106 protein-coding genes, 1 tRNA gene and 4 pseudogenes (1 of these 111 running past the window's edge) are annotated in these 115,343 nt (G+C 41.1%); 48 read left to right on the top strand and 63 right to left on the bottom strand.

The features are described 5' to 3' along the window. From H6G97_RS05355 to H6G97_RS05400, 10 genes and pseudogenes are all read right to left on the bottom strand, one after another. A pseudogene (locus H6G97_RS05355) lies at positions 1–330 on the bottom strand (IS701 family transposase); the annotation flags it as partial. A 202-nt stretch (positions 331–532) separates the two neighbouring features. Continuing rightward, positions 533–883: a four helix bundle protein gene (locus H6G97_RS52230; RefSeq protein WP_242054817.1), complete on the bottom strand. Its 351-nt coding sequence runs from the start codon at positions 881–883 to the stop codon at positions 533–535. A 63-nt stretch (positions 884–946) separates the two neighbouring features. Next, positions 947–1,090 (bottom strand): annotated as a pseudogene (locus H6G97_RS52235) (diversity-generating retroelement protein Avd); the annotation flags it as partial. Between the two features lie 102 nt (positions 1,091–1,192). Continuing rightward, entirely contained in the window at positions 1,193–1,420 is a 228-nt protein-coding gene (locus H6G97_RS05365; protein WP_190939664.1) for a formylglycine-generating enzyme family protein, read from the bottom strand. A gap of 1 nt (position 1,421) precedes the next feature. After that, entirely contained in the window at positions 1,422–1,814 is a 393-nt protein-coding gene (locus tag H6G97_RS05370; protein ID WP_190939665.1) for a sugar ABC transporter permease, read from the bottom strand. A 696-nt stretch (positions 1,815–2,510) separates the two neighbouring features. After that, a complete protein-coding gene (locus H6G97_RS05380) occupies positions 2,511–4,202 on the bottom strand; it encodes a hybrid sensor histidine kinase/response regulator (RefSeq protein WP_190939667.1) in 1,692 nt (563 codons plus the stop codon). Between the two features lie 291 nt (positions 4,203–4,493). Further along, a complete protein-coding gene (locus H6G97_RS05385) occupies positions 4,494–4,967 on the bottom strand; it encodes a response regulator (protein WP_190939668.1) in 474 nt (157 codons plus the stop codon). A gap of 52 nt (positions 4,968–5,019) precedes the next feature. Next, a complete protein-coding gene (locus tag H6G97_RS05390; RefSeq protein ID WP_190939669.1) occupies positions 5,020–7,407 on the bottom strand; it encodes an ATP-binding protein in 2,388 nt (795 codons plus the stop codon). A gap of 606 nt (positions 7,408–8,013) precedes the next feature. Further along, positions 8,014–9,531 carry a M16 family metallopeptidase gene (locus H6G97_RS05395; protein ID WP_190939801.1) on the bottom strand — a complete coding sequence of 506 codons (1,518 nt, stop codon included), beginning with the start codon at positions 9,529–9,531 and terminating at the stop codon, positions 8,014–8,016. Between the two features lie 35 nt (positions 9,532–9,566). Beyond that, complete coding sequence (locus tag H6G97_RS05400; RefSeq protein ID WP_242054811.1) at positions 9,567–11,231, bottom strand: M16 family metallopeptidase; 1,665 nt, start codon at positions 11,229–11,231, stop codon at positions 9,567–9,569. 151 nt (positions 11,232–11,382) lie between these two features. Here H6G97_RS05400 and H6G97_RS05405 point away from each other — a divergent pair, with 151 nt between their 5' ends. Further along, complete coding sequence (locus H6G97_RS05405; RefSeq protein WP_190939670.1) at positions 11,383–11,997, top strand: TetR/AcrR family transcriptional regulator; 615 nt, start codon at positions 11,383–11,385, stop codon at positions 11,995–11,997. 48 nt (positions 11,998–12,045) lie between these two features. On the opposite strand, the gene H6G97_RS05410 is transcribed toward H6G97_RS05405, so the two are convergent. Further along, entirely contained in the window at positions 12,046–12,486 is a 441-nt protein-coding gene (locus H6G97_RS05410; RefSeq protein WP_190939671.1) for a DUF4332 domain-containing protein, read from the bottom strand. A 206-nt stretch (positions 12,487–12,692) separates the two neighbouring features. On the opposite strand from H6G97_RS05410, the gene H6G97_RS05415 reads away from it, so the two are divergent. Next, the gene (locus H6G97_RS05415) at positions 12,693–13,157 is read left to right on the top strand and encodes a DUF29 domain-containing protein (RefSeq protein ID WP_190939672.1); all 465 of its coding nucleotides are present in this window, start codon (positions 12,693–12,695) and stop codon (positions 13,155–13,157) included. Positions 13,158–13,159: 2 nt separating this feature from the next. Here H6G97_RS05415 and H6G97_RS05420 read toward each other — a convergent pair whose 3' ends face one another. Further along, on the bottom strand, positions 13,160–13,966 hold the full coding sequence (locus tag H6G97_RS05420) for a PhzF family phenazine biosynthesis protein (protein WP_190939673.1): 807 nt from the start codon (positions 13,964–13,966) through the stop codon (positions 13,160–13,162). Positions 13,967–14,109: 143 nt separating this feature from the next. Beyond that, positions 14,110–14,538 carry a hypothetical protein gene (locus H6G97_RS05425; RefSeq protein WP_190939674.1) on the bottom strand — a complete coding sequence of 143 codons (429 nt, stop codon included), beginning with the start codon at positions 14,536–14,538 and terminating at the stop codon, positions 14,110–14,112. A gap of 359 nt (positions 14,539–14,897) precedes the next feature. Here H6G97_RS05425 and psbQ point away from each other — a divergent pair, with 359 nt between their 5' ends. The 4 genes from psbQ (at position 14,898) to hemJ (ending at position 18,317) form a co-directional block, all read left to right on the top strand. Next, complete coding sequence (psbQ, locus tag H6G97_RS05430; RefSeq protein WP_190939675.1) at positions 14,898–15,365, top strand: photosystem II protein PsbQ; 468 nt, start codon at positions 14,898–14,900, stop codon at positions 15,363–15,365. Between the two features lie 113 nt (positions 15,366–15,478). Continuing rightward, positions 15,479–16,603 (top strand): NAD(P)/FAD-dependent oxidoreductase, encoded by a 1,125-nt coding sequence (locus tag H6G97_RS05435; RefSeq protein WP_190939676.1) that lies wholly within the window; start codon positions 15,479–15,481, stop codon positions 16,601–16,603. An 86-nt stretch (positions 16,604–16,689) separates the two neighbouring features. Next, the gene (locus H6G97_RS05440; protein ID WP_190939677.1) at positions 16,690–17,541 is read left to right on the top strand and encodes an alpha/beta fold hydrolase; all 852 of its coding nucleotides are present in this window, start codon (positions 16,690–16,692) and stop codon (positions 17,539–17,541) included. A gap of 197 nt (positions 17,542–17,738) precedes the next feature. Next, the gene (gene hemJ / locus H6G97_RS05445) at positions 17,739–18,317 is read left to right on the top strand and encodes a protoporphyrinogen oxidase HemJ (RefSeq protein ID WP_190939678.1); all 579 of its coding nucleotides are present in this window, start codon (positions 17,739–17,741) and stop codon (positions 18,315–18,317) included. Positions 18,318–18,392: 75 nt separating this feature from the next. Here the strand turns inward: hemJ and H6G97_RS05450 are convergent, their stop codons facing one another. The 3 genes from H6G97_RS05450 to H6G97_RS05460 all read right to left on the bottom strand — a co-directional run bounded on the left by H6G97_RS05450 (position 18,393) and on the right by H6G97_RS05460 (position 21,189). Next, positions 18,393–19,301 (bottom strand): peptidoglycan-binding domain-containing protein, encoded by a 909-nt coding sequence (locus H6G97_RS05450; RefSeq protein ID WP_190939679.1) that lies wholly within the window; start codon positions 19,299–19,301, stop codon positions 18,393–18,395. Between the two features lie 399 nt (positions 19,302–19,700). Continuing rightward, positions 19,701–20,744, bottom strand: coding sequence for an agmatinase SpeB (gene speB / locus H6G97_RS05455; RefSeq protein WP_190939680.1), 1,044 nt, complete (start codon positions 20,742–20,744; stop codon positions 19,701–19,703). 289 nt (positions 20,745–21,033) lie between these two features. Further along, on the bottom strand, positions 21,034–21,189 hold the full coding sequence (locus H6G97_RS05460; RefSeq protein WP_190939681.1) for a hypothetical protein: 156 nt from the start codon (positions 21,187–21,189) through the stop codon (positions 21,034–21,036). Between the two features lie 229 nt (positions 21,190–21,418). On the opposite strand from H6G97_RS05460, the gene H6G97_RS05465 reads away from it, so the two are divergent. Beyond that, a complete protein-coding gene (locus H6G97_RS05465; protein WP_190939682.1) occupies positions 21,419–22,429 on the top strand; it encodes an AraC family transcriptional regulator in 1,011 nt (336 codons plus the stop codon). Between the two features lie 16 nt (positions 22,430–22,445). Here H6G97_RS05465 and H6G97_RS05470 read toward each other — a convergent pair whose 3' ends face one another. After that, positions 22,446–22,748 (bottom strand): acylphosphatase, encoded by a 303-nt coding sequence (locus H6G97_RS05470; RefSeq protein ID WP_190939683.1) that lies wholly within the window; start codon positions 22,746–22,748, stop codon positions 22,446–22,448. An 83-nt stretch (positions 22,749–22,831) separates the two neighbouring features. On the opposite strand from H6G97_RS05470, the gene H6G97_RS05475 reads away from it, so the two are divergent. From H6G97_RS05475 to H6G97_RS05485, 3 genes are all read left to right on the top strand, one after another. Continuing rightward, entirely contained in the window at positions 22,832–23,209 is a 378-nt protein-coding gene (locus H6G97_RS05475; RefSeq protein WP_190939684.1) for a DUF1823 family protein, read from the top strand. A 505-nt stretch (positions 23,210–23,714) separates the two neighbouring features. After that, positions 23,715–25,388, top strand: a complete 1,674-nt coding sequence (locus H6G97_RS05480) for an alpha-amylase family glycosyl hydrolase (protein ID WP_338421587.1) — start codon at positions 23,715–23,717, stop codon at positions 25,386–25,388. A 198-nt stretch (positions 25,389–25,586) separates the two neighbouring features. After that, complete coding sequence (locus H6G97_RS05485; protein WP_190939686.1) at positions 25,587–26,645, top strand: 3-deoxy-7-phosphoheptulonate synthase; 1,059 nt, start codon at positions 25,587–25,589, stop codon at positions 26,643–26,645. Positions 26,646–26,770: 125 nt separating this feature from the next. On the opposite strand, the gene H6G97_RS05490 is transcribed toward H6G97_RS05485, so the two are convergent. After that, complete coding sequence (locus H6G97_RS05490) at positions 26,771–27,274, bottom strand: 2TM domain-containing protein (RefSeq protein ID WP_190939687.1); 504 nt, start codon at positions 27,272–27,274, stop codon at positions 26,771–26,773. A gap of 152 nt (positions 27,275–27,426) precedes the next feature. Beyond that, complete coding sequence (locus H6G97_RS05495) at positions 27,427–28,236, bottom strand: creatininase family protein (RefSeq protein ID WP_190939688.1); 810 nt, start codon at positions 28,234–28,236, stop codon at positions 27,427–27,429. Between the two features lie 156 nt (positions 28,237–28,392). On the opposite strand from H6G97_RS05495, the gene H6G97_RS05500 reads away from it, so the two are divergent. Then, complete coding sequence (locus tag H6G97_RS05500) at positions 28,393–29,109, top strand: ROK family protein (protein ID WP_190939689.1); 717 nt, start codon at positions 28,393–28,395, stop codon at positions 29,107–29,109. Between the two features lie 117 nt (positions 29,110–29,226). After that, complete coding sequence (locus H6G97_RS05505; protein ID WP_190939690.1) at positions 29,227–29,784, top strand: peptidoglycan-binding domain-containing protein; 558 nt, start codon at positions 29,227–29,229, stop codon at positions 29,782–29,784. A gap of 105 nt (positions 29,785–29,889) precedes the next feature. Here the strand turns inward: H6G97_RS05505 and H6G97_RS05510 are convergent, their stop codons facing one another. Both H6G97_RS05510 and H6G97_RS05515 read right to left on the bottom strand, forming a co-directional pair. Beyond that, on the bottom strand, positions 29,890–32,310 hold the full coding sequence (locus tag H6G97_RS05510) for a sucrose synthase (protein ID WP_190939803.1): 2,421 nt from the start codon (positions 32,308–32,310) through the stop codon (positions 29,890–29,892). A 1,359-nt stretch (positions 32,311–33,669) separates the two neighbouring features. Then, positions 33,670–33,742: transfer RNA gene (locus tag H6G97_RS05515), tRNA-His, on the bottom strand. Positions 33,743–33,866: 124 nt separating this feature from the next. Between H6G97_RS05515 and H6G97_RS05520 the strand changes: the two genes are divergently transcribed. The 3 genes from H6G97_RS05520 (at position 33,867) to cobA (ending at position 36,002) form a co-directional block, all read left to right on the top strand. Then, the gene (locus tag H6G97_RS05520; RefSeq protein WP_190939691.1) at positions 33,867–34,250 is read left to right on the top strand and encodes a DUF4359 domain-containing protein; all 384 of its coding nucleotides are present in this window, start codon (positions 33,867–33,869) and stop codon (positions 34,248–34,250) included. A gap of 214 nt (positions 34,251–34,464) precedes the next feature. Further along, positions 34,465–35,226, top strand: coding sequence for a sirohydrochlorin chelatase (locus H6G97_RS05525; protein WP_190939692.1), 762 nt, complete (start codon positions 34,465–34,467; stop codon positions 35,224–35,226). Beyond that, positions 35,223–36,002 (top strand): uroporphyrinogen-III C-methyltransferase, encoded by a 780-nt coding sequence (gene cobA / locus H6G97_RS05530; RefSeq protein ID WP_190939693.1) that lies wholly within the window; start codon positions 35,223–35,225, stop codon positions 36,000–36,002. Before H6G97_RS05525 ends, cobA begins: the two co-directional genes overlap by 4 nt. Before the next feature lie 270 nt (positions 36,003–36,272). Here cobA and H6G97_RS05535 read toward each other — a convergent pair whose 3' ends face one another. Both H6G97_RS05535 and H6G97_RS05545 read right to left on the bottom strand, forming a co-directional pair. Next, positions 36,273–36,617 carry a hypothetical protein gene (locus H6G97_RS05535; RefSeq protein WP_190939694.1) on the bottom strand — a complete coding sequence of 115 codons (345 nt, stop codon included), beginning with the start codon at positions 36,615–36,617 and terminating at the stop codon, positions 36,273–36,275. A gap of 419 nt (positions 36,618–37,036) precedes the next feature. After that, positions 37,037–37,258, bottom strand: a complete 222-nt coding sequence (locus H6G97_RS05545) for a transposase (protein WP_199349260.1) — start codon at positions 37,256–37,258, stop codon at positions 37,037–37,039. Between the two features lie 209 nt (positions 37,259–37,467). Here H6G97_RS05545 and H6G97_RS05550 point away from each other — a divergent pair, with 209 nt between their 5' ends. Beyond that, complete coding sequence (locus H6G97_RS05550) at positions 37,468–38,091, top strand: 4Fe-4S single cluster domain-containing protein (protein ID WP_190939695.1); 624 nt, start codon at positions 37,468–37,470, stop codon at positions 38,089–38,091. A gap of 114 nt (positions 38,092–38,205) precedes the next feature. Here H6G97_RS05550 and H6G97_RS05555 read toward each other — a convergent pair whose 3' ends face one another. Then, entirely contained in the window at positions 38,206–38,373 is a 168-nt protein-coding gene (locus tag H6G97_RS05555) for a hypothetical protein (RefSeq protein WP_190939696.1), read from the bottom strand. 65 nt (positions 38,374–38,438) lie between these two features. On the opposite strand from H6G97_RS05555, the gene H6G97_RS05560 reads away from it, so the two are divergent. Beyond that, the gene (locus H6G97_RS05560) at positions 38,439–39,476 is read left to right on the top strand and encodes a FecCD family ABC transporter permease (RefSeq protein WP_190939697.1); all 1,038 of its coding nucleotides are present in this window, start codon (positions 38,439–38,441) and stop codon (positions 39,474–39,476) included. Positions 39,477–39,562: 86 nt separating this feature from the next. Here the strand turns inward: H6G97_RS05560 and H6G97_RS05565 are convergent, their stop codons facing one another. Continuing rightward, positions 39,563–39,883, bottom strand: a complete 321-nt coding sequence (locus H6G97_RS05565; protein WP_190939698.1) for a DMT family transporter — start codon at positions 39,881–39,883, stop codon at positions 39,563–39,565. 250 nt (positions 39,884–40,133) lie between these two features. Here H6G97_RS05565 and H6G97_RS05570 point away from each other — a divergent pair, with 250 nt between their 5' ends. Together H6G97_RS05570 and H6G97_RS05575 are read left to right on the top strand one after the other, a co-directional pair. Next, positions 40,134–41,312, top strand: a complete 1,179-nt coding sequence (locus tag H6G97_RS05570) for a GNAT family N-acetyltransferase (protein ID WP_190939699.1) — start codon at positions 40,134–40,136, stop codon at positions 41,310–41,312. 448 nt (positions 41,313–41,760) lie between these two features. Then, the gene (locus H6G97_RS05575) at positions 41,761–43,080 is read left to right on the top strand and encodes a serine hydrolase (RefSeq protein WP_190939700.1); all 1,320 of its coding nucleotides are present in this window, start codon (positions 41,761–41,763) and stop codon (positions 43,078–43,080) included. An 81-nt stretch (positions 43,081–43,161) separates the two neighbouring features. Here the strand turns inward: H6G97_RS05575 and H6G97_RS05580 are convergent, their stop codons facing one another. Continuing rightward, entirely contained in the window at positions 43,162–45,312 is a 2,151-nt protein-coding gene (locus tag H6G97_RS05580) for a cytochrome-c peroxidase (protein WP_190939701.1), read from the bottom strand. Between the two features lie 291 nt (positions 45,313–45,603). Between H6G97_RS05580 and H6G97_RS05585 the strand changes: the two genes are divergently transcribed. Together H6G97_RS05585 and H6G97_RS05590 are read left to right on the top strand one after the other, a co-directional pair. Beyond that, positions 45,604–46,527 (top strand): DMT family transporter, encoded by a 924-nt coding sequence (locus H6G97_RS05585; RefSeq protein ID WP_190939702.1) that lies wholly within the window; start codon positions 45,604–45,606, stop codon positions 46,525–46,527. Between the two features lie 507 nt (positions 46,528–47,034). Further along, positions 47,035–48,744 (top strand): alpha/beta fold hydrolase, encoded by a 1,710-nt coding sequence (locus tag H6G97_RS05590; RefSeq protein ID WP_190939703.1) that lies wholly within the window; start codon positions 47,035–47,037, stop codon positions 48,742–48,744. Positions 48,745–48,960: 216 nt separating this feature from the next. Here the strand turns inward: H6G97_RS05590 and H6G97_RS05595 are convergent, their stop codons facing one another. Beyond that, positions 48,961–49,593 carry a hypothetical protein gene (locus H6G97_RS05595; RefSeq protein WP_190939704.1) on the bottom strand — a complete coding sequence of 211 codons (633 nt, stop codon included), beginning with the start codon at positions 49,591–49,593 and terminating at the stop codon, positions 48,961–48,963. A 175-nt stretch (positions 49,594–49,768) separates the two neighbouring features. On the opposite strand from H6G97_RS05595, the gene H6G97_RS05600 reads away from it, so the two are divergent. Beyond that, positions 49,769–50,200 (top strand): biotin carboxylase, encoded by a 432-nt coding sequence (locus H6G97_RS05600; RefSeq protein WP_190939705.1) that lies wholly within the window; start codon positions 49,769–49,771, stop codon positions 50,198–50,200. A 180-nt stretch (positions 50,201–50,380) separates the two neighbouring features. On the opposite strand, the gene H6G97_RS05605 is transcribed toward H6G97_RS05600, so the two are convergent. The 3 genes from H6G97_RS05605 to upp all read right to left on the bottom strand — a co-directional run bounded on the left by H6G97_RS05605 (position 50,381) and on the right by upp (position 51,879). After that, entirely contained in the window at positions 50,381–50,659 is a 279-nt protein-coding gene (locus H6G97_RS05605; protein ID WP_190939706.1) for a YggT family protein, read from the bottom strand. A gap of 128 nt (positions 50,660–50,787) precedes the next feature. Further along, entirely contained in the window at positions 50,788–51,141 is a 354-nt protein-coding gene (locus H6G97_RS05610; protein WP_190939804.1) for a ssl2009 family thylakoid membrane protein, read from the bottom strand. An 87-nt stretch (positions 51,142–51,228) separates the two neighbouring features. After that, complete coding sequence (gene upp, locus H6G97_RS05615) at positions 51,229–51,879, bottom strand: uracil phosphoribosyltransferase (RefSeq protein WP_190939707.1); 651 nt, start codon at positions 51,877–51,879, stop codon at positions 51,229–51,231. A gap of 362 nt (positions 51,880–52,241) precedes the next feature. Here upp and crtH point away from each other — a divergent pair, with 362 nt between their 5' ends. Beyond that, positions 52,242–53,732 carry a carotenoid isomerase gene (gene crtH, locus H6G97_RS05620; protein WP_190939708.1) on the top strand — a complete coding sequence of 497 codons (1,491 nt, stop codon included), beginning with the start codon at positions 52,242–52,244 and terminating at the stop codon, positions 53,730–53,732. Here the strand turns inward: crtH and H6G97_RS05625 are convergent, their stop codons facing one another. The 6 genes from H6G97_RS05625 to H6G97_RS05650 form a co-directional block, all read right to left on the bottom strand. Then, positions 53,733–54,122, bottom strand: coding sequence for a hypothetical protein (locus tag H6G97_RS05625; protein ID WP_190939709.1), 390 nt, complete (start codon positions 54,120–54,122; stop codon positions 53,733–53,735). Positions 54,123–54,512: 390 nt separating this feature from the next. Continuing rightward, a complete protein-coding gene (locus H6G97_RS05630) occupies positions 54,513–55,319 on the bottom strand; it encodes a hypothetical protein (protein ID WP_242054812.1) in 807 nt (268 codons plus the stop codon). Positions 55,320–55,825: 506 nt separating this feature from the next. Further along, complete coding sequence (purT, locus tag H6G97_RS05635; RefSeq protein WP_190939710.1) at positions 55,826–56,989, bottom strand: formate-dependent phosphoribosylglycinamide formyltransferase; 1,164 nt, start codon at positions 56,987–56,989, stop codon at positions 55,826–55,828. Between the two features lie 65 nt (positions 56,990–57,054). Further along, positions 57,055–57,537 (bottom strand): pentapeptide repeat-containing protein, encoded by a 483-nt coding sequence (locus tag H6G97_RS05640; protein ID WP_190939711.1) that lies wholly within the window; start codon positions 57,535–57,537, stop codon positions 57,055–57,057. 280 nt (positions 57,538–57,817) lie between these two features. Continuing rightward, positions 57,818–59,575 (bottom strand): ABC transporter permease subunit, encoded by a 1,758-nt coding sequence (locus H6G97_RS05645; RefSeq protein WP_190939712.1) that lies wholly within the window; start codon positions 59,573–59,575, stop codon positions 57,818–57,820. 44 nt (positions 59,576–59,619) lie between these two features. Then, positions 59,620–60,570, bottom strand: a complete 951-nt coding sequence (locus H6G97_RS05650; protein WP_190939713.1) for an ABC transporter ATP-binding protein — start codon at positions 60,568–60,570, stop codon at positions 59,620–59,622. Between the two features lie 248 nt (positions 60,571–60,818). On the opposite strand from H6G97_RS05650, the gene H6G97_RS54690 reads away from it, so the two are divergent. Together H6G97_RS54690 and H6G97_RS05655 are read left to right on the top strand one after the other, a co-directional pair. Then, a complete protein-coding gene (locus tag H6G97_RS54690; protein ID WP_277883263.1) occupies positions 60,819–60,953 on the top strand; it encodes a hypothetical protein in 135 nt (44 codons plus the stop codon). 12 nt (positions 60,954–60,965) lie between these two features. Continuing rightward, a complete protein-coding gene (locus H6G97_RS05655; protein WP_190939714.1) occupies positions 60,966–61,409 on the top strand; it encodes a hypothetical protein in 444 nt (147 codons plus the stop codon). A 65-nt stretch (positions 61,410–61,474) separates the two neighbouring features. On the opposite strand, the gene H6G97_RS05660 is transcribed toward H6G97_RS05655, so the two are convergent. Together H6G97_RS05660 and H6G97_RS05665 are read right to left on the bottom strand one after the other, a co-directional pair. Next, on the bottom strand, positions 61,475–61,702 hold the full coding sequence (locus H6G97_RS05660) for a hypothetical protein (RefSeq protein WP_190939715.1): 228 nt from the start codon (positions 61,700–61,702) through the stop codon (positions 61,475–61,477). Beyond that, positions 61,686–62,147 (bottom strand): PIN domain-containing protein, encoded by a 462-nt coding sequence (locus H6G97_RS05665; protein ID WP_190939716.1) that lies wholly within the window; start codon positions 62,145–62,147, stop codon positions 61,686–61,688. The genes H6G97_RS05660 and H6G97_RS05665 overlap by 17 nt, the downstream gene beginning before the upstream one ends. A gap of 60 nt (positions 62,148–62,207) precedes the next feature. Between H6G97_RS05665 and leuB the strand changes: the two genes are divergently transcribed. From leuB to accD, 4 genes are all read left to right on the top strand, one after another. Beyond that, complete coding sequence (gene leuB, locus H6G97_RS05670; protein WP_190939717.1) at positions 62,208–63,296, top strand: 3-isopropylmalate dehydrogenase; 1,089 nt, start codon at positions 62,208–62,210, stop codon at positions 63,294–63,296. Positions 63,297–63,385: 89 nt separating this feature from the next. Then, positions 63,386–63,646 carry a hypothetical protein gene (locus tag H6G97_RS05675; protein ID WP_190939718.1) on the top strand — a complete coding sequence of 87 codons (261 nt, stop codon included), beginning with the start codon at positions 63,386–63,388 and terminating at the stop codon, positions 63,644–63,646. Positions 63,647–63,748: 102 nt separating this feature from the next. Further along, positions 63,749–64,600 carry a prepilin peptidase gene (locus H6G97_RS05680; RefSeq protein WP_190939719.1) on the top strand — a complete coding sequence of 284 codons (852 nt, stop codon included), beginning with the start codon at positions 63,749–63,751 and terminating at the stop codon, positions 64,598–64,600. A gap of 648 nt (positions 64,601–65,248) precedes the next feature. After that, a complete protein-coding gene (accD, locus tag H6G97_RS05685; RefSeq protein ID WP_190939720.1) occupies positions 65,249–66,199 on the top strand; it encodes an acetyl-CoA carboxylase, carboxyltransferase subunit beta in 951 nt (316 codons plus the stop codon). Positions 66,200–66,265: 66 nt separating this feature from the next. Here the strand turns inward: accD and H6G97_RS05690 are convergent, their stop codons facing one another. Beyond that, on the bottom strand, positions 66,266–67,687 hold the full coding sequence (locus tag H6G97_RS05690) for an MFS transporter (RefSeq protein WP_190939721.1): 1,422 nt from the start codon (positions 67,685–67,687) through the stop codon (positions 66,266–66,268). Between the two features lie 215 nt (positions 67,688–67,902). Here H6G97_RS05690 and H6G97_RS05695 point away from each other — a divergent pair, with 215 nt between their 5' ends. Further along, entirely contained in the window at positions 67,903–68,184 is a 282-nt protein-coding gene (locus H6G97_RS05695; RefSeq protein ID WP_242054813.1) for a PDC sensor domain-containing protein, read from the top strand. Between the two features lie 164 nt (positions 68,185–68,348). Next, on the top strand, positions 68,349–68,591 hold the full coding sequence (locus H6G97_RS05700) for a hypothetical protein (protein ID WP_242054814.1): 243 nt from the start codon (positions 68,349–68,351) through the stop codon (positions 68,589–68,591). Between the two features lie 101 nt (positions 68,592–68,692). Here the strand turns inward: H6G97_RS05700 and H6G97_RS05705 are convergent, their stop codons facing one another. Continuing rightward, positions 68,693–70,468: a serine/threonine-protein kinase gene (locus H6G97_RS05705; RefSeq protein WP_190939722.1), complete on the bottom strand. Its 1,776-nt coding sequence runs from the start codon at positions 70,466–70,468 to the stop codon at positions 68,693–68,695. Between the two features lie 360 nt (positions 70,469–70,828). Beyond that, positions 70,829–72,370, bottom strand: a complete 1,542-nt coding sequence (locus tag H6G97_RS05710; protein WP_190939723.1) for a YcjF family protein — start codon at positions 72,368–72,370, stop codon at positions 70,829–70,831. A 379-nt stretch (positions 72,371–72,749) separates the two neighbouring features. Between H6G97_RS05710 and H6G97_RS05715 the strand changes: the two genes are divergently transcribed. The 3 genes from H6G97_RS05715 (at position 72,750) to H6G97_RS05725 (ending at position 75,993) form a co-directional block, all read left to right on the top strand. After that, a complete protein-coding gene (locus tag H6G97_RS05715; RefSeq protein ID WP_190939724.1) occupies positions 72,750–74,207 on the top strand; it encodes a carotenoid oxygenase family protein in 1,458 nt (485 codons plus the stop codon). A 170-nt stretch (positions 74,208–74,377) separates the two neighbouring features. Next, entirely contained in the window at positions 74,378–74,860 is a 483-nt protein-coding gene (locus H6G97_RS05720; RefSeq protein WP_190939725.1) for a hypothetical protein, read from the top strand. 275 nt (positions 74,861–75,135) lie between these two features. After that, the gene (locus H6G97_RS05725) at positions 75,136–75,993 is read left to right on the top strand and encodes a lysophospholipid acyltransferase family protein (RefSeq protein ID WP_190939726.1); all 858 of its coding nucleotides are present in this window, start codon (positions 75,136–75,138) and stop codon (positions 75,991–75,993) included. Between the two features lie 235 nt (positions 75,994–76,228). Here H6G97_RS05725 and H6G97_RS05730 read toward each other — a convergent pair whose 3' ends face one another. The 4 genes from H6G97_RS05730 to H6G97_RS05745 all read right to left on the bottom strand — a co-directional run bounded on the left by H6G97_RS05730 (position 76,229) and on the right by H6G97_RS05745 (position 78,547). Continuing rightward, positions 76,229–76,489, bottom strand: coding sequence for a MoaD/ThiS family protein (locus tag H6G97_RS05730; protein WP_190939727.1), 261 nt, complete (start codon positions 76,487–76,489; stop codon positions 76,229–76,231). A 259-nt stretch (positions 76,490–76,748) separates the two neighbouring features. Beyond that, on the bottom strand, positions 76,749–77,039 hold the full coding sequence (gene gatC, locus H6G97_RS05735) for an Asp-tRNA(Asn)/Glu-tRNA(Gln) amidotransferase subunit GatC (RefSeq protein ID WP_190939728.1): 291 nt from the start codon (positions 77,037–77,039) through the stop codon (positions 76,749–76,751). A gap of 97 nt (positions 77,040–77,136) precedes the next feature. Beyond that, positions 77,137–77,658, bottom strand: a complete 522-nt coding sequence (locus tag H6G97_RS05740) for a photosystem I assembly protein Ycf3 (RefSeq protein ID WP_190939729.1) — start codon at positions 77,656–77,658, stop codon at positions 77,137–77,139. Positions 77,659–77,845: 187 nt separating this feature from the next. After that, a complete protein-coding gene (locus tag H6G97_RS05745) occupies positions 77,846–78,547 on the bottom strand; it encodes an SOS response-associated peptidase (protein ID WP_190939730.1) in 702 nt (233 codons plus the stop codon). 197 nt (positions 78,548–78,744) lie between these two features. On the opposite strand from H6G97_RS05745, the gene H6G97_RS05750 reads away from it, so the two are divergent. After that, on the top strand, positions 78,745–79,356 hold the full coding sequence (locus tag H6G97_RS05750; protein ID WP_190939731.1) for a glutathione S-transferase family protein: 612 nt from the start codon (positions 78,745–78,747) through the stop codon (positions 79,354–79,356). 100 nt (positions 79,357–79,456) lie between these two features. Here H6G97_RS05750 and H6G97_RS05755 read toward each other — a convergent pair whose 3' ends face one another. The 4 genes from H6G97_RS05755 to H6G97_RS05770 all read right to left on the bottom strand — a co-directional run bounded on the left by H6G97_RS05755 (position 79,457) and on the right by H6G97_RS05770 (position 81,596). Continuing rightward, entirely contained in the window at positions 79,457–79,684 is a 228-nt protein-coding gene (locus H6G97_RS05755) for a DUF167 domain-containing protein (protein WP_190939732.1), read from the bottom strand. Then, on the bottom strand, positions 79,668–80,078 hold the full coding sequence (locus H6G97_RS05760; RefSeq protein ID WP_190939733.1) for a ribosomal maturation YjgA family protein: 411 nt from the start codon (positions 80,076–80,078) through the stop codon (positions 79,668–79,670). Before H6G97_RS05760 ends, H6G97_RS05755 begins: the two co-directional genes overlap by 17 nt. A gap of 187 nt (positions 80,079–80,265) precedes the next feature. After that, positions 80,266–80,817, bottom strand: coding sequence for a DUF2231 domain-containing protein (locus tag H6G97_RS05765; protein WP_190939734.1), 552 nt, complete (start codon positions 80,815–80,817; stop codon positions 80,266–80,268). A gap of 38 nt (positions 80,818–80,855) precedes the next feature. Next, a complete protein-coding gene (locus tag H6G97_RS05770) occupies positions 80,856–81,596 on the bottom strand; it encodes an LmeA family phospholipid-binding protein (RefSeq protein ID WP_190939735.1) in 741 nt (246 codons plus the stop codon). A gap of 553 nt (positions 81,597–82,149) precedes the next feature. Here H6G97_RS05770 and H6G97_RS05775 point away from each other — a divergent pair. The 4 genes from H6G97_RS05775 (at position 82,150) to H6G97_RS05790 (ending at position 85,615) form a co-directional block, all read left to right on the top strand. After that, on the top strand, positions 82,150–82,716 hold the full coding sequence (locus tag H6G97_RS05775; protein WP_190939736.1) for an HD domain-containing protein: 567 nt from the start codon (positions 82,150–82,152) through the stop codon (positions 82,714–82,716). A gap of 245 nt (positions 82,717–82,961) precedes the next feature. Beyond that, complete coding sequence (locus H6G97_RS05780; protein WP_190939737.1) at positions 82,962–83,501, top strand: hypothetical protein; 540 nt, start codon at positions 82,962–82,964, stop codon at positions 83,499–83,501. A 219-nt stretch (positions 83,502–83,720) separates the two neighbouring features. Continuing rightward, a complete protein-coding gene (locus tag H6G97_RS05785; protein WP_190939805.1) occupies positions 83,721–84,557 on the top strand; it encodes a CheR family methyltransferase in 837 nt (278 codons plus the stop codon). Positions 84,558–84,835: 278 nt separating this feature from the next. Further along, positions 84,836–85,615 (top strand): hypothetical protein, encoded by a 780-nt coding sequence (locus H6G97_RS05790; RefSeq protein WP_190939738.1) that lies wholly within the window; start codon positions 84,836–84,838, stop codon positions 85,613–85,615. A gap of 292 nt (positions 85,616–85,907) precedes the next feature. Here H6G97_RS05790 and truB read toward each other — a convergent pair whose 3' ends face one another. Together truB and H6G97_RS05800 are read right to left on the bottom strand one after the other, a co-directional pair. Next, positions 85,908–86,792 carry a tRNA pseudouridine(55) synthase TruB gene (gene truB, locus H6G97_RS05795; protein WP_190939739.1) on the bottom strand — a complete coding sequence of 295 codons (885 nt, stop codon included), beginning with the start codon at positions 86,790–86,792 and terminating at the stop codon, positions 85,908–85,910. A gap of 250 nt (positions 86,793–87,042) precedes the next feature. Next, positions 87,043–88,368, bottom strand: coding sequence for a DUF58 domain-containing protein (locus H6G97_RS05800; protein WP_190939740.1), 1,326 nt, complete (start codon positions 88,366–88,368; stop codon positions 87,043–87,045). Between the two features lie 138 nt (positions 88,369–88,506). Between H6G97_RS05800 and H6G97_RS05805 the strand changes: the two genes are divergently transcribed. Then, positions 88,507–89,052, top strand: coding sequence for a hypothetical protein (locus tag H6G97_RS05805; RefSeq protein WP_190939741.1), 546 nt, complete (start codon positions 88,507–88,509; stop codon positions 89,050–89,052). A 393-nt stretch (positions 89,053–89,445) separates the two neighbouring features. After that, complete coding sequence (locus H6G97_RS05810; protein ID WP_190939742.1) at positions 89,446–89,766, top strand: hypothetical protein; 321 nt, start codon at positions 89,446–89,448, stop codon at positions 89,764–89,766. Between the two features lie 35 nt (positions 89,767–89,801). Here the strand turns inward: H6G97_RS05810 and H6G97_RS05815 are convergent, their stop codons facing one another. The 5 genes from H6G97_RS05815 to H6G97_RS05835 form a co-directional block, all read right to left on the bottom strand. Further along, positions 89,802–90,125, bottom strand: a complete 324-nt coding sequence (locus tag H6G97_RS05815) for a DUF2103 domain-containing protein (RefSeq protein WP_190939743.1) — start codon at positions 90,123–90,125, stop codon at positions 89,802–89,804. A 5-nt stretch (positions 90,126–90,130) separates the two neighbouring features. Further along, complete coding sequence (gene clpS / locus H6G97_RS05820; RefSeq protein ID WP_094348337.1) at positions 90,131–90,457, bottom strand: ATP-dependent Clp protease adapter ClpS; 327 nt, start codon at positions 90,455–90,457, stop codon at positions 90,131–90,133. A gap of 272 nt (positions 90,458–90,729) precedes the next feature. After that, the gene (locus H6G97_RS05825) at positions 90,730–92,760 is read right to left on the bottom strand and encodes an FAD-dependent oxidoreductase (protein ID WP_190939744.1); all 2,031 of its coding nucleotides are present in this window, start codon (positions 92,758–92,760) and stop codon (positions 90,730–90,732) included. Positions 92,761–93,045: 285 nt separating this feature from the next. Beyond that, positions 93,046–96,765: a DUF4912 domain-containing protein gene (locus H6G97_RS05830; RefSeq protein WP_190939745.1), complete on the bottom strand. Its 3,720-nt coding sequence runs from the start codon at positions 96,763–96,765 to the stop codon at positions 93,046–93,048. 498 nt (positions 96,766–97,263) lie between these two features. Next, positions 97,264–98,370, bottom strand: coding sequence for a precorrin-8X methylmutase (locus H6G97_RS05835; protein ID WP_190939746.1), 1,107 nt, complete (start codon positions 98,368–98,370; stop codon positions 97,264–97,266). A 286-nt stretch (positions 98,371–98,656) separates the two neighbouring features. Here H6G97_RS05835 and H6G97_RS05840 point away from each other — a divergent pair, with 286 nt between their 5' ends. Further along, complete coding sequence (locus H6G97_RS05840) at positions 98,657–100,570, top strand: heavy metal translocating P-type ATPase (protein WP_190939747.1); 1,914 nt, start codon at positions 98,657–98,659, stop codon at positions 100,568–100,570. Positions 100,571–100,635: 65 nt separating this feature from the next. On the opposite strand, the gene H6G97_RS05845 is transcribed toward H6G97_RS05840, so the two are convergent. Then, entirely contained in the window at positions 100,636–101,202 is a 567-nt protein-coding gene (locus H6G97_RS05845; protein WP_190939748.1) for a PadR family transcriptional regulator, read from the bottom strand. A gap of 302 nt (positions 101,203–101,504) precedes the next feature. Between H6G97_RS05845 and H6G97_RS05850 the strand changes: the two genes are divergently transcribed. Further along, positions 101,505–101,918, top strand: coding sequence for a hypothetical protein (locus H6G97_RS05850; RefSeq protein WP_190939749.1), 414 nt, complete (start codon positions 101,505–101,507; stop codon positions 101,916–101,918). A gap of 303 nt (positions 101,919–102,221) precedes the next feature. Then, on the top strand, positions 102,222–103,103 hold the full coding sequence (locus tag H6G97_RS05855; protein WP_190939750.1) for a carbohydrate ABC transporter permease: 882 nt from the start codon (positions 102,222–102,224) through the stop codon (positions 103,101–103,103). 118 nt (positions 103,104–103,221) lie between these two features. Here the strand turns inward: H6G97_RS05855 and H6G97_RS05860 are convergent, their stop codons facing one another. Then, the gene (locus tag H6G97_RS05860) at positions 103,222–103,791 is read right to left on the bottom strand and encodes a thermonuclease family protein (protein ID WP_190939751.1); all 570 of its coding nucleotides are present in this window, start codon (positions 103,789–103,791) and stop codon (positions 103,222–103,224) included. A gap of 173 nt (positions 103,792–103,964) precedes the next feature. Here H6G97_RS05860 and H6G97_RS05865 point away from each other — a divergent pair, with 173 nt between their 5' ends. After that, positions 103,965–104,711 (top strand): ferritin-like domain-containing protein, encoded by a 747-nt coding sequence (locus tag H6G97_RS05865; RefSeq protein WP_190939752.1) that lies wholly within the window; start codon positions 103,965–103,967, stop codon positions 104,709–104,711. A gap of 86 nt (positions 104,712–104,797) precedes the next feature. Further along, on the top strand, positions 104,798–105,145 hold the full coding sequence (locus H6G97_RS05870) for a winged helix-turn-helix transcriptional regulator (RefSeq protein WP_109008692.1): 348 nt from the start codon (positions 104,798–104,800) through the stop codon (positions 105,143–105,145). Between the two features lie 71 nt (positions 105,146–105,216). On the opposite strand, the gene H6G97_RS05875 is transcribed toward H6G97_RS05870, so the two are convergent. From H6G97_RS05875 to H6G97_RS55865, 5 genes and pseudogenes are all read right to left on the bottom strand, one after another. Beyond that, a complete protein-coding gene (locus tag H6G97_RS05875; RefSeq protein WP_190939753.1) occupies positions 105,217–105,609 on the bottom strand; it encodes a salt stress protein, Slr1339 family in 393 nt (130 codons plus the stop codon). Positions 105,610–105,777: 168 nt separating this feature from the next. Beyond that, positions 105,778–106,383 carry a vWA domain-containing protein gene (locus H6G97_RS05880; protein WP_190939754.1) on the bottom strand — a complete coding sequence of 202 codons (606 nt, stop codon included), beginning with the start codon at positions 106,381–106,383 and terminating at the stop codon, positions 105,778–105,780. Positions 106,384–106,439: 56 nt separating this feature from the next. Further along, positions 106,440–107,045: a vWA domain-containing protein gene (locus H6G97_RS05885; protein WP_190939755.1), complete on the bottom strand. Its 606-nt coding sequence runs from the start codon at positions 107,043–107,045 to the stop codon at positions 106,440–106,442. Between the two features lie 259 nt (positions 107,046–107,304). Beyond that, positions 107,305–107,556 (bottom strand): annotated as a pseudogene (locus H6G97_RS05890) (ABC transporter); the annotation flags it as partial. A gap of 165 nt (positions 107,557–107,721) precedes the next feature. Further along, a pseudogene (locus H6G97_RS55865) lies at positions 107,722–108,191 on the bottom strand (transposase); the annotation flags it as partial. Between the two features lie 332 nt (positions 108,192–108,523). Between H6G97_RS55865 and H6G97_RS05900 the strand changes: the two are divergent. Beyond that, positions 108,524–114,706, top strand: coding sequence for a DUF4347 domain-containing protein (locus H6G97_RS05900; protein WP_190939756.1), 6,183 nt, complete (start codon positions 108,524–108,526; stop codon positions 114,704–114,706). A gap of 482 nt (positions 114,707–115,188) precedes the next feature. Then, a protein-coding gene (locus H6G97_RS05905) for a DHH family phosphoesterase (RefSeq protein WP_190939757.1) crosses the window boundary here: on the top strand, positions 115,189–115,343 show its 5' end (the start). 1,936 nt of this gene lie beyond the right edge of the window; the window shows 155 of its 2,091 coding nt (coding positions 1–155); it begins with the start codon at positions 115,189–115,191; its stop codon lies off the right edge, out of view.

Here is a 115,343-nt window from a genome sequence, read left to right on the forward strand (position 1 = left end):
AGTAGGGTTGACATACACGCAACTAACTACACCAATACCTTTGAGGACACCATGCTCATTACCACTATATTGTCTCCTGACTATTTCTATTTCTTCAGAATACTTTTTATCTAAAACGCTATCATCAAATATTATGTAACCATTGGTATCAGGCTCAACTACCTCTTTCACGTTATCCCAGAGTAATCGAGGTGTTAACTTTTCTCTCTTTAAATAGTAGTTAATTGCATCATGGCTAATAGTCTCCAAATGCTCTGCCAAATTGGTCATCGTATAATTAATTTGACTACTTAATAAGTATTGGCAGTAATTAAGCTTAGTAAATCTCATTCCCGTAAGCAACATTTATCTCATACAACCTCTACCTATTTTCTCATGAATATTTCATGCTTTGCTTCCAATACACCAGCTTTTATTACAAATACAAGGCATTCGGAATCAGATTCAAATAATACTTATGTACTAGTAATTGGCGATCGCATTGTGCCAGTTGCGTAAGTCCTGGTATACAAAAACAGTTTTCAGACATTCTCTAATCGACAGGTATATTCGTCTTGATTTTTTGCTGTTTTATCCATCCACCCAAATCATTGCCAATATCATTTAAAAGTTTTTCAGCATATTTATAACGCTCTATCTTAATTAAGTTAAATTCTAAAAGTAGGCGAGTTTGATAGCGCAAAATATCTAGTACAACACGGCATAAATAAGCCACCCATTCCAAATCAACAAAACGTTTATACGTATTCATTTTGACTTTTGACTTTTGACTTCCGCCTTGCGGTACTAGCTTACTATTCAATAATTCTAAATGGGTTAATTTCTGTTTAGCATATCGTGCTATAGCAATCCTATCTGATTTCTGAAAATTCGCAGTGTCCAGATCCCCGACTTCTTTAAGAAGTCGGGGATCTAACTTTTCACGAATGATTTAGGATTGCTATATGATCAAAATATCTAATGAATCGTATAGTTCTGTAATAATCCGATTTTCTAGCAAAAATTTATGATCTCTAGGAAGCCGATTTAAAATTGGCACATACCACTTGATTAAATCGTAAGTTTTTTGTTTTATTGGTAAATCACTCATTCATACAAAATTTTAAAAAAATTGATCGCGCAGAGTGCGAGACATTAAGAAGGGTAAAGAAATAAAGAGCAAAGTGCTAAAGGGCAATAGTGTAAAGGGCTACTAAGTCCTGCCACGAACCAACACAACCCGAAAACCCACGCGGTCGTTACGAAAGTCACGCGCGAAATAGAAGCGATACGCCGAGCGGCAATCCCTAGGAAGGCTGCTCCACGAACCACCACGCAGCAGCCGATTTCGATTATCATTATCAATCATAACAGCGCTTGGTAGGGGGTTAAATTCTGGCTTATATTCACTAATCCCTATCAGCAGTGCGAGCTTTCTCATGTTAGCTGTTTGACTTATTGTTTAAAAAATCTTGCGCTTTCTGTAGAGCAAATTCAAATTCTTCTCGACTGCTGGCTTCGATGTTGAGTTCTCTGCCATCAGGCGCTTTCACCCCGATTTTAATTGGTTTGTTGCCGAAGCGATCGCCTAGAAAATTAAACAAAGTTTTAATATTAGCGGCGTTAACTTGTGCATTTAACAACCCCAACAAAAAACCTCCGAAAGCCTTTGTACCCTTGGGTGCGTTTTCTACTGCAACTAAATCTGCATCTTCTACCCCATCTACTTCTCTTAGCTGAGGTAATAAATTCTCTACTTCTGTTTGCAATTCCTCATCGTCTAAACCCAGTTCAGCTAGAGAAATCGTCACCTGAACGTTAGATATTGCTGCCATGATGAATCGCTTAAGTATTTTTTGGGTCTTTTTTAATGATTCTATCGGTAATTCTGGCTAATTTAGTAAATATCCGGGGAGCGATGCCTGCGGCGGGCTAGGCCTACGCATTTGTTATTTCGAGGTTCGCATTTGTTACTTCAGGGTTCTCATTTGTTACTTCAGGGTTCTCATTTGTTAATTCAGGGTTCGCATTTGTTACTTCGTGGTTCGCATTTGCTATTTCGGCGATGCCTGCGGCGGGCTACGCCAATGCATTTGTTACGTAAGCGTGTCCATAACGCACCTTACGAAACTACTAGAAGAGTTGAAACCTATGCTGGTCATACTTGTGTATACACCCAATACGGTTCGGATAAGCATTTTTCTACTTTCTTTGTGGTCTGGGGAAAGGGTAAGGGGTAAAGGGTAAACAGTAAAGTAAAGGATGTATTCAAAACCTTTCCCCTTTTTCCTTTCCCCTTTAACCGAACCGTATTGTATTTACACCGTAGCCTTTTAGGAGAGAGATTTAGAGAGAGGTTTTCCAGATACCGTGAAAAGTCAGACGCACTCTACAGAACTAAAGTATCTGAAGCTAGGGATATGAAATTGCGATCGCTATATGTTCCTATTAATTCTGATGCTATTGCGATCGCTACATAAAATCGGCAGGGTACGTGAAATAATTGGGGATAATTTAGTTTTTGCAAGTCCTTAAGTAGATGATGGAGATAGTTGACCAGTTGGGGATATCTTCGGTAAGCTAACTGTAACTTTAGTTCCTTGCCCCACTTCACTAGACAAGGAAATATTGCCACCATGTAACTCCACACAAGCTTTAGCGATCGCTAACCCTAAACCTGTACCAGGAATTGTGTCAACGTTACTTCCACGACTGAAAGATTGAAATAAATTTTCTTGATCTGCGATCGGGATACCAATTCCCTGATCTTTGATATAAAAGATTACTTCTGATTCTTTGCCAACGAGGTGGAATTCTACAGTACCTCCATCTGGTGAGTACTTAATTGCGTTGGACATTAAGTTAATAAAAATCTGCTGCAAAAGTCCGCGATCGCCCCAAAAGTCTTGGTTATTTCCTGTAATTTTAAAAATTAATTCGTGGCGATCGCCTGCTGTTTCTCGCTCTTGTTCTATGAGGTCAGAAAAAAATTGTAGCAAATCTAATGCAATTGGTTTAAACTCGGGTTTTTCTAGTTCCAATTGGTTAACCAAAAGCATATTATCCACGAGTTTGGACATATACCTTGTTTTCTGTTCAATGATTCCCAAAAACCTCTGTTGTTTAGATTCGTCTAGTTGCTGGCTATGTTTTACCAAAGTTGATGCAGCAGCAAGAATGGAAGTTAGCGGCGTTCGATACTCATGAGAAACCGTTGCAATGATTTGAGATTTAAATATATTTAATTGCTTTTCTTTGGCAAGAGCTGCTTGAGTTTGGGCTAGCAATTCCGCCTGTTGGATAGCGATCGCTAGTTGCACCGAAACTTCATTGAGCATCTCTACATCATCAGTTTGCCACTGTCGCTCCCCAGAATTATGGTGAGCAATCAATAAACCCCAAAGTTTGGGGGTTGGGTTTCCATTGTTACTCAGATTAATGGGAACCACCAGATTTGCCTTAGTATTAAATTGCTCTTTTAGGCTGACACAATTACACAAGCCAAGCTCATAGATATAAGGAATTGGGGATTGGGAAAAATCTTCCCTAGTTATCAGTACTCTGTCTCCTTGTCTTTTCGTGCCATTGTCCCCAGCCTCAATGCGATCGCACACTGCTACAGTGCAGAATGGCTCAACTGATGAGGCAACTATTTTACCATCTGTATTTGGGGCGAACTGATATACCATCACGCGATCGCACTTCAGAAGTTGCTGTACCTCGGCTACAGCTGTATTCAAAATTTGCTCTAAGTTTAGAGACTGGCGAATTCGTAAAGCAGTCGTGGCAATTAGGCGTTGGCGCTCTTGGGTTTTGATGAGTTGGGCTTGCAAGGACGATTGTCTAATGGCATTACGGACTGCTAGTTGCAGTACATCTTGTGTCAGATGTTGCTTGACTAAATAATCCAAAGCACCCCGTTTCATTACTTGCACAGCGATCTCTTCATCACCCCGCCCTGTCAACATAATCACCGGGACAGAAGTATTAAATATCTCCTGTTGCATCTGATCGAAGAGTTCTAACCCACTCATATCAGGTAGGCAAAAATCCAGCAGAATCACATCGCAAGGTACTTTTTGGCACAAAGCAAGTCCTTCTTCTGCACAGTCTGCCTCCAAAATCTGGTAGGACTGGTGGGGATCTTTCAAAAGATATCGACGATAAATTTTCCGATCTGCGGCACTATCATCGATGATAAGTAGCGTCCGTATGTCCAACATAAGGTTGTGAGGATCGGGGAGCCATATAGATCCCTTTTATCCAGATTGGGTTTTTATTGCATAATTCTAAAAATAATATAAAATTAAGTATAAAGAAAATCTAAATTATTTAGTAAATCTAAAGCAATAAAAACAGTTAAATAAGGTAGTAAAAACAGAAAGATGGGGAAAACACATCTACCAGAGACAAGCAGACACAGTGACTCAAAGCGGAAATGTCGCTGTGCCCTCTGAGCCGTCTCTTTTATTATCCTAATATCCCTACTGCCTGATTAACAAAATATAAACAAATTAATCCAACACGGGTGGCGTATTGGCCTCAAGCCAGTAATCCACAAATGCCTGAATCGTCTTTTTTAATTCCTGAGCATCCATCGGCTTTACCAAATATCCATTTGCACCCTTTTGGTAGCACAATTCAATATCCTTGGGGTTAGATGATGTGGTGAAAACAACGATGGGGATTCCTTTGAAACTCTTGTCTTGCTTGAGCCGATCTAAAATATCGCGGCCATCAATACCTGGCAAATTCAGATCGAGCAAGATTACAGAAGGTCGTAATGCTACTTTAGAGTTGGGTGGGTCTTCGCCTTTACTGTAGGCATCATTCCCTTGTTGAGAGAGAAACTCTAAAACCTCATCTCCATTAGTACAGCGATGTATGGGGTTCTGGACGGACATACGCTGCATCAGACGTTGCAGCATCCGAAAATCTTCATTGCTGTCCTCAACAACAAGCAGAGGTTCATGAAGTTTTTTTATCATTCGTGGTATTAAAAGAACTTAACAAAAATACATATTTAGCCACTATCTTAAACTATTCCAGCGTAAAATAGAACATTGAGCCAACGCCGACGGTAGATTCAACCCAAATTTTACCGTTATGAAGTTCAACAATCTTCTTAACAATCGCTAGTCCTGCACCGGCTCCACCACCATACTTTTGCTGAGAGTGGAGCCGCTTAAATAATCTAAAGATGGTTGCTAGGTGATGCTGTGGAATTCCAATACCATTATCGCGGATGTAAAAAGTGATTGGAGATTGAGAATTGGGGAAGGTGGGGCCCCCTCTGGGGATAAGGGGTAATGGGGATTGGGTATGGGTCAATAGTTCTTCTCCCCCTGCTCCCCCTGCTCCCCCTGCTCCCCCTGCCCCCTGCTCCTTGCTCCCCTGCCCCCCTGCCTCTTCTTGAGAAAGGTAGCCAATTTCCACCCATTGCTCTGCCTTATCGTTATATTTGAAGGCATTGCCAAGCAGATTACTGAAGACTTCATTAACGAGAATTCGGTCACACAAAACTGTTGGTAAAGGCCGAGGAATGCGAATATCCACAAACTGAGAGTCTTGGCGACTAGCACGAAAAACGTCAATTACTTGGTTGAGTAATTTGTTGAGGTCAGTTGCTTGCAAGCGCAGTTGCGCTTGTCCTAACTGCGAGAGTCGCAGTAGAGCATTAATCAGAGTTTCCATCCGTACAGATAAGGATACTACTGTTTGCAAGCACTCAATTCCGTCATCATCTAATACTTGGGCATAGTCTTCTAACAGCACTGTCGAAAAGTTATAAATGCCCCGTAAAGGTTCCTTGAGGTCATGAGAAGCGGCGTAGGCAAAGGATGCTAGTTCTTGGTTGCTGCGCTCTAATTCCAGGTTGATTTTAGCTAATTCATCCGCCTTCGATAGTACAATACCAATGATCGCATTCCTCAGAGCGATCGCACTGTCAAGTTCACAAGCTTTCCAAGGTAGAGAAGTCAATCTAACTGTTTCTTGCCATTGTTCAAAGGATTTTCGCGGAGATAGGGTGATGCTACCATCTGCCTGGGTTTGAATGGATTCATTGGGATTACCTGCCCAGTGTACTGTTTGGATAACTTCGGGGCGAAACCAAAGGATGTAATAGCGCCGGACTTTAGAAATCCGCAGTAGTAACAAGCCACTAGCTGTATCTTTAAATATGAGCGCCTCTGGGTAAAGCTTGGGCAGAGAATCAGTAGAAAACAAGTTATCAGTAACTTGGATATCCGCCCATTCAATTAACGCCCGAACTTCATGAATATTCGGTGTTGTCCCTACAAGGGTAATTTCATTATCCAGACAAACCGCCGCTCCTGAAGCACTAACAAGATCGAGCAACCGGATTTCAGGTTTGATTAAGGCATCGATAAAATTATCTGCTTGGGAAATGGACTCTAGAAACTCAGACTGTAGCGATTTGAGTTTTACCTTATAATCCCATTCCGAGTGACTAATTTTGTGCGCTAATTCTGAAGACACAATCTGTCCTAAAAATTCGCACATCTTGCGGACTTCGTAAGAAATATACTTCGGTGTTTGATGATGACAGGATATTAATCCCCAAAGCTTCTGCTCTTGAACCAGGGAAATCACCAAAAGAGCCTTCACGCCCATATTTTGATGATATTGAGTACAACACCAATCAAAACTCCGTAGCAGACAGTAGCTTAAGTCAAGCTGCTGATGTGTTGTTGGATTTTCGGTTGGAACTAGTTTGACAGGTTCGGCGGTCAAATCGGGGAGAAATCGGAGAAAGCAGCGCGTGTATAACTCCCTAGCCTGGGCTGGAATATCTGTAGCAGGATAGTGGAGTCCTAGATAAGGTGATAAATCTTCTCGTTTAACTTCTGCAACAACAGAACCCGCTTCGGATTGGTCAAATTGATAGACCATTACCCGATCAAAACCGATGATTTTTTGGACTTCTTCAGCTACCGAATGCAAAAATTCTATCAGGTTTGATGTGTTTTGCATTTTAGCGATCGCTTCACTCGCAAAACTATGAAAGTTTAAGAAACTCACCTCAAATTCCGAGTCAGTTGGTTCTAGCTCCAGAATCACAGCTTCTTCTGTACGATGAGCAATAGCATCAAAGTATATTTCCCCATACAAAGTATTTATTAGTACTTTAAACGCATTAGCGCTGCCAACCTTTTTTACTAAGCACTGCTTGACAATTTCCACTGGCTGGGGTTCAAGTAAATAGCTCAAAGGTTGACCGAGCAAATCTTCTGGAGCTTTGCACAAATACACTTGGGTATTATTGCTAACTTGTAGGATCTCTAGCTGAGTACTGAGTGCCAGGAGAATGCCATGAGGTTGAATAGAGCCAGGTATGTGAATAGGTTTGCGATCGTGGTTAGTCAGGGCAGTAGTTTGGGCTGTAGTATATTCAGACTGGCTCATAACTGAACTTATGTAAAGCTGACTTTTACCATAGCGCAATTAAACGTCACATTTCTTTAAAGTATATGCCGAGAAGTATGAGTGCGATCGCATATCATCTGTGCTTGGTTACATTTTTTAGCTCTTTGCAAAAAATTGGGCGGATATGTTAACTTTCGTTCCTCAACACAACCTACACTGTTAAAAAAAAACCCCTGGAGTTCCCAGAGGTTTTAGGTTCCTGATTTAGTTTCTATTTATTACTCCAATTCGTCCTCAGTCATTTCCCGATAGCAAAGGAAATTATTTGAACAACCAGATACCTGACTTCTCGAAGAAGTCGAGAATCTAATACCAATTTGAAAAAAGAATGCGACAGATGGGTAGGGGCACAACATTGTTGTGCCCTTACAAATAATTGATGTGTCGCAAACATTATTTGAATTGGTATAAGCCTTACGATTTGACTTGTATAAACGTATTCCGAATGGGCTGCTGCCTCTAGTCAAGCCACTGGAGGGGGAACCTCCGAGAATCGGTTCCCAGCCTCCAGGCTGGGAACCAGTTAGGGCAAGGGCTGTGTCTTAACTTAGTGCTATTCTATTCAGTGTGTACCTATGTACGCTATTAATTTTTTGTCTGTGGTCGTGAACCAGGAATTGTTACATCTATTGGTGTCACCTTTGCCGCTAGCTGCGTCAATGGTGGTTGAATGGCGGCTTGATTCCCCACTACTAGAGTCACAATTTTTTCTGGTTTGAGGTATTCTCGTGCTACGCGTTGGACATCGGCTGCTGTGGTGGCGGCGACGGCTTTTTGATAGCGAAAGAGAAAATCAGCAGGATAGCCGTAATATTCGTATCGCATCAACCGTGATAAGGTTTGGCTGGGGTCTTGAAAGTTGAATACAAAGGAGTTAAGTGTAGATTCTTTTGCAAAAGCGAGTTCTTTTGCAGTCACTTTTTGAGTTTGAATGCGCTTAATTTCACTTTGTAAGGCCTTGACAAACTGGACGGTAGCATCAGATCGTGTTTGTCCACCAGCAATGAACATCCCAGGATAATCGAAACGAGGACTCCACTGGCCATAGACAGAGTAAGCTAAACCTTGGCGCGATCGCACTTCATTAAATAAGCGTCCACCAAATCCACTTAAAACCCCATTCAATACATCCAGCGCCGGATAATCAGGACTATCAAAGCGTCCGCCTAAATGCCCGATAAGTACACTACTTTGGGTTAGTTGTGGCTGATTTACAAAAAATACTCCACCTGTATTAGCTGCGGAAACCTTTGGTAATGTGGGTTTGGCAATACCTGGGTTACGGTTCCAATTGCCAAACTTAGCTTGAATGAGCGATCGCATTTTCTTAGCATCAAAATCCCCCACAATCCCCAAAATCATATTATTGGGGTGGAAATATTGCTGATAAAACTTGAGCAAATCCTCACGTTCAACCTGATCCACCGTCGCATACTCTATCGTGCGAGAGTATGGACTATCTTTCCCATAGATCAACTTCTTAAATTCTCGACTAGCAATACTATCTGGATCATCATTGCGACGGGCAATGCCACCCTTAGCTTGTGTCTTAGCCAAGTCTAGCTTTTCTTGAGCAAATACTGGCGATCGCAGCACCTCAGCAAATAGCCCAAACACTGTTTCTAAATCTTCACTGAGCGCGTCAAAGCTAGCACTACCAAAAGTTTCAGCAATACTAACTTCCACAGATGCCGCGCGTTGTTCCAATATCTCGTTGAGTTCATCAGGGGAATGCTGCTTAGTTCCTCCAGTTCGCATCACCGTGCCTGTAAAACCAGCCAACCCAACTTTCTCCAACGGTTCCAAGCGATTTCCTGTCCGCACAAAGGCCGTACCATTCACCAACGGTAACTCGTGATCTTCCATTAAATAAACAACTAAGCCGTTTTGCAGCACAAACCGCTCATACTTGGGTAACTTGATTTCAGGTAGCGGTGGTAGCTGTAATTCCGTGTAATGCTTTGCCTCAGCCGTCGCCGCTAAAGAAAAATTACAAGTTAAAAGTAAACACGCAAAAACAGCAACCAAAGCATAAATCAGACCCTTCCTCTTTTGAATTTTCAACGCTATCTGCGTTTTACCTTTCACCTGATACCTCTGCATATCTTTCTTCCTTTGCGTCCTTTGCGGTTCGTTTTTCATCCTTCTTTCGACAACAACTTACCAATTGTGCGATTCTCAGCCGTAAACGTCTGCTTTGCCACTCGCTGAATATCAGCCGTTGTCACCGCCGAAATATCATCCAACTGCTTAAACAAATTCCGCCAAGAGCCAGTTTTCACTTCATATTCCAACAATTGTTGAGCCATCCCCATATTGGAATCGAGAGTACGTAACAAACCCGCCCTTGCTTGAGTTTTCACCCGTTCCAAATCAACCGCCGCTACAGGCTCAGTTTTTAATTTGTCAATTTCTTGGCGCAAAGCCACCCCCAATTCATCAACTGTATGGCCAGGAGCCGTGAGAGCATAGAATAACATCAGGTTTGGGTACTTATCTCCCGGAAAACCGCTGAAACCTTGGGCACTTAGCGCCAAACGCTGCTTCTCTACCAAAGACTTATACAGCCGAGATGTGCGTCCATCACTTAATAAACTACCAATGATTTCATAGACTGCATTATCTGGATGAGTAATTGCCGGACGATGATAACCTTCTAAATACCAGGGTTGAGAAGGTAGCTGTAAAGTAACTTCCCGTGTTTGTTTCTGTGGCGGTTCCACCGCGATTTGTTCAACAGCTTTGGTTTTTGCTTGATAACGGCCAAAATAAGTTTGCGCCAGCTTTTTCACCTCAGCCGGGTTAACATCTCCGACAATAGCGATCGTTAAATTACTTGGTACGTAATGAGTATCAAAAAACTTTTGGACATCTTCTGGTGTCAGATTGCGGATATCTTGGTCATAACCAATTACTGGACGCCTGTAGGGATGGACTTTGTAAGCAGTATCGATAAATTTTTCCACCATTATTCCAATGGGTGAATTTTCCACCCGCATCCGCCGCTCCTCTAAAATTACATCTCTTTCTTTATAAAACTCACGACGAATTACAGGATCGAGAAACCGTTCCGACTCCAGCGACATCCAAAGTTCCAGCTTATTGGCAGGAAAGCTGTACAAATAACGGGTGGCTTCAGTTGAAGTATTGGCATTTAAACCCACACCTCCTGCTTGTTCGACAATTTGCCCTAATTCGTTTTGTTTGACTAGCTTGGCTGCTTGCGATTCCACTCGCTTAAACTCAGCTTCTAACCGAGCAACCTCATCTTTTTTGCCATCGGCTTTTGCTGCTTGAATTTGGGCATCTAACCGTTCTAAGGTTTCTAATAAAGGTTTTTCTGCCTTGTAGTCTTCTGTACCAATGCGCGTTGTGCCTTTAAACGCCAAATGTTCCAGAAAGTGAGCTACACCAGTTTTGCCATCTGGCTCATCTACTCCACCGACATCCGCATAAGTAAGGAAAGAAACGACAGGTGCTTGATGTCGTTCCAAGACAATAAATTTTAAACCATTTTCGAGGCGAAACTCCGTTAACTGCTTGATTACTCGATCCAGGTAAGGTTGAATCGAACTTTGAACTGACGGGGTTTGAGTTTTCGCTTCTTGAGGAGGTGCTGTCTGAGTTTGAGCCAGAGCGACTTCTGGCAGCAATCCCCAGTAAAGAATGAGCGAAGTCAACAAAGTGACAAACAACCGCCGTAATGTGACAGATGTTTGATCTGACCAATCCAAAATCGTTCGACTGAGCAAAGTCGAAATCCTCAATCTCAAATTCCAAATTGACCGACTGATATGGTTCATAAGCGAGAATTAAGATAAAGTTACATTACCTAAAAAACAGGATACTCAGCAAAAGAACGTTAATCTTGTATTAAGTTCTCAGTGACTTTTTGTACTGAACGTTAGACAATAATGCTACAAGTGCTGTTCTGGATATTTAACCATAACTATTATGCGAGTTTTTAATTCTTCCCCGCCTTCAGAGGCTCAGACACGCACCCGGATTTTACAAGCAGCACAACGGTTGTTTGCCTCTCAGGGATTTGACGGCACTACCACCCGCGATTTGGCACAAGCCGCAGGTGTAGCTGAAGGCACTCTCTTCCGTCATTTTCCGAATAAAAAAGCGATTTTGGTGGAAGTAGCTACGAATGGCTGGGTAGAGATTCTCACAGATTTGCTGACAGAATTAAGTGAAATGGGCAGCTATAAAGCCGTAGCTCAGGTGATGCGCCGCCGGATGTGGAATTTCCAAAAAAATGCCCATTTAATGCGCGTTTGTTTTATGGAGGTGCAGTTTCACCCCGATTTACGCGATCGCATCCAGTTAGAAGTCATTACCAAAATGACAGATGTGGGCGAAGCATTTTTTCAAACAGCAATGGATAAAGGCATTTATCGCCAAACTGATGCCAAGCTGGTTGCTAAAGTTTTTTTAGGGATGTTTGCGATCGCAGGTTTTTCCAACAACACCATTATTGAGCCTGATGCTTCTCCCCAACAAATGCAGGAAATGGCAGAAGGACTTGCTGATATCTTCCTTAATGGTGTCTTGGTTAAAGAGTGAGGAGTGATGAGTTATGAGTTATGAATTTTAACTCCAAACTCCAAACTCCTAAATAATAATTGTTTTCGCTTGCTGACTCCACTGTTGTACTAGCTCAATTGCTGGACACAAATCACGCCGTTGCATTGTTGCTACCTGTAATCGCATAATTTGTCGGTGTAATCTGTGAGTAGGAGTTTCAGCTAACTGTGCGACAGAACCAATACCCGCATGCAGCAATAAACCACAATATTGTATCCCGACGCTAGGAATACGCGCCAAGTCAGCTAAGGTCATCCATTTATTTACATACTGAAGATGAATCTGTAGTTTATTTGCTAACGCTAGTCTTTGCTCTAAAGTCTTTCCTTGTTTGACTAGTGTTACTGTACTAGTAATGCCACAATTGTGCAGTTGGGATTGTTCTTCGTGGCTAAGTCCAGGTAATTGCTCGATTGGCCAGTCACGAGATTGCATGAGGATTCTACTATCTTTGTGTTTAGCAGACATTTTTAAAATTAAAATATTAGGCTTCTTTGAATATTGTGACACCCGCTTCTTCACAAAAGTAGACTTTTGCGGTTTAGTATTTGCATTGCCTAACAATTTCCTAATAGAGGAATAATCTTAATCGCCTTCCCTCACCTCTGACGTTAAAATACGTGTAAAATATCTCAAATTTTGCTTGTCTCCCTCCGGTAGATTGCAGGAAGTTTATGACCCCGATTCCCAAAAGCGCAGCCCAGTTATATGAAACAGATTTTTTTGCATGGACAGAAAAAACTGTGCAACTCATTCGTGCTGGACAATTTGGACAAGTAGATTGGGATGCTGTAATTGAGGAGATTGAAAGCTTGGGACGCTCAGATCGGCGGGAGTTGAAAAGCCGTTTGGAAGTATTATTACACCATTTACTCAAGTGGCAATATCAGTCTGGTTTGCGGAGTGGCTCTTGGCAAAATACCATTGATGAGCAACGCAACAAAATTCTAGATTTGCTGCAAGAGAGTCCCAGCCTCAATTCCTATCCAGAAGAAGTTTTAGCCCAGTGCTATCATCGGGGATTAAAAGCTGCTAGTAATGAAACTCAACTACCAATAGATACGTTTCCAGTGGAGTGTCCTTATTCCATTGCTCAAGTTTTTGATGTTGAGTTTTTGCCGGATGCGATTGATTTTTAATCTTAGCTTAATGGGGTAATTAACTCACCTCGCATCACAGTTACTGCTTGTCCGCCAAGAAGGACGCGATCGCCCCCATCATAATCTACTTTCACCACCCCACCGCGACTTGATGCTTGATAAGCCAATAACTCATCTTTGTGCAAGCGATCGCGCCAGAATGGAGCAAGACAACAATGAGCCGCCCCAGTCACTGGGTCTTCATTAACACCTAATCCTGGTGCAAAGAAACGTGAGACGAAATCATATTCGGAATCAGAATTGGCGGTGCTGGTGACGATTAAACCACTAATAGACAACGTTTTTAGGAGTTGGAAATTAGGCTGTACTTGCCGTAGCAATTCTTCAGATTCTAATTCCACTAAATAGCCTAACGAATTCTGCAATACAGATTTGTATGGTACACCCAAAACTTGGCTAAGTTCTGGAGGAGCGATCGCGGCTTGGGAGTGATTCACAGGAAAATCTAATTCAATCCACTTACCTTGCAATTTAGCAATCAACACTCCAGTTTTGGTATAAAAACGCGCCACTTCATTCGCTGACAGATGTCCCTCTGACCAGAGTACATGAGCGCTAGCTAAAGTTGCATGACCACAAAGCGGCACTTCTAGCATCGGCGTAAACCAACGCAGATTGAAGCCATCATCCTGTCTAACGAGAAAAGCCGTTTCAGATAAATTCATCTCTTGAGCTACATTCTGCATCCAGCCATCGTCTTGGTGAGCAGGCAAAACACAAACAGCAGCAGGATTACCTGCAAAAGGTGTATTGGTAAAAGCATCAACCTGAGTAATGGTTTGTCCCATTAAAGTTACCCTGAAAGTTAGACAGCAATATTATATTTATCAAGAATCTGTAAAAAATTTATGCCGACTATTGCCATTATTGGGAAGCGGCGTATTGTTGGTAGAGTAGCACAGATAGAGGTTTGCCTTTACCCTGTGTTCTTTTAATCATTTGATTTATTAAAAACTTCTAAAATCTGTCGGCAAATCTGTTTCAACTTCTCCTCAATTTCACTAGAAGGTGAAGATGCGCCGACAATACTCCAATTTTCCACCGTAGAAAGTCGCCATGCTTCGCCGCGATGATCAAATCCAGCTATCTCCACGCCGATCGCACGGCGTGAATTACTGATGGGATCTTGATAAAATCGGATTTGAATTAAGATACTACGACTACGCCAAGATTTGCTGATACCAGGAAAGTGAAAGCCAATATCTATAGAGTCTGGATCGACTAACTCCCTGGTTTCCGGGTCATTCTTCCAGGGCTTAAGATCAGATTTGGCATCAGGAAACTCGAATTTGAACAAATTAACCACCGTAGCAATGTTGCTGGCGAGTTCAAGGTTCGTTGCCTGTTCAGCTGCATTCACTAAAAAACACTCCTATATTGCGTCGGCATCTTGGGGATGTGAAGACAGAACAACCGCCAGAAGGCTTATCCTATTGGTGTTTCAGCTTATCAAGACCTTTGAAATTTAGCAACACCAGATTATATTTCCCTAACAATCATTGTTACTAAACAAATGCCAAAAATCGCTTCTTGTTGAGACTGGTTAACACCTATTAAGTAATTGTACTTAAAAATTCCTCAAAAGCAGATGAAATTCTGCTCTTTGGAAAAAATATCAAGATTTTCTGCAAAATCCTTGGCTGACAAGGATGATAAATTGCGCTAGCGATCTAAAATGACACTGTTAATCGGTAAACACAAAGCAATTAAGTTCAATGTATGGCCCGTCAACGCTCGATTTTTTCGTTTTTTCTAGTATTATTGGCCACATTCCTCATTAGTTGTGGTGGCCCTAATGTCGCGGTAGCACCTCCGACTTACACAGCAGTACAACTTGAAAAAATTCAGGCATACCTTCCTGAAATTCAGGCTGTGCGCGATCGCTCACAAGAGTTGAAAACTTTGATCCAAAGAGGTGATTGGATCAATGTACGTAACTTTATACATGGCCCGATAACAGAAGCAAGGCTAAACCTGACTTATGTCACTCCCAACCTTCTACCCAAAGACCAATCCACAGCACGTCAAATAACGCGAGATTTGTTTAACGACCTGGTTAAACTTGACAAAGCTACTAGTGCTAGCAATCCTCAAGTTGCCTTGAGTAAAGCCCAAGCTGCTTTCGCAGATATTGACAAATTCCTCGAACTGCTTCCTAAGACCAGCAGTCAACCAGAAGCAAGTTAAGCGCAAGGTATATGGGCAGAGGGAGATAAAGAGGAGTTCACTTGCTCCCCCTGCCTCCTCTGCCTCCCCTGCTTATCCGAACCGTATTGCCCCATCTTCGCTTCAAAATAGCAATGAGTCATGTAGTTATTATTGGTTGTGGTGTAGTTGGGGCTGCGATCGCATACCAACTTAGTCTAGTAAAAGGGCTGAAAATTACAGTTTGCGATCGGCAAGCACCAGCACAAGATTCCACAGGCGCTGCACTTGGCGTTTTGATGGGCGCAATCAGCCAAAAAATCAAAGGCAAGGCTTGGCAGATGCGACAAACTAGCATCCAACGCTATGAAACCTTGATTCCTGAACTAGAAGCTTTAACAGGTCGCAAAATTCCTTTTAATCGTCAGGGAATTCTCATGCTTTTGTCTGATTCCTCCCCTTCTCTAGAGGGGATTTCAGCATGGGAAAAACTAATAGAAATTCGCCACTCTCAAGGCTGGCATTTAGAAATATGGGACACGGCTAAACTCCAAAATATCTGTCCTCAAATTAATCACGAAAAAATTACTGGCGCTGTCTATTCTCCGCAAGATCGCCAGATCGATCCAACAGCCCTGACGTTAGCTTTAGTTGAGGCTGCCCAGCAAAATGGGGTAAATTTCAAATTTGGCGTGACTGTTTTGGATGCCCCAACCTCAACACCTGAATCTTCTTCCCAATTTTGCCATCAACTTGAGACTACAGAAGGAAAAATAGCTGCTGATTGGTTTGTAATTGCAGCAGGGCTAGGTTCAACACCACTGACGGCAAAATTAAATCAGATGGTTGATATCCGCCCTGTGCTTGGGCAAGCGTTGCAGATGCGTGTGGGGCATCGATTAGGCAATCCTGACTTCCAGCCAGCGATAACGGGTAACGATGTCCATATTGTTCCTGTGGGCAGTGGAGATTATTGGGTAGGTGCAACAGTGGAATTTCCCATTAATGGTAATGAGATTCCGCCAAATCAAGAACTGCTGGAATCTGTTAGAGAACAAGCGATCGCATTTTGCCCAGAATTAGCCACAGCAACTATTCTCTGCACTTGGTCGGGGTTACGTCCCCGCCCGGAAGGACGACCAGCCCCAGTTATTGGCAAGTTACCAGGGTTTAGTAACGTCCTCTTGGCTACCGGACACTATCGCAACGGCGTTTTACTAGCACCCGCCACAGCTTATGCGATTCGTGAGATGATTACTTCTCAGGGAATGGGGGGATGAGGGAACAGGGGGAGCAGGGGGAGCAGAAGAAAATAATAATTCCTGACAAATGACAAATGACAAATGACAAATCATAGGAATATAGCGTGTCAATAACAGAACATAAAATCAATGTAGATTCACTGGAATGGTTTTATCGGGAATGTTTACCAATCGGCAGAAGTGACTTAGCGCCTGTGTTGTTGCTACACGGCTTAGTTTCACAAAGTTATAGTTGGCGTCATATTATACCTGCTTTGGCGAATCAAGGTACAAGAGCGATCGCTCCAGATTGGATTGGTTACGGCTTTTCTGCAAAACCAGAAAAACGAGATTTTGCTTACACTCCCGATGCTTTTATTACAGCTTTAGAAGGATTTATTAAAGCGCTAGAACTTGAACATTTTTCTTTAGTTGTACAAGGCTTTTTAGGTTCTGTAGGGTTACAATATGCCTTGCGTCATCCAGAACAAATTGCCAATTTAGTTATTTTAAATACCCCAATTTCAACTGCTGCCAAATTACCCTGGAAAATTAAACAAATGGGTTTACCTTTGGCAGGTGAAGTCATGACCCAAGATCCCCTATTAGTTGACCGAACGCTAGAAAGTGGAAGCCGTTATCGCATAGATGATAAAGATTTAGATATTTATCGAAAACCATTCTTGAAAAGTTCTTCATCTGGTCGGAGTCTCTTGTCAAGTATTCGCAATTTACAGCTTGATTCAGCCATGACAGAAATACAATCTGGCTTTAAAGAATGGCAACAACCAATTCTGATTCAATGGGGTATGATTGACCCTTGGCTACCTGTAGACATTGCCGAAACCTTTGCTAATTCCGCACCAAATAGCGAATTAATAAAACTTAATAACGTCGGGCATTATCCTCAAGAACACTACCACGAGGCGATTTTAGAAGACCTTTTACCCTTTGTGCGTCGTAAAGATGCTCATTGACAATATACTTCTAGCAAAAATCGATATTATAAAAATGAACCCACAAATAACATAGATAAATTATAAATATTTATCTGTGTTAGAAAATGAATTCTGAATTTTTGCTAGATTGATAAATGTTATTCCCGCCTACATTTGTGAACTTTTTATTACCACTAAAAATGCGTCACAACCACAAGTAAAGGAGATTATAATTCATGGCTTATTCATGGTTTAAAGCCTTTCATATTGTCGGATTTGTAGTTTGGTTTGCTGGTTTGTTCTACCTAGTACGTCTTTTTATCTATCACGTTGAAGCTGAACAAGAGCCTGAACCAGCGCGAACGATACTGAAAAATCAGTATCAAATTATGGAAAAGCGGCTTTATTATATCATCACTAACCCAGGAATGTTTGTGACGATCGCAATGGCCATCGGTTTAGTAACCACTGAACCGGATGTTCTAAAAGAAGGCTGGTTACATATCAAACTGCTGTTTGTTGCTATTTTAATTGGCTATCATCATTACTGCGCTCGGCTAATGAAGAAATTAGCAGTAGATGAATGTGGCTGGAATAGTCAGCAATTACGTGCTTTAAATGAAGCACCCACAGTTATGTTAGTAGCGATCGTATTGCTGGCTGTGTTTAAAAATAATCTACCTACAGATATCGCTGCCTGGGCTATTTTCGGCATGATTATTTTGATGGCAGTAACTATTCAACTTTACGCCAAAAAACGCAGGCAAGATAAAGAGAAGTTAACAGGACAGATAGGGCAACCACAACAAAGTTAGACAAAGTAAGGTAGCACAGATGTGCTACCTTACTAAACCTTGCATCATAACAAGCGCTAGCAATTAATCATTACCTCATTTTGGAAACGTTTTCAGTAAATCATCTCCAGGAATCACGCTAGTGTAAAAAGTATATTTGCGATTAGCTACATAACGGCGGTCTTGTTTAATAATCGCCATAAACTCTTTATGTCCCTGGCGAGTCCGTCCCACTAAACAACCCGCACTAGCAAGGCGAATATCATTTCGGGGAAAGTCAAAGCCGTAGTGTTGATTCACATAAAAATTATTACCTGTATCCAGTTTGTCGCCAGTCCGTTTAAAATCTTTGTTGAAATCTCTACAAACAGTTATATCTCCAACTTGCACTAATGCTTCATGAGGCTCTGCTGTACCGTGGGTACCAACAGCCCAAGCTTTGTATTGCCCAAACTGAATTCTAGCTGCTCCTTTGGGATTCATCGGATTATAAGTGTAGTGCTTCCCTGGTTCTGTAGTTGCTTCCCAGTGATCCAAGATTTTGGGAACACCATTTACTACTTCAATAACAATCCGCCGATCATTAAATTCATTGGGTGTATCATTGTTGAGATTCCAGTCTGCATTTACACCCTCTACATAAACAATGTTGTATTCTTTTGGATTGGTGAATACCTGATAATCTTTGGATAGCATGTATTTCACAATCTTACTGGCAATGTCATTACCAAGTTTTAAGGGAGGTTTAGGAAGATCATCTATTTTGGTTTCAATTAGTTTCTTGGCTGTAACTGCTCCTAAAAAGCCATTCTCTTCAGTCTTTGTTAATTCTTGAAATTTTTTCAGAGCTATCACAGTAACAGGCCCAAACTTACCATCGGCTGGAGGTTCTAGCAAACCTAAGCCGATTAACAATATCTGAATCTGACGAGCTAAGTCTATATCCTCAGCGATCGCATCGAATGCCCATTTTTCCTCTTTTCCCAAAAAATCTTGTAGTTTCATATTGCACCTGTTTCGTTTACCTATAGGTAAGTATAAACATCATGAAAACGATTGATGATGTTTGAAACTATACGCTCATCCAAAAAGTTCTGCCAAAATTTTTATATTACTTTATGATTTAATATTGCATAACTACTTTATAACAGTAATTTTGCTGAAAGCAAGCTTGATTATAATACTTAACTTTTAACAAATCGTAGTAACACAACATAAGTAGCCCTTGACCAAGGCACTTCTTGGATAATTCATAGATCATTAGCTGCAAGCTGGTTTCCTAGTGCAATATGTAAACTTGGTTTTTGGCAGTTTGAGGAATTATTCGAGAGTTAGAGATAGACAAGTTGCTGTTGTCATTATCTTAAGTTCAGTATGATTACTAACCTGCCAAAATTTTATTGTTTATATCTTCTGCTGAGATAAATCCATCAAATTTGCCAGCTTGTAAACTATTCGCGCTCCAACATTACCATCCCACTCAGCATCACCAACTTCGCAGATATCAAAGCCAATAATTTTTCTTCCACTATTGACCAATTCCCGGAACAGACAAAAAGTTTGCTCTAATTCCAACCCACCTGGAACAGGAGTACCTGTACTCGAACAGAGTTTTGGATCTAGACCATCTACATCAAAGCTAATGTAAACATACTCAGGCAGAGAACTAATAATTTCTCGGCATAAATCAATCCAAGTTGTTCCAGAGTAAAGCTTTTGCTTAATAGCTGGGTCGTAATAAGCAATAATACGACTATCAGATTGGTCAATCATTTGTACTTCATCATGACTAATATCACGTAAACCCACTTGCACTAGCTTAGAAATTTGCGGTATTTTCATCGCATTAAACATAATAGACGCATGAGAAAACTCAAATCCCTCATAAGCATCGCGTAAATCCGCGTGGGCATCAATGTGTAAAATGCCATAGTTTGCGTAGTTAGCTGCTAATGCTTGGAAATAACCTAAAGGCGAACTGTGGTCTCCACCAAGAACGGCGACTCGCTTACCATCATTAATTGCTTGCTGACAATTTTCAAACAGCCATTTATTAACTTGTTGACCAGCCTGATTAATTTCCGTCAAGACAGGTGTTAAATCTGGTGTATCTGAGAGTTGTTTCCCTTGGGCTAATCGCTCGATAATCTGTGCTGCCAAAGTGCGGTAGTATGTGTTTTTCTCTAAAATATCTTGGGGAATTTCCACCATGAAAATTCCCTGCTTCCAACCATCAGGGTTATCAAAATCAAACAAATCTAGTTGAGTCGAAGCATCGAGAATTCGCTGTGGGCCATTAGCAGTACCAGCACCATAGGAAACAGTAACTTCCCACGGCACACCAAAGACAATCAGGTTTGCAGACTCGTAATCGCAAGGTAAACCTAAGAGGTTGCCATTTATTTCACCTACGCCGCTGGGATTGTAGTCTTGTAGTTGATTACTCATGAAGTATCTTCTTGATTTACGTGTGTAGACAGCACGCCGCCTAGTGGACATCTGCATTGTAATCAAAATTTTTCACAGGTGTTAAACCACGGTTAGCTGATAAAAGTCATCAGTTCTCTTTTAAGGTAATCGCTGCAAGCGATCGCCAAGCAAATATAAAATAAATAAAACACCTGTTGTTCTCACCACTTGCAAACGGGTTATAAATTTTGCCTCGAATTAGCAAAAAGGGGGATGGAGAATGGGGGAGATGAGGTGAATGAATGAGTCCTCAGTCCCCAACCTCTATTTATTTGTATTTAACTAATGACTGATCCACCCTCAAAAATCGGGCAATTCCAGCTAAAGCTCCGATCATCAGCTTTTGCAAAAATACTGGTGGGCCAACGATGATAGTATCTGCTTTCTTAATCAGCAAGGCAAATTGCAAAATATTTGTAGGCATTCCTTCCTTGTCTACCTTTTTCCGGATTCTGAATTTGCTCCCTATTTGAGTCTGTGGTGAAAGTTGCGTCAGCAGAGTGAGTGTGTAGTTTGGCAGATATCATTTTCAAAAATTCCTTTCGCGTTGTTGATACTCTCAAGGTATGCTGTCTGCGGAATCTGGAATTGACATCTTGCGCCAAGGAATTGACCGAACACGCCAATGTTAGAAAACTACGCCTGAATGCTTTATGAAAGAGGCAACTTTCTCAGTATCCATTGTTCGAGACATTGTTCAATATGCAGCAACATCTGGCATTGATGCTAAGAAGTTGTGTACTGCTGCGGGAATTGAACTAGCGCTGATAGAAATGCCCGATCAGCAGATTACCGGAGCGCCCTTGAGAGCCTTGTGGCGTGAAGTAGTTAAATTGACAGGTGACGAAAACTTTGGCTTGCACTTGGGGGAAGCTTTTAATGCCGCTGCGATCGGCATTGTCGGCTATGTGCTGTTGAATTGTAATACATTCGATCAAGTTTTAGAAAAACTCTCTCGTTACACCCGTTTATTCAGCCAAGGTGTTTATATTAATTTCACAGTATTTGAAGGGCAGGTATTGTGTGATTGTGAAATCGTAGACTACTTAAAAAACTACTTATTAGAAGAACCTCGGCATCCCATTGAGAGTACCTTTGCTGCCTTGATGACAGTAACAAAAATGCTCACAGGTAAGCAACTCTATCCTCAAACAGTTTGGTTTCAACACCCACGTCCAAATGATATTTCTGAACATGAGCGGATCTTTCGCTCAAGCATACGTTTTTTTGCACCGACAAATCGAATGATTTTGGATGCCAATTGTTTACATTGGCCAGTTTTATCAGCTAACCCCAGTCTCTTGTCTATCTTTGAACAATATGCAAAAGCTATGTTACATGAGTTAAGTCAAGAAAATACTTATAGCAACCTTGTTGTTCAGACAATTTCTCAACAGTTAAAAGGAGAAGTTCCTACACTCAAGATCATTGCCCACAATCTAGCTATCAGCGTTCGTAATTTGCAGAGAGAATTGCAAACAGAAGGTACTTCATACCAACAACTCTTGGATGCGACACGCAAAGAATTAGCGCTACGACACCTTAAAAAAACAGATGCCTCAATACATGATGTGGCTTTTTTGCTCGGCTTTTCTGAACCAAGTGCATTCCACCGCGCCTTCAAGCGATGGACAGGAAAAACCCCACAAGCGTATAGGGGGTAAAATTACAAGTTACGAATTACTCAACCCGTTTAACTTCAAATCCCCGTAACCCTTCTGGTACTTCATATTCAACCACAACGTCTTTAACCACAGCATCAGGTGGCCCAGAGTGACACCAGCGAACCATGTCATCTACAACCTCTCGCGCCCCTTCAAAAACTGCCTCTACTCGACTTTCAGGGAGATTCCGCACCCAACCGGTTAATCCTAACTGCCTAGCTGTATCCACGGTGGCGTAGCGATAGCCCACACCTTGGACTCGACCAGAAATTAATACACGGGCGCGGATGATATTTGATAATGGTGTGGAATTCTGCATAGACTAGTCTAATCTTTACGATTTCCAGTCTACCTAGTTTGTGTATACACAAGCTGTTTTTAATTTTTAATTTTGACTTGCTTATGTCTAACCTACCACCACTCAATACAGAAACAATTTGGGCAATTCTTGAGGAAAAAGTTGATGATGCCACAGTTAACCAGTTGCTATGGCATTATTTAGGCTATCGCTATGATTCCTCAACTGCACAATGGGACACAAGTCAAGTTGCACCAGAATGGCAAAATGAGTACCCACAACCACCAGATTTTATTGAATCTCGCCCTGCAACAGTTAAGTTGACTCGTTCCATTCCCGTTGAAAATAAACAAATGCTAAAACAAAAACTCGGCTTCAAAGGTTACAAAATTGGTGAATTTGGGCCTCGCCAAACTCGTAGGGCAACGGCAGCGAATTGGTTATTAAGTTATTTGCAACAAACTAATACCAATTCTGTGTAAAACTGCACAAAATCAAGCTTGAAACAAGGGACTTAAACCCCTTGTATTAAAGGTTATTTGATAATTGTTTCGCTGTGACTTTAGGCACTTTTAGATCCCGCCTAACCCATGCCAGTCGCTCCACTTGGAGAGACCCCTTGGCGCTAGCCTCTCCCCTTGGGAGAAGACCGCGCTGGCTCCCCTTAAAAAAAGGGGGAACCGAAATCAAAGTCCCCCAATTTATCGGGGGATTTAGGGGGATCTAAAACTTTTGATACCGACAATAGGACTTTTCAAACATTATACAAATTTCTTGCAAAACAAAAATAATCTATTTTACAGTAAAGCCGTATTTTAGTCAACAAATAAATAGTATCAAAAGCTAAGAACCAAAAAAATACATATAAGTTTTATAAAATATTTATTAATTCATCCTGAAGATAGAAGCACTCCTGAGCTAATTCTTTCTCTAGAGCGATTTGCAAATTCAATTGAGCGTCAGAGAATATTTCTATCAACCCTTGGTATTACAAACACTTCTATGGCAAAGCCAATTGAATTTAATTTATTTGCACCTTACAACAAAGGAGCTGCATTAATTGGTTCTTTTTCTGATTGGCAAGAAATTCCAATGGAAAAAGGTGATGATGGTTATTTCCGTACAAGTGTTGAACTAGAAGACGGCGTTTATAAATATAAATTCCGTATCCAGTCAAATTCATGGTTTTTTGAACCAGAACAATGGGTTGATGTTACAGACCCTTATGCAACTGATATAGATGAACTGAGTGGAAAAGATGATGGTGTTATCCGCATCAAAGATGGCGAAAGAATTACCGATACATACCTTTGGCAACATGATGATAAACCTTTACCTGCTGACCACGAATTAGTAATTTATGAATTGCATGTCGGTGATTTTTCTGGTGGCGAGGATGATCCTTATGCACGAGGCAAGTACAAACACGTCATTGAAAAGTTAGATTATCTATGCGAACTAGGAATCAACGCTATTGAGTTGATGCCACTTAAAGAATATCCTGGCGATTATAGTTGGGGTTATAATCCCCGCCACTTCTTTGCAACAGAATCTAGTTATGGTTCGACTGCTGATTTGAAAAAACTGATTGATGAGTGTCATGGCAGAGGTATTCGTGTAATTCTTGACGGTATTTATAACCACTCAGAAGCATCTGCTCCTTTAACACAAATTGACCACGATTATTGGTATCATCACGATCCTCGTGACCCTGATAATAACTGGGGGCCTGAGTTTAATTATGAACATTATGATGAGAAATTAGATATTCATCCAGCGTGGAAATTTATTGGTGAGACAATCCGTTTTTGGATTGAGGAATATCATCTTGATGGTATCCGGTACGATGCAGCACGGCAAATTGCTAACTACGATTTCATGCACTGGATTGTTCAGGAAGCCAAAAAAACTGCTGGCGCGAAGCCTTTTTATAACGTTGCTGAACACATTCCTGAAACTACCAGCATTACCAATGTAGATGGGCCAATGGATGGTTGCTGGCATGATAGTTTTTATCACTGCATTCTAGAACACATTTGCGGTGATACATTTGATTTAGAACGTCTCAAAGACGTTATTGACTGCAAGCGTCAAGGCTTCTTGGGTGCCACCAATGTAGTAAATTACCTCACCAACCACGACCATAACCATGTCATGGTAGAACTGGGGAACCGTGAGATTTTTAACGAAGAAGCCTTTAGGCGGGTTAAATTAGGAGTAGCCATTCTAATGACTGCTGTTGGTGTACCTTTGATTTGGATGGGAGAGGAATTTGGTGAGTATAAACCTAAGCAACCTGAATCATCGAAAATCGATTGGACGCTGTTAGGTAACGATCTAAATCGTAGTTTATTTGAATCCTACAAAGGCTTAACCAACCTGCGTAAAAGTAATCATGCTCTTTACACAGAAAATATTGATTTTATCCACGAAAATGCAGAAACAAAAGTATTAGCTTATACTCGTTGGAATGGTGAAGGTTCTCGTGTAGTCGTAATAGCAAATTTCTCAGAAAACTTCCTAGCTGGCTATCATGTTCCTAATTTTCCTAGCCCTGGTACATGGCACGAGTGGACAGGTAATTATGATGTCGAAGCTGGTGACGATGGTATTATAGCTGACTTGGGGCCATACGAAGCTAAAGTATTTGTATGGCAGTAATGATATACACAACCACTGAATCAGTATTGCAATAGCAAACAAAAGGGGAAAATATTTTCCCCTTTCTCAGTTATTAGATTATTCACTTACCGTCTATTCAAAAATTTGTCAAGTAAAAAATAAGCTATTTTAAAAGTTCATGGGTTTGTGTTACACTTTTGAGTTGAAGTGCGTATATAAAATTGCCAGAGCATCCCCATGCCTAACCAATTATTTAATAGTAATATCGACAACGCTAACATTGAGAACGATCGCATTTTATTAACTCCCAATGAAGTCAAATCAAAATTACCTTTAACAAAATTAGCCGAACAAAAAGTTTTAGCATATAGGCAAGAAATAGAAAATATCCTGGATTTTCAGGATCGCAGAAAATTTATAGTAGTTGGCCCATGCTCAATCCACGACCCAAAAGCAGCACTCGAATATTCTGAACGGTTGAAAATATTGGCTGAACGAGTCCAGGATAACCTGCTGCTAATTATGCGAGTGTACTTTGAAAAACCAAGAACAACCGTAGGCTGGAAAGGGCTAATTAATGATCCAGATATGGATGATTCTTTCCATGTAGAGAATGGTTTATTAATTGCACGGGAGCTATTATTAAAAATTACAGAGTTGGGATTACCTGCTGGTACAGAAGCATTAGATCCAATCATACCTCAATACATTAGTGAACTAATTACGTGGTCTGCCATTGGCGCACGCACAACCGAATCACAAACTCACCGCGAAATGGCAAGTGGGCTTTCGATGCCTGTAGGTTTTAAAAACGGTACTGATGGCAATATTCAAGTAGCTTTGAATGCCTTACAATCGGCTATAAACCCGCATAATTTTATAGGAATTAATCAAAACGGACAGGTCAGTGTCTTTCAAACTAAAGGTAATCCCTACGGTCACGTAATTCTAAGGGGCGGTAGTCAGCCTAACTTTGATCCAGCAAATGTCAAACTGGTAGAAGAGAAATTAAAACAGGCAGATTTACCACCAAGAATTGTTATTGACTGTAGCCACGGCAATACCAATAAAGATTACAAATTACAAGGTGCTGTCTTAGAAAATATTATTCAGCAAATAGTTGATGGTAATACATCAATAGTTGGCATGATGCTGGAATCACATTTGTTTGAAGGTGGTCAACCAATTACTGGTAAACAAGAAGATTTAAAATATGGTATTTCTGTAACTGATAAATGTATTAGCTGGGAAGAAACCGAAAAAATTATTTTGGCTGCTCACGAAAAACTTAAATAAAGACCAAAAAGGGTAGCACAACTAGCTGTGCTACCCAGATGCCTCTAAGACTCTAAGTTAAGTGGTTTCGTTGAACCAAGAATCTCCATCCCTTTATGCCGGATAATGCCAAGCCAGCAAATATCCTAAGCCTGTAATGCCTTAAACCACTTATTCAAAACTGTACTGATGGTTTTCTTAATCTGGTGGTTACGGCTCCATTTCTGGAATGCCATTTCATACTCTTCGCCTTTGATTTGAAAGGTATTCCAGCCATCAAACCCTAGTGGCAATCCGCAGAATAGTAAAATATAGAGCGACCAAGAAATTCCGCCACCAGTGATTAAATCAAGCAGTATAAAAAAGCCATTAAAAATTGTATAATTCCCTAGATGCTTCTGAAATTTTCTAATGCGGTAGGCATCAAAAGCTTTTCGCTGTTGGACTTGACCTTGTTGTGCTAGCCAATCGCGTTCCGCTAATTTTAAAGACTCAGGTGCAATTTCTAACTCAGCAGCAATTTCTAATATTTGCTCATAAGAAAATTCTGTGTCTTTGTCATCAGCTTGGCGTGCGATCGCTAAGTGGAGAATTTGTTGGACATCTTCTTGGCTATACGAGCGGATGCTTTGAGGTTCAAACGCCGTCATAATTATTTCTCTTATATTACTTTTAATAGAAATTTGCTGCTCGATAGATTTTAAGCAGCTACGCTAGTACTATTTCCATTATTCCTACATTAGCAAATCTAGATGGTGTCCTGCATACAATGTATTGGATTTTTAACTTTGAGTAAAACCTGTTAATCCTCCTCCACTTTTGCTTGTCGATAGGTATAAATATCTTGAATAACTTGCACCCAACCGTTAGCGACAGATTCGAGGATGCGATCGCCTTTTTCTTTCGTTGCGGTTGTGGGGTCGCCAATCACCCCAGTTTTACTGATATCTTGTGTCACCCAAGCCACAGGTAATTTACCCTCCCAACTTAGTAAACTACTTTCTGACTGTTCTGGGGGGTACTCTGCAACAGCCTTTTCTAACTTCACTTGTTCTGGCAAAATTGATAACATAATGCTAGTTTCAGCATCTCCAGCGTGCATTCCTAACGCCGCTTCTTTCGGAGTCAATAAATCTTTAGTAATATTAGGCACGCGCCAAGTAAACAACGGGAATACCAAAAAGTCATCATACTTAACATGCAAATCTCGCGCCGCCATTTGCATAACTTGGGGTTGTCCGCCGTGGGAGTTCATTAATACCAGTTTTCTAAACCCAGCACGGTAAATACTTTCTCCCACTTCCATAATGATTGCCGTCAGAGTTGCCGTGCTTAGGGTAATCGTACCGGGAAAGTGCCAGTGTTCGTTAGATTTGCCATAATAAAGGTTTGGTAAAGCATAAGCGGGAATACTGGCATCCAGCTTTTCCATTGCTTTTCCCAGCACCCCCACACCGATCGCAGCATCTACAATCAACGGTAGATGAGGCCCATGTTGTTCAATTGCCCCTACTGGCTGGATGATTACCACATTTTCCTTATCTGGCATTGATTGGATATCTGTCCAGGTGAGGTAGGGAAAAAAGCGTTCTGGTGGAATGAAACTGTGCATATTACTTAAATTTATATTTTAGGGCATGGGGCATTGGTTTTTTCTCCCTCATCTCCCCCACTACCCTTAATATAAAGACTCTCCAAGCATCCCGATATTATCAGATGCAGCAGAGCATAATCACGGAAGAACAAGCATTAACAAGGATGTAACTCAATGGTTGAAGAAAATGGATCGATTCGCACCCTATCAGTTGATATTGGCGGTAGTGGCGTTAAGGCTATGGTTTTAGATATTACGGGTAATCCTGTAACTGAAAGAGTGCGTTTAGATACACCTCAACCTGCTACGCCAGAGGTTGTAATTAATGCAATTGTTGTGTTAGCTGCGGCTCAAGGTGAATTTCATCGCGTTTCGGTAGGTTTTCCTGGCGTGGTGCGGTGTGGAGTGACAGAAACAGCAGTAAACTTACATCCAGATTGGATCGGATTTGATTTGGAAACAGCATTATTAAAACAATTAAACAAGCCTGTACGGGTGATTAATGATGCAGATATGCAGGGGTTTGGGGCGATCGCAGGTAAAGGTGTAGAATTGGTGATTACTCTGGGTACGGGGTTTGGTTCGGCTTTGTTTGTGGATGGTAAGCTGGTGCCAAATATGGAAATGGGGCATCATCCGTTTCGTAAAGGAGAAACTTTTGAGCAGCAGTTACGGCGTGCAGAGTTAGAAAAAATTGGTGACAAAAGATGGAATAAGCGTTTAGAAAAAGCGATCGCATCTTTGCAACATCTTTTCAATTATGATTACCTTTACATTGGCGGTGGTGAAGCAGTGAAAGTGAATTTACAGCTACCGTTAAATGTAAAACTCATTCCCAATATCACTGGTTTATTAGGCGGTATTGCTTTATGGCGAGATGAAAAAAGGTAAAAAGTTTTATAGTATCCAAAACTGGGCGTACTAAATAATGTCTCTGAAGAGCTACGCCTACGCGCTTTTTATTAAGGTGCATCCCTTCTGAAAATTTCCAAATGAGATAAATTAACAATGAATGAAATTGGCCTGATGATGACGGGCGTGTTAACAATCAGACAAGGCTCTGGGGTCAATTTGCCACAGCAGCAATTATTTCAGATGGAAAATGACGAAAACCAGTCAAAACAGAGTCAGTTAGAGATAACTGCTCAAGTTACACCGCCTGAATTTATGCAGACAGATGGAATTTATCAAACTTATCCCTCAGCGATCGCAGTAGAGAAAGAACATATACTCAAAAAAATCAGTAAAAAAAATCAGTTCCTAGTTTCTTCTAACTTAGATCAGCCTAAAAAGTATTCTCCATCTAAAGGCAAAGTCCGTGTAAAGGCTACAGGAAAGTTACAGAAGTTTAGTAGCCAACCACCTCTGCCGACTCTTTATTTCGGCGGCTCTGGTGTTGCTGTCAGAATCTTACAAAGGCTGTTAGTGTCTAATGGTTATGCCGTTAGAGTCGATGGCGTTTTTGGCGCTTTGACAGAAACTGCTGTCAAAGCCTTTCAAAATCAGCAGAATTTAGGTGCGGATGGAATAGTTGGTCAACGAACCTGGCGGGCGTTGACAATTTAGTCATTTGTCCATTGTCCTTAGTCTTTAGCTAATGACAAATGACGCCACGTGCTTAACTTGGGGAGACCCCAAGACCGCAGTGGCTCACAAATGACAAATGACAAACTAACGGTGCTTATGCTGCTCTAATAGTTGTTGCGCTCTTGGCTTGTAAATTAAATAAAACAAAGCCTCAAGATAACGCAATAAATCTTCCCGATTCTCCTTCGAGGTAAAGTTCCAGAAGCCATAAATCCGTGCTAATGATAACAGCTTGCTAGTGTGAATTTTCCAAGTATAGGTGCTGTAAACTCGGTCAATTCCTCGCTCAGAAATTTCATTCCAATAGTTAGGATTTTGTTCGCATTTAGTGATAAAATCCACAATTTTTGTGGCTGTCTCATCTAAATTCGTTGGGTTAATCAAAAAGCCATTAACCTTGTCTTGAATAATCTCCAACGGCCCACCAAACTGTGTGGCAAAAGTCGGTAATCCTGAAACCATCGACTCTAAAATTGTCAAACCAAAAGCTTCAAATAAAGCTGGTTGTACAAAAATTCCCTGATGATCGGCAATGACTCGGTAAATTTCACCAGAATCGGTTTTAGTCAGACGCACACCTAGCCAACGAATCTTGCCGTGAAGATTGTACTCCTCAATGATTTGGTAGAGTTTAATAATTTCGTCACGTTCTTCATTGTCGCCTGATTCTTCGACGCGCAATTTACCCGCCACCAAAATTAAGTTGCAATGCTCCTGTAATTCTTTACTTCGACCATAACATTCAGCTAAACCTGTGAGGTTTTTGATGTGGTCAAGACGCGCCATTGAGAAGAGAGGGCGCTTGTTAGGATCGTCGAGTTTACCAAAGATTTGCGTGGGGTCTTCCAGAGTAAAGAGTGTTTCTGCAAGGCGTTGGCGATCGCTCTCTACTCGGTCTTTAGTTCGGGTGTAGGGGAAGTAATTATTTTCGTTTACTCCAGGCGGTACGACATTAAACTTGGGACTAAATAATTCAATGCCATTTGTCACATGATATAACTCCGGCATGGTAAAGCACTTATAAGACTCGTACTGTCCCACACTATCCGGTGTTCCGACAATTTCTTGGTAGGTGCTGCTGACAACAAAATTGGCGGCATTCATTGCAATCAAGTCAGCGGTGAATTGCAATGAAAAATGATATTTCTCCTCTAATTCTTGCCAGTAGAGGTTACTGAACAGGTATTTAGATTTTTCTAAAGCATGGGCAACATTGCATTGGGTAACTTTCAAGCGTCGCGCCAGCAAGAATGCTATTAAATTCCCATCAGTATAGTTTCCAACTATTAAGTCAGGTGTGCCTTGAAATTCTGCCCGTAGTTCTCTTTCTGAATCAATGGCGAAAGTTTCTAGATAAGGCCAAAACTCAAACCGGGAAATCCAGTTTTGAGTCATGTTAGGATTAAATTCCCGTAAAGGCACTCGCAAAATCCAGGCATTTTCAGTACCGTGGACTTTTTCTAGCCGTTGATTACAAAGGGTGCCATCACTATTAGGAATCAAGCGGCTGAGAATAATTACCTTTGGCTCAACATTTAATTTCTCTAAACCCGCAAGCAGGACATCTTCTTGTAGCTGCTTCTCTAGGCTCTTTGCTTGGTCAAGGACGTAAACTACCTGACCGCCGGTATCGGGACGCCCTAAAACGCCCTCTTGCCCAAACCAACCGTGAGCTGACACCAAGACGATTCTAAAAATCATCGGGACACGAGAAATGAAGGCTTCTAGAGTCTGAGGATCGGCAGAATCAATCAATTCATCGAGAATATTTAAAGTTTCCCGCACTCGCCCTGCGGTATTACCCCAACCCGGTTCAAAACCCATTGACTGCAATTGGAAGCGGAATTGCTCGTAGGGTTCATCTTCGGGACGATTATTAACAAAACCGATCGCTTTCTTAACTTGCTCAGAAAGTTGCTGCTGTGATTGAATGCGATCGTTAAGCAGCAGTTGCACACCGTTGTATTGGTGCAGCCGCAGGAAATTCAATAAGCTGTCCAGCAATTGTTTGGAGTCTTGAAAGATTTGGCTGGATAGATAGCGGTTGAGAAATTGTACTCCCTTACCAATATTTTTGGGGTCGCGGATGACTGGGGTGTAGTCATAAAACGGGCCGAAGTCCAATTCTAGCAGGTCGCCCTCGTTGGGATGATATTTGTTCACCAAGCGATCGCGCAGATCCAGCAAATCCTGCACTGTCATCGGCTCAATGCTCAAGTCTGATGTCAACCAATAAACTTCTTGGCTGGCAATCTTAGAACGGATAATGAAACAGAAGCTTGATTCCTCCTGAATAATTTCTTGAGTGTAGTAAATCAGTTTACCTAACTCAGAGGAAGTGTAAAATTCCTCTGGTTTTTGGGACTTTGAGCAATACTCACTATATACATTAAGGATGTCATTCCGCAGCAAATACTTCTTTTCTTGTTGGCGTAATTCACTAAGAAAGGAACGCAAATCACTTTTTTCTTCACTATCTAAGACTGCTTGAAGCAATTCAGACATGGCAACTCCACTAGATAACGATGTTTGCATTGTTGACTTTTAAGGCGAGACAATAAACCTCCACCTTTTGTGAAATCAGATATAAACACGAAATAACACAGATAAATTATATTTATCTGTGTACCTACAAGTATCAACTTTTCAGCAGGTACTTAAACCGTGTTCTTTACTTAAAGTATCTATGACTCAGTATTTTTTGCTCTAACTAAAGGAATACAATTTTTATTTCTTTTGATAGATGTTAGTAAATAACTACATGATTATATCTAGGGCACAATATTTTACGCCCTTAACTGTTTGAGTTAAGCCTTACTATATCATTTATTGACGTGTATCCGATTATTTGCATCATGATAATGTCAAGATTTAGCTTTAAAGCTCTGTAAGACCTGCAAATCAATACTTTTGTTAATTCTTCCAGAGGGCTAATATTCATTTTGATAGTGGGTGTAGATGATTTATTCGGCAGCTTTGATTGAACAATAAGATCCCCGACTTCTTTGAGAAGTCGGGGATCTTAGTCTCTCGATTTTCACAACTCATTTAGGATTGCTATATTCTATTAATGTGGGTAGCAAATCATTGTATTGCTATTATCTATCGGTCAGAGTTTGACACAAAACTTAATAGTTATGCTTTAAGTAAAACTATGAAGCTAAACTCCAATGAATTAAAATCAATTTTTGTTCCAAAATAGACTAATTTTTGTTCGCCCTAGTTACAATTTAAGCAAAAGTTGTTTAAGTGGGGGCGATTTATATGCTTACTAATATACATAACTCAACAGCTTCTGACCACAGTATTAGCAACATTCTGATTATATCTATGCTTGCCTTCTGTGGGCTGACTTTTATCATTCTTCTAGGCATTTTCTGACAATTAAATATATGTGTGTTTAAAAACTTTTGAGGTTAAGATTCCCAGCTTCTTAAAGAAGTCGGGAATCTTAATTGCACAGATAGCATTGCCTGAAAAAGCGATTGAATTTAGTAACAACTAGAGGATTTTTCTTGAGCAGTACAATATAAATAAGTAGGTCGGCGTAAAGAATTATCGTTGGGATAAAGCAGGGGGCAGGGGAAAAAGGGTTTAAGCCTTGTTTACTTTTTTTCATACAGTTTGCTTTTATTCTGCCGACTTACTTATTGGTAGCTTTTAGATACATTTTTTATTAACTAAATAGATTTACTTATATTGCTCAATTTAGTTCCATAAGTTAATCTGATGAATAGTGGCTTTACGACCCCTCCAAGTCCATGAACTCATAAATGGCAGATCCTTGGTAAAGTAGTGGTTATGAATCTACAAAACCACCACCCATATTCTATAGGAACTTATGATCACTATTAAATTATGTAGGGCGAACGATGGGAATTGAACCCACGAATGGTGGTACCACAAACCACTGCCTTAACCACTTGGCTACGCTCGCCATTCAACAATTTGAATTATAGCAATAATTTGGCGAGGGATCAAGAGTTTTTTTTCAAGGAACGGATTAAGTTGATTTAGAGTCTCTGAAATCTGACGATTACAAGGAATTTTACTTGGCAAACATGAAACCATTGACCATCATCGCATATACTGGAGCAGCAGCAGGACTCGCCGCCTTGGGTGTGGCAATGGCGAAGACCAATCCCAGTCAAGTTGAGTATGAAGAATATGCAGTGCAACGGTTGACAAAATACTTAAAAACCGATGTATGTAAAAAAACTACCAATTTTATAGAAAATTTAATCCGTTTTAATTGTGATAAGTTGGTTGACTCGGCTAACCCGCAAATCCAAGAAATTATTGCCAGGACTACAGAAAGGCAAAATTATATTATTTTTAGTATTTACCGTACAGATTTAAAAATAAACTCTTGGATACCTTCTTACAAATTTGAAACGGTGGGAGCTTTTGATCAATTTTATACTTACACTGCTGAAAAAGAATAAGGCAGACGGCAGGGGGAGCAGGGGAAGCAGAAGTTGATAGTCGTCTTGGATGTAGGAATTGAGTAATTGAATTTTTGGAGTTACCTATAAAAGTGATTAAAAATACTTCTATTTAGTAATTGATAATAGTTTCAATAATCACAAGAGTACCTATTACACCAGCTTGATATTAAGTAAGATAGATAATTAGTCACTGAGAGTTTAGGCTTTGCCGATGTCATCTGCGTATCTGCTAGTATCTCACGGAAGTCGCGATCGCCGCCCAGAAATTGCTATGCAGCAACTAGCAAAGCTGGTACATAACAAATTGTCAGAAAACCATAACCCATCAAATAGCGAACATTTGGTTGGTATAGCTGCTTTGGAAATGAATCCTCAGCCTTTACACGAGCAGATTCAACAATTTGCTAACAGCGCTTTTGGCGATGGCGGGCTACGCCTACCCACACTCTCTCAAAATGAGAATCGCCTAAAAATTGTACCGCTATTTCTGCTGCCGGGAGTGCATGTAATGACAGATATTCCTGCCGAGGTAGCACTAGCACAACAGGCTGCTGGTCAAGATATCATCATTGAGGTGCAACCATATTTAGGCTCTCACCCCAATTTAGAGAAATTGCTAGCAAAGCAAACAGCCGCTATAAAAACAGAAGCTTGGATTTTATTAGCTCATGGTAGTCGTCGTCCAGGTTCTCAAGAAACTGTGGAAGCAATGGCGGCGAGTTTGGGAGCAGTGACTGCTTATTGGGCTAACCCTCCAAGTTTAGAATCACGGGTGAAAGAGTTGGTAGATGCTGGTTATAAAGAAATTGCAATCTTGCCATACTTTTTATTCGCTGGTGGAATAACCGATGCGATCGCAGCCTCAATAGAGGAGCTAAAATTACAATTTTCTGCGGTGAATTTCCAATTGGCACAGCCACTGGGAGCAAGTGCAGAATTAGCCGAGCTAATTTGGAATTTAACAGATAGATGAACCGCACAGAAAAACAGGAGAACAAGTATTTGGGAAAGGTTTATTTAGTCGGTGCGGGGCCAGGAGATCCAGGGCTGATTACCCTGAAGGCAAAAGGTTTATTAGAATGTGCAGATGTAGTTATCTATGATGCCTTAGTGAGTCCGCCAATTTTGGCAATGATTAATCCCCAAGCGGAGCAAATTAACGCTGGTAAGCGCAGAGGAAAACATTCGCTGTTCCAGGAAGAAACAACTCAATTGCTGATTGAGAAAGCGCAGGATCATGCAATTGTGGTGCGGTTAAAGGGTGGTGATCCTTTTATTTTTGGTCGCGGTGGCGAAGAGATGGAAGAATTAGTCAACGCAGGAATATCAACGGAGGTTGTGCCCGGTATCACTTCGGGAATTGCAGCCGCAGCATATTCAGGTATTCCTTTGACTCATCGGCTGTATAGTTCATCAGTTACATTTGTGACAGGTCACGAGGCGGCAGGTAAGTATAGACCGAAAGTGGATTGGAGTGCGATCGCTCACGGTTCCGAAACCATTGTTATTTATATGGGAATTCACAATCTGCCTTATATTGTGGAGCAATTAAGTATAGCTGGGTTAAATTTAGAAACGCCTATTGCTTTGGTGCGCTGGGGTACGCGACCAGAACAAGAAGAATTGATTGGTACTTTAGAGACAATTGTTAAACAGGTAGAAGAAACTGGATTTGGTGCGCCTGCGATCGCAGTCATCGGACAAGTAGTAAATATGCACAGTATTTTGTCTGGTTGTCGTCCAGTTTGATGGTTGGTGCAAAGCTTGTTGTTTTAGATTTATAAATAGAGATTTTCGTTTGAATGAGGTACATGGGTAGGGTAGCACAGCTGTGCTACCCTACTTTGTTCATCTGTAGTTAATTGTTTTTTCTGTACCTCACGTAGGGGCACGGCATGTTCCCTACACCTTGCGATATAATTTTGTACCTTACCTGTGCGGCAACCGCTATAGAACCCATTTGAGATCTATACAGGAGGGCAATCGAATTTGGCTGAACTACGAGCTAAGTTACAAATTTTATAGATTGATCGTCAGGATTTTTTTCTTGCTTTTTTTGTCACTCAACACGACTGTATTGTAGGGTAATGTATCCGTTCCCAGCGGAATTGGCAGCCTAAAACTGGGGCTTTTTTGATCGAGTTCGCCTAAATCAATGCTTTTCGTTATATCGCCATCTGTTGCCAGATAAGCGGTAAGTTCGCCTTTATAATCTTCAATTAAAAAGTCTTTAAAGAAAACGACTTCCCCACCCTCAGGATCTATACCAAGGATGACCGTACCGCTGAAAGTTGCGCCTTTTCGTTCTTCATCAACCGTTGCCATTGTGATTTCCGAGGGGTCTTGACCGGACATATCTGCCATAAACTTTTTCCTGGGCGAATTCTCAACAATTGAAAATGATTTTACAAGAGCGCTATGGGCGATCGCAAAACTCTCAGGACGTATTTCTGCATCGGTCTTGCAAATGTATAGCCAAGTTACTTCTGCTTATACGCCTAATTGGAAGATTGAGTAGGGATGAGTAGGGGCCCAAAGCGATCACGAAGCGTTGCTGCAAAGCAGATCGCATCGCAGAAACCTGATAGAGGGGAGACGTTGAGAAGTTTCCGGATAACTTGATCCGACCTTGCCTCGGCAGTAGAGTGCCCTTATCTGTGAACTGACAGGTTTATGGAGTCCAAGGATATATAGAACCCATTTGATATCTATGCCTGAGCTAACCGCTTAAGCATGAGTCTGATAAAACATAGATTGAGCTTGGCAGTCGCATGAGGCAATGTTCACTCAAAGTTCTTGACCAAACTCTTACATCGTTCCATGTTGAGTAGGGCGGTAAATATGCAGAGTAAATCACACCAGTTACACCCATTCTTGAGTTGATAGAAGATACCATCTAAGATTTGTCGCTTTGTCCACTTTGGTGGTTTGGTTTGCTTTTTCTGCGGCAATAGTGGTTCAATGATTGCCCACTCTTTGTCGGTTAAGCTGCTGGAGTACGGCATTTATTTCTCATTTTACCCGTTCTTCCAAGATCCCAAATGGGTTCTATAAGCAATCCTGAATTATTTTTGAGAAACAAGATCGCCTACTTTTTATCAGAATACAGCTAGCCAATAGGGCTTTATTAAAAGAGCATATATAACTATTTTCACAGTTATGTAATTACAGATTCGCTATAGTTAACAGACAACGGCTAAATGGAGTTAAAGAGATGGAAATTAAGCCAATTGACCCATCACTAGCACTCATGGAAATTCCCCCTGGCTATCTCAACATTATGGGTTACGTTGATCAGTCAGAAGTTAATGGCCCAGGTTGTCGTGCAGTCATTTGGGTACAAGGTTGTCTTCGTGAGTGTCCTGGTTGCTTTAATACTAACTCTTGGTCATTTGAGGCTAACCAATTAATTGCTGTTGATACACTTGCCGAGAATATTCTCAGCAATCCCCGTAACACAGGTGTAACGTTTTCTGGTGGAGAACCGTTTTGGCAAGCAACTGCACTAGCATCTTTAGCCCGTCGGGTAAAAGCTGCTGGGTTAAATGTTATGTCTTTTACTGGATTCACACTCAAACAGCTACAGTCTCAATCAGCGCCGCCAGGTTCCCAAGAATTATTAGAACAACTCGATATTTTGGTTGACGGGCCTTTTGTAGAATCTCTAGCAATTAACTCTCCCGACTCTCCAGTTTCTTCTAGCAATCAACGGGTTCGTGTATTAAACCCGGCTTTTCAAGAGCAGATTACTTGGGCTAGCGACCAAATTGAGGTTCATATTCTCAAAGATGGTAGCCGCATTGTTACTGGCTATCAAGGTGGACTAGAACTAACGTAGGTACTAGGGCGCTGGGCGAGAGGAGGGAGTTAAAACTTAAAAATTGAGCTTCTAAGGGTCAACTTTCACCTTCTGAAGGTCAACGTTGAGCTTCTGAAGGTCAACTTCCACCTTCTAAGGGTCAACTTTCATCTTCTGAAGGTCAACTTCCACCTTCTGAGGGTCAACTTTCATCTTCTGAAGGTCAACTTCCACCTTCTGAAGGTCAACTTCCACCTTCTGAAGGTCAACTTCCACCTTCTGAGGGTCAACGTTGAGCTTCTGAGGGTCAAATTTTTGCATTCCTGCTCGCTCATCAAAGAAAAGCTATGTTTAAATGCAGCTTTCTTTGGGACGGATTATAGTGAATGAAAATACTAGACCGGAATTTGACTAGACCATTTCAGACAATTTTTACTGAACACCGCGTATTTTGGGCTGTTTTACTCATTAGTACAGCACTGGTAGTAACGCTAGTGCTGTCGCTTTCTCAAGGAGCAGTACCCTTAAGTATGTCGGAATTTTGGCAAGCCATACTCCGCCAAGGCGATCCGGTTAAACAGACAATTCTCTGGGATTTGCGTCTCCCGCGCATCACTGCTGCTCTGCTTGTCGGTGCAGCCTTGGGAATGTCAGGGGCACTGCTGCAAGGAATGTTACGCAATAGTCTTGCCGATCCGTTTATTTTAGGTATTTCTGCGGGTGCAGGATTAATTGTGATTCTGATGATCGTGTGGCAAATATTCCCGATCGCAATTCCTTTAGCAGCGTGGATGGGAGCTATTTTGACTTCAGCGCTCGTTATTTTGCTCGGTCGTGCGGGGTCGGAAATTTCAGTTGAACGCTTGATTTTAGGGGGAGTGGCAGTAAGTTCTTTATTTGGTGCTGTACAAAGTACATTGCTGCTTTTGGCTGAAGACGGTCAAATTCAAATTGCGCTCAGTTGGCTGGTTGGTAGTCTCAATGGACGGGGCTGGCAAGAAATTGCTACGACTGGCCCTTACATCATCGTTGCATTGATCGGGGGATGCTTGCTGGCGCGATCGGTAAATGTGCTGGCTTTGGGAGATGATTTAGCTGTAGGTTTAGGGGTTTCGTTGACGCGATCGCGCCTATTAATTGGTGGTATCGCCACTCTGTTAGCCGCAGGCGCAGTCAGCATCAGTGGCTTGATTGGATTTGTTGGTCTTGTTGTCCCTCACGGTGTCCGCCTGATTGTTGGTACGGATCATCGCTTTGTTTTACCACTTTCCGCCCTTGCCGGTGCATGGTTACTTACTTTTGCAGATTTACTCTCCAGACTAGGAGCAGTAGAATTACCAGTTGGTTCGGTTACTGCCTTGTTGGGTTCACCACTATTTATCTGGTTACTTTATCGTCGCTCTGCTGGGTTTAATAAATTTTGAGCTAATAAACTGGGGCTAAAGCAAGTATTTTTCATCTATTTGAGCCACAATTCACTGTTGCTCCTGCCCCCTGCCTCCTGCCCCCTTCATTGACTTGCGTTGATCCCAATTACCCCTATGATTATTAAGGCGATCGACACAAGTTTGATGAATGTGGCAGATTCACGAAACCAAATAATCCCAATAATAGCTACTAAAATAGTTCCCAATCCAGCCCAGACAGAATAAGCCACACTGACCTCAAGTCTTTTTAGAGCAAAGGTCAAAAAAGTAAAACAAAGTCCATAGAAGACAAATATTAATACTGAAGGAACTATTTTAGTAAATCCCTGCGATAATTTCATGCAAGTTGTGCCTGAAACCTCAAAGAGGATTGCTAATATAAGGTAAATCCAACTTATTGACATATTATTTGTAAGTGGTTTGTTGAGAGCAACCAACGAGCGGCACACCACGCCATATTAATAGAAGAAACAGTCCTGAAGCCACTCAATAACAGATAAATTTATAAGGGTAAGTGTCCCAACAGTTAAAACTGAATGTGCAGTGGTACAGTTTAGCCTGATTTTAGGGCTTTATGGCTATGAAATTGGTGAAGCATTGGGGCAACGCCTGCTGTACTATTATTGTGGTTTCGTCCTACTAATGGTATAAGAGATGACGGCTCAATTTGAATACAGCACTCTTGCCCATCCACAGGATATTCCGCAGCTTGGGACTATCTTTGAGCAGTGTTTTATCAGCGCTCTTGGTGGTGAGGAAGTTTACATCAAGCAGGTTGGCGTAGAAAATTTTCGCATTATTCGTCAGTCAGAGCAATTAATTGGTGGATTGGCAACTCTGGATATGGGCCAGTGGTGGGGTGGTGAGCGTGTACCAATGACAGGAATTGCCGCAGTGGGTATTGCTCCAGAGTATCGCGGTTCCGGAGCTGCGATCGCTCTCATGCAGCAGACGCTCAAGGAACTTTATGCTAAAGGTATACCGCTCTCTGCTCTTTATCCAGCTGTGCAAAGTTTGTATCGAAAAGTTGGGTATGAGCAAGGCGGTAGTTGGTGTAATTGGGAAGTTCCTACTAAGAATATCCAAGTGCGAGAGCAACCCCTACCTTTGCAACCAATAGTGAATATCAATCATCAAGTTTTTCATCAACTATATCAACAGCAAGCGAGACAAACGCATGGATATTTAGACCGACATCCCGCAATCTGGGAGCGCTTAATTCAACCAGATGAAAAGGAAACATTTTACGCATATTTTATCAGTACAAAAGAGAAACCCGAAGGTTATATCCTCTTTAGTCAACATTCAACAGAAGATGGCGCAATCCTACGAATCAAAGATTGGGTAATTCTCACAGCTGCGGCTGCACAAACATTCTGGTCTTTTCTTACCAGTCATCGCTCCCAAATTGACCAAGTGCGATGGAGAAGTTCTGTAAGCGATTCCTTGACATTGCTGCTACCAGAGCAAACAGCCAAGCTCAAGCATACAATGCGTTGGATGCTGCGGGTAGTAGATGTAGTCAAAGCGCTGGAAATGCGGGGTTATCCATCGGGAATTGAAACTGAATTGCACCTAGATATTCAAGATAATTTGCTAGATGCAAACAATGGTAAATTCATCCTTTCTGTTGCCAATGGACGCGGTAAAGTTACAAAAGGTGGAAAAGGTGAGTTGCAGCTAGATATCCGAGAACTAGCACCACTATATACAAGTTTGTTTGCTCCCTACCATTTGCAAATAGCCGGAAAACTGCATGGGACAGAAACAGCTATTTCAGCAGCCACGCAAATATTTGCAGGTAGTTCTCCTTGGATGGCTGATTTCTTTTGATAGGGGTTCAACGAAAGAAACTCCCCCTGCGTTGAATTTTAGTTCATGTCTGTCGCTCTGAGACTCCCAGAGGGAAGGTTTTGCGTTGACCGACCAGCAGCTTACTACCCCAATAAAAAAGCTTGGCTGTTTTTAACTTAGGTTTAATAGTAATTTATTTATTGGGAATCTCTAAGTTGGAAACATAATTAATCCTTGGCTCGTCGTTCCGCTAGATTAACAATTTCTGTTGTTACCACCTCACATCACGAATAAAACTGTCAATGATTTACTTTTAATAAGTAATGATGATTTTTTGTGCATATCTAATGCCAAACATCATCCCCAAAAATAACTCAACAGTATTTATGAATTTTTTCTCCGGAAGTTCAGTATAATCATCAGAAAAGAATCTAAGGTAAAGTTGATTAGTTGCTCCTTTTTTGACTTGCACACCCACAATCACAACATGAAATCACATTTACTTGCGATCGGTTTAAGCAGTTTGCTTCTAGTTGCAGGACAAGCTAAAGCTTCACGACTACAGTCTTGGTACTTTGACTCTAAGCAAAACCAATTACACCTAACTACAACTTCTGGAATCCAACCAAAAGCCTTTGTATTAGATAATCCTAACCGATTGGTCATTGACTTACCTGGAACTAATTTTAATTCTGATAGCGTCAAACAAAGTTTTGGTAATGCAGTTAAAGAAATTCGCATTGGAAAATCAGACAATAAAACCATTCGTTTTGTCGTAGAATTAGCTCGCGGTTATCATATTAATTCCCAAAATATATCAATTAAAGGAGATTCTCGTTCTCACTGGATTGTAAAGTTCAACTCATTTGACCGCCAAAATAAGCCCATTCCTGGCGAAAATAGAGAAAATATTACTATTAAATCCACAGATGCATCTACATTTGCTGGTGTTGTGAATCTTGGAAAAGAAATGGTTGGCATCAGTTCTCAAATTCGCGCATTGTTAGCAACTTATAAATCATTGAATCCAGGAATATTTTTCTTAGATTTAGATACAGGTAACTATATTGATATTAATGGTGAAAAAAGATTTGCTGCTGCTAGTACAATCAAATTTCCCTTGTTAGTAGCTCTTTTCCAAGAAATAGATGCTGGGAGAATTAAACTAACAGATAAATTAGTGATGCGGCGCGATTTAAGGGTTGGTGAAGCTGGAACTATGAAATACAAACCCGTTGGAACTAAATTTAGCGTCCTCCAAACTGCTACCTTAATGATGACTATTAGCGATAATACCGCAACAAATATGGTTCTTGATCGCTTGGGTGGTGCAGCGAAAGTTAACCAACGCTTTCGTAACTGGGGATTGCCAAATACAGCAGTTCGGCGTCTACTTCCAGACCTCGCTGGCAAAAATACAACTAGTTCTAAAGATTTGGTCAGATTAGCGGCACTAGTTTCTAATAATCGTTTGCTATCTCCAAACAGCCGCAATCGAGTTTTAGGCATCATGCGCCGTGTTAAAACCAATACTTTGCTACCAGCTGGTATTGGTAAAGGAGCTACGATCGCCCACAAAACTGGTACATTGAGATTTATTATTGGTGATGCGGGTATTATTGAGATGCCCAATGGAAAAAGCTATTTAGCAGGTGTTTTGGTGCAAAGACCAAACCACGATCGCAAAGCTGGAGATTTTGTCCGTGAAGTTTCTCGTAGAGTTTATAATTACCTAAACCAAACCACTGTTAGCAATATAGAACCGCATAGCGATACCTCCGGCGGGCTACGCCTACATACTCGTTAGTCAAGCGATCGTAATCGTAAATTTAGGGGCGTACATCTGTACGCCCCTACGATCTTTATCAGATATTTTGTCAAATGAGGATTAACTCAAGAAATTTGGAGTGCCTTTATCACCATTCTTACCAACAGCAGGAATTTCTAGTAGGCTATCTGTAGCTTTACCAGTGCCGTCATTAATAACGTAGTTAGAATTACCCGGATGTCCATTGGGGACAAACAGTTGTGGATGGTCAAAGGGCGCTTTCTGATACCGAACTCGCTCATCCGTTAGCCCTTTTAAAAAGGCGACCAATTCTTGTTTTTCTTTTGATGACAGATTTAACGGGGGGAGAGCGCCAAAATCACCACCTCGATTGTAAAAATCAATTACTTGCTCTAGGGTCGCTTGGCCTCCATTGTGGAAGTAGGGAGCAGTAAGTTCCACATTACGAAGTCCAGGTGTTTTGAAGGCTCCGTTTGCAACCACAGCTTCAGTGGAATTCAAAGGTGGAGTAAGGATGGGTGGGTTTTCACCAAGGAGATCCTTAAATTTACCCAGTTGAGCCAATCGTGCTTCTGAAAGCGGATTACCTTGACCGTTAATCTGCAAACCGTCATTAGCACCCAAACCTGGGTCGTCTGTGGGCCGTCTGACACCGATATTAAAGAAGCCAGTATCTTCAGGAGATTTTAGTCCGAATGGCACACGCTTGATTCGTCCGTTTTGAGTCACGCTGCTCACTGAAGCAGATGTTAATTCTAATCCACTGTGGCAACCAATACACAGAGCTTTGCCCTCAAACAGTCCTTTACCTTGTTGCTGCTGCTTGGTTAGGGCGCTGGTGTTTCCTTCCAAGAAGCGATCGTAAGGCGTATCATAGGAAATGAGTGTAGCCTCGTACAACTGAACTGCAAGCCCAAAGAATAGTGAGAAGTTATATTCTAAAAGTGAATACTCATCGGTTTTGGAAGAGTTATCAGGCTTCTTGACAAAAGTCCGTACACCTTCAGCATCAATTTGGATGAGTTGATTAGACTTCCACCACTCAGGCTTGAAGGCATCTTTAATCATTTGCTCGTAGGTTCTATCTTTGAGTCCAGGTTTGGGCGACCTACTATCTGCACCTAAAACGCTGTCTTGTGGATGCACAACCTGTTTACCTAGTGGTCTGAGGGAAAATAACTTTTTCGCAAGTTTTCGGGGGAGTTTTTTACCCTTACCAACGCCGAGAGATTTTTTATCAATTCGCCCGAACTTATCACCAATTTCTTGAAAAGTGCGACCATTAGCCGACAACTCAAAGGAACTGAGTGGCGGGGCCAGCGCTTGGGATGCCAAAGACGAATTATTCAGGCTGATTTTCACAAATTTTGGATTATTTGGGGTTTCTGCCTTGACGACAGCGGCGTTAGGATCTCTTAAACCGAAGGGATTCACCCCATTAAAGATGTTTTGTGCTTTTCCATCCCAGAAGTTGCGGAAGTTGAATGCTGCATTAATTACGGTTGGCGTATTACGCGGTTGGACGCGCCGCACATTAATGCCTCCCACGTTAAAGACTTGATCTAGCTCGTTTTTTACTTCGTCTTCTGCACTACCGGGTTTGACATCAATAAACTTAGTATTGAAGACCCCCTGAGAGGAACTGACATCGTTATTGTCAGATACAACAGTCGTAGGATTATTTGGGTCTGACAGCTTGTGGAAGGGAAAATCTTCTTTTTTTAGCTGGTAGTTTGGTAGTCCGCCTACATTAAAAATTGTATCTGGATTCTCTGTACCATCAGGGTTAATCCGCAAAAGACTAGGAGCGATTTGATTTTTGGATCGATTATCGGCTCCGGCATGGAAGTGACAACTAGCACATGAGGACTTTCCGTCGCTCCCAACCTGCATATCCCAGAAAAGAGCTTTTCCTAACTTGATTGCGGCTACTTTATCTTTTACGAAGTCTTTAAGATTATCAGGCTCTGGAACCGATATACTCTTGAGCGAAACTGGAGGCGACCCCCTAACCTGCGCTGATACAGTATTTCCAGCTATTACTGCTACCAGAATAATGGCAGCAATCGTTATAGTTCTGGAAAATCTTGATTTCAAATAGTTAAGCTTGCCATATTTCAATCTCCACTCTTGCCGCTTTATTTTTGTCACCAAAGATTTGAGCAAAAATCGACCTCTTGAAGTCAGCAGCAAGTAACTTGATAAAGCAATAGTCAAGACTACTAAGCTGATTATGGGTATAATCCCCATAGTTGTTTTATAGAATAACACTGTGACTGAGTATACATTTATCAGGAAGTCTTAAATTTAATATTCATGTAAAATTAACACGCAATTTACAAATTTTACGTGAAAGAAGAAAAAACACCCTCTATTGGCTACAAATATTAAATTTAGTCGAGTAAATCTATTATTTTATATTGAATGTGCATTAAATAGGCTATTAAGATATCTTATCAACAAGAGTTTGATAAAATGTTAGATAAACAAATTAGATATGTTTGAAATTATTATCAGCCCTACTTTGAGTAGGATATTTCAATGTCACTACATCAAAGTTCTGGTCGGTGGCGCTTAGGACTAGCGTTATCGCTATTGACGGTCTTATTATGGGGAATTTTACCTATTGCTCTGGCGGTAACTCTACAAGTACTTGATGTCTATACAGTTATTTGGTTTCGCTTTTTGGTATCATTTATCCTGCTTGCTGTGTACTTAGGAATACGTGGTAAATTACCAAAGCTAGAACAATTGCGTTCTGCGTCTTGGAAGTTATTAGCGATCGCTACATTTTTTTTAGGGATTAATTACTTTTTGTTCATGCAAGGTTTAGCACTAACATCGCCTGCTAACGCCGAAGTTCTCATTCAATTATCTACCCTTTTATTAGGTTTCGGAGGGTTAGTGATTTTTAAAGAACGTTATCGGCTGTCTCAATGGATTGGTGTAAGTGTAATGATTTGCGGTTATGTTTTATTTTTTCGGGAACAACTAACAAATTTAATTACAGCGCATGGCACATATATACTAGGTAGTGTCTTGATTGCGTTAGGAGCAATGGCATGGGCTATTTATGCTTTGGCACAAAAACAGTTATTACAATCTTTATCTTCACCTAGCATTATGCTGGTTATTTACGGGGGATGTGCTTTATTATTCACTCCTTTAGCCAGAATACAATCACTTTTTATACTTGATAGTTTTCATTTAGGAGTGTTGGTTTTCTGTGCTTTGAATACTTTAATCGCTTACGGCGCTTTTGCTGAATCGCTAGAACATTGGGAAGCATCACGAGTGAGTGCGGTAATAGCTTTAGCTCCTATTGTGACATTAATATTAGTTGCAGTTTTATCAGTAATTGCACCTTCTTGGACGCCACCAGAACACTTCACTTATTTAGCAATATTAGGAGCCGGTTTAGTAGTCACAGGTTCAGTAGCGATCGCTTTGGGAAAAGCTAATTAACAAAAGTAAGTTTCCGGATTTTTACGGGATTTTCCATCTACTAAATTTGTCCTATCTTCAAAGCTACAACATAAACACTGAGGTAGAGTATTTTTTATTTGTTATGATTTAATAGTGAAGGCAAACTACTGAAGTTAACCGGATACTTTACTCATCTGTGTAACTCTGTAGTCTTTGATTATTGACTTTATAGCCGAAAAATTCTTGAAAAAGAATTCAAAAATCAGAATTCAGGAGTCAGAATAAATTATTAGGGCATTGGGAATCACTACTTTTTTTGGCTACTAAATCTCAGATTTGGTAGACATTTTAAACCCCTTTATACCCATTATTTTAAGCAACCTACATTCGCAAGTCATACATAATTCGTCCTGAATTGTAACTCCTGACTCCTAAATTCTGTTTTGATAAAATTGAGGCTAATAACTTTAAGTAAACCAAGCAGGGTGTCCGAATAACTACCAAAGCCAACACCTGAGAAAACCAGACCACCGAAACCGTTGAGCGATGAATAGTTTGTTTGGTAATTGGGCCAGCACCCTCAGAAAAAATTCTTTATTGCTGGTTCTTTCAATGGTGCTGCCAACATTTGGAATTAGTAATTCTATCTTGGCAGCAGAGCGGATTTATGCATCTTATTCAGCTTTGGAGCTTTCCATTTCAGTAGCCACTTTAGAAAACTACGCCAAAACAGGTGTAATTAACGAAGACTTGGCAGCCTATCAGCAATATCTGCCTCTACAACAGCTTCAAGAATTACGGCAGATTTTACTTAACCGTGTGAAAGTTAGTCCAGTAGTAGTTTCGCAACTTCTCTACACATCGCAAGGAGAATTTTTGTTGCATCGGTTGGCGCAAGTGATTCAAACCAATCAGCCAGAACCAGGATTTGCTGCTTTGCGTTCGGCACTAATTTCAGCTTCTGCTGAATCGGGAGGCTTGACACTTTTGAATGTGTTACGTAAATATCCCACCAGCAGCATTCGCCTTGATGTCGCAGAGACTTTAGAAATAGCTACGGAATTGGAGAAACTTGTTAACCAAACCCATCGGGCGATCGCAGCAGTTTCCCAACAGTCTAAAATAGAAGCTGCTACCATTTCCCAAGCAAATTTTTCACAATTGCCCGATTTACAGGTTCCGGGAAAGTTTAAGTCGCAAAAATACACGCTGAAGCTTTTCGACTCAATGCGCAATCGGCTTTTATTGACTGATGTTTACATTCCCAATGTCCAGAACGCTGCACCCGTAATTGTGATTTCTCACGGCTTGGGTTTAGATAGTAGCAACTTTCAGTATTTAGCCACGCACCTATCTTCTTACGGATTTGCCGTTGTCGTTCCCAATCATCCTGGTAGCGATGCTAAACAATTGCGTTCTCTACTAAATAAACAGGCCATTGAAGTAGCAGAACCAAGTGAATTTCAAGACCGACCTTTAGATGTAACATATATATTGAATCAACTGGAAAAAGGTAATCAATCTGATTCACGGTTTAAAGGTCGGTTAAATCTGCAAAAAGTCGGAGTATTTGGTCAATCTTTGGGAGGCTACACAGCCTTAGCCTTAGCAGGCGCTAAAATCAACTTTCAGCAGCTAAAACAAGACTGTCAACCAGCAGCACTGCAAAAAAGCTGGAATATGTCTTTACTGCTCCAGTGTCGCGCTTTAGAATTGAGCATCAGCAAGTCTGGCAAAGATTATAACCTGCGGGATGAGAGAGTGAAAGCTGCGATCGCAGTTAATCCCATTACTAGTTCGATTTTCGGCAAAGCTGGCTTAAGTCAAATCAAAACTCCAGTGATGATTGTCAGCAGTAGTGATGATACAATTGCACCAGCTTTATCCGAGCAAATTTTACCTTTCTCCTGGTTGGCGAATTCCCAAAAATATCTCGTTATGCTTGTAGGTGGCACACACTTTTCCACCATTGGCAACGGCAACCCTGCAAATCAACAAGTAGCGTTACCTGCCGATATGATTGGCGATGCTTCTCAAGCGCGTCGTTACATGAATGTTTTGAGTTTACCTTTCTTCCAAACATACATTGTAGGAAGGCCGCAATACACTCCCTATCTGAACGCCACCTACACTCAAAGTATTTCTAGTAAGTCTCTTGGTTTGAGTCTCGTCAAATCATTGAATACAACTGAATTGGCACAATTGCTGGATATTAAAGGAGCCAAACCCACAAAAAAAAACTCCCCAACACCATAGTTAGCTTCGGATTTTGGATGTTGGATATTGGTGTTGCATTGCTGCATGTGATGATTTTTATTTGAACGAAGTGAGTAATCAATAGACTTCTTGCAGAAGTGGGGGAAAGGGGAAGGGTTAAAAGGGAAAGGGATGGAATTTCCCTTTAAGAGACTTGTAAAAAATAAATTATCCCAAATTATTTCTAGATTTGTAGGGGAGCAAGGCCTTGCGCCCCTACTTTTGAGGCCAGCGCCAATTGTAGCGATTCCATTCGTAGATGCCTTGAATTTCATACTCAGCGCCGTTGAAGAAGCGGACGACGCAATTAGTAGAGGAATCGTTGCGTAGGCGTAGCCCGTCGTAGACATCGCTAATTTCCTCGACCTTAATCACCATACAGGGAAACCATTCGCGCTTACAAGGCCCATCCTCTTGTACCCATTCCCATAAGGCATTAGAAACTTCAATGCGATCGCCTACTCTCAGCTTTAGTGCATCTTCAAAATAAGAATATTTATCAAAATGATATGATTCAACACGATTCAGCCACTGTAAACCATAGCGTTGCCGAATAAATTGTACTGTTCCAGAGTCGTTTCCTAGTAGCCAGTCGTTGAGTAATTGCACTTTCCAAGTGCGGTTATTTTGTTCTTCATCCTTAACAAATTGTAAAAATGCTTCTAACTCCTCTGAGGTAAGTTCGTCTAAAGGGTTAGCAATATTTGACATCCCAGAGGTAGAATTTCCCTGAATTTGTTCGATCACTTGCAGTAATATCTGTTTCTGCGTGTCAGTGAGAGGACAGCTTGCTGCATCACAATCATTAAAGGCTGCGAACATAGCTACTTCAATCTCATCTGGAGTCATAAGATAATCGCAATTAAGGGTTTATTTCCCTAATTATTGCAAATGTTAAATTAAAGTCTCCAATCCCCCTGTAGGTAAATATAAACATGAAGGGGCTAGAGAAGAGGGAGTAGGGCTATGTTGTAAGCTGAGGTTATAAGTTAAATAATTATTAGATGAAGTCACGGGGTCTTTTATGCAGTTGCGCTCACTCACGGTCGTTTTTATTTCCTGTCTTATCACCTTTCTATCGTGGGCGATCGCTCCCCCAGTTATAGCCCTGACACAGATTAAACTATTTGATGTATCTTATAAAGATTGTCCACCAGAACTAGCACAAGGGGCTGTTATCAGTAGTGGAAGCGCGGCAGCCAGTTGCTTTATTGTCATTGGCAAAGCAGAAAATGGCACGAATAAAACAGTCTATGACGCAGATATTTTTGGGCGCATCTATGATGCCAATAATGACTCGGTAATGCAAAACCGCACTCGCTTAGGCTCTATTAGCGAGGTGCCACCAGGCATTAGCGATTTTGAATTGAGGATTTCTGTACCTTCTAATCAGCCTACTCCGTTGAAGCTAAAGCAATTCAAGGCTGCGGGTTTTAGCGGTCAAGTGCGTAGATAATATCATGTTCGGTAAACTACCTTTCATTTCTGAATAACCCCACCTCACTTGCTATTGGGGTTGTGAGTGGTGTTTTAGGATATGTAGGTAGCTATATAAATCAATAATTTAGACGCAACAAAAATTGTAGAAACGCCAATTGTAAAAGCGTTTCTACAAAAGCTTTTATTAGGGCAGAAATCAAAATCCCTGTACGAATGGCAGACGAGTTAGGGTTCTGAGAAACTCTCCAGCTAAGTTGAGTGCTAAGAAAGCTAAAATCGGCGAAAAATCCATGCCACCCAATGGGGGAATAATTGAACGAAATAGATTCAGATAAGGATCGGTTATCTGGGCTAAAGCGGCAAATGGCTGGTTATACCAGCTTATTGTCGGGAACCAGGTCAACAAAACCCGGATAATTAGCAAATAGCTATAAAAGGTGACAAAGGTGACTAGTGTCGTAATCAGTAAACTCATGGATAGCTTTGTTTCCTACTAAGTGTCAAACGCGGTCTTATCTTTTAATTTTAATTTAGTCCATGTCATGGTGTTTAGCGGATTACCGAATTACCACACTTGACACTTTCACCACGCCTGAATAAACTTCAGGAGTCTTTAGTGAGGGAGCGGTCATTGCTTGCTTGGGGTGAACCGCTATTAACATTTCCTAGTTGATTTCGCACTTCATCAATTGTGGCATTTAGCTGGGCAATTTTATCTTCTAGCGATCGCCGCGCCGTTTCTATGCTGTTGCTCTCACTTTCTGAGGCTTTCATCTGACGGCGCTTTGCTGCTATTTTCTTAGCTTCAGCTTGGCTATCTGTCAGTTCTATCTCGTCTTCTGCTAGCAATTGAGGATCGCGTCGAGAAGCAATCAGTGCCCCTATGACACCGCCAAATACGCCACCAACAAATGCCCCTGCTATAAAACCACTGCCAAAACCATCTCGCTGACTCATATCTTTACCGCCTTCAACAAACCTTGCAACTTTTACAGTAAGTAGTACAGTAGTTATGCTATTTGCCTGCCCTAGCTGCATACTAGCTTAAGTCCCAAAGATGCGATCGCCTGCATCTCCCAATCCCGGTACAATATATCCCTTGCTGTTCAGCTTTTCATCAATAGTAGCAGTGTAAATTATTAAACCTGGATAAGCTTCACTCAGTTTTTGCAAAGCTGGTGGAGCCGCTACTACACAAACAATCCGTGTTAGGGCTGGATCAGCACCCCGTTGTGTCAATTCTGCCATTGCCGCCATGATTGACCCTCCAGTTGCCAACATTGGATCGGTAATTAACACTCGTGTTTGGGGGTCAAATTTTTCTGGTAACTTGTTCAGATAACAATGAGGTTGCAGTGTCTCTTCGTCTCGCGCTAAACCCAGGTGGTAAATCGATGCTAAAGGCAGCAAAGTCTGCGCTCCCTCTAATAATCCTAATCCAGCCCGCAGAATTGGAACTACTGCCACAGGCACCTGCGGATCAATCACCGTTGCTGGACAAGTATCTAAAGGACTTTGCACCGCTATTTCTTGCGTTGGCAACCAGTCTCGTGCAGCTTCATAAGTCAGCCATCTTCCCAACTCAGTCATGGCACTACGAAACAATACTGAAGGTGTGCCCGCATCACGGGCAACTGCCAGCCAGTGTTTGATTAAGGGATGGGGTGGAACGTAAACGCGCAATTGTAGCGTCATAGCCAGAAATAGGCGCCTTTTTATTGTACAAGAACTGAAACACCATAATACTCTTTCCTGTATCCGGCTGACAGCTAAGAAATTAGTAGTCTCAAATTTATTGATAATTTTTTTCATTAATAGTTGACATTAATTCTCAATCAAGGCTATATTCTTATAAAGTGTTCTCCTCTCTTTTAAGGATCGGCAGACGGGATTAGCCAGCAGTAGCAGGTTCGTCCCTCTTTTTTTTTTGATTGGTCATTGGTCATTAGTTAAATTAAATATTGATTGACTCTAGACAAAGGACAAATACTTCTCTACGAGAGGCTACGCGTTAGCAGAGCTTTAGCGATACGCTCAGTACAAAGGACAAATGACAAATGACAAATGACGTAATCGTGATTGGGTCTGGGATTGGCGGATTAGTAACAGCGACCCAGTTAGCGGCGAAGGGAGCGAAAGTGTTGGTACTGGAACGTTATTTGATTCCAGGTAGTAGCGCTGGTTATTTTGAACGCCAAGGCTATCGATTCGATGTTGGTGCGTCAATGATTTTTGGACTGGGACAAAACGGTACTACTAACTTACTCACACGCGCATTATCAGCCGTAAATGTCAGCCAAGAAGCGATCGCAGATCCGGTACAAATTCACTATCATTTACCCCAAGGTTTAGACCTGAAGGTTGACCGGGTTTATGAAAAATTTTTGCAAAATCTTATTGCTCATTTTCCCCATGAAGAACAGGGGATTCGTCGCTTTTATGACGAATGTCAAAAAGTATTCAAGTGCCTCAACAGCATGGATTTGCTGTCGCTGGAAGAACCTCGGTATCTACTGCGGGTATTTTTCCAGCATCCTTTGGCGTGTCTCGGTTTAGCTAAGTATCTGCCCCAAAATGCTGGGGATGTGGCACGGCGCTACATCAAAGACCTGCAATTATTGAAATTTATCGATATGGAATGTTATTGCTGGTCGGTAGTTCCATCAGACATGACACCAATGATTAATGCTGGGATGGTCTTTTCTGACAGACATTATGGCGGAGTTAACTATCCTAAAGGCGGAGTGGGACAAATTGCCCAAAAACTGGTGGAAGGTCTAGAGAAGGCTGGAGGTAAGATTCAGTACCAAGCTAGAGTTACCAAAATTCTTACAGAACGGGGAAAAGCGGTAGGTGTGCAACTAGCTAATGGTAAAGTGTATCGGGGTAAACGCATAATTTCTAATGCTACACGCTGGGATACATTTGAACGATTATTACCAGTAGAAGAAATGCCACGTAATGAGAAAAAGTGGCAACAAAATTATCAAAAATCTCCCAGTTTCTTGAGTTTGCACATCGGGGTAAAGGAATCAGTTTTACCTGCGGGGACAGAGTGCCACCATATTTTGCTGGAAGATTGGCAAAAGATGACAGCAGCAGAAGGCACAGTTTTTGTTTCGATTCCCACATTGCTTGACCCAGATTTAGCACCAAATGGATATCACATAATTCATGCCTTCACACCTCACTGGATTGATGATTGGCAAAAACTTTCTCCGAGTGAGTACGAAGCGAAGAAAGAAGAGGCGGCTTGGCGAATTATTGACCGCCTAGAGAAAATTTTTCCCGGTTTAAATGCCGCATTGGATTATTTAGAAGTAGGGACACCGCGCACTCATCGCCGCTTTTTGGGTCGTGAAGATGGCACTTATGGGCCAATTCCCCGACGCAAGTTGCGGGGGTTATTAAGTATGCCCTTTAATCGCACAGCTATTCCAGGACTTTATTGTGTAGGAGATAGTACCTTTCCTGGTCAAGGGTTGAATGCAGTCGCTTTTTCGGGGTTTGCTTGTGCCCACCGTATTGCCGTAGATTTAGGATTATGATTACAGGAACAGCCGCCGCAAAAAACCTAGTAAACGGATAGCCAAATCTATGTTTACCTGAGTTTTACGTGCAGTGTCGATTTCCTCTAATATTTTCTGCATCTGTGCCAGATTATTTTGATTTATGCCGATGATACTAACATTTATAATTGCTGCTCTTACCTTATTGAGAGTAAGTTGGCATTCGCTAACTGCTAACTTAAACTTGTTTACTTTTTCCCAGTTCTTTTGTTTTTGCGCGTTTAAAAGTTCAAATTGAAGCTGAGACAGAATATCTTGTAATTTTTCTTCTGTATTATTGAGGTGTTGTAAATCAATTTTATTGTCAGGAACTTCTTTAAGCTGAGAAATTATTTCTGCAAAAGTATTTAGAATCTTATTGGTGGCCATAATGTATATATTTTAACAACAGTTTATTTAAGCATTTGTTCCTTCTCTTCCTTTGCGATCGTTAAAAAAATACCTTGGTAAAGAGTTAAGTCTTAACTCAAGCATATATTTACATATTCACTTAAGTTATGAACATCATCCATTCCTAGTTGCACCCTAAACATTATTGACATAAGTGAGAATTTGGTGGTTGCATCTGCCTATCTCTAAAAGATATTTCTTTCATGAATTCTTTCAGCACTTCATCTGTGTTAATTTCTCTTTCAATAATGTTAATTCTTGCAAGCGTCGAATTGTAATCATTACCAGTGAAACTTGTAAGCTAATCGTCATTCATTTTTCCAGACTGATTCACTTGTAGTAAGGGCTTCAGCCCTGGTGTTATGCAACTTAAATGCTCATTAGCTTAGCTACCCCAACAATCTGAGTAACTCTAGCAGCAATAACTTCAAAATTAAGATTAGGGTAGTCATCAATAAGTTGTGAAAGTTTTCGGCCAGTGTCAGCTGCTGCCAAAAGCTTATAAATCGATTCATTCAAACTTTGTTGTTCAGAAAAATTAACTTTTCGCCAATCATTTATCTGTTCAGCAACTTGACGTTTAATTTCTTGCGCTTCTGGTTGTGAGGATATATTTAATTTCCTATACTCTTCGCTAAGATGTTTTAGCTTGGAACTGATTATTACCCGTTTCCAATCCATTGGTCTTGGTGGTTTTTCTTGAATTCTTTTGGCTAAAAGTAGCATTTTTACTGTTAGACATCTTGCTGGCTGGGCAGTTTTAGCAACTATCCTTTTACTCTCATAATCAATTCTTTCCAGCTTGTTAAATACCTCAACTGCTGTATCATATTCTGCTTTCAAAGCGTCGAGTGTTTGATCAACATCTGAGGACTGGTTATTTATCTGGCTTTCTCCGGTGATAATTCTATTTACTTCTTTAATAATTCCGAATTCAATACTGGCATCAGTTAGTAATTGATCAACAACTAAATCGTCATCTATAGGTATATTATTCAGTTGATAAATTTTCTTTACCGATGTAATAGCATCAGCTGCTCGATCGCGAAAATTCTCAGCAGTTACTCGTAGGATTGCTCTCTTTTCAGGTGTACAACCGCTGATAGTGAAACTCATAGTACAGGCTAATATACAAAATTTCCATCTGCTGAATTTGTGAATAGGGGAAACTCTCATAAACATATTTACCTGTACCCAAACATAGTTAATACTTATTTAGCAAAATTAAATAATCCCTATGGAAATAATTAAAAAGCTAAATGCGTCCTAATTAAATCATTTTCTTCCATAAACTAGAATTTTCAAATATACTACTTACTAACCGTAGAGTATCACGCAATTCTCATATACTGGTTAAATTAAACACTTGTTGTAACAGATGCTTGTTCGTATAAGCATATAATTTACAAAACTTTTTATAATTGTGTTTTAATGGTGGGCAGTTTTTGCTTTTCAAGAATCTTACTCACACACACAAAGCGATCAACATTGTAAAATTTAGCTGGCTTCTACCTAGTTTCTTAAGCTTGCTCCTGTTTGGCTCCACTGTTAAAGCGCTGCGATCGCTATAGCGTTTCTCGCTTACGTAAGGTACACCCGTAGGGGCACGGAATGTTCCCTACACTTTGCGATATTATTTTGTACCGCATCTGAATGGGAACCGCTATAAGCCCCTAGAGTAATTAGATAATTGTGATTTTACTTGCAGCTTTATTTGCTTTTTCCCTTGCCTCTTGAACATTCACACCCTTCGCCAAAGCTACACCCATTCGCCGATATGGGTGAGCATTAGGTTTACCAAATAATCTAATATCTACATCTTTTTCTGACAAAGCATCGGCTACACCATCAAAAGCAATAGAATCAGATTTTTCGGAAGCTAAGATTACCGCACTAGCTGATGATCCTAGCTGTTCTATATGAGGAATTGGCAAACCTAAAATAGCTCTTAAATGTAATTCAAATTCATTGAGATTTTGTGAGATTAATGTCACCATTCCCGTATCGTGAGGTCTAGGAGAAAGTTCCGAAAAAATCGCTTCATCTTTGGTAATGAAAAATTCAACACCAAAAATCCCGGCTCCTCCTAAAGCATCAGTAACTTTTATGGCTATTTCTTGAGCTTTTAATATTTTATCTTCAGAAATTTCTGCGGGTTGCCACGACTCTTGATAATCGCCTCTTTCTTGACGATGACCAATAGGAGAACAGAAAATTGTCGGTGCATTCCACTGTTTAATTGTTAGTAAAGTTATTTCGATTTCAAAGTTAATAAATTCTTCGACGATGACCTTTTGACTGTCTCCTCTAGAATTAGCGATCGCATAATTCCAAGCTTTCTCAACTTCACTCTTTTCCTGCACTACAGACTGACCTTTACCAGAGGATGACATCACAGGTTTAACAACATTAGGGAACCCAATTTCATCAGAAACTTTAATCAATTCTTCTAGAGTTGTTGCATAACCATATTTAGCTGTTCTGATGCCCAATTCTTGATGTGCCAGTTCCCGAATTCTGTCACGATTCATTGTATAGTTAGTAGCAGCCGCAGTCGGTATAACTGTAATCCCTCGCTGTTCAAATTCGATCAGTTTTTCTGTTCTGATAGCTTCAATTTCTGGTATAATTATATTTGGCTTATGTTTTGTGACTACAGCTTCTAAATCATCAGCACTGAGCATAGAAATAACTTCATAAGCATCAGCAACTTGCATAGCTGGAGCATTAGCATAGCGGTCAACGGCAATCACATAATTACCAAGACGTTGAGCCGCGATCGCAAATTCTTTGCCTAGCTCTCCTGAACCAAGCAACATCAATTTTTGGGGCAACTTAATACTCATTAACTTATCCAGGTCAATCTCAATTTAATAATCTTATAATTTTGTGTGTTTTAATTATCATTTATTTAAGAATTAAATCTAGCTCCGCGTAGTTGTAAATCTTGACGTTGCAGCTGAGTTAAACCAGTACCTACGCCAAGATGACATTTATCTACTAAAGTCTCTAACCAAATAGTCTCATTCAAAGTTGCACCTCGTAAATCTGCATTTATCAAATCGGCTTTCGTAAAATTTGCAAATAATAGGTCTGCATTTACTAAACTGGTACTTTGCAGATTTGCTCCAGATAAATTTCCCCGAATGAAGTTTACCTCATCTAAAATTAAACCAGATAAATCTGCTCCAATAAGATTAGGAAACTTTACCTGATTGGGATATTCAAAAAACCGCATGATACAGATTATATTTGCTTCATTTAGTCGCATTTTGGTTAAAAAATCATAACGAGCGATGCCCATTTGCTTAAGAATTTGTAGACGCTGTGGGGGAGTTTGTTCTAAAAACTGAATAGCTGTATGGCGTAAGTCTTGAGTTGGCAAATTTAGCATTATTGTCAAATTGTAATGATACTTATGCTAATGAAAAGTTTAACCTTAATGCAAGAACCCCGACTTCTCAAACAAATCGGGGTTCTAAGAGATAATTACTTACCTAGTACAGCGCGGCGGAAATAAACAACCCATTCCAAATCAACAAAATGCCTATGTTGTATTCATTTTGACTTTTGACTTTTGACACTTCTCTGCGAGACGCTACGCGTTAAGCGTAGCTATGCCGCAGGCTTTACGACTTCGCTCAGTGTTAACTTTTGACTTCCGCCTTGCGGCACTAGCGTCTTGCTAACAGTGCCTCCGTTGCAGATTCGCCTGCTAATTTCACCTGTTTTGTTAACTGGAAGTTTAACAACGCTAGAACACTCAACTCAGCTAGAAATGCCATAAAAATCGTTGTTCCTCCAGAGTGTTGTATTGCAGCCCAAGGAAAAGTTGAAAACAGCCATACAGTAGGATACTTCCACGAGGATATGCCAAGAAATCCTAGAATCATTGGTGGTAAGAACGATACCACGCCTATAGTACCTATTGCCCAGAAAGAACGTTTGGGAGTTTTCTGCAAAAGTATTAATTGGGCAATTGTAGCATAAATCATGATTATGCTGACAGACAAAGCTACACCTAAAAGTACTTTCAACCCGCCAATATTACTATTTAGCCAATTGTCTGTATAGAAAACAGATGTAATTAAAATCCAGACTAGCAAAGGGATAATAACAATTGCCAGATTAATAGCGATCGCCACAAGTGCAGGGCTTTTTTCAGCCCAAATTAAATCCTGCCAAACACTCTTGCGGCTAGAAACTTCCTGATGTCGATATCTTGCCCAATCTTGTACATCTTGACGATGAGGGGAAAGAATAGCAATCAAACTGAAAATTAACCCCAAGTTGTATATTGCCAGAAAAATTAAATTTGGCTCAAACTGTCCGTAAAATTTGGAACTATTTTGCCAATTTTGTAAGCTAAATCCCCAGATCATCACCTGGCAAAAAGCTACTAATAAATAACTTTGTCCCTTGCTGATAATTGAAGCTTGAGGATTACGAAAGCAACGTTTTAGAGCTTGTAATATTCCATAACTGTACACTCCTAAGTTTAACAAATGGAAACTAACAAGACTAACAACATTTTTTCCTAATGGTAAAAAGAAAAACTCCAAGTTTTTCACTTGAGAGCCATTATATACACGTGTCAAGTTAGGGAAAAGATAATTGATTGTATCCCAAGGGGCGAAAAGCCTTAACCAAGCAGTTGAATTATTTAAATCGCTGCTAGAATCCGATGCAAATTGTATTGTTATGAACAAGAAAAGCAAAACTGCACCGCTACCTAACCAAGGTTGAAAACCGCTAAACCAACGGCTTACTAAACCAAATGCTAACGCGGTGCTGTAGAAGAAAATACAGCTAGCTGCAAGAATTGCGTAGTAACTCAAAATGTAACTAAAGGTAATTCCGGCAGAATTTCCAGCCCACAAGTGTAAAGGAATTGCTGCTAAGACAACGAGATAAATTAAACTCGGAACCCCTACCAACTTCCCAGTCAATATACTTGTTTCTGATTGAGGACTGAGACGGATAAAATTCAGCGTGCCGCGAGTTTCTTCTTTAACTAAATCATTGATGAGCAAATAAGTTCCTGCAACTAAGAGGGTAAATACAAAAATTACACTCAAAAAGAGGAATATATATTCCCAGTGATCTCGCCACCACAACTGCCAATCAATTTCATTTGCCGGACAAAAGTTCTTTGAGAGGAAATAATTAAAATCATCAATTTTAGTTTGATTTGATTGCTGGTAAAGCTGGTTTTGCCGCGGTTCATATAATTGGCGCAAACGACAGTATGTAGCAGTTAGCGAGTATTCATCATTAGGAAACTCGCGTAATTGATATAGAAAAACTACCATTTGTAGAAGTAGAGATGTAGCAACTGCGATCGCGACATTAAAAAATTTCAGCCGTCCTTTGAGTTCTCGGAATAGTTGCGGATTCCAATCGCCGATTTTGTCTACTAAATTGACCATCATAGGAAAAAGTTCTCCAAAAATGGGGAGTGATATTTATTGACGAATCAAGATGCTTGTTTGTGACCTAATTTTAAGAAAATAGTTTCTAAGTCTTCTTGTGTGCAGTGAAAATCAGTCAGGGGAATCCCTGCTTTAATGAGCGATCGCAACAACTCAGCACTATCTTCATCTTTGCCCGAAAAATTCACCCGGACGCTGTTTTTCCCTGATATCACCTCCCACTCTTCTACTAAATGATGATGTTTTAATTCCCTTAATAGTGCTTCTAGGTTCCCCAGAGTTGATATCACAATTTGCTGATGGGCAAGACGTTGATAAAGTTGCTGTAAAGAGGTACTTTCTACCAAAAAGCCAAGTTCCATAATTCCCACAGAAGTACAGAGTTCAGCTAAATCACTGAGAACGTGGGAAGAAATGATTACAGTCATCCCAGCTTCTTGCAAAGCCTTGATGATTTCACGAAAGTGCATCCTAGCAATAGGATCAAGCCCAGAAACAGGTTCATCTAGGAGTAGTAAAATCGGTTCGTGGATTATGGTTCGCGCTAAACTTAAGCGCTGTTTCATTCCCCTCGACAGGGTAGAAATGCGACTATTGCGTTTATTACCAAGTTGGATTAGTTCTAAAACTTCATGTAAACGTTGAGTGCGGCGTGGTTCTCGCAAACGATAGAGACGTGCAAAATAATCTAGGTAATCCCAGACTGTCAAATCCTCATATAGTGGGTAGTCATCGGGTAAGTAGCCAAGACGACGCTTAAGTTTGGAATTACTCTTGTCACGGAGTAAGCGATCGCCATTAATGTAAATCTCACCCGTAGTTGGTTCCTCAGCAGTTGCCAACATTCGGATGAGAGTTGTTTTACCTGCGCCATTGGGGCCAATCAGTCCATATACTTCCCCCGCCTGTATTTCTAAATCAACATCATTGACAGCAACGTGCCGATCAAATTGCTTAGTTAGTCCACGGGTGCAAATTGCTAATTCTTTTACCATCGCGGCTGGGGTGCGGCTTGTGATTAACAGTTAACCTAACCTTTTTCTACAACTTCTGTCAGACTTGTTTCGGAAATTGAAACTGGCTTTATCTAAAGCTGCTTTAAGCCATAGGCATTATTTACACTACTTTATCAAAGCTTTAAATAATACCAAATATTAAGTTTTGCTACGGGGAATACTAAAGCTAGAAATCTCTAGGTCTTCTTAGTTAATCAGGTAAAAGCTGTATGGATTTTGAATCGATTATGAAAATGCCTGTTATCGGGCAAACTATTGCTAGTGCTATTGAAGGTGGTAACAAGTGGGGGCAAACTTATGTGAACGATTCGCGCTGGATTGGTGATAGAGATAATATGGCAAATAATGTCATCTACCAATGAACACTTTGGTCAGTGGGCAATGGTATTAGTAATGGCCTTTTGGGAATAGCCGGGATACCAAGTGATGTTGTAATTACACTGTATTCCCAAGTAAAGCTAACATCCGCTCTTTTCACAATTTACGGCATTGACATAACAAGCGATTCTACACAACCCTTAGTCTTAGCTGCTGCTGCTGGAGTTAGTGTATCTGAACTTGCAAATAAATTGGGAACTAAGGCAGCACAACAGGCTATTCAAAAAGCTTTGATGTCTGTCCCTGGTAAAACTTTTACTGAGATAAATAAAGCTTTAGGAATTAAGTTAATTTCCAAAGCAGGCGAAAAAACTTTACTGAACGTAGCAAAGATAGTACCTTTTATAGGCTCTGCGGTCGGTGGTACGGTCAATGGGGTAATGATGAATGCTTGTGGACATTCAGTGATTGCCTTCATCAAGGTTTGGAACAGATCATAAGGTAGGATAACGTAGCGATTATCTAAATTATCAAGTCTAGGCGATCGCTACCACATAAAACTTTTCTACTTTTCGCCCTTCTCCTGCTGTTCTCGTCGCTCCTCAATGCGAGCAAAGATTTCATCAATAGTGGGATTTCCTAAGATTTGATCCCTGTCTCGTGTGTAATCTCCACTACCTATTTCAAATTGCTGCATAAATCTTGCCATTCCAGCAGGGCCAAGAGCCTTTGTTAAGGCTTCTATTCCCAGTCGCCTAATCTCAGCTTGAGTCAACTTAGTCACGTCTAGCATTTATTACCTCCGATACCCACCGCAATGGGTTTTCTACTCTTACTTGTAGCATGGCGCTGTATTTTGCTCCTAAGCGCAACATTCTGTCATCAGTTGTTAAAAAGATATCGGCATTTCCGACTTCTGCACAAGCAATATGAGATGCATCAAAGGTTTTTAATCCGAGAGCAACAACTTCTCTAGCACGGGACTTAACCTGTTCTTTAGCCATAATTTTAGTGCTTGCTAAAGCAGCCCAAGCCATCATTTGTCGTTTTCTTTCTCCGTCTGGTGTCTGTTCCAACTCATCATCTATAACTTCACTTCCCAGTAATTGCCATTCACCACTCTGACAACGAGCTAAAATCAGCCGTACCGCTTCAGCTTCTAAAAAAATCCGTTCTTGTGTCTGGTCATCGAAAGGGCGATTCAGACAACAAACATCTAAATAAATTAAAAACTCCATCGGTACATTTTGCTAGGTATGATATTTAATCTGCAAGCATTTACCCAGTAATCACCAGCTATGACCCAAAACTACCGCATTACCCTACTCCCCGGCGATGGCATTGGCCCTGAAATTATGGCAGTGGCGGTAGACGTGCTGAAAGTCGTAGGGAAGCAATTTGATCTGAAGTTTGAATTCCAAGAAGCCCTCATCGGTGGTGCAGCAATTGACGCTACAGGGGAACCTCTACCATCTGCCACTCTAGATACTTGCCGTAACAGTGATGCTGTATTACTCGCAGCCATTGGTGGTTATAAGTGGGATTCCTTGCCATCCAATTTACGCCCAGAAGCAGGTTTGTTGGGGCTACGTGCAGGTTTGGGATTATTTGCCAATTTGCGCCCAGCGAAAATTTTGCCCCAGCTAATAGATGCCTCGACTTTGAAACGTGAAATTGTGGAAGGCGTGGATATTATGGTGGTGCGTGAACTAACTGGCGGGATTTACTTCGGGAAACCCAAAGGAATTTTTGCGACAGAAACTGGTGAAAAACGCGGTGTAAATACAATGGTTTACACCGAATCGGAAATTGAACGCATTGGGCGGGTGGCGTTTGAAGCGGCAAAAAAACGCGGTGGAAAACTTTGTTCGGTGGATAAAGCCAACGTATTAGAAGTATCTCAGTTGTGGCGCGATCGCATCACCCAACTTAGTACCGAATATCCAGATATCGAACTCTCTCATTTATATGTAGATAATGCTGCTATGCAGTTAGTACGCGCTCCCAAGCAATTCGACACCATTGTTACAGGCAATTTGTTTGGTGATATTCTCTCTGATGCTGCTGCCATGCTCACAGGTAGTATTGGGATGTTACCCTCAGCTAGTTTGGGTGCTTCTGGGCCTGGTGTGTTTGAACCAGTTCATGGTTCCGCCCCAGATATTGCCGGACTTGATAAAGCTAACCCTCTGGCACAGGTTTTGAGTGCGGCGATGATGTTGCGCTACGGTTTAGACCAACCAAAAGCAGCAGATAACATCGAACAAGCCGTATTGCAAGTTTTAGAACAAGGCGATCGCACCGGGGATATAATTTCCCCTGGAAAAAACCTTTTAGGTTGCCGCGCTATGGGCGATGCACTGATTTTAGCTCTTGAAGGAAAATAATTAAAAATGCAACTTGGGCAATTTGGCAACCTTTGCTATAAGTTTCGGGTAGACTAAAGGGAAATCTAGCAATCTAATAACAGTCGATAGTGTACGCATTACGACAAGGTCAAGTAAATTTTACAGCCCCAAAGAACCAATCGCCTTTGATTGATCCCGCCCTAATCAGAGCCGCCGGGCAGATATACTATATTCACTGTGAAGTACATCCCGAAATAGCTGGGAAATCTTCTGGTGTAGCAATTAATCGTGTGACTCATCGAGGTAAGGTTATTTTTACTAACCAACCAGTTCTTTTACCTCAAGAGTGTTTTGTGCCCTTAAGTCAAATTGAATCGCACATGTATTAGTCATTGGTCATTAGTCATTAGTCATTGGTCATTAGTTCTCGACAAAGGACAAAAGATAAACGACAAATGACACAGGACAAATGACAAAGGACAAATTACTGTATGGACATTTTGTTCGCCGTTCCGGCGAGTGTAATGGTCTTTGCTTTGGGTGCATCTGTTGGCAGTTTTATCAACGTTATTGTTTATCGGCTACCTGCTAGGTTGTCAATTCTTTGGCCGCCTTCTCGTTGTCCGAAATGCTTAAACCAGCTAAAAGCTTACGACAATGTACCAGTGTTCGGCTGGATTGCCTTAAAAGGGCGGTGTCGATATTGCAAAAGCAAAATTTCTGTCCGTTATCCTGTGGTAGAAGGGGTAACGGGCATAATTTTTTTACTGGTTTTTTTGGTATTTCAAGTTTCGACTTTAACAATAGGCTATTGGGCTTTTTGTAGTTGGTTATTGGCGCTATCGCTTATCGACCTAGATACAATGACTTTACCCAATCCACTTACTCAGTCGGGTTTAGTGGTGGGGATTTTGTTTCAAATGGTAGTTGGTTTTTTACCAGAGGCTAGTTCCGTGGCATTGGTAAATCACCTGATGACGGCGATCGCCAGCGCAGTATTAGGCTTATGGCTGTTTGATGCGATCGCCCTATTAGGTTCAATTGCCTTTGGTAAAGCTGCAATGGGTGCAGGTGATGCGAAGTTAGCAGCCATGATGGGAGCTTGGTTAGGCTGGAAATATTTGCTCTTAGCTACTTTTATCGCTTGTGCGCTGGGAGCGTTAATTGGTAGTGGCGTTATTGTGCATACTCGTAGAGAAGCTGTAAGGCAAGCAGCATCACGAGAAACATTAGGACAAAAGATGCCTTTTGGCCCTTTCCTGGCTTTAGGATCTGTTGTTACCCTATTTAGTGGGGAAGCCATTTTATCTAACTATTTGCGGTTATTTTTTCCAGCATCTTGAATTACAGTGGAAAATAAGGGGCAAAGGGACAAGGAGAATAACCCATGCCCAATCCCCTTACATAAAAAATATTTATAATTCGTGACTGTAACCAACATTACCCCATCTGCCCTTCACATTTTGCTAATATTCAGCTTGTGACTTGTATTACCCTCTTAACGACGATTAACCGTTGGCAAGCGCAACTAATGCAACAGATGCTGATTGTTCAGAACCCAGCAATACAAAAATTGATTGGGGTAGGAGGGGGAAAGCATCTTATTTGGAGGTTGGTATTCTCATGGCTTTGTCAGTACGTCTATATAATTAAGTCTGCTGAAAAAAAGAGCAAGAGACTTGTATTGGTATAAGTATTTTCGTTAAGCTGGCAACCAAAGATGAAAATTAAGGTCTGAATAGCTTAAAAACTTAGTTTGACGATGTAGTCATTAATGACCTAGTACGGTCTTATCCCAAAGGGAGAGGCTAGCGCCAAGGGGTTTCCCCTATAACTAACTAGCGTTAACGAGTCTTTTTCTATCGGAGGCGCTACACGGACAAGCGTCACCCAAAGGGATCGTTAGTAAAGACAAATGATTAATGGCTAAAAACAACCCAATACGGATTGACATGTTTTCGACCTCATACCCACTTAAAATAAAATAAAAAATGGCTAACAACGAAGAATCGCGTGGTTTAAAGTCTCTATTTGATTGGTTTGCCAATCGACGGAAATCAGGATCTACCAGCCTCGAACGCCAAGAACGTGAAATTGCTGATGGGCTATGGCATAAATGCTCCAAGTGCAGTGTGTTGACATATACAAAAGACCTGAAAGCCAATCAGATGGTTTGTGCCGAATGTGGTCATCACAATCGGGTCGATAGCGATGAGCGCATCCGTCAATTGATAGATAACAATACTTGGAAACCGCTAGACGAGCATTTGCGTCCAAGCGATCCCCTAGAATTTCGCGATCGCAAACTCTACAGCGATCGCTTGCGGGAAATGCAAGAGACAATTGGCTTAATAGACGCGGTTAAAACTGGTTTAGGCCAAATCAATGGTTTGCCCATTGCCCTTGGGGTTATGGACTTCCGTTTTATGGGTGGTAGCATGGGTTCGGTCGTGGGGGAAAAACTCACCCGCATGATTGAGCAAGCCACTCAACGGCGATATCCTGTAGTTATCGTCTGTACCTCTGGTGGCGCTAGGATGCAAGAAGGAATGCTTTCTTTGATGCAAATGGCGAAAATCTCCGCAGCCCTACAGCGCCATAAAGACGCGCGACTATTATATATTCCCGTTTTGACCAATCCCACAACGGGCGGCGTTACCGCTAGTTTTGCAATGTTGGGCGATATCATCTTAGCAGAACCCAAGGCAACCATTGGTTTTGCAGGTCGGCGAGTGATTGAGCAAACCCTACGGGAAAAACTACCCGAAAATTTTCAAACTGCTGAAGATTTGCTCCAGCACGGTTTTGTTGATGATATCATACCTCGTACTCAATTAAAGAATACCCTAGCCCAGCTGATTGCCCTACACCAGCCTGTACTAACAACACCTCACATGGTCTTGTGGGAAACAATGTCTTTAACTTCTACCGCCGCAGAATAAAGCAGAGGGAGCAGGGGGAGCAGGGGAAGACAAGGGAGAATAATACCGTTATCCTCCTTATCTCTCTCATCCTCTGCTCGGCTCTTGAAGAAACATGAGTGGAACAATGGCTGCTAGTCGCAATAGACCAGATAGAGCAAATAAGCCTAGCAAGCCTCCGAATTGAGAAAATTGCACGATGAAGCTGCCTATAATTGTGCCTAAAGCACCACTCCCTCCAGCAACGGCAGCTGCGATCGCAAAATAGATAGACTGATTTTTAATTGGTGCAATGCTTAATTGTATATTGTTGCTGCACAAATCAATCGCCGCCCAAGTACCTCCGAGCAAGATGTGTAACAGTGGCAACCATAACCAGATGCCAAGGCGATTAACACTAATCCCCAGCCACAGGAGTGGTGTGACTGCAACCAAAATCCCAATACAGATGAGGATGGGACGATTGCCTATCTTATCTGCTAATTTTCCCCACAGAATAAGCATCAGCAAATTTGCCCCCGCCTGAAGGCTGTTGTAGATAGTCACATAGCTCACATCCAAATCCAGAGTGTCCAGCATATAGAGGTTAAAAAAAGGAGCGCTGAGGTTAACAGCAAGCGCCCAAAAACTGAAATACAGCAGAAATATTAAAAAGTTAGAGTTTTTCCAAATGCTGTTAGTTACCTGGTCTTGTGGCGGATGAATTGATTGAACTACTTCAGAAGCTTTATCTTTTGCAACCTCTGATTGAATCTCGCTTGTTGCAGATGACTTGCCATAATAAGTATTTTGCAATTGCGGATTCATATCCACCTGGAAATACTGACACCCCAATCCCACAATCCCAAATACAATGCCTACCAGTAAAACTACCCCATAACCTTGTAGAGATCCCCCATACCAATGTGATACAACTAGACCGGCCATTGGTACGCAAACCAAATTAGTTAGACTAGCGGCACTATTGCGTGTTCCAAAATACCTGCCTCGTAATCGCCGGGGAACGATCATTGCTACCCAACTTAGCCACGATGCGCTTCCTAGTCCTCCCAAAAGATTGCTGAATAAAACAATCAAGAGTGTCAATATCACTAACTGATGAGTATTAATTACTCCCCAACTAACGCTGGCAATACCAATTACTAAAATCAGCCAAAGCAGCCGACCAATTCCGTGTGTCCGAAGCGAATATTGAAAGCGGCTGGTGCAGCGTTCAGACAAGTAAGCACCTAACGGCTGAATAAGATTGACCAACATGGGGATAGACGATAGCATCCCAAATACCACTGGACTAGCGCCCAATTCCACCAAGAAATTGCAGAGTAAAATTCCGCCAGTTCCAAGGGAATAAACTGCTGCTAAGACAGAATCCGCAGTGGAAGCTTTTAAACTAGTGCGAATAGTATCCTTGGGAATTCGAGAGTTTGGAGAGATTGGTGGTGGAGGTGAGGCAATCTGGGGAAATTCCAGAATCAGTGGCGCAGTTGTTTCAATCTGAACAGAATCCATAATCTATGTTTATGGGTGAAGTATCTGGGGATAAATTTGATTCCAAAGTAACTCAGTATGCTTTAATTAGCATTGCTGATAATTTTTCGTTATTTTAGCTTGCAATTTTCAACAAAAATTTTAATAAGTAAAATAATACTGTTTAACGATAGGAGGTAGAAGTAACAAGAGAGACTGTTATCTGCCTGCGATCGATAAAAGATTATTTAATTTTTTTGGGATTGGTGATAGCGATCGCTATTAGTAACAGGTGTTATCTATGCTACACCGTGGCGGGTAGGTCAGTATCTAACTGCGGTAGTTCACCGATAGGGACTTTCCACGGCAATGTGAGAGTCGATTGCATTGCAAAGGTTGTGAACTCTCTGCACTACGGCACGAATAGCTACGCTTTTGCCCTCAATTCCCAAGGAAAAGTAATCGTGCATCCTAACTCGGCGTTAATGTCAACCGTAGAAAAACCTGCACCCAGCCTGTTGTTGGCGATCGCAATTTAAATGCGATCGCCCAGAGGATGGGAAATATCCAGGTTAAGAGTCAGATCGGTCAAGGGAGTAGCTTCCAGTTTGAGTTGGAGATTCCCGAAGCGATTGACTAGGTACAATCTGCGATCGCAGCATTAGAGAAACAAATCATTGGCTTTCAGGGTAGCCCCTACACCATGCTAATAGTTGACGATCGCTGGGAGAATCGCACAGTAATTATTCAATCTATGCAAGCTGGTACAGATTGCGTTACAGAAATTGTGTCATATTTAAACAACTTTTCACGACATAGAGAAACTGATAAAAAACTAGCTAACTTGCATCAAGGGTTAGAAAGTACATTACTCATTCTTGGACATCGGTTTAAATATAATGCTCATTCCCCAGCTATTGAATTAGGCTATTTAAACCCCAACTAATAAATAGATTACACTTATAGAGGCACAATATGATACTGTGCCCCTACTTACATTTCAAAACTATTATATGTAACAAGTCCTTCATCTAAAAATTGCTGTAACTATCGAATATTAACCTCTTGTAGGGAATTTACTCCCTGAAGATATTCAATTTTAGTAGCTGAGTTTTTAGGGACGAATGAATTTGTTCTTTTTGCAGAAGCTACCTTTTGATTGTCAGACAGTAAGCGTTGTTTTTGAGTATACTCATTCAATTTGACTTGAGCTTGAGCATAAACTAAAGTATCGCTGGGAATGTTTCGCAGAAATTTTACAGCTCGATTAAAATCGCCAATAGATGCTTTCTTATAGGCTTTCTGTAAAAAATAAGCTGCTCTGATCTGCCGCTTTCGATTGTACTCAGCTAACTTATCTTGAACTAAAGCACCAGCATGACTTTCTTTAGGGATTTGACGCAGATATTTTAATGCAGTAGAAAAATCTCTGATGTCGGCACTTTCGTAAGCTTTTGCTAATAAATATTGCGTTTGTGCTTCAATGTTAACGGATGCTTGCTGAACTAGTTTATTTGTTTTAGATTGCCAATATGAAATCTTTGGAACTTTAGTGGCAGCATCAAGAACATATGACCATTTGCTATTAGCAAAAGCTGTTTCAGCTATTTGGTATTGCTGTGCAGCTACTTGCCATTGCTCTTGCCATTCTTCAATTTTGGCTTGCGCTTCTGGATAAACATTACTGTGGGAAGGAATTGATTTAACGATTGCGATCGCTTCTTCTAAATCCCCTGCTTGATATTCTTTTGTTGCTTTATATAAAGTATCTGTTTCTGAGTATGCAGGTGCAGTATTAACTAAAGAATATACACCAAAGCCCATCACTAAAGAATTAGCTGCTAGTCCTACTTTCATTCCTGTTAATAACGAAGATGAATTTCCAGATGTAGGATTTTTCGCTACTTCTAAGGGAAATTGAAAATCTGCTTCTAATATTTGTGATGGCTGAGTTTCCCATACCATTTGTTTGAGTACTCGCAGTACTTCACCCACAGACTGAAAGCGGTCTTGGTAATTGTAGCGGATCATTTGGCTGAGAACAGCAGCTAGATAATCATTAACTGGCGTGTTTTCAAAACGCCAAAAAATTTCTTTAGTATGAGGATCAGTTTTTAATTGTAGTGGTTCTAACCCAGTTAAAGCCTGGATAGCAATCATACCCAAAGCATAAATATCACTGTTGGGCTGTGTTTGACCAATAAATTGTTCTGGTGGTATGTAACCCAATGAAGTGACGGGGATTCGATAAATGGGCAATTCCGCACATATCCCAAAATCGATAGACTGAATTGAGCCAAAATCAATCAAAACTAACTTGTGTAGGGCTTCAGCGTTGCCGTAGGCATCGCTAGTACGTCTAATCAAGTTTTCCGGTTTAATATCGCAATGGATCACACCTTGAGAGTGAACAAATTCTAAAATACCTAAGACATCTATCAGAAATTCTACAACTTCCCTTTCACTCCATAGACAGCCCCATTGTTGATCAATAGGCAATTCCGCAGTTAGCGCATGTCCTTCAATACACTCTTGCACTAAGTAAAATCGCTCGTTTTCTTCAAAGCAGGCGATGAACTCAGGAATTTGCTGATGGCTTCCCAAAAGCTTAAGGGTTTGGGTTTCAGTCTGAAACAGTAACCTCAATATATCCAAGTCGCTGCATTCGGAACTGCTAACTTTAATCTGTTTAACAACGCATTTGGGATTCTTTGGATAATCTACGTCTACAGCAATGTATGTTTGACCAAATAGCCCTGCACTGAGGCTTTGGACAATTTTGTAACGCCCTTGTAGTAATTTACCGATTATGTGGTTGGTCATGACCTGGTTACTCAGTAAGTCCTTTTATTTAGTTTTTCTGACATTCCCTCCTGTTTCCGGAATGCTTGAAAAATAGATTTACTGAACTTAACTACTTGAATGTAAACTCGATTTATTTCAGTAATTTTACTTAAAAAAGTAGTATTTTAATTTATCAAACAGAATTCAGGAGTCAGGAGTCAGAATTCAGCAATGTTTTCTGTACGACTGGCGGATGAATAATCGGCGTTGTTGCACCACCAAATTTTCAATTTGGTGGTGCAAAAATTCAGTCGCGGGTCTGAATCCCCGACTGATAGCGCAGCGTTAGCGACGCAGGAGCGTCTTGATTCTGACTTCTGAATTCTTCTTCAACAAAATTTATTCTTGTTCCTCGATCGCTTCAGATTTATCTTGTAACGGCTTGACTACTCGGGCGATCGCTTCTTGAATAAAAGCTTTAATAAACTCATCTCTGCGGTTAATTTGAAACTGTCGCTGTACAACTTCCGTCATTCCACCATCACCCCAATCTTGATCGTGACGAAAATATTCAATAAAACTCTTACCAGCAATTCGCGTTAAATAAGCTGCTGTTACGCCTTGAATCGCCTTACCAACAATAAAGGTGGCAACATTAAGCTGCAAAGCTGTAGATAATAATTGAATTGCTCCCTTAACAATGCCCAAACTAGCGATAGTTTTCGCTAAAGAAAGGGCTAACTCTCTTCCCCGTTCCATATTCAATTCACAGCCGTAGACTCTGCCAATTTCCACAACCATTTGAGCGTTGACGGCGGCTGTTGCCAATAAATCTACAACTGGTATAGGCGTAACTGACACCACACCAGCACCAATCCACTGAAACCGTTCTACAATTTTGTCAGCTTGACGGCGACGCTGCCCATCGATGAGTTTTCGTGCTTCGTCTCCCAATCGCAGAGATTGCAAAAGAATATTATCTGCCACCAAATCTTCACCTTCGGCGCGTAAAACAGCAGCTGTGCGCCGCAGCAAGGGAACAATATCTGGTTCTGGCTGGAAGGTTTCGCCAGTTTCTAATTGTGCAGGTTGAGGATTAGCAGCGATCGCTACTACATCATTAGTAGCAATAAATCCCCGTACTCGTTGGCGTAATCTAGCGAGGATGGATTCTTTATCTTCATCTGTATATAAATCAGTCTTGTTAAGCACCAAAAGCGATCGCTTACCAATTTCTGCCAACCCCCGTAGCGGCTCATATTCTGAACGCCGTAAATCATTATCTACCACAAACAACAGTAAATCTGCTTCCGTCGCCAGTTCTCGCGCCATTTGTTCTCGTTCCGTTCCCGCCACCCCTGCTTCTAAAATCCCCGGCGTATCTGTAATTAAAATCTTGCGTTCTAATCCCTTCAACCGCAGACAATAAGTTTCCCCAACCTGGGTTGTACCCATTGGTGCATCCACTTGACCGACCATGCGTCCCATAATCGCATTTACCAGGGAAGTTTTACCAGCACTCCCCGTACCAAATACCACTACTTGAATTTCACCCCGTGCTAAGTTTGCTTCAATCTCCCGCGATCGACTTAATAAAGCTTGGCGTGCTACTTCATCTTGAATTTGCCCTACCTGTTGTCGCACAGCCTGGAGAGTTGTAGAAGCAGCGTCAGATTTAGCAGCCGGAATTTGTGCCGCAGTCACTCGCTTCGGGTTGCGGCGCGATCGCTTTTCCCCAGATTGAATCACCAATACATAATAGACAAAAGCTGCAACCAAGGCTGCAATGAGGAAAATCAGCAATAACAGCAACAAATTGCCTAGCAACGGCGAATAGGATAATTGCCAATAGAGGCGTGATAGGGAATCAATCAGCCATAGGGCTAGCCCCAAAATGACGATCAGACCAACAATCAGCGTTACTATGCGTGACAGAGGCATGGCTGGGAAAGATTAGTAAGTATTTAGTAGGCAGATGCTTCTAATCTTAATAGTTTCGGCATTTTTTACCAGAGTAGAAAGGAGGAATAGGGGGCAGGGGGCGGGGCAATACGGTTCGGATAAGCAGGGGAGGCAGGGGAGGCAGGGGGTGCAGGGGGTGCAGGGGAGGCAGGGGAGGAAAGAGAGTTATTTATTTTTCTCTCCCCCTGCTCAAGAACTGCTCGCCTCAACAGATAACTTTGTTAACCCAACCGCGCGAACGCAGAGCGTCCCGCAGGGTACGTAGGGGCGCAAACCTACGCGCCCCTTCATTTTTTGCGTCTTTAAAAAATTGCCAAAATGTAAGAATGCAATTACCAATATTTCAAGGAATTCTAATATGCAGACTATTACCGAAAAGTCAACAAATAAGTCTTGGGCGAGTGGGATCGCAGAACCAGCAAAAGAATTTCCCCTTACCCAACTGTCAATTATTTCTGGCAAAGTTCCAGATGGCTTGCGTGGCACACTTTACCGCAATGGCCCCGCACGGCTCGAACGTGGTGGCGATGTCTGCGACGGGCTACGCCAACGCGTGGGACACTGGTTTGATGGAGATGGGGCAATTCTTGGTGTCCATTTCACAGATGCAGGAGTTACCGGAGTTTATCGCTATGTGCAAACAGCAGAATATCAAGCTGAAACTCAAGCGGATAAGTTTCTTTATGGTGCCTATGGGACGCATCCGGCAGGGCCAATCTGGAAGCGCTGGGGTCAACAGATCAAGAATGCAGCGAATACCTCTGTCTTGGCTTTACCTGATAAACTGTTGGCTTTATGGGAAGCAACTAATCCTTATGCCCTTGATTTGCAAACTTTAGAAACGAAGGGATTGGATGATTTAGGTGCTTTGGATAACGGATTACCTTATTCTGCTCATTACAAGCGTGATTCAAAAACAGGCGAGATTTTTAACTTTGGAATCAGTATCGGAAGTTCTGTAAAGTTGAATCTCTACAAAAGCGATGCCACAGGCAAAATTATCCAAAAAACTGCTTTTAAGCTAAATCGCTATTCTATAATGCATGATTTTGTTTTAACTCAAAGATATTTGGTGTTTTTCATGCCACCGATACGGATGAAAACACTGTCAGTTCTGCTTGGTGTAACTACTTTTAGTGAATCTCTGTTGTGGGAACCTCAGCTAGGAACCCAGGTGTTAATCTTTGACCGGGAAAACTTATCTTTAGTTAGTCGTGGTGAAACCGATCCTTGGTTTAATTGGCATTTTGGTAATGGCTATGAAGATGAAGAAGGTTCTGTGATTCTGGATGTGGTGCGATATGCAGATTTTCACCAAACTAATGAGTATCTGAGAGAATTTGCAAGTGGTGAGACGCACACAGTTTCTAGAGGAACATTGTGGCAAGTGCGCCTCAATCCTCAAACTGGTAAAGTCACAGCAATGCAGGAATTTGTCAACCGCAAGTGTGAATTTCCCGTAGTGCAGCGATCGCAAGTTGGGCAACCTTGGCGCTATACTTACATCTCATTAATGCCGCAAAGAGGGGATCTAGACAAAGAACCATTTGGTGCGATCGCTCGCTTCGACTACAAAACCGAAACCCTCACCGAAGCAGACTTAGGAGAAAACCGCTATGGTTCAGAACCCATTCACGCGCAAGATGTCCACAACTCTCAGCAAGGCTGGGTGTTAACCGTTGTATACGATGGTAATTCTCATACTAGCGAACTTTGGGTATTTGATAGCGATCGCCTGGATGCAGAACCCGTTTGCAAATTAGGATTACCTAGCGTCATTCCCCACAGCTTTCACGGCACTTGGAACCCAGCATAACAATTCGATTGGGAATTGGGGACTGGGGACTGCCTAAAAGGAAAGGTAAGAGAGGAATTTTCCCCCTGCTCCCCCTGCTCCCCCTGCCTCCCCTGCTCTCTCATCTCCCTTATGCTAAGTGTAAAAACGTAGTATCCTACATATTGGTATTCAAAAATAAGCCCAGAATTATGAGCAGAAACCCCATAGCATTACTACTTAGCGGAGTAATTGTCAGCTTCGGACTGTCATCATTGCTAGCTCAAGCACAACAACAGGTTTCTGATGCTCAAGTCGCGGCAATGGTAGAGGCGCTACGACTAGCTGCACCGCAGACCGGCATCGCAAATGATGGACTTTATAGTGAATGGCAAGTTAAACCAGAAACCTTAAAAGGCTGGTCGAAACATTGTCTCAAAAAAGAACTAACACCAACGCAGTTTGAAAATAGTCCTGCAACTGCACGCCAAGTTGTATCGTGCATCACGCGCCGTGAGTTAAACAAGCAATTTCTCGCCACCAGTAATAATGAAACCGCCGCTGTGCGTGGTGTTGGTTGTTGGTGGATGACTGGCAGCTATACAGGCTGCGACAGCGGATTTACTGCTACATATCTTCAAAAAGTTGTCGGTTTTTACCAGCAGCAGCGTTCAAAACCAGCAACTACTCCATAGATATCACCAAATTAATCGCTGCAATGTGGCAATACAACAAATATAAGTGAAAAAAATGTGGAGACGTAAAACTACTATTACTTTACAAGGGTTCTAGATAACGCATATTTAATTTCTGGAAATGTCTATTTGATTGTGTGAAAGAACACCGTACAACTTGAAAAGGCTGATTCCCTACTCTCTACTCCCCGCCTACACAAATAAGTTCAGAAATCAAATCGGATTGCCATAACAAAGGATTGTTTGAACTTTATCAATCCTGTTAGAATACATTGATGTCAAAAAAGCAACATTTCTTAAACAAAAAAATCGGTTGGTCTTTGGATGAGCGAGATCCAAAGTTCATAGAATCTCTAATGCCCCTATTTAGCTTTTTGTATCAATACTATTTCCAAGTTAAAACTAGTGGCTGGGATAATATTCCACCGCAACAAAAAGTCCTATTTGTTGGTTCGCATAATGGGGGACTCGCAGCGCCTGATATGGCAATGATGATGTACGACTGGTTCCGACAATTTGGTGTAGAGAAACCCATTTATGGTTTGATGCATCCCAAAGCTTGGCAGGTTAGCCAGCCACTAGCACAATTGGCCGCCAAGGCTGGAGCAATCATCGCTCATCCAAAAATGGCTTATACTGCCTTGCGCTCTGGAGCGAGTGTACTAGTTTATCCCGGTGGAGCCGAAGATGTCTTTCGACCAAATTATTTACGTAATAAAATATACCTTGCGGGACGGCAAGGATTTATCAAGCTAGCGTTACGAGAAAATGTGCCGATTGTGCCTGTGATTTCCTGGGGCGCTCACGATACGCTGATTGTACTCACTGACTGCTACAAAATCGTGCATCAACTCCACGAGTGGGGGATGCCTTGGCTGTTGGGGATTGATCCAGAAGTTTTTCCAATCTATCTGGGACTGCCTTGGGGATTAGCAATTGGGCCGTTACCCAACATTCCCTTACCAGTGCCTATATACACACGGGTTTGTCCACCAATTATATTCGAACGCTACGGTCGAGAGGCAGCCAGCGATCGCTACTATGTCAATGAATGTTATGAATTAGTTGTTAGTCAGATGCAGCAAGAGTTAGATAACTTAATAAAGCTAACTGCTAATACCAATTTTTTATAAAGATACATACGTATAATTAGTCTGCGTACTGCAAAGCAGAAGCCCTTCACCCAGTTGTCCACTCTTAGGGGTTAGAAGTTTAATCTCTAATATCATGTTCGGCAAATCACTTATAATATGTCATTGCGAATGCAACGAAGTGGAATGAAGCAATCGCAAAGGTTTGGGATTGCCGCGCTACGCTCGCAATGACATAAGTATTAAGTCGAACATGATATAACTCCTAACTGTTCTCCTAGCCGCCGCTGACTGGTGGAATCAGCACGACTTCATCCCCATCTTGTAGTGGGGTATCTGGTTCGACAAATATCAGATTAATCCCAAAACGGGTGAGATCACGCCATTGAGAGAGTTCAGGATGTTCAGCTATGAGGCGATCGCATACTGCTTTGACTGGCATACTATTGGGAAATTCCAGCACCAGTTCTGAAACCCTAAAGGCTTCTTGATAAGCAGCGAACAACTTAACGGTAATAGTGATTGCAGATGTAGACATACAAAATACTTTGGCAGTACCAGCAAGTAGTTTAATACTTGATAAGCACCCTTAACTCTTGAGAATAATTATATATTACTAAATACATAATTTCATAGTTATGTCCAGCTAATTAGTTATGATTCTTACACTCATTGCATCCCAAACGTCGGTTGCTTCTTTGGGGATTCCGAAGTAATAATTATCTTCCCTATCTCTGTTCGCGCAGGGTAGCCATTGGCTATCCTCGGCGCAGATATTCTTAGTAAATAGCTTTTAACTATTCAGCATTAAGGATTTTTGGTACTTTGAAAAATTCACCTTCCTGTTCAGGCGCACTGTTGAGAATGCTTTGTCGGTCAGGATAGGGTTGCAATTCATCCTCTCGTGTGATATTGCTGACATCAATTGGCCGTGTTGTTGGGGGTACATTACTGACATCAAGTTCATTCAGCTGTTCGATATAGTCCAGAATACTTCCCAACTGGGTAGTGAATTGTTTTTCTTCTTCTGGAGTCAATTCTAAACGAGCAAGATTAGCTACTTTATGAACTTGTTCTTGGTCAATCATCTTTTTTTAGTTAGGAGTTACGAGAAACGCGATTAATCGCGTCTGTACAGAAGTTAGGAGTTAGGAGTGATAAATCACAATTCCTAACTCTTCACTTTTAGAAGAATACGTCAATTTGCGATCGCCCGGTAGTTTTCAGCCAGTTTTGGGCTTCGATGTAGTTATTGGGAGCCATGCGAATAGCTCGAATCCAATAGTCTGCTGCTTGGTCAAAAAGTGCTTCACCAGCCTCGTTATCTCCAGCTTCTTTTTCCTTTTCGCCTTGGTAGTGGTAAATCACGGCGATGTTGTTCAAGGCTTGGGGTAAGCGTGGATTTAACTCAACTGCCTGATGATATAGTTCTAAAGCCTTATCGTGGTCGCCGTTGCTGGCATAGATTAGTCCCATATTGTAGAGGATATAGCCGCGATCATTGGTATCTTCCTCTAAAGTTAGCGCTTCTTCATAGTATTCCAATGCTTCAGCATATTCCCCATCTGCTTGGGCTGACATACCATCTCGATAATAAACAAACGCTTCTTTAGCTTTTTTGTTGGTTGGCAGGATCTTTAAGATAATATCCGCCATTACTGTAAAGGACTTGTCAATAAAATTATCGTTTTTTTGCGTTCTTGGCATAGTTGTCTCTGGGGATTGGGGATTGGGGACTGGGGAAGGTGGGGCCCCCTCTGGGGATAAGGGGTAATGGGGATTGGGGATTAGGGACTGGGGATTGGGAACTGGTGGACAATAATTAATAGTTTTTCTTCCCCTGCTCCCTCTGCTTCCCTTGCTCCCTCATCCCCACATCTAATTCACTCAATAGCTAATTTAACTGATTTACGGGGGCATTCTTCTCACTGAGGGGTATGATACATTCCAAACTATTATGCCGAGAATTATTTACCAGAGTACTAACTGGATAAGCAGTCATTGCTGATGCTGGATAAGGACGCAATAGCTGCTGTAAGGTTTGGGGCGTTTCCACTTGAGAATCTAGCCATAAATCGTAATCTTGTGGCTCCAGAATCACTGGCATCCGCTCGTGGATAGGTTGGAGTAATTCGTTAGCTGCCGTTGTCAAAATTGTACAAGAGATTATTTCTTCGTTACTAGGCGATCGCCATTTCTCCCATAATCCTGCAAAGCCGAAGGGTTGCTCATCTTGAAGGCGAAAATAAAACGGTTGCTTTTTGCCTTGTTGCCGTTGCCACTCATAAAAGCCATCAGCTACTACTAAACAGCGCCGATGCTTAAAAGCCGAACGAAAAGAGGGTTTTTCAGAAACAGTTTCTGCCCTAGCGTTAATCAGTTTTGCCCCCATCCCTGCATCTTTTGCCCATGACGGAATTAAGCCCCAATGCAACTGCTTTAATTCACGCTTTTTATTTTCGGGATTTTGTAACACTGTTACCACCATTTGGGTAGGTGCAATGTTATATTGGGCGGCTAAATCTGGAACCGATTCGACATGGAAAACTTGAGATAATGCTTCTACCGACTGGTTTAAAGTAAATCTTCCACACATACTTTTATTCTCGACCATTGACTAAATAAAATATCTCAATCTAGAAATAAAAAAATATTTTTTTATTTTCTCAGATAATTTCCTGTAGTCCGTTAGATGCTAAATATATAAAAAATATCCGGTTTTGGGAATTTTTTTTGGTAGAATATTGTATTTTGAACCTTCACTTATCAACATATTCCTAACTGTATTTTAACATGGAACTACTACATTTGTACGATTTTTTACCTTCTGGTAATGGTTATAAGATACGTCTTTTATTAACACAACTAGGTATGCCTTTTGAAAGAATAGAGCTTAACATCTTGAAAGGCGAGACTAGAACACCAGAATTTTTAAGTAAAAATCCCAACGGTAAAATACCTGTTTTGGAAATCGAGCCAGGAAAATATTTGGCAGAATCAAATGCCATATTGGTTTATCTGAGCGAAGGTACAGAGTTTTTCCCTTATGATCGCTTTTTACGAGCGCAGGTGCTGCAATGGTTATGTTTTGAACAATATAGTCATGAGCCTTTTATTGCCACATCAAGATTTTTGATTTCTATTTTAGGTAAAACTGAAGAATATAGTGAAACTATCAAGGAAAAACGTGAACATGGTTATGCAGCACTTAACTTGATGGAAAAACATTTAATGTCTCACACTTTTTTTGTGGGAGAGCGTTACACGATTGCTGATATCGCCTTGTTCGCTTATACTCATGTAGCTGATGAAGGTGGGTTCGATTTGACACAATTTCCTGCTATTCAAGCTTGGATAGAAAGAGTCAAATCTCAACCAAGTTATATAAATATTACACAAGCATAAAATTTGGTTTTATGAGTTTCTCTCTCTGTTTTTTTGGCTTTAGTAGAAGATGTACTGGGTGGCATACAGCCTCTGTCAAAAAGGTGCTATTAAGCAGCAACTAAGTATCTATGTTAACTTCTATTAGCTTTTGACGAGAAGACAAACCTGATTTAATTCTAATATGAGATTTGGGCACATCAAATTTCTCTGCTAGTAGTTTAATTAACTCTTCATTAGCCTTACCATCAACTGGCGGCGATTTTAAATACACAATTAAGCTGCCATCAGATTGTTCGTCAATTTTTTGCTGTTTTGAATTAGGTTTAACTTTAACTTTTTTGTGCATAACCTATTCTTTGTAATTGTCGTAGCCACAACCAGCCTAAAACACAACCCAATATATAATGAGGAAAATCCCACCAAACAAAAGTAGTACCAAGTAACAATTTACCTATTAAGGTGGCACGAATTTGCTCTAATAGTGGCGGATGCCAAAGTTGCAAAAATTCTAGTATACAAGTGATAACAAAAACCCATATAGGAATTTGAACTACAGCCGCCCGACTTCTGAAAAACCAAAATGCGAACAGACACCAAAATATTTCATAAAATACAGCGGCTCCGTAGTCATTAAACCAGTGATGGGCAGGCCCATTGTAATACTTAAACAAAAAGCCCATCGGTATAACGATGAGCGCAGAAAGAATAATAAATATTGTCTGGTTAGGGTTTTGACGCATTTTCTGAAACTTTAGAGACTAAACAAAATTTTAGCCTCTACATACCTGTTTCTCAATAATTCGTAATATTGAATGTTAACAATAAAGAATTCAGGAGTTAGGAGCCAGAATCTAGAATTCAATTCTGTGCGACTAGTGGATAGCGCAGATCCGCTCCTGAATTCTTGCTTAATTACGAATTATTTGGTTATGGATATCTTCTGCTACCAGCACCCACTACACCAATTTTATGGCGATAAGAGAGTTCAGCACCAAACCAGCCAGAAACACTAGTCAGTGTCCCAACAACGAGCGAAATTAACAGTCCCCAAGGTACTATTCGGGACTCAATGTCGCCCAAACGCAGGAGAAAGTTAACAAGTGATAAAACCAGGATAGAAACGTTAAGTATCAAATGTACCCAACCTGCGGTGCGCTTGCGAACTCGTTCAATTTTCAAAAAGTCGCTCAGACCAGTTGCTGCTGCGATTAAGCCTAAACCTAATCCGAGTCCGATTAACCAGAATGAAGCCCTAGCCCAAAAGAAATCACGAGTTAACCAGTATCCGACATCGCTTCCCAAGGCGGCGGCTAAAAAGGCGATAGGAAAGATTACAGTCAGGGGATGTAGGGGATGTCCTGCGATCGCAACTGTGCTAGGTACGCCAGTATCACGATACTCACTATCGTTACTTTCAATAATCGGTGGAATATTTGGGAAAGGTGTTGAACTAGTTTGCGTTGTGTCTGTAGTTTCCATTATTAGTAATCCTGAATTTATTGGTGTGCTATTTATTTTTAAGCTGAAGGAATTTTTTCAACATAAGCTTCAGCTTGCAGGGTTAATTTGCCTACTTCTACTTTTAGTTGCTTAACTTGCAAACTCATTCCTTCTAAATCAAAGTTACTCAGATTCAGAATTTCGCTAGTTTCATCTATTAAAGCTTTTGTCAACTCTGGCGATATCTCCTCACTTTCGCCATACTCCACATTTTCCAGAGCAACAGTTTTTCCATTGCTGCTGATTTTGGGAACTGCGGAAAAAGCAACTTGCTGATTTTCACCAGTTTCTACTAATTTCATGCTGGCATTTAGTGCTATTTTCCCATTACCAGGTAGTCGGAAGTCTACGTGTTGAGGATCAATAGTTCTGAGTTGCCCGTTAATATGTATTTTTTGGCTTTGCAGTTGCGATCGCACATATTCAGAGTTAAAGGCACGATTGATATCAGCTTCGGTTAATACAACCTGTGCCTGAGCTTCAGTAGGTTTAGTGAGTTCAATTTTGCCAAAAGCCACACTCAGGGGATTAATTGCCACACTAGTCATTTGCATTTGCAATTCCTCCATACGGAGGTCTTTTTGCATTACCAAGCCTTCACCATCAATAGTGACTGCATCGACTTCTCCCTGAACCAGTTTTAAGGGATCTGTTTTGATATTTACATCTAAATTTTCTACTTCATCTAACTGGCTAGATAATCCTACTTCTGCCGCTTTATTTAGCGCCTGCTCTCCTAATCCAGGACTTTCTGGCATTATTAAATTAACTCCTAGTTTAAATAGCATATTCTCTAAAAGAGTTTAAGAAATTATCATCATACTTTTATCTATCTGACGAGGGAATGTAAATTTAATTTCCGTCTGTCTAAAAGTAGAAATAGATTATTTATAGTAATTAAAAGTTTTGTTTTTGTATCTAGCTTTATTTAATGTGTAAATGCACAATAGCTTGTCGCCAGATATCACTCAAAAGAAAGATTTAATCTTATATAGAGTTTAGTAGTTGTATTACAATGCGCTTGGGTTAGCGATAAAAACCTTAACCTACGTAGTTTGGCGTAATCCAATATCAACTTTTGCTAATCGTTAATAAAAAAATTTGTAGCCTATTGCTATAGAATCGAATTTTGTTTTGGTGTATTGTCAGACCAAATTGGTATAAAGTGCATCAGCATAACCAGCTTTAAGCATCGCTTTTAGAATAATTTTTTCAAAGGTAATATCTTCTGCGCCTATAGCAGCTTGTTATAAAATTGACATAAACCCTTTATTTTGTGGAGTTATCCTGACTCCTAAATCATTTTATACAATGCTATCAGAACGTTTTACCACAGCCCTCACCTATGCCACCCAACTGCATGCCAACCAAGTTAGGAAAGGTTCGGGTGTGCCTTACATTGCCCATCTATTAGGTGTTACAAGTATTGCCTTAGAATATGGGGCAAATGAGGATGAAGCGATCGCAGCCCTATTACACGATGCGATCGAAGATCAAGGTGGCGCTGTAACACGCGAGGAAATTCGCCGCCGCTTTGGTGACAATGTAACAGCAATTGTAGATGGTTGTACTGATGCTGATACAACTCCAAAACCCCCTTGGCGAGAACGCAAAGAGGCATACATTGCTCATATTCCTACTGCTTCTCCATCAGTTCTGCTTGTGTCATTAGCAGATAAACTTTACAACGCCCAGTCTATCCTCAAAGACTATCGCATTTTGGGCGAATCAGTTTGGGAACGTTTTCAGGGGCGTAAAGAAGGAACTCTTTGGTATTATCGGGCGCTTGTGGATGCTTTTAGGAAGACAGGAACCACTATAATCATTGACGAATTAGAACGGGTTGTTGCACAAATTGACGTGTTAGCATCTAAATAAAAAATAAAGATATGTTTTCTAAAACGGATGCTCCCATTGAATCTAGCAGGTTCTACTTTAATTACTCAGAAGTAGATAACAGTTTCATGGAAACTAGACTTATAACTTTTTTACAAGCACGATATAATCGTGTGTCTCAATGTGTCTCACGAAAAAATCTTAGCTTTTAGGTTCTTTCTTTAGATAAAAAATCTTTCTCCGGTAGACAGGTGTACCTAAATTATTATGACTGTTATGTTACTAATATGACGATAGTAAGACAAAACGCCTTAAATAGAACCGTAAGTTCTTCAGTAACTTCTCCAGAAAGTTCGGCAGAAAAAGCTATTGAAGCAGAGCGTATGCACGATGTTCTACTTTTACTGCAAAACTTGATTAACAGTGAAGAAGCCACTGTGAAACTAATTTTGAATTGTCTCTATGATGTTGGTTCAGTCAATTTAATTAACCAAAAGATTCGTTTGAAGCCCTTAAATAGGGTAATGAAATTAATCGCGCGAATGTCCAAACCAGTTTTTAGAACTTTGGCTTTCAATTGGTTTAAGAAAAACTGTCCTCAACTGATTACTAATTGGCTACTTACACAGGTGAGTTTTAAAGTTACCCAAATACCTGTTGAAGTTGCAGAACTTGAACAAGTTGCAGAACTTCAACCATATCCTGTACCACAGAGAGAAAATCTGAACCAAGAGGTTAAAAATCTGCGCTCTCAAGTCAGATTGCTAGCTGGGATTTCGATAATAGCGATCGCTGCTTTAGGAATAACAGCTACTAGGTTAAACTGAAACCCATAAATAGCACCGTTATCAAATCTAATAGATATAGCAAGCTATTTTTGGCGTAAAATTCACTTGGGTTATAAAAATCCTCCCGTCTAGAATCTGAATCATTTTTCTCCATTAGCTGTTTTGGGAAATATTTGTTTATCTAATTCCAAGTAGTTTAACTCGTTGTATTGCCAGGGCATTTAGATCACTGGCTCAAGATATATGCTAATTCGTACTATGACTTTGCCCAAGCCTACCTTGGAGGATATAGAAATACATCTGCTCTTGGAAGGTGTGTATCAGTACTATGGTTATGACTTTCGCAATTATGCTCTTTCCTCACTCAAGCGCCGCATTCAAAACTTCATGCAACTAGAGGGGTTAACAAATGTTTCGGCATTGCAAGAGCGGTTACTTCATAACCGTGCTTATTTGGAACGGTTTTTGCTTGCTCTGACGGTGAATGTAACATCAATGTTTCGTGATCCCAGCTTTTATAATAATTTTAGAAATCAAGTTATTCCTATTTTGCAAACCTATCCATTTATTCGCATTTGGCATGCTGGATGCTCGACTGGTGAAGAAGTTTACTCAATGGCAATTTTATTGCAAGAAGAAGGACTTTACCATCGTTGCCGTATATATGCCACTGATACAAATGAGAAGGTATTACAAAATGCTAAAAGTGGAATTTTCTCTTTAAAATTGATGCAGGAATATACCCAGCTTTATCTAAAAGCTGGCGGTAAGAAATCTTTCTCAGAATATTATACAGCAGCTTACGATCATGCTATTTTTCGAGCATCCCTAAGAGAAAATATTGTTTTTGCCCAGCATAATTTAGCCACTGATAGTTCTTTTAATGAGTTTAATGTCATCCTTTGTCGTAACGTCCTCATATATTTTAATCAGGTACTTCAAAAGCGGGTACACGAATTGTTCTATAATAGCCTCTGTAACTTTGGTATCTTAGGTTTAGGACGACAAGAATCTATCAGGTTTACCCCTTATGAGCCGTATTATGAGGAGATAGTCAAAGGTGAGAAAATATATAAGAAAATTTCAGGTGGCTAAAATCACAGCCAAATATTGATCCCCCCTAACCCCCCTTAAAAAGGGGGGAACCGGAATCAAAGTCCCCCTTTATAAGCGGGATTTAGGGGGATCTAAAAAGATTTGATACATCACTAAGAACTTTTCAAACATCTAATGCCCGATAGCTCAAATTTTATTCTTAAAATTGCGCTCACTGTCAAAAGACAGTCTGTCAAACATTTTTAATTGTGTTGAGAAAACAGATACAGTGATTGCTTAAGGTAAATTACACATTGAAGTCTTAAAGGAGATTGTCGATGCAACTTCTCGAATGTCCTCCTGTTGCAGTCATTGCTGGAGAAAATGCGGTTCATGTTTCTCAACTACCTTCTACGTGGCAAGATATTGCTAGAGGAAGCACGAGTGTCGGACTTTCCCATCCCCAAAACTATGTTGAGATGGCACAGTTGTTCTTATACAAATTAGAACATGGTGATGTTGACTTATTTAGCGATCGCCCCCAACTAGCCCACTTAATACCATCATTTTCCCAGCTATTTACACAACTGGCATGGGAAACCCTAGAATTTTTTGGGCAAGACTTTCTCAAACACAGTTATCCGAACTTTGCAGAGATTCTTCGTGATTTGGAATCAAAAGGGACAGAGTATGCTAACGAAGTAAAAGTAGCCCGTATTGGCATAGATTTGTTCGACGAGTTTGGTTATGAACTACCAGCAAGTTTCTATCATGTGCATCTAGCACCAATTTACCGCGATCATGTTTTTGAAGAACGCGCCTTGCGATTTGATCAGCGCGATATCGAACATAAGCGTTCTTGGGATGCCATACTCCATGCAGGTAAGGTATTTGCTATTCAAATGAAGGTACAAAGTATTGCTTCCAAATACGGTTTTACTTATCAACACGGTTGTGGTTGCAACTCTCATCTATCTTCTATTGATGTATCTCGTGGGGCGTTTGAATATGAATTGAGTCCCGAAAAGCGTCAGCGATGGATTCGCAGTTTCATTTGGACTGCTTGGTATGAGTATGCCTTCTTTGTGATCGTACCTAATACGAGTTATTTGGTGTGAGTATCGGTGGGGGCTATTAAATCAATTCGCAATTACGTTTATTAACGGGGATTTTTGCAAGATGTTGGGGAAAGGTTAAAGGGAAAGGGAAAATTCCATTTTTTTCCCCTTTCCCCTTTACCCCAATACGGTTCAGTTAATGCTAAAACTCTGTTGTCCAAGCCAATTTTTTAACGAACCACCAAGGCGCAGAGGACGCAGAGAGAAGAAAGAGAAGGAAAAAATTGCTTAACTGAACTGTATTGCCCTTTACCCCACTTCTGCAAGAAGTTTACACTTATGGTTTTACCTTTTAAGAAATCGGTTCAAAAACCATTTGAGGAACTAAGACTTCATCTTCTAATTGTCCAATACCCAAAAAGCGAGTCTCTTCTTCATAAACTCGCACTATCCCAGCAATATCATAATTGAGAGAAACTCGCTGACCTTGACACCATTTTTGAGCAGATGTTGCTGGTAAACTCACAGATGACAAATGTTGTAAGGCGATATCAGGGACAATAGGTTGAAATGTCTCACCTTCGAGTTTAGTTTCTAAGTCGGTCAAAGTGAGACTATCTGTTAAATCGAAGCCACTACTTTGGGTGCGAATCAAAGCCGCAAGAGTGCCACCAGTTTCTAAGATTGCACCTAAGTCACGAGCGATCGCTCTAATATATGTACCAGAACCACAGGCGATCGCCACATCCAATTCTGGAAAATCCCCTTCTCTCCAGTCCAAAACTTCTGTGTGAAAAATTTCCACTGTCCGCACTGGAACTTCCACTATTTCACCTTTACGTGCTAAGTCATAGAGGCGTTTACCATCCACTTGAATTGCACTGTAACTTGGTGGTATTTGCTCAATCTTACCTGCAAATTGTGCCAGCGCAGTTTTCACCTGCGCCAAACTCAATCTACGACAAGCTTGAGAATGAATGATTTCACCTTCTAAATCATCCGTTGTGGTACGCACACCCAGGCGAATCGTAGCCTTGTAAGCTTTGTTTTCTGGCAGATATTGTAATAATCTTGTAGCCTTACCAAGTGCGATCGGTAAGACTCCCGTAGCTGCTGGATCTAAGGTTCCCGCATGTCCTACACGCTTGAGGCGCAATAATTTTCGCACCCGTGCTACGCAGTCGTGGGAAGTCCAGCCAAATGGTTTGTTTAAGTTGAGAAAACCTTGAAATAACACAAAATCAATACTTACAGCTTCTAAACTCTATTAAATACTTATTTAATGCTTTGAGCATTAATATTTAGTAATCAAGGCTTGTTTAAGCACTAATTTATACAAAATTATCAATATTAAAACATATTTTATAGCGGTTCCCACTCAGATGCGGTACAAAATTATATCGCAATACCAATTTATGAAAATCCTGATACATATAGATTTCTTGTAAAGGCATGGTATGTTCCCTACGGGTATACTCAGCCACAATCTAAAGTTGATTTCGCGCTTTGAGTTGTAGATATCGCTCAACTAACTGATCGGCAATTTGATTTGCTGGTGCATCTAGTACCAATACACCTTTTTGTTTTAGTTGGGCATAAGCTACTTGTCGCTGCATTAATAAATCTAGTGCCACTGCACGGGTATAAGCACCTGGAACATCATCTGTGAAGGTGTTTGCAAGACGATCAACTTGCGGATCTCGCAGAGTCACGCAAAATGGGAGATAGCGGGGTGCTAGTTTGGAGAGTGCGGCTAGAAGTTCTGTAGAGGCAGTAACGTCAATTAAATCGGTAATTACTACTACAAGCGCCCTCCGAGTTTGTCGCTGCACAACATTTGTCACCGCACCCAAATAATCAGATTCCAATAAAACTGGTTGAATTGGAGTTAGGCGATCAATTAGCTGATTCAAATGATGTTGACCGCGTTCTGAGGGAATCCACGTATGTATCTGGCGGTCAAATACACCAACACCCACGCGATCGCCTCGATGTAAACCTGCCAATGCTAAGGATAAAGTTGCATTCAAACCCCAGTCAAATCGCTGCAAACCCTGCACTTTTGCTGTCATCAACCGTCCACGATCAAGTAAAATCAGTAATGTTTGTTCCTGTTCTGGTTCTAGAACCCTCACCAGTGGCGTTGCATTACCATAAGCACCAACCCGACGGGCGGTAGCTTTCCAATCAATAAACCGCAAATCATCACCAGTGCGATAGTTTCGTAGTTCGGCAAACTCTGTACCGATACCAGTTTGGCGAGATTGGCGCATTGATCCTGATGATTGCAGTGTCAGACGAATTGTGAGCGATCGCAATCCCACTAAATCAGGATAAACTTTCACTGGCAAACTTTGGGGAATTTGCCAATCATCCCAAGCTAATGCCCAAAGTCCTAACTGTCGCACTTGAATGTTCCCCCAAGGAAACTCCCCCCGTTGTGTTGGGTGGACAGTATACGTCAATTCTTCAGTGCTGTTACTGGGAACAATGGCGCTCAATGTAGGTTCAGACACGCCAAACCCTGTTGGGCAATAATCGCTGATTTCAATTTGGGCGTTGGTATTTCGTGATGTCACCTTCAGCACCACAGGATTATCCCGCCCAATGGATAATCGTGATGGTAATTCGCGGATAATTTGCACACGATAACGCCGCACCCGTAAACCATCTACAACCATTAGTCCGAGAATGATGGCATCAAATACCACGGTGATGATGATGGTTGTTCTAATGGTGAGAAATAAGGATAGGATCGGGGCGAGTGCTATACCCAAAACTAATAATAAATAAACCCGTCTGGAAGGAACCATTTTTTAGAGCGAGAAGTTAGGAGTTAAATATAAGGGCGATCGCATTTGCTATTTTGGTAGTTGCATTGGGCTAACGATACAATAAACTCTATAGATTTATTAGTGCCTTAATAACACATAATTATTAATTTGTACATTATGAATAGCAAAACTAGATTTTTGACTTTTGTCACGGTAATGCTGACAGTTTCTTCTGTTACCGTCAGTACAGTTATAGCAAAGGCGAAACTAACAAATCAGTCAAAATTGTTTATCAACGGCATCGGCGCAGTACAAGTTGGCATGACTGTTTCCCAAGCGGCAAAGGCTGCTGGTATTAAGCTAGTGGGTGATTCACCAAATAACAATTGCTATTATGTTATGCCACAAAATGAACCCAAAAATCTTTCCTTCATGGTGACAGGAGGTCGTATTTCTAGAGTAGATGTGCGACAAAATAATCAAATTACTACCCTTAAAGGTGCAAAGATTGGCGACACCGAAGCGCAAATTAAATCTCTTTACCCAGGACAAATTCAAGTCACACCTCATAAATACGTCCAAAACGGACATTACCTAACTTTCATCCCAAAAGATCGTGCTGATCGCAACTATCGTGTTGTCTTCGAGACTGATGGTAAGCTTGTGACTGAGTTCAGAGCAGGTAAATTGCCAGAAATCGAATATGTTGAAGGCTGTTCTTAATTTAACTATTTAGCGCCTAATAGACATCTAGCGAAAACGAATGTAAGAGGTTGTGTGAAAAGTAGTTAGGTGTTATTTTAGGCACTTCTTGCCTGCCCTGCTTTTTAAGGGGGGTTGGGGGGTATCAAAAGCTTGCGGACAATGGTCAGAAGAACTTGTGTATACACCTTAGCCGACTTGGAGAGGGAAGGTTTTAGGTAGCGAAAACAGGAATAGGTCTTTTGATTGGACTAATTAAGCGGACACTTAGCCGCGATTTCCAATCGCCTGGTATTTCTTCCAGAAGTGGATGCTTTCTTGCTGAATCTATTGAGGTTTGTAAATAATTTGTATTTTCATAAGGAATATTCCTTTAGACTGAATTGCAGCAGAAAAATGTGGGAATAAACACAAATGCATTCGTTAAATATATTTTGTCACGAATTTGTAGTTGCTGTTTCTTTTGTAGCTTGCATTATTGGACTAGTGTTAGTGTGGGACACTAAGCAGCATAGAAATGATATGGAAGAAACAGAGCGGGTTCTGTTTAGAATGAGCTTTAGTTACTGGCTAGTTTACTGTGTAGCTTTTGGCATCGAGAAAATGGTTTTACCCGACTGGGAATCCATACTCATGACTTTGAGAATAACTACGGCTCTGTCATATTTCTTAACTTTTTCTTGCATCGTTAGTCTGCCGCTACACAAATTTGCAGTACATCGGGTTGAGGAATAGTTATTGAGAATTGGGCATTGGGCAAGTGGGCATGGTTAGCATCTCATAGCGATCGCTAATGCCGTTTCTAGCTGATCCTGGAGTAAAGTCGTCAAAATAAAGACTTCTTGTACCGTCTTTCCTTGCCGGGCGATGACTTTATAGCCGCCGCGAATCGGTACTGAGACGCGCAGTTGCATTTTTGGACAGTGACCTTTTGCCCGCCCAATGACTCCCGGTGTCACGGTTTGAATACCATCGTGCTGACAAAGACGTTCCAAAATAGGAATAAGACCAGAAAGGTGTGTTGAGTGATTCCAAACCAGTCTGGCAGCTTTTTGTGAAGCCGTGCGGAGGGAATCTGCGGGAGGTTTGCCCATGATGATTAAGCTGCTTCTAGAGGTGCCATTGTCAAACCTGCTCGGCGCAGTTGCTGGTGATAGAGTTCCGCAGGTTCTTGGGGCCCGACCCAGACGATCGCTTGACCTTCATAGTGTACCTGATTAGTAAGATCCCAAGCGCGATCGCCACTCATCCCGGGAATATATTTCATCAAACATTCAGACACGTGTTGGAATGTATTAAAATCATCGTTTAATACAATCACTTTGTAATTCGGATAAGTCTTACGGATAACTTGATTAGACCGTTCAGGAGCTATAGTTGGTGCTGTGGACATCCCGTAAACATCTGCTGAAAGTGTCATAACCATAAACCAATTGGTCAAGATAATTTTACAAAACTACACTACAAATAATTAGTTTAGTTCATTGTTTAGTAGTCTGTTGTCATTTGTCCGTTGTCATTTGTCCGTTGTCCTTAACCAATGACCAATGATATCGTATCCGGCTAAAGACTTATCATTTATACAGCAGTTCTTGCTGGGGGAAGAGGCTTTTGAGATTTTTGCACAGATTCGGTAATCATAAATGATTAACCGGACTTGATATGACCAATGACAAATGACAAATGACAAATGACAATCTATTTCCAATTATCCCAGTTTTCGTTAAAAATAGATGTATCTGGGAAAGCGGTAGGGTTGCCATTTTGTTGCAAAAGCCGTTTGAGTGCTTCCAATTGAGGCTCTTGTTTGGGTAAGTCATCGACTAATTGGTAGGGTGCGATCGCATTTTTAATCGCAAAATTAGCAACTGTTCCCGCAGCTGCGCCAGATGACCATTCAAAGGAGTGTACTCGATAGGCGGCAGCAGCAATATGACTAGTAGCAATACTTTTGCCACCTACCAGCAAGTTGTCAATTTTCTGGGGAATCATTGCCCTAAGAGCAATTTGGAAGGGATAAGCAAGACCAGCACCACGTCTTTCACCTGGACGTTCTGTGTTACCAGGGGCTTCTGGAGGACTATTTACCATGCAAGGATGGAAATCTATCGCGTAGTGACCAATACCCACAGCATCGGGGAAAATGGTAGAACGAGTCCGTCGCATTGCTTTATCTGGTGGAACTTTACCCTCAATTACTGATACTGCTTCCAAACCTGCAACTGCCGCTCGTAGCCTACGATACATATCTGCTGGTAGAGTATTGCGGTAGTACTCATCATTATAATCTCGCCGAGAAATATCAATTTCCCAGATACCAAAACCTGCGGATTGCCCCCAACTAGGGCGGCCAATGATGCGCCGTCCTTCTCGCATATAGGGATATTTTGATAAACCATGCACTGTCCCCATTGGCGAATTTAAACCGGAAACAAAGCGGTTATTTGTTTGCTGCTGCTTAACACCGTCTCCTAATTGAGAATCGGTAGTCCCAGCTACCAACCAGTAGTAGAAAGATAGAGCATTTTCCTCAGCGTTACGGAGAGTTTCTGTTCGCAGTCCTCCGCTCCAACCCCCTGGTTTTAACTGCTCAGTAGCTTGTAATTGTTGACGAGTGTAAATCAGGTTATCTCTTGCTGTTCCGGGGCGGTAGTCGTTACCCCAAGTCCAGTTTTGCATGGAAATATCCCCTGGTGTAGCCGCAGTAAAACTTACACCGCCAAATTTTGTTGGTTTTCCTTTGTTTGGACTCCAAATGCGCCGATAGGTGAAAACCAGATCAAAGTTAGCCAGTCGCGTTAATTCATAGCTAAAATATGGCGCATATTGTGAATAAAATGGAGGCATCGTCTGCGGTTGTGGTTCCTTGGTTGCCTCCATTGCAAAGGTGTAGGTAAAACCTTGAGTGCAATATGGGTCGTTGTTAGTGCTGGAAGAAGATGGTTCTAGGTAAGAACGAGCATCAATACCTAATCGGTAGGGAACATCAGCAAGGGCGATAATTTCCCCGGTTTCGCTAGCGTCTATAACGTACCATTTAGAAGCATCCCCTTTCGTTGCCTTGGGGGTGAAACTGAGAATAGTTTTGGTAAACCGAGATGAGTTTTCGTAGCTATAAGAATCTTCAATACTTTGAGATAAAGTAAAAGTATTGAGAGGTGGTGCGCCTTTTGCTGGTTGATGCTGGATTGCGATCGCACTATTAATTATTTTGCCATCAGCAGCAATTTCCAAATCCTTAATTACTGTGTTGGGAAACCATTCCAGCTTTCCTTTGCCCTGCTTTTCGGCATCTTTAAGCATCTGGGCCAAAATGGTGTGAGCATCACGCGGAAGAAAGCAGGAATCACTTACCCAACAGTCACCCGGATTAAGTTCACCGTATTTGCGCCCAATGCGGTTTCGCAATTCCAGATAGCCACGAGAATAGAATTTGAGAGCTCGCTGAGTTGGGCGTTCGTCTAACGCAGATGTCCCTTGAGAAGAAATTTGTCCTCCCAGCCAGTCAGTAATTTCTGTGAGACAAACCGTTCGTCCTGCTAGCAACCCCTCGTAAGCTGCGGCTACGCCAGAGAGTCCACCTCCTGCAACTAAAATCTCGCAGTTAACGCTTTTGTCTGGGGTTCTCGGTGGTGTAGCATTTGCAGAATCAAATGCAACCAAACTAGATATTAAATTGAAACTGATCAGCGATGTCAAACTAAAAGCTACTTTGTTTCTACGCTTCATGGTTAAAAAAACCGCTCCAAATCCTGTGTCACCTTGTAGACGTTAGCATTCAGCAAATGGTCATTACAAGCTTATTAAATTGGGCATTGAGGACTGAATTATTCTCAATACACAATACTTAATCAGTTCAAATATTTTTTCTCTGTGTTCTCTGTGCCTCTGCGGTTAAATAAACTACTTTTTAACCACAGAGATATAAAGAAAAATAGTATATTCTTTTTCAACTTAGACAAAATCCCCCATAACCTGAAAAAATAAGGTTATGGGGGATAACTCAGGGTAATGTTAGCTTTCGGAAGTTTCTTGAGAGAACTTTTTATGAATAGTTCTTGTGGACTCCCCATCAGCAGCTACTGTTATGAGATAGTCCATTGAACCATCTGAAAAGGGTAGACGTAGGTGGAAAGTACCATCGGGTTTGATTTTGACGTTATGACCACCAATATTTACAGTTGTATTTGGTTGGGTTGCTCCGTGAATAATCAACTCAGCATCAGCCACAAACCAAAAATCTCCTTGGGGACGACTGAAGACACGAACGATCGCAGAACGGGCAATGAGTAACCAACCATCGCCATCAGCAAGATAGCCAATTTCAACCATGTAATCGCGATCGCTGACGGGAATGGCCACAAAGCGATCGCGTGCTACTTCTTCAGATTCATACTGCTGTACAAGCTGCGGACTTTGGTAACTCAAGTCAATCCCAGTCACATCATACAGCCGCACTACCAATTGGGAGCCACCTTGTTGGCGCAGCGCTTCGGTCTGAGCCTTGGAGATATGCCAAGATACATAAGCCCACTTGGGAGTACGGGGTGTGAGTACAATACTGCTCTCTTCTTGAGCGATCTCTTCTTGAACGATCTCTTCTTGGATGATCTCTTCTTGAACGATCTCTTCTTGAACGATCTCTTCTTGGACGATCTCTTCTTGAACGATCTCTTCTTGAACGATCTCTTCTTGAACGATCTCTTCTTGGACGATCTCTTCTTGGGTATCTACCAAGCCAATAGCTGTTTGGCTTATTAACGCTACATTTTCAACAGTGGTATCTGTTGTGGAATCTGGAGGCACTGGACTGAAGACACGAACAATTGGGGAACGGGCGATAAATAACCAGCTATCGCCATCAGCGACATAGCCAATTTCAGCTATGTAGTCGCGATCGCTGATGGGAATTTCCACAAAGCGATCATGTGCTGTCTCATCACATTCATACTGCTGGACAAACTGAGGATTTTCATAACTCAGGTCTATCCCAGTTACATCATAAAGCCGCACTACCAATTGAGAGCCGCCCTGTTGTTGCAGTTCTGCTTTCTTGATTTCAGAAATTTCCCAAGAGGCTTCAGCCCATTGGTAAGTGCGGGGTGTGAGGACAATACTGTTCTGTTCTTCACCGATCTCTTCTTGGGCATCTACCAAGTCAATATCTGTTTTATCTGCGATTGCCACATCATCAACTACGGGATCTGGATTCACAGGACTGAAGACACGAACAATTGGGGAACGAGCGATGAATAACCAGCCATCGCCATCAGCGACATAGCCGATTTCAGCTACGTAGTCGCGATCGGTAACGGGAATTTCCACAAAGCGATCGTGTGCTGTCTCCTCACATTCATAGTACTGAACCAGGTGAGGACTTTGATAACTCAAGTCAATCCCAGTTACATCATAAATCCACACTACCAATTGAGAGCCACCTTGTTTCCGTAGCGCTGCTTTCTTTGCTTCAGAAATCTCCCAAGAAACATGAGCCGATGTATAAGTCTGGGGGATGAGAACAATATTGCTCTCGTCATCTGCATCTACCAAACCAATAGCTGTCTCGGCTGCAATTGCCTCATTGTCAACCGGAGTATCAATTTGTGCTGCCAAGGTAGCCCAAGCTGCCATCCCTGCGCCTGCTGCTACCGCAGCACCAGTAAAATCTGTGGATTCAGCAACATTTTCCTCAACAGTCGGCTCTGCTGGAGATTCTGCCTCTGGCAAATCGAGAGTGGGTTCGGCTGCGTCCGCTACCACATTCAATTCATCTTCTGGTAATTCTGGTAAATCAAACAGTGAAGGTATTTGTGCCACTGACGGTTCAACATCGGCTGCTACTTCGCCAGACTCTGCTAAGGGCAATTCATCTATTGAAGCTGTATCTTCAGTTGAAGTGATACTCTCTAACCAGTTCAATTCTGCCTGAAGTTCTTCATCTACCTGATCTTCATTAACTTCTGTGTCCCAAAATCCAAAGTTTGATGTGACTTCTGGCACATCTGGCAAGTCCGGTATTGGGGCTGTCACATCAGATGAAGGTAGCTCTACATCAGAATCAGATAACTCTTCGGAAATATTAGTCAGGTGAGGATATGAAGTATTTACTACAGCCGCTGGGGCTTCTATGTCCCATGCAACTTCATCAGACTCAGGAGTGCTTGCCTGCGTATAATTATTTAGCTCGACTGTCTCATCGATTGTGTCTGTTTCTGTTTCTTTGTTGGTAAAGGTAGACCAGGTAGCTGCCCCAATGCCCGTTGCTAGAGCCGTACCATTGGTTAAAGCTGCGGCTCCTAAGTTGTTATTTTCTGAGCCATTAGCTACGCCCGATGTTGAGCCTTCATAAAGGTTAGACGTACCATTAGTTGTCTCTTGAGTAGCATTCGCGGTCAGATCAGATTGGGTTTGAGCATAGATGTTGAAAGGAATGCGATCGGGGGTTTCTTGCTCTTGGGAATGCAGCACTGCCTGCTCCTCAAGCATTACTCCATTAACGGAGGGATCAGTACTGCCATTCAGCGCTGCCTGTTTTCCATCCTCTGTGTTAGGTAGATGAGGATTTGGTTCTGGTAAGTTGTCTGTTTTTTCAGTGAGGGATGGGCGTTTTCCTAAAACCCACCATAGTAAAGCTCCAGCTACAGTTATAAAAAAGACAGGTAGGAGCAACCACAATGGTGTCTCTCTGTTGACAATTGGGCTATTTTGTGCAGTGGCAGGAGCAGCGACAAAGGGCTGTTCGCCAAATACAGAATTAGTGGCATTAGGAGAAGGCGCAGCTGCTGTTGTCTGATCACTGGGGGAAGGTGTGACAGTAGGTTGTGATACGCTAACTGCGATCGCCTCTGCTTCAGCAGTTCTAGCTTGTTCTATAGCTTGCTGCCCTTGGGGTGCCAGGGTAAAGCCAAGAAAATCGGTCGTGGTTAAGCTGGGATTTTTTTTGTAAACGTAAACTAAAGGTTGCGAAAAAGGATATTTAGCATCATCTGGCAAGGCTTGATGTAATTGTAGAACTCGCACACCTTTCAATTTTGACACCTGATTAGCTAACACATAGCTGATGCCGTCTTTGCCCAATTGTTTGATGATTTCTGCGGTGTTATCCTCAGTTAGTTGGGTAGCATTAGCCCCTGTCGCAAATTCAGCAGTCTTGAAGGCTGGATAAGCACGAAAAGTATCCCGAGTTTCACTCGTGTTAGGGTGGTCGATTAACCGAATTTTCCCTGAAGGCCCTCCCAGTTGTGACCAATTTGTAACTTGTCCCCGGAAAATACGGGCGAATTGCTTACTAGTCAAACTGCCTTTGAAAGGATTGTCTGCACCAACCACGATCGCAATCTTCTCACGGTGCAAGCGAACTTGTTCTAGTCCTTGAGCTTTTTCGGCTGGTGTCAACCCACGCCCCATTGCTACTATGTCGATTTTGCCATCTAGCAAATCTTTTAGTGCGGTATTAGTACCGTTAGCAGCAACTTCAACCTTTGTGCCGACAAACTGTTTTTCAAAACTTTCTTTCAGGCTTTGGTTGATAGCACCCAAGCTACTAGAACCGTCAATTCGCACTGTTGATCCATTCTGCACTGTTTTCGGCAGTGAAAAAGAGGGAATTTCAGGTTTAGATTGTGCCAGCATGGGTTCTGACACTAGTAAACTCGCTGCCATAGGGGTTGTAGCTAAGGCAAGCCATAATACCAATCTAACTATCGAAGTATCTTTTTTTTCTTGTTGCCACATAGGCCCCTTAATTAAAGTAAAAAATAGAAAGCCTACAAATCCTAAATCGCGATCTTTTTAGGAATTATGGAGGAGACGCGCTAATTATACATCTGAGTTCTCTTTACTTCTAAGTTCCTTTTACGCACTTGCATTGTTTTATACTTTGGTATAGTTTGTATAGCATGATAATTTATACTCTAACTGCCAGAGTCTGTTTACTATAAAATGTTCTAATTTATATTGCAACTTATACTAAGTTAGTAGCTTATGGTGGTTCTCAATTGTATGGAATACAGACCTAACAAGAACAGCCCCAACGCGATAAGAGTTGGGGAATAAGTCTCAAACCCTACCGTCAAGACTGTTTTACTTGTGTTAGCGTAGCAGGGCGTAGCCCATTCTGATCTGTGAATTCTGAATTATGCTGTAGTTTAGTACATTTTTATGCAATTTTCAGTAGTACTGAGTTCTGAGCTAGTGCTGAATACTGAGTATCCTGCTGTCTTAACTGAGTACTCATTTGAGATAACAATGGCAATCTGGCTTATCAATCAGTGACTCAACCAAGGCATTTAGGGCAGTAGCAGCTAAAGCGCCACCTCCCAAAGTGCCTTCAACTGTAATATAAGGTATCTTTTGTAGCATCAGTTGCCGCTTGGCTGCGGGAGCATGGCTAAAGCCAATGGGCATTCCAATTACTAATGCAGGCTGAATTTTCTGGTTGGCAATCGCCTCACAAACTTCTACAAGTACTGAGGGAGCATAACCAACTACCAGCACACAACCCTGGCTTACTTGCTGCAATTTTTCTCGCCATTCTCGATGCTGCCAAAAGGCAACTTCTGCTTCTGTGGCGGTGGTGATATGGGGATTATCAATCAAGGTTTGAATGTGGCATCCCAAGTGAGATAATCGGGTTTGATCCAAAGCAGCAGCAACCGTTTGGGTATCGACAACAATTTGACAGCTTGAAGATAAAGCTTCTCGACTAGCTGCGATCGCATCTCGACTCAATTTGATAAAGGACACTAAACTGACATCGCCACAAGCCAAAACCAACTGAGAAATTAAGTGTTGTTCAATTTCCGAACGGTGAGATAAATCAGGTAATAAGCGTTGTAGCGATTCTGAAAAAGCTTCCGAGTGGGTATGAATTTGGGCATCCAAGCCACTCCAGAGATTTTCCAATCCCCCCAATCCAGCTTGAGTTTCCACATCAAGTAACTTGAGTTGTGCCAAAACTTCCGCCTGCATAATTTGACAATGGCGATCGCGCCCCAATAATCCTTCTAATGCTGATGCAGTTTGTCGCAGTTGAGAAATTTGTTGCATCACCGCGCGATATTGCTGCTGGAGTTGTCCCATGAGGTTAACCGTTGTATCGGCTTCTGGTTCCACTTCCAAAATATTGCGGATATGGTTTAGCTGAAACCCTTGCTGCTTGAGTGCTACAATCCTTTGCAACCTGAGAACATCTTTTTTGGTGTAGAGACGGTAATTGCTAGGCGATCGCACTGGTTGCGGTAACAGTCCCAATTGATGATAATGGCGTACCATCCGTGGAGTTAAACCGCTGCCAACTGCATCAGTGAGTTCTTTAATAGTTAAGCAACCAGCATTCATGATTTACTATCGAGTCAAAATCCATCTCGAAATTTACCAAGCCGCGAAAGTTATTAATATATATTCGCTTTAGCATAGCTTTTTTTCTCCTAGTGCAATTTTAAAGCTAACAGTTAAATCGTCTCATTTACCCACATCCAGCTTTTGAAAAACGCTCCCAGAACATAGATAAAAATTCAACTCTGCGTACCTCAGCGCCCCTCTGCGTTTCAAAATTATTATAAACCTTGACATTAACATTAATGTCAAGGTTTAGCCTAAGAGAGTCCCTGTTAATTCACCTCTCATGCTCTACCCCCAACGTTTTAACCAATTCACTAGAGAACACGCAGATACTGTAGCAGCCCTTTTGTGTGGCTTGCTGCTATTTTTTGGATGGTTCGCCTTGCATCTCGGTTGGTTGGGATTGGCGTTGCTGCTGCTACCTGCTGCTTATGTAATTGGTGGTTACGAAAGTGCGCGGGAAGGATTAACTACACTATTCAAAGAAAAGGAACTTGATGTAGATTTGCTGATGATTGTCGCCGCTATTGGTGCTGCTAGCCTCGGCTTATGGCGAAGAGAATATCATCTAATTATTGATGGGGCAATTTTGATTCTCATCTTTGCCATCAGTGGCGCACTAGAAGGCTATGCAATGGCGCGAACTGAACGGAGTATCAGGAGTTTGATGAGTTTGACACCAGATACAGCAAGGGTTTTGCTTCAGGGAAGGGAAGAAGAAATTCCTATCAGTCAGCTAAAAGTCGGTGATGAAATTGTCGTCAAACCTGGAGAACTAATTCCTACTGATGGGATAATTTTATCTGGTTACAGTACTCTCAATCAAGCTGCAATCACGGGCGAGTCTTTACCTGTAGAGAAAACGGTAGGCGAAGAAGTATTCGCTGGAACACTTAACGGTTATGGTGCATTACAGATTAAGGTACACAAACCAGCCCAAAGTAGTTTAATTCAGCGTGTGATTCGCTTGGTAGAACAGGCGCAGACAGAAGCACCACCTTCGCAAGAGTTTATTGATCGCTTTGAGAAAGGATATGCCAAAATCATTGTAGTCGCTGGGATATTATTGGCAATTTTACCGCCATTCCTCTGGGGCTGGGATTGGGAAACAACAATTTATCGCGCCCTTACTTTCCTTGTGGTGGCTTCTCCCTGTGCGCTGATGGCTGCAATTATGCCCACCCTGCTTTCAGGAATCGCTAATGGTGCAAGACAAGGGATTTTGTTTAAGAATGGGGCGCAGTTAGAGAAAATTGGCAAAGTCCGAGCGATCGCATTTGATAAAACTGGTACTCTGACAACAGGACAGGTACAGGTATTCCAGGTCATTTCAGTTAGTGAATACACCAAACAAGATGTATTAAAAGCCGCAGCTAGCGTGGAATCTTATTCAGAACATCCCATCGGTAAGGCAATTGTGCAGGCGGCTGGTGATTTGGATTTAGTTGGTGCAATCCAAGTGCAAGCCATACCTGGACAGGGAATCGTGGGAATTGCTCAAGAACAACAGGTAATTGTAGGAAATGCTGTTTTTGTGCAAAAGTATGTCACAAATTTACCTGAAGAATTGCGAGAAATGGCTCAATCTTTAGAGCAAGAAGGTAAAACTGTTGTTTGGGTAGCACAGGGAAATATAGCAGAGGTGATGGGTGTAATTGCGATCGCAGATGAAGTAAGATCGCAAGCAGCCACAACTATTACCCGATTAAAGAAATTGGGAGTTGAACAAATTGTCATGTTAACCGGGGATAATCAGGAAACTGCTCACAGTGTCGCCAAAGCAGTCGGAATTGATCGGGTATATGCCCAACTTCTACCAGAAGATAAGCTGGATGTTATTCGCCGTCTACAGCAACAATATCAAACAGTTGCAATGGTAGGCGATGGAATTAATGATGCACCAGCCCTAGCCCAAGCATCTGTGGGTATAGCGATGGGAGTATCCGGTAGTGATGTGGCATTGGAAACCGCAGATATAGTACTGATGGCAGATAGGTTAGAAAAAATTGCTGTAGCGATACATTTAGGCAGGCGATCGCAAGCCATAGTCAAACAAAATATAGTCGTAGCGTTAGGTTTCATTATGTTGCTTTTAGTGGGCAACTTTCTCGGAAATATTAACCTACCCATCGGTGTTATTGGCCATGAAGGTTCCACAGTGTTAGTCACCCTGAGTGGACTAAGATTGCTGAAATAAGACAAGACGAAAAATAACCGAATAATTACGAATTGTCATAACAAGAGCTTGAGTGCTGGGGAGTGTCAAAGAATCTGGTAATGTGATGGATATGGCTTTTGACGACTGATAACATCGATCGCTGTCTTCAACCAATCAATATAAGTCTCTTCTCTTCGGATCACCAACTCCAGCACAAGCCTTTGCATCACCTGCTCACGGTTGGCAGATTCATCACCGAGTGATGGCAAATCGATGGTTTCACATTCAGCAAGCTTTTTGCTTCGAGCCGCCAATTGTTGCTCCAGTAAATGAATGATGGTTTCATTTGCTAACTGATCTGCAAAATGCAACTGGACTAGCATTGGTTCTCGTACAGTCGGTAAGGGCTGATGAATCCCTAGCCATCGGGCGAATTCAGCTTTTCCAGACTGCGTTACACTGTAGACTTTCCGGTTGGGGCGATCGTGCTGAATCTCAATGGTACAGGTAATCCAGCCCTGCTCAACTAGCTTATCGAGAGTTCTGTAAATTTGTGCTTGATCTGCTGGCCACAAATGGGCAATGCATTGATCAAAGCAGCTCGTTTTCAGGTCGTAGCCGGTCATTTCTTGCTGCTGAAGAAGACCTAGAATTACATACGCTAACGACATTAAGACGGTTTTCCCATAATTGATATTTTCTCGATAGGTTCTACACTATGTACTTCTTATAATTTTATGTTAATATAAGATTAATCTAATATAAGATATAACAATTATAAAAATATTATGTTTATCATAATCTTTCTTAGCAAGCAAACCAAATACATAAAAAACTCCATCCCTTGTAGATCGAGTTCTTGGGTATGGTAAATGGGGCATTGGGAATGGGGAAGAGTTAGCAATTCCCGATGCCCAATATCTAAAAATTATTTAAGCCATTGAAGACTATTGTAACGAGAGGATGGATAACATTGACTTCTAACATACTTCTACAAAGAATACGTCAACATCAATATCTGCGTGATTTACGAAATAAATTACTCCACCTTCACAAGATGTTGCTGGAGACAGAACGCATTGCCTACGAACAGATTAGTGGACGAGTATCAAGCGGAGAACTCCTTCAGCTCGTCATCGCTCATGAACAATTTGCTTGGCTACATCGCATTTCTGAAGTAGTTGTGCAAGTTGATGAAATGCTCGAAGCAGATGAACCGATATTGATGGATGATTTCCAAAAGTTAATTGATGATGTCCGCACGCTTATTGTACCGTTAGAGACGGGTAATACCTTCGAGAGAAAATATTACAACGCTCTCCAGCGCGAACCTGGGGCTGTGTTGGCACATGCGGAGATATCCAGATTTCTCATGTCTAAGGTTTAAAGATGAGGAATTTGTGAGCGATCGCTCATCAAAGCTACCATTAGACATCCGCAGAAATTAATGCTCTTAAATTAAAGAGTTTAAGACCCTACGTCTACACGTAGTAGGGGCGCACATCTGTGCGCCCCTATTGGAATGTTGATAAATGTTTGTCACAATTGTTGCTTCCACACATAACTTTTTAAAGGTAATTCCTAGTTTTAAAGGGGCGATTTGCTGGTATACATCGCTAATGCCGGGAGAAACTAAGCTAAGGGTAGAATCAGGGCGGAAGGTCATAACAGCTAAGAGGGAAAATTATAGATGCAAAAAAAATATTCTAAATCATGGTTGGATAATGATACAGTAGCTGCCTGGATTTTTCTCACACCAGCACTAATTTTACTAGGCGTTTTTATCATTTGGCCGATCGCCTATTTGTTCTACCTCAGTTTCACCGGCGGTAGTTTTACTTTAAAAGGTACTTATTGGATAGGCTTAAAAAACTATTGGCGCTTGCTACTCGACCCCGACTTTTGGCAAGTTCTGGGTAACACCTTTTATTTTACTGTTGCCACCATCATTCCCAGTTTAGTTATCTCTTTGGGATTGGCAGTGTTATTAAACCGCTCCATTCCCTTGCGGGGCATCTTGCGAAGTGCCTATTTTCTGCCTTCAATTATCTCACTTGTGGCAGCCGGTTTGGGATTTCGCTGGCTGTTTCAAACATCAGGCCCAGTTAACGGACTTTTAGATTTTTTTGGCATTCCAAACATACCCTGGCTAGGAGACACATTTTGGGCAATGCCAGTAATTATTTTAATGAGTATTTGGAAACAACTGGGTTTCAATATGGTAGTTTTTTTAGCAGGGTTGCAAGCAATTCCTCCCAGTCGTTATGAAGCAGCAGATTTAGATGGAGCAAATGCTTGGCAACAATTTTGGTATATTACTCTCCCTGGATTGCGCCCGACTGTGATATTTGCAGTCATCACTACCGCGATTTTTACATTGCGGAGTTTTGAGCAAGTTTTTGTGATGACTGGCGGTGGGCCACTAAATTCGACTAATTTGCTGGTTTACTACATTTACCAAGAGGCTTTTGGTCAATTTGATTTTGGTTATGCCGCCGCCGCCGCGACGGTGTTACTAGCAGTGACGGTAGTATTGGTTTATTTGCAACTGCAAACTTGGGGAGAGGAGTAGAGGGGGCAGGGGAGGCCGGGGGAGCAAGGGAGGCAGAGGAGAATTTTGGAGCTGAATCACCGTGTAAATATGCAATGCTAAAAAATTTAGTGCATTCAGTTAGAAACAGCTAAAGTTTTTACTTTTTTTTATATAGGCTGCGATATTCCCAAGGATTCACAAATTTAGCATCGCTCCAAACACCAAGCCGTTGTTCCTTGGCTTTAGCTTCGGCTTGTTGAACTAAATCTTTACTAGGACACTTGTTTAAATAGGGACGATACACTTTTGCTAAACCTTCTTGCAACAATACCTGTTGTACAAAAGTGCCATTTTTTAAACGGACTTCGGCAATTTTGCGTCCATACCGATCGCTATCGGTGATATTCAAAGTCACGCGATCGCCTCCTTGTTGTACCAGTTGTTGTACCCGTTCTTGAGCTTTCACACCCCAAGTAAATTGGTTGCGATCGCTAGTGCGTTTCCTCTGCTTTTCTTTATTAGAATGAGCGATTTCTGGTGCATCTACACAAGCAAAACGCACGGTAGTATTTTTGCCACTGGTATCTTTCACTACTAAAGTATCACCATCACTAACTCGCTCAACTGGTTCTCCAGAAGTAGCAATAAAGCGGTCGCAGCCTATCAAACCTAAAATCAGGATAGTTGCACAAAGCCAAAATCGCACTGATTTAGTTAATTTCTCCATCCAAAGTTACCAAATTACCTGGGATGATAGTAGCAAAATGCAAAGATATATTTGTTAACCTTTGATATACTGCCACAGGCAATTCCAAATGATAAGAGCCTCTGGCGGCAAACTATAGAAAATGCAGATTAGTATAAGAATTGTAACCTTCCAATTGTCGGCGGGAATTTCTGATGAACTTCTTGACTCACGTTCTGCATTTAGCTGGTTCAGGTGCTTTTGCCTATTACTCTGCTGCTCAAATTCGTGATTCTAAAACCCGCCCTAACATCCTTGCGGGGTTTCAGTTGGCGGAATCTGGCTCTGTGCCGTTTTTATCTGCACTTAGCGATCGCGCAGCTGCTGAAGGCGATACATGGCTAGCCGAAAAGCTAGCAAAACATGCATCAGATGAAACTAGGCATGGTAAAATTTTTGCCCACGCCTTACAACAGTTGAATAAACAAGTTATAGATTTCAAGGCTCAACCCCAAACTACATCTACAAAAAAATCACAGCCGCGTAGTCCCTTTTTCGCAGCATTCTTTGAAGGCTACACCCAAGAACAGCTAAAACCAGCTGTCATTGACTGGGATGTATTTATGGCTAGCACATACATTCTGGAGTTAGATGCTAGTAAAGACTTTGCGCGAATGGCGAAAGCATTACCTGATAACGAGTCAACCGCTCGTAACTTGAAGTTAGGAATGCTTTGTATTGCCCAAGATGAAACTGGACATGCTGCTTATCTCTACGAAGCAATGATGCGACGGATGTCTGCGACTGAAGTGCAAAAACTCGTAGATATGTGGCGAACCCGCAAGGTAAACGCCTTGTTGGCAATGGTTGGCGGTATTCTCCAGCGTAATGGTGAAACGCGATCGCTAGTCCAAGATAGTGCGCCCTCGGAAATCGATTCTGAGTTGGTAGCTACGTCATAATTAAAAATTGAATTGAGAACATTCAACATTTAGCTTAAAAGGCAGGAGGTCTGTCTCTTGCCTTTTTCAAATTCGCAAAACTAACTATGAAAGCTGAAGCAGAAAATAATCGCAGGCTGACTTGTGAAGTAGAAACTACCTTAAAGGTAATTGGCGGACGCTGGAAAGTTTTGATTATTAGAGAATTAATGACTGGCGTAAAACGGTTTGGTGAGTTGCAACGAGCTTTGCCTGGAGTTACGCAAAAGATGCTTACCCAGCAACTCAGAGAGATGGAGGAAGACGGTATTATTCATCGAGAAGTTTATCCCCAAATTCCGCCCAAGGTGGAATATTCTCTGACGCCTTTAGGAGAAACTTTACAACCAATTCTCTATGCTATGCATGAATGGGCTGTGCAACGGTTAGCTTTAAAAAATCACCATCAGTATTAAGCATGGTTAATAAATAACAATTGCTAACTTTTAATTTTAGCTAGCAAGATTTCTCCGAATTACGAATTACTTTATTCGTTGTTTTTTAAATATTCAATCGCTGCCTCTAATTTTGAGGGGTAACTTTCAGCAAACCTTTCAAACCAAAGTCCTTCGGAAGAAAGTGGATCTACTTTGGCTAACCATTCTTTTGCGTCCACTTTCAAAGCCTCTAATTGTTCGGCTTTAAGTTGTTCTTGTCGAATTTTTTCCTGTTCTAATTCTTGTTGTCTTTTTAATTCAATAGCAGCATCCTCTTCGGCAAAATCAGCCTGAACTTCTGCCAAAAGCTTATCCATGAAAGATGCCGATTTTGGCGATGATGAAATAAACGATTTGGCTGTGCCTGATTTTGGCTGCTGTTGTGGTTGTACTTCTTTGTATTCAGTTTGGAGTTCAGCTAGTAGCTTATCAATGGAATCCATTTTGGCAATTCCTAATAAATGGTATAGCACCGCAAGCGGAAGTCAAAAGTTAACATTGAACGAAGTCGTTCGCGTAGCGTCTCGCAGAGAAGTGTCAAAAGTCAAAAATTTTGTATATCAGGGCTTTTGCAAGTTTTAAAATGGTAGCTTGATTTACGCCGAACAGTACTAGTCGTTAATGGCATTTAGTAGCACTTCCGATAGACTCAAATCTTCCATATCTTCCATAGTAACGGTGTCACAAATATCAAACTTAGCACCAGCACTTTGGAGTTCATCGTCTAAGACTTTGAGAAAGCGGGTAGCTTGTGGATCTGTACCGACTTGAATAAAAGAAATAGCTAATTCTTCATCTCGATCAATGCGGCGAGAAGCTTCAATAATTACCTTCATTACTGCTTTGCGATCGTCCGGTTCACCATCAGTAACCACTAAAATTGTTTCACCATTTGGCTTGGTTTGACTGGCTGCTTTGCGTTGAAGGTAATCATCAGTTGCATGTTTTAATACACCTGCTAAGTCAGTTGTACCAGAGGGGTCATTTTCTTGGAAAATTTGCGCTACCTTGCTGGATGTCACATTTTCGTATCGCTTAAATTTACCAGAAAATACATAAATAGTGATGCCGTCTGGGTCAAATTGCTCACACTTACTAGCTAAAGCTAAAGTAGATTCCTGTGCTACAACCCATCTAGTTCTACCACCCTTTTGATCTTTGGTTGCCATGCTGCCGCTTTTGTCGATAATCAAGGTGTAATCACGATTTTCTAGCATTATTCAATTCTCCAATTAAGAGTTAAGAGTTACTGGACTATGGTCGAATCAATACATTAGTCAGTGATTGCGTTCGTCAATACATCTACAAGGCTCATTTCTTCTAAGTCGTCTAAAGTGACGGTATCGCAAATATCAAATTTAGCGCCGACACCTTGCAACTGGTCATCTAAAGCTTTGAGAAACTTAGTTGCTTGGGGATCTGAACCCACTTGAATGATCGAAATTCCTAATTCTTCATCACGTTCCATCTGGCGAGTAGCATGAATGATTACTTCAAATACAGCTTTGCGATCGTCTGGTTCACCATCGGTAATGACTAAAATTGTCTCGCCGTTTGGCTTGCTTTTACCGGCTGCTTTGCGTTGAAAATAGTTATTGAGGGCATCCTGGAGTACAGCAGCTAAATTTGTTGTTCCAGAAGGGTCATTTTCGAGAAATATCTGGGCTACTTTGGCTGAGGTGACATCATCGTAGCGTTTAAATCTACCGGAAAATAAGTAAACGGTGATGCCATCAGGGTCAAACTGTTCGGCCTTTCTTGCTAAAGCGAGTGTAGACTCTTGGGCAATTTCCCATCTACTTCTACCACCCACTTGGTCGGGTGTAGACATACTACCGCTTTTGTCAATGATTAATGTGTAGTCGCGATCGCTCATCATAATTTTCCTCTAATTGTTACCCTGTGGTTCTAGTCTAGCTATGAATTTGACGATACCGTAAGTATTTTTAGGTTTCGTATCAATTGATTATGCTACTCATTTGCTACTTAAAACGGCTATGCTTTACCTAGTTTTTGCGCTAATATCCGAAATACTGCGTTCCCTTTTAGGGTTGCCGAAGGCATCGCCATCCATTAGTGGCTGGCTTTCGCAGTAGCCTTTCATCTTCTCGGCTACCAGATATGGTTAAGGGCAAGTATTAATGAATCCCAGACTGTACGCGCCACAGAAGAGCATAGATACCATCAAGTGCAAGTAAATCCTCGTGCTTACCCTGCTCCACAATATCGATCACATAAATACAATGACTATGACGAATTTTAGAAAGACGATGAGCGATCGCAATTGTCGTCCGATCTTGGGTAATCATCGCTAGGGATTTCTGGATAGCCGCTTCCGTTTCATTATCCACCGCAGAGGTAGCCTCATCCAGAATCATAACTGGCGGGTGACAAGGTATTTATAAAGGTCATCAATGATAGCATGAGCCGCAAGCAAATTTCCACCTCGCCAAGTCATGTAATCTATGAAGTAAACATGATTTTGTTGAACGGCTCGAAGCTTTTTCCAAAGAGGGTTTTGCTTGAGTTTATTAAGAAACTTTTGAGAATCAGCTTTTCGGTTTAAAAATTTGAAAAATTAATGGATAAGTAATCCCATCTACTACACCATAAGCATTAACTAACACTATTTCATTTCCGGTTTTGCCTAAATTCCCTACATACTGACGAGTTACATAGTCTGTAGATTTTCCCTTTTTCTTATCTCCTGTTTCGTCAATACACAAAATCATTTCTCTTTCTCTAATAAACATTTTTGTTAGCCATAACCTCATTTCTCGCACCGCCTTGACATCCCACTGTGCATCTCTGGTAAAAATGATGTAGTGACTGACCGTTTGTTTTTAAGTCCTACTATTTTGGCTATCTCCGGCAAAGATTTCTGTAAGATTTTTGATAGCATTCCCAAGTGTAAAAACTTGAATGCATCAAAATATCTCACATCCTCAAATAATGAATAATAGTGTTGACAATAGTTATCTATGAAGGCAACTGTGCTTACTGCCTGTCTACGTGGCGTAACCATCCTTATTACTTACTGTTTCTGGTTTTCTTCCTGATTATACTTTCCTCGTAGTAACAAAAGAGGGTTTAAATTGCATTTAAGAGTAATTACTGAGGTTGATCCTATGTAAAGTACTTAGAATAACAAAGTACAACAAGTTTAAAAGGGTGCAAAGATTAATTCTCTAATATAGTGTTCACTTGGTAAGGATAACGAGCGAGAGTGATTAACTTACAGTTATTTGATAACTCCTTACCATATCAACAGTTTGCAATTGAAGATAACTATTCAAGCACTAATTAACTGAACTTTTAGATTTTATTTATTAATAGCAAAAAATAACGAGCAAAAGTATGAAATCTAACCAGCCCTTATTTTTCCAAGCTTCTTTTCTAGAAAATAGCTCTATTTTAGTATTCATTGACTCACAAGTACAAGATTATCAAGACCTTAGAAATGGTATAAAAGCAGGTGCAGAAATCTATATTTTGCATCCAGAAGTTGATGGAGTCGAGCAAATTACACAAACTTTGTCTCAGCACCAGTATGTTGAGAGTATACATATCATCTCACACGGAGCGCCGGGAACACTTTATTTAGGGAATGCGGAACTAAGCCTAGAAACTTTAGGACATTACACCCAAGAACTTCAAACTTGGTTCAATTCAACTTCTAACTACCACACTCCTGCACTTATTCTTTATGGTTGTAATGTTGGTGCGGATGCCGGAACTCAGTTTTTAGAGAAACTGCACAACATTAGTCAAGCTACTATATACGCTTCTAGTACTGCTGTTGGTAACTCAAACTTAGGTAGTAACTGGGATTTAGATGTTCGCTACGGCAAAGATATTTCACATTTTCCTGGTTTAACATTTCAACCTGAAGTGTTAGTAACTTATGCTGGAGTATTTGGAACGGGTGGCGATAAATATTACACCTATTATGATTCAAAAGAAGGCACTAAAGGAACGGTTGCTTTTACAGATATCAGTTCTACTGGCATCTTCCAGAGTACAATAGCTAGAGACCAGCAAACTCAAACTCCGATTACTCTGCCTTTTGCCTTTAATTTCTACGGCAATAATTTCAATCAAATAATTATTGGTGAAAATGGAGGGATTTCATTTAATGGAAACGCTCAATTTAGGAATAACGCTATTATTCCATCTACTAGTTCTGGCGTACCAGTAAATAGCATTTTCCCTTTTTGGGATGATTTAGATGCACAAATAACTGCTACTGACCGCACAGGAAAAATTTACACAAAATCAGAATCTAATCGTTTTATTGTACAGTGGACTAACTTCAAAGCTGAAAATAATAATAATATAACCTTTCAAGTTGTATTATACAAAGACAGCAATAATATTGATTTTATTTATTCAACGGCAACACCAAATGATGGAAGTACTGCCAGCATTGGTTTAAACAAGGGTACATTAGAAGATAGCAAACCACTTGGTGTAGCATATTCAGTCAATGCATCTACCCTTAATGGTGTTAGTTCTATCCGTTTTTTAACTGAACCTCAATTAAAAGTCAATACTCTAGCAGTGAAAGAAGGGGAGACAATCACTCTCTCTTCTAGTAACTTTAATGCGACAGATGTTGATAATAGCATTGACCTTAGTAAAATTACATATACCATTAGCAATCTTCAAAATGGTGAATTTCGGCTAAATGGTATCCCTAAAACTACATTTACCCAGCAAGATATCAACAGCGGAGTAGTTCAATTTGTTCACAATGGTAGTGAAAATGCTCCATCTTTTAATATAACTCTTAGCGATGGCTACAACACTTCTAGTCAAAAAACTCCGACTATTAGCTTTACTAACATTAATAATAATCCTGAGCTAAAAGATACAATTTCTTCTGTTATTTTAAACGAAAATGCACTTAATATTGCTGCATCTATTATAAATAGCAACATTACTCTTACGGATGTAGATTCCTCTGACTTTAATGCAGGTAATCTCACAGTTAACTATAGCAGTGGTAGTGGAGCAGAAGACCAACTTTCAGTTAATAGTGGTAATGGTATTACTTTAAGTAGTGGGAATGTTAGCTATAACGGAACTGTTTTCGGCAATATTGACACTACTAATAATGGTGTTAGTGGCAAAGGCTTAGTTATTAGATTTACTAACGTTAATGCTACTTTATCTGCTGTTAAAGCTTTGATTCAAAATCTTACCTATCAAAATATTTCTAATACACCTAACCCTAGCCGCACTATTTCGATTATAGTCAATGATGGTGATGGTGGAACTAGCACTGCTGTATCTAAAGTTATTAATGTTACTGCCGAAAATGATGCACCCGTGAACACTGTTCCAGGAACGCAAACTATCAATGAAGATGAAATTCTAACATTTACAGCAGCCAATTTGATATCGATAAGTGACCCAGATGCTGGTAATAATCCTATTAAAGTCACGCTTGTAGCGAGCAAAGGTACTCTTAGCCTCAATGGTATTAGCGGGTTAGATTTTTCTGGTGGTGCAGGGGATGGTACTGATGATGCTACGCTTGAATTTAAAGGCATTATCACAGATATTAATAAAGCCTTAAATGGCATGAACTTTAAGCCAATTGCTAACTCTAATGGCCCTGCTTCAGTTCGTATATTAACAGATGACTTAGGCAATAGTGGTGCTAGTCTTACTACTCCCAGCGACAAGACTATTAGCATTAATATCAATGCCATTAATGATGCACCTGTAAATACCGTACCAAGTGTGCAAACTGTCAAGGAAGATACTAATTTAATATTTAACAGCGCTAATAATAATCTAATTCGAGTTGATGATGTAGATGTAAATGAGAATCCTACAGGAGTTCTACAAGTCACCCTCTCTGTAGAGAAAGGGTTTTTAACTCTAGCCTCAATAACTGGCATTACTTTTGCTTCTGGTAATAGCAATATTAACCCTAGTATAACTTTTAGCGGAAAGCTAGCTGATATTAATAATGCTCTCAATGGTTTGATTTATCGTGACAACATAAATGTAAATGGTGCCGATACGCTCAAAATTATTACAGATGACTTAGGTAATGTTGGTGATGGTGGTAATAAGAAAGATGAAAAATTAATCAACATTAATATAGATGCTGTTAACGATCCTCCTGTTAATACAGTACCTGGTTCCCAAAGCGTTGAAGAGGATAAAGATTTAATCTTCAGCACAGCTAATGGTAAGGCAATTACTATCAGCGATGTTGATGTTAATGAAGGTACTGGAAAATTAGAAGTTACTTTATCTGTAACTAAGGGTACTTTAACACTAGCAGACACTACAGGCATAGATTTTATACCAGATAGTAGCAACGGTAAACCTAGTATTTCTTTTACAGGAACACAGAGTGCAATTAATAAAGCACTAGACGGTTTAGCTTATCGAGGAAATTTAAACTACAACGGCACTGATACCTTAAGTATTGTTACTAGCGACTTAGGAAACAAAGGTGAAGGAAATATTCTTCAAGATGCGAGTAAAACAGTACAAATTAATATTACTGCTGTTAATGATGCCCCAGTCAATACATTCCCTGGGCCACAAAACATAGAGGAAGACAAGGATTTAGTCTTTAAGAGTAGCACTCAAAATGCAATTAGCGTCAGCGATATTGATTTTGCAGTAAATGCAAACGAGATCCAAGTAATCCTTTCTGTCACACAAGGAAAACTAACTTTAGGACAAACAACAGGACTAACTCTTCAACAAGGCAATGACAGTAAATCAATTATCTTAAAGGGTACACAAACAAATATTAATAACGCTTTAGAAGGTTTAACTTATCGAGGAAATCAAGATTTTAATGGTGACGATATCCTAAAAATTCTCACTAGTGACTTGGGTAATACTGGTTCTCCTGGAGAACTGAAGAAAGAAGATACTGTCCAAATAAAAGTTACAGCTATCAATGATGCTCCTGAAATTACTATTCCTGTTAATCAGAAAATAGACGAAGATACAGATTTAGCTTTAAATGGTATTAACTCTATTCAAGTTAAAGATGTAGATGCAGCCGAAAGTACTGATGAAGTCGAAGTTAAGCTTTCGGTTACTAAGGGGACTTTAACTTTAAAAGATTTAACTCGTCTAACTTTGGATGCCACCAATGGTAATGGTAAATCGAATGTCATCTTCCGAGGTAAAATCGCCGATGTTAACATTGCCCTTAATAGTCTTGTTTATCGCGGCAACCTCAACGCGAACGGCATCGATATATTAACAATTACTACTAGTGACTTAGGAAATACTGGAACTGGTGGCATTTTAACTGATACGAAAAAGGAAGAAATTACTATCACTCCAGTTAATGACGCTCCTATAAATAACATACCTCAGAACCAAAAGGTTGACGAAAATAAAACGTTAATTTTCAGCGCTCAAAAAGGTAACGCTATCAGCATCAGTGATGTAGATGTTAATGAAGGAACAGGTGAGGTTGAAGTAACACTCGCTGTTAGCAAAGGTGTTTTGACTTTAGAGCAGGTTGCCGGAATAACTTTCAAAGCTGGAGATGGTAAATCTAACGCGACAATGACTTTGATAGGAAAAGTAGCAGATATCAACAAAGCTTTAGAAGGAATTGTTTATCAAGGTAATAAAAATTATAGTGGTCAGGATAGTTTAACCATTACCACTAGTGACTTAAGCAACTTTGGTACGGATATCCTAATCGATACAGATATAATTAGTATTAGTGTTATTCCTGACACCGATAATGACGGTGTTAGTAATTCCGTTGAAGAAGAAGTTGCTCTTGAAATTGCCAAACAGAACCCTACTGATAGTAATTTCAAAAGTTTGAGCCAAAAAGCTGCTTCTGACCCAGGAGTAGTTGCCCTATTTGGTCAAGATGGCACCAAAAAACCAATAATCATAGCGATTAACGAACAAGACCAAAAACAACTTGGTGGAACTTCTCAAACACTAGCTTTAGTAATTAATATAGCGACTCAACGCTTTAATGATGCTGTACCAGACTCTATCACTGCTTTTGATAGCAAAGACCTCAAAAAATCATCTCTAACAAAATTGGTGTCTGCGTTAGATGTCATCAATTTTGAAGTGATGTCTAACCCGGTAATTAGTGAGGATACTTTACAGCAAAAAATTAAAGAGGGCATTAAACAAAAACCTGTGAGGGTAGAGATTAAACTACCTGATGGACCTGATGATTTACCTGTAAATACTATTCTAATTCGTAAATCTGACGGCACCCTTTATGATTTCCGCCGACTATTTAATCCGAATCGCGGAGAGTCCGATGATGATGCACTAACAGGCGCAGTACTCCAAGACCGAAACCTTGATGGCAAAGCTGACTGGGCTGTAGTTTATCTTCAAGATGGCAAATGGGGTGACGAAGATGATCTTGTTAATGCTAAAATTGCTAATTCTTTGGTTGCCGCTAACTGGGATTTAGGAGCCAGCCGTATGAAGGTTCGTCCAATTCAGGATGGATTAAACTTTTACGGCAACCGTAGCTATGTTCAATTTACTCTTGATCGTTTTTCTGGACTTGAAGCTTCGGAAGTTGGAATGGCACGCGTTCGCTTCGATTCGGATGGGCAAATTATTGAGGTAAACGGCAAATCTGTCAAATCGACCGAAGAAGCCAAACAAACTATTATTCAACGCGGTGAAACCCTTTTTAGTAGCTTAAGCAATAAAAATCGCAACCCAGATATTGGCATTCAGACTCGCACTGTTGCTTTTGAAGAAGGAGAACAAGCAGTCTTTTTTGTAATTCAAAACGGAACGAAAGACGAATTACTATTTAAAGGTCTGAATTCCAATTCTGTGCAGTTTTCGCTTCCCACACTTAATAATGGTGGAGCAATAATGACTGCCAGCAGTGACAAATTTGGGCAAACAGCCAAGTTATCACTAGCCGGGTTGTTCAATCTTAGTGCAAAGTTTTTGACTGCCGAAGAAGCACGCTCTCAATTAGGATTATTAGCAATAAGTCAAAGTCAAGCACAATCAAATACCATTGATGAATTAATTGATCTCAAATCTTCTGCCGCTTTTGATGGCAAACAAGTGAAATTAAATTTATCACTTCAAAGAGAAGCTGCAAATAACAACTCTGCTTACTTATACCGAGTTGATGATGCTAAAGGCTCAATTCGAGACCCACTTACTGGTATGTTACTTGACCCAACATCTGGTTTGAGCGTTGAACAAAAGCAGCGTTATCTGGAACTAATAACAACAGACCGCCTAGTTCAAGGCACAGAGATACAAGCATCTAATCTTCAGACTCAAGAAATTTCTGTTAATTTAACAGGTGGTGAATACTACCTACCATTCTTAGTTTCTGATGGTACCCTTTCGAGCATTAATAAAGATTTCAGTCGTATCCTCACATCACATTTAGGTATCAATAGTGATGGTGTAGACCATATTGGCAGCTTGGGTAATAACAAATTTGGTTTCGAGGACTTAGTTGGTGGTGGTGATCGCGATTATAATGACATGATTTTATCGATTCGGCAAGTGCAAATTATTGGTTAATTAATTCATTAAGCCCACATTATGCAGGTTGGTTATACCCATCGGTGAGAAGTTTAGACAAAGCGCATTTTGCTAACCAGTTAAAATACTCAAAATAACCTAAATAAAAATGATAATCATGCGCGAGGTAGGGGATCATTATTCAGCAAATTCTCAACACATCCCAGTTTCCATCAGTTAGTTTTACGCTAAAAGTGTTGATAACCCTTTTCATAATGAGAATTGCTGTACAGAACCAAATACATCTCTCATTTTTGGGAGCGAAAAGGGTTTATCACTATAAGCAATTGTCCCCAAACCTAACTTTGGCACACTGCGGCTGCAACTCCGTCCGACTTAGCGCTTTCCAGGCGATCGCTCGTTATGTATTATGGATGATGGTAGGATAAACGTGTTTTAGATAGCAAATAATGTTATTAGTTATGAGTTAAGAAACAATTTTCAATTCAACACTCATAACTGAAAACTCCTAACTTTATACTGTGTTAGACCGACCTGCATCTGAACTATCCAAGCCTTGCAAGCGTTTACCCGATCAGCGCTGGCAGATTTACCCACAAAAACCAGAATTTGCTCAAAAATTGGCGGTTTTGACAAATATTTCACCCATTGTCAGCCAGCTGTTGATTAATCGGGG

Source organism: Nostoc flagelliforme FACHB-838 (assembly GCF_014698065.1).
Taxonomy (GTDB): domain Bacteria; phylum Cyanobacteriota; class Cyanobacteriia; order Cyanobacteriales; family Nostocaceae; genus Nostoc; species Nostoc flagelliforme_B.

Bases quoted from the DNA above. Each gene is read 5' to 3' on its own strand.
- H6G97_RS05585 (WP_190939702.1), top strand. From the start codon at position 45,604: ATGTCACTACATCAAAGTTCTGGTCGGTGGCGCTTAGGACTAGCGTTA.
- H6G97_RS05750 (WP_190939731.1), top strand. From the start codon at position 78,745: ATGGAACTACTACATTTGTACGATTTTTTACCTTCTGGTAATGGTTAT.
- H6G97_RS05680 (WP_190939719.1), top strand. From the start codon at position 63,749: ATGGACATTTTGTTCGCCGTTCCGGCGAGTGTAATGGTCTTTGCTTTG.
- H6G97_RS05790 (WP_190939738.1), top strand. From the start codon at position 84,836: ATGCAACTTCTCGAATGTCCTCCTGTTGCAGTCATTGCTGGAGAAAAT.
- H6G97_RS05495 (WP_190939688.1), bottom strand. From the start codon at position 28,236: ATGCACAGTTTCATTCCACCAGAACGCTTTTTTCCCTACCTCACCTGG.
- leuB (WP_190939717.1), top strand. From the start codon at position 62,208: ATGACCCAAAACTACCGCATTACCCTACTCCCCGGCGATGGCATTGGC.
- H6G97_RS05410 (WP_190939671.1), bottom strand. From the start codon at position 12,486: ATGTCTGCTAAACACAAAGATAGTAGAATCCTCATGCAATCTCGTGAC.
- H6G97_RS05565 (WP_190939698.1), bottom strand. From the start codon at position 39,883: ATGTCAATAAGTTGGATTTACCTTATATTAGCAATCCTCTTTGAGGTT.
- H6G97_RS05845 (WP_190939748.1), bottom strand. From the start codon at position 101,202: ATGTCGTTAGCGTATGTAATTCTAGGTCTTCTTCAGCAGCAAGAAATG.
- accD (WP_190939720.1), top strand. From the start codon at position 65,249: ATGGCTAACAACGAAGAATCGCGTGGTTTAAAGTCTCTATTTGATTGG.
- H6G97_RS05705 (WP_190939722.1), bottom strand. From the start codon at position 70,468: ATGACCAACCACATAATCGGTAAATTACTACAAGGGCGTTACAAAATT.
- H6G97_RS05725 (WP_190939726.1), top strand. From the start codon at position 75,136: ATGTCAAAAAAGCAACATTTCTTAAACAAAAAAATCGGTTGGTCTTTG.
- H6G97_RS05400 (WP_242054811.1), bottom strand. From the start codon at position 11,231: ATGAACCATATCAGTCGGTCAATTTGGAATTTGAGATTGAGGATTTCG.
- H6G97_RS05710 (WP_190939723.1), bottom strand. From the start codon at position 72,370: ATGCCTCTGTCACGCATAGTAACGCTGATTGTTGGTCTGATCGTCATT.
- H6G97_RS05835 (WP_190939746.1), bottom strand. From the start codon at position 98,370: ATGAATGCTGGTTGCTTAACTATTAAAGAACTCACTGATGCAGTTGGC.
- H6G97_RS05535 (WP_190939694.1), bottom strand. From the start codon at position 36,617: ATGGCAGATATGTCCGGTCAAGACCCCTCGGAAATCACAATGGCAACG.
- H6G97_RS05580 (WP_190939701.1), bottom strand. From the start codon at position 45,312: ATGGGGATTATACCCATAATCAGCTTAGTAGTCTTGACTATTGCTTTA.
- H6G97_RS05555 (WP_190939696.1), bottom strand. From the start codon at position 38,373: ATGCAAAAATTTGACCCTCAGAAGCTCAACGTTGACCCTCAGAAGGTG.
- H6G97_RS05415 (WP_190939672.1), top strand. From the start codon at position 12,693: ATGACCCCGATTCCCAAAAGCGCAGCCCAGTTATATGAAACAGATTTT.
- H6G97_RS05435 (WP_190939676.1), top strand. From the start codon at position 15,479: ATGAGTCATGTAGTTATTATTGGTTGTGGTGTAGTTGGGGCTGCGATC.
- H6G97_RS05560 (WP_190939697.1), top strand. From the start codon at position 38,439: ATGAAAATACTAGACCGGAATTTGACTAGACCATTTCAGACAATTTTT.
- H6G97_RS05630 (WP_242054812.1), bottom strand. From the start codon at position 55,319: ATGAGAGTTTCCCCTATTCACAAATTCAGCAGATGGAAATTTTGTATA.
- H6G97_RS05545 (WP_199349260.1), bottom strand. From the start codon at position 37,258: ATGCCGTACTCCAGCAGCTTAACCGACAAAGAGTGGGCAATCATTGAA.
- H6G97_RS05380 (WP_190939667.1), bottom strand. From the start codon at position 4,202: ATGTTGGACATACGGACGCTACTTATCATCGATGATAGTGCCGCAGAT.
- H6G97_RS05520 (WP_190939691.1), top strand. From the start codon at position 33,867: ATGAAACCATTGACCATCATCGCATATACTGGAGCAGCAGCAGGACTC.
- H6G97_RS05645 (WP_190939712.1), bottom strand. From the start codon at position 59,575: ATGATGGTCAATTTAGTAGACAAAATCGGCGATTGGAATCCGCAACTA.
- H6G97_RS05745 (WP_190939730.1), bottom strand. From the start codon at position 78,547: ATGTGTGGAAGATTTACTTTAAACCAGTCGGTAGAAGCATTATCTCAA.
- H6G97_RS05740 (WP_190939729.1), bottom strand. From the start codon at position 77,658: ATGCCAAGAACGCAAAAAAACGATAATTTTATTGACAAGTCCTTTACA.
- H6G97_RS05875 (WP_190939753.1), bottom strand. From the start codon at position 105,609: ATGGATTCCATTGATAAGCTACTAGCTGAACTCCAAACTGAATACAAA.
- H6G97_RS05595 (WP_190939704.1), bottom strand. From the start codon at position 49,593: ATGACTCCAGATGAGATTGAAGTAGCTATGTTCGCAGCCTTTAATGAT.
- H6G97_RS05815 (WP_190939743.1), bottom strand. From the start codon at position 90,125: ATGGGCAAACCTCCCGCAGATTCCCTCCGCACGGCTTCACAAAAAGCT.
- H6G97_RS05665 (WP_190939716.1), bottom strand. From the start codon at position 62,147: ATGGAGTTTTTAATTTATTTAGATGTTTGTTGTCTGAATCGCCCTTTC.
- speB (WP_190939680.1), bottom strand. From the start codon at position 20,744: ATGAGTAATCAACTACAAGACTACAATCCCAGCGGCGTAGGTGAAATA.
- H6G97_RS05450 (WP_190939679.1), bottom strand. From the start codon at position 19,301: ATGAAACTACAAGATTTTTTGGGAAAAGAGGAAAAATGGGCATTCGAT.
- H6G97_RS05760 (WP_190939733.1), bottom strand. From the start codon at position 80,078: ATGCGTCAAAACCCTAACCAGACAATATTTATTATTCTTTCTGCGCTC.
- H6G97_RS05465 (WP_190939682.1), top strand. From the start codon at position 21,419: ATGAAAGAGGCAACTTTCTCAGTATCCATTGTTCGAGACATTGTTCAA.
- H6G97_RS05825 (WP_190939744.1), bottom strand. From the start codon at position 92,760: ATGAAGCGTAGAAACAAAGTAGCTTTTAGTTTGACATCGCTGATCAGT.
- H6G97_RS05800 (WP_190939740.1), bottom strand. From the start codon at position 88,368: ATGGTTCCTTCCAGACGGGTTTATTTATTATTAGTTTTGGGTATAGCA.
- H6G97_RS05365 (WP_190939664.1), bottom strand. From the start codon at position 1,420: ATGAGAAAGCTCGCACTGCTGATAGGGATTAGTGAATATAAGCCAGAA.
- H6G97_RS05590 (WP_190939703.1), top strand. From the start codon at position 47,035: ATGAATAGTTTGTTTGGTAATTGGGCCAGCACCCTCAGAAAAAATTCT.
- purT (WP_190939710.1), bottom strand. From the start codon at position 56,989: ATGAGTATTAAGTTGCCCCAAAAATTGATGTTGCTTGGTTCAGGAGAG.
- H6G97_RS05475 (WP_190939684.1), top strand. From the start codon at position 22,832: ATGTCTAACCTACCACCACTCAATACAGAAACAATTTGGGCAATTCTT.
- H6G97_RS05885 (WP_190939755.1), bottom strand. From the start codon at position 107,045: ATGATGAGCGATCGCGACTACACATTAATCATTGACAAAAGCGGTAGT.
- H6G97_RS05405 (WP_190939670.1), top strand. From the start codon at position 11,383: ATGCGAGTTTTTAATTCTTCCCCGCCTTCAGAGGCTCAGACACGCACC.
- H6G97_RS05880 (WP_190939754.1), bottom strand. From the start codon at position 106,383: ATGCTAGAAAATCGTGATTACACCTTGATTATCGACAAAAGCGGCAGC.
- H6G97_RS05765 (WP_190939734.1), bottom strand. From the start codon at position 80,817: ATGGAAACTACAGACACAACGCAAACTAGTTCAACACCTTTCCCAAAT.
- H6G97_RS05500 (WP_190939689.1), top strand. From the start codon at position 28,393: ATGGTTGAAGAAAATGGATCGATTCGCACCCTATCAGTTGATATTGGC.
- H6G97_RS05470 (WP_190939683.1), bottom strand. From the start codon at position 22,748: ATGCAGAATTCCACACCATTATCAAATATCATCCGCGCCCGTGTATTA.
- H6G97_RS54690 (WP_277883263.1), top strand. From the start codon at position 60,819: ATGAAAATGCCTGTTATCGGGCAAACTATTGCTAGTGCTATTGAAGGT.
- H6G97_RS05385 (WP_190939668.1), bottom strand. From the start codon at position 4,967: ATGATAAAAAAACTTCATGAACCTCTGCTTGTTGTTGAGGACAGCAAT.
- clpS (WP_094348337.1), bottom strand. From the start codon at position 90,457: ATGGTTATGACACTTTCAGCAGATGTTTACGGGATGTCCACAGCACCA.
- H6G97_RS05700 (WP_242054814.1), top strand. From the start codon at position 68,349: ATGCTAATAGTTGACGATCGCTGGGAGAATCGCACAGTAATTATTCAA.
- H6G97_RS05625 (WP_190939709.1), bottom strand. From the start codon at position 54,122: ATGGCCACCAATAAGATTCTAAATACTTTTGCAGAAATAATTTCTCAG.
- H6G97_RS05870 (WP_109008692.1), top strand. From the start codon at position 104,798: ATGAAAGCTGAAGCAGAAAATAATCGCAGGCTGACTTGTGAAGTAGAA.
- H6G97_RS05550 (WP_190939695.1), top strand. From the start codon at position 37,468: ATGGAAATTAAGCCAATTGACCCATCACTAGCACTCATGGAAATTCCC.
- H6G97_RS05780 (WP_190939737.1), top strand. From the start codon at position 82,962: ATGACGATAGTAAGACAAAACGCCTTAAATAGAACCGTAAGTTCTTCA.
- gatC (WP_190939728.1), bottom strand. From the start codon at position 77,039: ATGATTGACCAAGAACAAGTTCATAAAGTAGCTAATCTTGCTCGTTTA.
- H6G97_RS05610 (WP_190939804.1), bottom strand. From the start codon at position 51,141: ATGAGTCAGCGAGATGGTTTTGGCAGTGGTTTTATAGCAGGGGCATTT.
- H6G97_RS05600 (WP_190939705.1), top strand. From the start codon at position 49,769: ATGCAGTTGCGCTCACTCACGGTCGTTTTTATTTCCTGTCTTATCACC.
- H6G97_RS05755 (WP_190939732.1), bottom strand. From the start codon at position 79,684: ATGCACAAAAAAGTTAAAGTTAAACCTAATTCAAAACAGCAAAAAATT.
- H6G97_RS05395 (WP_190939801.1), bottom strand. From the start codon at position 9,531: ATGCAGAGGTATCAGGTGAAAGGTAAAACGCAGATAGCGTTGAAAATT.
- H6G97_RS05805 (WP_190939741.1), top strand. From the start codon at position 88,507: ATGAATAGCAAAACTAGATTTTTGACTTTTGTCACGGTAATGCTGACA.
- H6G97_RS05370 (WP_190939665.1), bottom strand. From the start codon at position 1,814: ATGGCAGCAATATCTAACGTTCAGGTGACGATTTCTCTAGCTGAACTG.
- H6G97_RS05715 (WP_190939724.1), top strand. From the start codon at position 72,750: ATGCAGACTATTACCGAAAAGTCAACAAATAAGTCTTGGGCGAGTGGG.
- H6G97_RS05810 (WP_190939742.1), top strand. From the start codon at position 89,446: ATGCATTCGTTAAATATATTTTGTCACGAATTTGTAGTTGCTGTTTCT.
- H6G97_RS05855 (WP_190939750.1), top strand. From the start codon at position 102,222: ATGCAAAAAAAATATTCTAAATCATGGTTGGATAATGATACAGTAGCT.
- H6G97_RS05390 (WP_190939669.1), bottom strand. From the start codon at position 7,407: ATGAGCCAGTCTGAATATACTACAGCCCAAACTACTGCCCTGACTAAC.
- H6G97_RS05720 (WP_190939725.1), top strand. From the start codon at position 74,378: ATGAGCAGAAACCCCATAGCATTACTACTTAGCGGAGTAATTGTCAGC.
- H6G97_RS05650 (WP_190939713.1), bottom strand. From the start codon at position 60,570: ATGGTAAAAGAATTAGCAATTTGCACCCGTGGACTAACTAAGCAATTT.
- H6G97_RS05785 (WP_190939805.1), top strand. From the start codon at position 83,721: ATGACTTTGCCCAAGCCTACCTTGGAGGATATAGAAATACATCTGCTC.
- H6G97_RS05575 (WP_190939700.1), top strand. From the start codon at position 41,761: ATGAAATCACATTTACTTGCGATCGGTTTAAGCAGTTTGCTTCTAGTT.
- H6G97_RS05640 (WP_190939711.1), bottom strand. From the start codon at position 57,537: ATGCTAAATTTGCCAACTCAAGACTTACGCCATACAGCTATTCAGTTT.
- H6G97_RS05525 (WP_190939692.1), top strand. From the start codon at position 34,465: ATGTCATCTGCGTATCTGCTAGTATCTCACGGAAGTCGCGATCGCCGC.
- H6G97_RS05830 (WP_190939745.1), bottom strand. From the start codon at position 96,765: ATGTGGCAACAAGAAAAAAAAGATACTTCGATAGTTAGATTGGTATTA.
- H6G97_RS05420 (WP_190939673.1), bottom strand. From the start codon at position 13,966: ATGGGACAAACCATTACTCAGGTTGATGCTTTTACCAATACACCTTTT.
- H6G97_RS05775 (WP_190939736.1), top strand. From the start codon at position 82,150: ATGCTATCAGAACGTTTTACCACAGCCCTCACCTATGCCACCCAACTG.
- H6G97_RS05490 (WP_190939687.1), bottom strand. From the start codon at position 27,274: ATGACGGCGTTTGAACCTCAAAGCATCCGCTCGTATAGCCAAGAAGAT.
- upp (WP_190939707.1), bottom strand. From the start codon at position 51,879: ATGACGCTACAATTGCGCGTTTACGTTCCACCCCATCCCTTAATCAAA.
- H6G97_RS05865 (WP_190939752.1), top strand. From the start codon at position 103,965: ATGAACTTCTTGACTCACGTTCTGCATTTAGCTGGTTCAGGTGCTTTT.
- H6G97_RS05505 (WP_190939690.1), top strand. From the start codon at position 29,227: ATGAATGAAATTGGCCTGATGATGACGGGCGTGTTAACAATCAGACAA.
- H6G97_RS05460 (WP_190939681.1), bottom strand. From the start codon at position 21,189: ATGCCTACAAATATTTTGCAATTTGCCTTGCTGATTAAGAAAGCAGAT.
- H6G97_RS05900 (WP_190939756.1), top strand. From the start codon at position 108,524: ATGAAATCTAACCAGCCCTTATTTTTCCAAGCTTCTTTTCTAGAAAAT.
- H6G97_RS05485 (WP_190939686.1), top strand. From the start codon at position 25,587: ATGCCTAACCAATTATTTAATAGTAATATCGACAACGCTAACATTGAG.
- H6G97_RS05570 (WP_190939699.1), top strand. From the start codon at position 40,134: ATGACGGCTCAATTTGAATACAGCACTCTTGCCCATCCACAGGATATT.
- psbQ (WP_190939675.1), top strand. From the start codon at position 14,898: ATGGCCCGTCAACGCTCGATTTTTTCGTTTTTTCTAGTATTATTGGCC.
- hemJ (WP_190939678.1), top strand. From the start codon at position 17,739: ATGGCTTATTCATGGTTTAAAGCCTTTCATATTGTCGGATTTGTAGTT.
- H6G97_RS05860 (WP_190939751.1), bottom strand. From the start codon at position 103,791: ATGGAGAAATTAACTAAATCAGTGCGATTTTGGCTTTGTGCAACTATC.
- H6G97_RS05730 (WP_190939727.1), bottom strand. From the start codon at position 76,489: ATGTCTACATCTGCAATCACTATTACCGTTAAGTTGTTCGCTGCTTAT.
- H6G97_RS05840 (WP_190939747.1), top strand. From the start codon at position 98,657: ATGCTCTACCCCCAACGTTTTAACCAATTCACTAGAGAACACGCAGAT.
- cobA (WP_190939693.1), top strand. From the start codon at position 35,223: ATGAACCGCACAGAAAAACAGGAGAACAAGTATTTGGGAAAGGTTTAT.
- H6G97_RS05660 (WP_190939715.1), bottom strand. From the start codon at position 61,702: ATGCTAGACGTGACTAAGTTGACTCAAGCTGAGATTAGGCGACTGGGA.
- H6G97_RS05690 (WP_190939721.1), bottom strand. From the start codon at position 67,687: ATGGATTCTGTTCAGATTGAAACAACTGCGCCACTGATTCTGGAATTT.
- H6G97_RS05770 (WP_190939735.1), bottom strand. From the start codon at position 81,596: ATGCCAGAAAGTCCTGGATTAGGAGAGCAGGCGCTAAATAAAGCGGCA.
- H6G97_RS05605 (WP_190939706.1), bottom strand. From the start codon at position 50,659: ATGAGTTTACTGATTACGACACTAGTCACCTTTGTCACCTTTTATAGC.
- crtH (WP_190939708.1), top strand. From the start codon at position 52,242: ATGACAAATGACGTAATCGTGATTGGGTCTGGGATTGGCGGATTAGTA.
- H6G97_RS05510 (WP_190939803.1), bottom strand. From the start codon at position 32,310: ATGTCTGAATTGCTTCAAGCAGTCTTAGATAGTGAAGAAAAAAGTGAT.